96 protein-coding genes (1 of these 96 only partly in view) are annotated in these 97,936 nt (G+C 35.9%); 22 read left to right on the forward strand and 74 right to left on the reverse strand.

Annotated elements, in window-relative coordinates; genetic code table 11:
- Positions 1 to 1,071, forward strand: partial view of a serine hydrolase domain-containing protein gene (locus T323_RS27460; RefSeq protein WP_084309374.1) — the 3' portion only. 129 nt of this gene lie to the left of the window's left edge; only the last 1,071 of its 1,200 coding nucleotides appear in the window; the start codon falls outside the window, past its left edge; it ends in the stop codon at positions 1,069 to 1,071.
- Here the strand turns inward: T323_RS27460 and rsgA are convergent.
- Both rsgA and T323_RS0122430 read right to left on the reverse strand, forming a co-directional pair.
- Positions 956 to 2,014: a ribosome small subunit-dependent GTPase A gene (gene rsgA, locus T323_RS0122425; RefSeq protein ID WP_026675278.1), complete on the reverse strand. Its 1,059-nt coding sequence runs from the start codon at positions 2,012 to 2,014 to the stop codon at positions 956 to 958. The two genes, T323_RS27460 and rsgA, sit on opposite strands and share 116 nt — an antisense overlap.
- A 542-nt stretch (positions 2,015 to 2,556) precedes the next feature.
- Entirely contained in the window at positions 2,557 to 3,435 is an 879-nt protein-coding gene (locus tag T323_RS0122430) for a LysR family transcriptional regulator (protein WP_026675279.1), read from the reverse strand.
- Between the two features lie 130 nt (positions 3,436 to 3,565).
- Here T323_RS0122430 and T323_RS0122435 point away from each other — a divergent pair, with 130 nt between their 5' ends.
- Both T323_RS0122435 and T323_RS0122440 read left to right on the forward strand, forming a co-directional pair.
- Positions 3,566 to 4,336 carry a class I SAM-dependent methyltransferase gene (locus tag T323_RS0122435; RefSeq protein ID WP_026675280.1) on the forward strand — a complete coding sequence of 257 codons (771 nt, stop codon included), beginning with the start codon at positions 3,566 to 3,568 and terminating at the stop codon, positions 4,334 to 4,336.
- Between the two features lie 101 nt (positions 4,337 to 4,437).
- Complete coding sequence (locus T323_RS0122440; RefSeq protein ID WP_026675281.1) at positions 4,438 to 4,641, forward strand: hypothetical protein; 204 nt, start codon at positions 4,438 to 4,440, stop codon at positions 4,639 to 4,641.
- Positions 4,642 to 4,930: 289 nt separating this feature from the next.
- On the opposite strand, the gene T323_RS0122445 is transcribed toward T323_RS0122440, so the two are convergent.
- From T323_RS0122445 to T323_RS29035, 5 genes are all read right to left on the reverse strand, one after another.
- The gene (locus T323_RS0122445; protein WP_026675282.1) at positions 4,931 to 5,269 is read right to left on the reverse strand and encodes a hypothetical protein; all 339 of its coding nucleotides are present in this window, start codon (positions 5,267 to 5,269) and stop codon (positions 4,931 to 4,933) included.
- Between the two features lie 76 nt (positions 5,270 to 5,345).
- Positions 5,346 to 5,585 (reverse strand): hypothetical protein, encoded by a 240-nt coding sequence (locus T323_RS0122450; RefSeq protein WP_026675283.1) that lies wholly within the window; start codon positions 5,583 to 5,585, stop codon positions 5,346 to 5,348.
- Positions 5,586 to 5,647: 62 nt separating this feature from the next.
- Complete coding sequence (locus T323_RS0122455) at positions 5,648 to 6,082, reverse strand: DUF4181 domain-containing protein (RefSeq protein WP_026675284.1); 435 nt, start codon at positions 6,080 to 6,082, stop codon at positions 5,648 to 5,650.
- 237 nt (positions 6,083 to 6,319) lie between these two features.
- On the reverse strand, positions 6,320 to 6,655 hold the full coding sequence (locus T323_RS0122460) for a DUF3221 domain-containing protein (RefSeq protein ID WP_026675285.1): 336 nt from the start codon (positions 6,653 to 6,655) through the stop codon (positions 6,320 to 6,322).
- Positions 6,656 to 6,679: 24 nt separating this feature from the next.
- Entirely contained in the window at positions 6,680 to 6,844 is a 165-nt protein-coding gene (locus T323_RS29035) for a hypothetical protein (RefSeq protein ID WP_156942513.1), read from the reverse strand.
- Positions 6,845 to 7,051: 207 nt separating this feature from the next.
- On the opposite strand from T323_RS29035, the gene T323_RS27465 reads away from it, so the two are divergent.
- A complete protein-coding gene (locus tag T323_RS27465) occupies positions 7,052 to 8,689 on the forward strand; it encodes an RICIN domain-containing protein (RefSeq protein WP_084309376.1) in 1,638 nt (545 codons plus the stop codon).
- Between the two features lie 47 nt (positions 8,690 to 8,736).
- Here the strand turns inward: T323_RS27465 and T323_RS0122475 are convergent, their stop codons facing one another.
- From T323_RS0122475 to T323_RS0122505, 7 genes are all read right to left on the reverse strand, one after another.
- On the reverse strand, positions 8,737 to 9,222 hold the full coding sequence (locus T323_RS0122475) for a tetratricopeptide repeat protein (protein WP_026675286.1): 486 nt from the start codon (positions 9,220 to 9,222) through the stop codon (positions 8,737 to 8,739).
- A 33-nt stretch (positions 9,223 to 9,255) separates the two neighbouring features.
- Positions 9,256 to 9,846, reverse strand: a complete 591-nt coding sequence (locus T323_RS0122480) for a CPBP family intramembrane glutamic endopeptidase (RefSeq protein WP_169737921.1) — start codon at positions 9,844 to 9,846, stop codon at positions 9,256 to 9,258.
- A gap of 469 nt (positions 9,847 to 10,315) precedes the next feature.
- Positions 10,316 to 12,211: an ABC transporter permease gene (locus T323_RS0122485; protein WP_026675288.1), complete on the reverse strand. Its 1,896-nt coding sequence runs from the start codon at positions 12,209 to 12,211 to the stop codon at positions 10,316 to 10,318.
- On the reverse strand, positions 12,186 to 12,950 hold the full coding sequence (locus T323_RS0122490) for an ABC transporter ATP-binding protein (protein ID WP_026675289.1): 765 nt from the start codon (positions 12,948 to 12,950) through the stop codon (positions 12,186 to 12,188). The genes T323_RS0122485 and T323_RS0122490 overlap by 26 nt, the downstream gene beginning before the upstream one ends.
- 81 nt (positions 12,951 to 13,031) lie before the next feature.
- On the reverse strand, positions 13,032 to 14,033 hold the full coding sequence (locus T323_RS0122495; protein WP_026675290.1) for a sensor histidine kinase: 1,002 nt from the start codon (positions 14,031 to 14,033) through the stop codon (positions 13,032 to 13,034).
- Positions 14,030 to 14,734 carry a response regulator transcription factor gene (locus T323_RS0122500; protein WP_026675291.1) on the reverse strand — a complete coding sequence of 235 codons (705 nt, stop codon included), beginning with the start codon at positions 14,732 to 14,734 and terminating at the stop codon, positions 14,030 to 14,032. The genes T323_RS0122495 and T323_RS0122500 overlap by 4 nt, the downstream gene beginning before the upstream one ends.
- Before the next feature lie 322 nt (positions 14,735 to 15,056).
- A complete protein-coding gene (locus T323_RS0122505; protein ID WP_026675292.1) occupies positions 15,057 to 15,716 on the reverse strand; it encodes a hypothetical protein in 660 nt (219 codons plus the stop codon).
- A 111-nt stretch (positions 15,717 to 15,827) separates the two neighbouring features.
- On the opposite strand from T323_RS0122505, the gene T323_RS0122510 reads away from it, so the two are divergent.
- Positions 15,828 to 16,109, forward strand: a complete 282-nt coding sequence (locus T323_RS0122510) for a spore coat protein (RefSeq protein WP_026675293.1) — start codon at positions 15,828 to 15,830, stop codon at positions 16,107 to 16,109.
- A gap of 255 nt (positions 16,110 to 16,364) precedes the next feature.
- Here T323_RS0122510 and T323_RS0122515 read toward each other — a convergent pair whose 3' ends face one another.
- Together T323_RS0122515 and T323_RS0122520 are read right to left on the reverse strand one after the other, a co-directional pair.
- Positions 16,365 to 17,192, reverse strand: a complete 828-nt coding sequence (locus tag T323_RS0122515) for a DUF368 domain-containing protein (protein ID WP_026675294.1) — start codon at positions 17,190 to 17,192, stop codon at positions 16,365 to 16,367.
- A 327-nt stretch (positions 17,193 to 17,519) separates the two neighbouring features.
- A complete protein-coding gene (locus T323_RS0122520) occupies positions 17,520 to 18,020 on the reverse strand; it encodes a hypothetical protein (RefSeq protein WP_026675295.1) in 501 nt (166 codons plus the stop codon).
- A gap of 324 nt (positions 18,021 to 18,344) precedes the next feature.
- Here T323_RS0122520 and T323_RS0122525 point away from each other — a divergent pair, with 324 nt between their 5' ends.
- Both T323_RS0122525 and T323_RS0122530 read left to right on the forward strand, forming a co-directional pair.
- Positions 18,345 to 18,821 carry a CarD family transcriptional regulator gene (locus tag T323_RS0122525; RefSeq protein WP_035179629.1) on the forward strand — a complete coding sequence of 159 codons (477 nt, stop codon included), beginning with the start codon at positions 18,345 to 18,347 and terminating at the stop codon, positions 18,819 to 18,821.
- Between the two features lie 206 nt (positions 18,822 to 19,027).
- Positions 19,028 to 19,273, forward strand: coding sequence for a hypothetical protein (locus tag T323_RS0122530; protein ID WP_026675297.1), 246 nt, complete (start codon positions 19,028 to 19,030; stop codon positions 19,271 to 19,273).
- A 73-nt stretch (positions 19,274 to 19,346) separates the two neighbouring features.
- Here the strand turns inward: T323_RS0122530 and T323_RS29040 are convergent, their stop codons facing one another.
- From T323_RS29040 to T323_RS0122550, 5 genes are all read right to left on the reverse strand, one after another.
- Positions 19,347 to 19,490, reverse strand: coding sequence for a hypothetical protein (locus T323_RS29040; protein WP_156942515.1), 144 nt, complete (start codon positions 19,488 to 19,490; stop codon positions 19,347 to 19,349).
- Complete coding sequence (locus T323_RS27475; protein ID WP_156942516.1) at positions 19,468 to 19,836, reverse strand: hypothetical protein; 369 nt, start codon at positions 19,834 to 19,836, stop codon at positions 19,468 to 19,470. The genes T323_RS29040 and T323_RS27475 overlap by 23 nt, the downstream gene beginning before the upstream one ends.
- A 608-nt stretch (positions 19,837 to 20,444) precedes the next feature.
- Complete coding sequence (locus T323_RS0122540) at positions 20,445 to 21,620, reverse strand: sugar ABC transporter permease (protein ID WP_026675298.1); 1,176 nt, start codon at positions 21,618 to 21,620, stop codon at positions 20,445 to 20,447.
- Between the two features lie 12 nt (positions 21,621 to 21,632).
- Positions 21,633 to 23,153, reverse strand: a complete 1,521-nt coding sequence (locus T323_RS0122545) for an ATP-binding cassette domain-containing protein (protein WP_026675299.1) — start codon at positions 23,151 to 23,153, stop codon at positions 21,633 to 21,635.
- A gap of 71 nt (positions 23,154 to 23,224) precedes the next feature.
- A complete protein-coding gene (locus T323_RS0122550; RefSeq protein ID WP_026675300.1) occupies positions 23,225 to 24,382 on the reverse strand; it encodes a sugar ABC transporter substrate-binding protein in 1,158 nt (385 codons plus the stop codon).
- 239 nt (positions 24,383 to 24,621) lie between these two features.
- Between T323_RS0122550 and T323_RS27480 the strand changes: the two genes are divergently transcribed.
- Entirely contained in the window at positions 24,622 to 25,038 is a 417-nt protein-coding gene (locus T323_RS27480; RefSeq protein WP_051556681.1) for a YkvA family protein, read from the forward strand.
- Between the two features lie 592 nt (positions 25,039 to 25,630).
- On the opposite strand, the gene T323_RS0122565 is transcribed toward T323_RS27480, so the two are convergent.
- The 11 genes from T323_RS0122565 to T323_RS0122620 form a co-directional block, all read right to left on the reverse strand.
- Positions 25,631 to 26,056 carry a hypothetical protein gene (locus T323_RS0122565; protein ID WP_026675302.1) on the reverse strand — a complete coding sequence of 142 codons (426 nt, stop codon included), beginning with the start codon at positions 26,054 to 26,056 and terminating at the stop codon, positions 25,631 to 25,633.
- A 1,389-nt stretch (positions 26,057 to 27,445) separates the two neighbouring features.
- A complete protein-coding gene (locus T323_RS0122575; RefSeq protein ID WP_026675304.1) occupies positions 27,446 to 28,207 on the reverse strand; it encodes an ATP-binding cassette domain-containing protein in 762 nt (253 codons plus the stop codon).
- A 233-nt stretch (positions 28,208 to 28,440) separates the two neighbouring features.
- Complete coding sequence (locus T323_RS0122580) at positions 28,441 to 28,722, reverse strand: hypothetical protein (protein WP_026675305.1); 282 nt, start codon at positions 28,720 to 28,722, stop codon at positions 28,441 to 28,443.
- Positions 28,723 to 29,923: 1,201 nt separating this feature from the next.
- Entirely contained in the window at positions 29,924 to 30,289 is a 366-nt protein-coding gene (locus T323_RS29815; protein WP_373279355.1) for a DUF4017 family protein, read from the reverse strand.
- On the reverse strand, positions 30,286 to 30,585 hold the full coding sequence (locus T323_RS0122590) for a PadR family transcriptional regulator (protein ID WP_026675307.1): 300 nt from the start codon (positions 30,583 to 30,585) through the stop codon (positions 30,286 to 30,288). Before T323_RS0122590 ends, T323_RS29815 begins: the two co-directional genes overlap by 4 nt.
- 145 nt (positions 30,586 to 30,730) lie before the next feature.
- Entirely contained in the window at positions 30,731 to 31,033 is a 303-nt protein-coding gene (locus tag T323_RS0122595; RefSeq protein ID WP_026675308.1) for a hypothetical protein, read from the reverse strand.
- 47 nt (positions 31,034 to 31,080) lie between these two features.
- Positions 31,081 to 31,914 carry an alpha/beta fold hydrolase gene (locus T323_RS0122600; RefSeq protein WP_026675309.1) on the reverse strand — a complete coding sequence of 278 codons (834 nt, stop codon included), beginning with the start codon at positions 31,912 to 31,914 and terminating at the stop codon, positions 31,081 to 31,083.
- 142 nt (positions 31,915 to 32,056) lie between these two features.
- Positions 32,057 to 32,215: a hypothetical protein gene (locus tag T323_RS29260; protein ID WP_169737922.1), complete on the reverse strand. Its 159-nt coding sequence runs from the start codon at positions 32,213 to 32,215 to the stop codon at positions 32,057 to 32,059.
- A gap of 61 nt (positions 32,216 to 32,276) precedes the next feature.
- The gene (locus tag T323_RS0122610) at positions 32,277 to 32,969 is read right to left on the reverse strand and encodes a DUF1963 domain-containing protein (protein WP_026675310.1); all 693 of its coding nucleotides are present in this window, start codon (positions 32,967 to 32,969) and stop codon (positions 32,277 to 32,279) included.
- Positions 32,970 to 33,052: 83 nt separating this feature from the next.
- Positions 33,053 to 33,184 (reverse strand): hypothetical protein, encoded by a 132-nt coding sequence (locus tag T323_RS29625; RefSeq protein WP_281175759.1) that lies wholly within the window; start codon positions 33,182 to 33,184, stop codon positions 33,053 to 33,055.
- Between the two features lie 4 nt (positions 33,185 to 33,188).
- The gene (locus tag T323_RS0122620; protein WP_373279356.1) at positions 33,189 to 34,046 is read right to left on the reverse strand and encodes a helix-turn-helix domain-containing protein; all 858 of its coding nucleotides are present in this window, start codon (positions 34,044 to 34,046) and stop codon (positions 33,189 to 33,191) included.
- 251 nt (positions 34,047 to 34,297) lie between these two features.
- On the opposite strand from T323_RS0122620, the gene T323_RS0122625 reads away from it, so the two are divergent.
- The 3 genes from T323_RS0122625 to T323_RS0122630 all read left to right on the forward strand — a co-directional run bounded on the left by T323_RS0122625 (position 34,298) and on the right by T323_RS0122630 (position 35,655).
- The gene (locus tag T323_RS0122625; protein ID WP_026675312.1) at positions 34,298 to 34,498 is read left to right on the forward strand and encodes a hypothetical protein; all 201 of its coding nucleotides are present in this window, start codon (positions 34,298 to 34,300) and stop codon (positions 34,496 to 34,498) included.
- A 26-nt stretch (positions 34,499 to 34,524) separates the two neighbouring features.
- A complete protein-coding gene (locus T323_RS29820; protein WP_373279359.1) occupies positions 34,525 to 34,734 on the forward strand; it encodes a DUF3997 domain-containing protein in 210 nt (69 codons plus the stop codon).
- 111 nt (positions 34,735 to 34,845) lie between these two features.
- Complete coding sequence (locus T323_RS0122630) at positions 34,846 to 35,655, forward strand: MerR family transcriptional regulator (protein WP_026675313.1); 810 nt, start codon at positions 34,846 to 34,848, stop codon at positions 35,653 to 35,655.
- Positions 35,656 to 35,677: 22 nt separating this feature from the next.
- Here T323_RS0122630 and T323_RS0122635 read toward each other — a convergent pair whose 3' ends face one another.
- From T323_RS0122635 to T323_RS0122655, 5 genes are all read right to left on the reverse strand, one after another.
- Entirely contained in the window at positions 35,678 to 36,307 is a 630-nt protein-coding gene (locus T323_RS0122635; RefSeq protein WP_026675314.1) for a GNAT family N-acetyltransferase, read from the reverse strand.
- Between the two features lie 280 nt (positions 36,308 to 36,587).
- Positions 36,588 to 37,664, reverse strand: coding sequence for a sugar ABC transporter substrate-binding protein (locus T323_RS0122640; protein ID WP_026675315.1), 1,077 nt, complete (start codon positions 37,662 to 37,664; stop codon positions 36,588 to 36,590).
- A 24-nt stretch (positions 37,665 to 37,688) separates the two neighbouring features.
- Entirely contained in the window at positions 37,689 to 39,209 is a 1,521-nt protein-coding gene (locus tag T323_RS0122645) for a response regulator (protein ID WP_245613756.1), read from the reverse strand.
- On the reverse strand, positions 39,190 to 40,653 hold the full coding sequence (locus tag T323_RS0122650) for a sensor histidine kinase (RefSeq protein ID WP_026675317.1): 1,464 nt from the start codon (positions 40,651 to 40,653) through the stop codon (positions 39,190 to 39,192). Before T323_RS0122650 ends, T323_RS0122645 begins: the two co-directional genes overlap by 20 nt.
- Positions 40,650 to 41,627 carry a sugar ABC transporter substrate-binding protein gene (locus tag T323_RS0122655; RefSeq protein ID WP_026675318.1) on the reverse strand — a complete coding sequence of 326 codons (978 nt, stop codon included), beginning with the start codon at positions 41,625 to 41,627 and terminating at the stop codon, positions 40,650 to 40,652. Before T323_RS0122655 ends, T323_RS0122650 begins: the two co-directional genes overlap by 4 nt.
- Before the next feature lie 1,047 nt (positions 41,628 to 42,674).
- Between T323_RS0122655 and T323_RS0122660 the strand changes: the two genes are divergently transcribed.
- Together T323_RS0122660 and T323_RS28190 are read left to right on the forward strand one after the other, a co-directional pair.
- Positions 42,675 to 42,887, forward strand: a complete 213-nt coding sequence (locus T323_RS0122660; protein WP_026675319.1) for a helix-turn-helix transcriptional regulator — start codon at positions 42,675 to 42,677, stop codon at positions 42,885 to 42,887.
- A complete protein-coding gene (locus T323_RS28190; RefSeq protein ID WP_051556682.1) occupies positions 42,877 to 43,302 on the forward strand; it encodes a hypothetical protein in 426 nt (141 codons plus the stop codon). Before T323_RS0122660 ends, T323_RS28190 begins: the two co-directional genes overlap by 11 nt.
- A 467-nt stretch (positions 43,303 to 43,769) precedes the next feature.
- Here the strand turns inward: T323_RS28190 and T323_RS0122670 are convergent, their stop codons facing one another.
- The 5 genes from T323_RS0122670 to T323_RS0122690 all read right to left on the reverse strand — a co-directional run bounded on the left by T323_RS0122670 (position 43,770) and on the right by T323_RS0122690 (position 52,324).
- Positions 43,770 to 44,294, reverse strand: coding sequence for an NUDIX hydrolase (locus tag T323_RS0122670; protein WP_026675320.1), 525 nt, complete (start codon positions 44,292 to 44,294; stop codon positions 43,770 to 43,772).
- 90 nt (positions 44,295 to 44,384) lie between these two features.
- Positions 44,385 to 44,984 (reverse strand): hypothetical protein, encoded by a 600-nt coding sequence (locus T323_RS0122675; RefSeq protein WP_026675321.1) that lies wholly within the window; start codon positions 44,982 to 44,984, stop codon positions 44,385 to 44,387.
- Positions 44,985 to 45,001: 17 nt separating this feature from the next.
- Positions 45,002 to 46,267, reverse strand: a complete 1,266-nt coding sequence (locus T323_RS0122680) for a hypothetical protein (RefSeq protein ID WP_026675322.1) — start codon at positions 46,265 to 46,267, stop codon at positions 45,002 to 45,004.
- On the reverse strand, positions 46,264 to 48,081 hold the full coding sequence (locus T323_RS28195) for an AAA family ATPase (RefSeq protein ID WP_026675323.1): 1,818 nt from the start codon (positions 48,079 to 48,081) through the stop codon (positions 46,264 to 46,266). The genes T323_RS0122680 and T323_RS28195 overlap by 4 nt, the downstream gene beginning before the upstream one ends.
- 508 nt (positions 48,082 to 48,589) lie before the next feature.
- Positions 48,590 to 52,324 (reverse strand): PDDEXK-like endonuclease domain-containing protein, encoded by a 3,735-nt coding sequence (locus T323_RS0122690; protein WP_026675324.1) that lies wholly within the window; start codon positions 52,322 to 52,324, stop codon positions 48,590 to 48,592.
- 364 nt (positions 52,325 to 52,688) lie between these two features.
- Between T323_RS0122690 and T323_RS0122695 the strand changes: the two genes are divergently transcribed.
- A complete protein-coding gene (locus T323_RS0122695; protein WP_218971046.1) occupies positions 52,689 to 53,672 on the forward strand; it encodes an alpha/beta fold hydrolase in 984 nt (327 codons plus the stop codon).
- Between the two features lie 659 nt (positions 53,673 to 54,331).
- On the opposite strand, the gene T323_RS28200 is transcribed toward T323_RS0122695, so the two are convergent.
- Positions 54,332 to 55,399, reverse strand: coding sequence for a hypothetical protein (locus T323_RS28200; protein WP_051556683.1), 1,068 nt, complete (start codon positions 55,397 to 55,399; stop codon positions 54,332 to 54,334).
- A 450-nt stretch (positions 55,400 to 55,849) separates the two neighbouring features.
- Positions 55,850 to 57,343, reverse strand: a complete 1,494-nt coding sequence (locus T323_RS28205; RefSeq protein ID WP_051556684.1) for a restriction endonuclease — start codon at positions 57,341 to 57,343, stop codon at positions 55,850 to 55,852.
- A gap of 669 nt (positions 57,344 to 58,012) precedes the next feature.
- Between T323_RS28205 and T323_RS0122715 the strand changes: the two genes are divergently transcribed.
- Positions 58,013 to 58,474 (forward strand): hypothetical protein, encoded by a 462-nt coding sequence (locus T323_RS0122715; protein WP_026675327.1) that lies wholly within the window; start codon positions 58,013 to 58,015, stop codon positions 58,472 to 58,474.
- Between the two features lie 121 nt (positions 58,475 to 58,595).
- Here T323_RS0122715 and T323_RS0122720 read toward each other — a convergent pair whose 3' ends face one another.
- The 3 genes from T323_RS0122720 to T323_RS0122730 form a co-directional block, all read right to left on the reverse strand.
- Positions 58,596 to 59,804 carry a class I SAM-dependent methyltransferase gene (locus T323_RS0122720; protein WP_026675328.1) on the reverse strand — a complete coding sequence of 403 codons (1,209 nt, stop codon included), beginning with the start codon at positions 59,802 to 59,804 and terminating at the stop codon, positions 58,596 to 58,598.
- Positions 59,805 to 60,012: 208 nt separating this feature from the next.
- Positions 60,013 to 61,098 carry a hypothetical protein gene (locus T323_RS0122725; RefSeq protein ID WP_026675329.1) on the reverse strand — a complete coding sequence of 362 codons (1,086 nt, stop codon included), beginning with the start codon at positions 61,096 to 61,098 and terminating at the stop codon, positions 60,013 to 60,015.
- A 595-nt stretch (positions 61,099 to 61,693) separates the two neighbouring features.
- A complete protein-coding gene (locus T323_RS0122730) occupies positions 61,694 to 61,912 on the reverse strand; it encodes a YczO family protein (protein ID WP_026675330.1) in 219 nt (72 codons plus the stop codon).
- 445 nt (positions 61,913 to 62,357) lie between these two features.
- Between T323_RS0122730 and T323_RS0122735 the strand changes: the two genes are divergently transcribed.
- Together T323_RS0122735 and T323_RS0122740 are read left to right on the forward strand one after the other, a co-directional pair.
- Positions 62,358 to 63,938 carry an esterase/lipase family protein gene (locus T323_RS0122735; protein ID WP_026675331.1) on the forward strand — a complete coding sequence of 527 codons (1,581 nt, stop codon included), beginning with the start codon at positions 62,358 to 62,360 and terminating at the stop codon, positions 63,936 to 63,938.
- 184 nt (positions 63,939 to 64,122) lie between these two features.
- Complete coding sequence (locus tag T323_RS0122740; protein WP_026675332.1) at positions 64,123 to 65,031, forward strand: DMT family transporter; 909 nt, start codon at positions 64,123 to 64,125, stop codon at positions 65,029 to 65,031.
- A gap of 372 nt (positions 65,032 to 65,403) precedes the next feature.
- Here the strand turns inward: T323_RS0122740 and T323_RS27510 are convergent, their stop codons facing one another.
- Positions 65,404 to 65,691: a hypothetical protein gene (locus T323_RS27510; RefSeq protein WP_035179636.1), complete on the reverse strand. Its 288-nt coding sequence runs from the start codon at positions 65,689 to 65,691 to the stop codon at positions 65,404 to 65,406.
- Positions 65,692 to 66,348: 657 nt separating this feature from the next.
- Between T323_RS27510 and T323_RS0122755 the strand changes: the two genes are divergently transcribed.
- Positions 66,349 to 67,287 (forward strand): YndJ family transporter, encoded by a 939-nt coding sequence (locus T323_RS0122755; RefSeq protein WP_026675334.1) that lies wholly within the window; start codon positions 66,349 to 66,351, stop codon positions 67,285 to 67,287.
- Between the two features lie 141 nt (positions 67,288 to 67,428).
- Here T323_RS0122755 and T323_RS0122760 read toward each other — a convergent pair whose 3' ends face one another.
- From T323_RS0122760 to T323_RS0122800, 9 genes are all read right to left on the reverse strand, one after another.
- The gene (locus T323_RS0122760) at positions 67,429 to 69,153 is read right to left on the reverse strand and encodes a glycoside hydrolase family 35 protein (RefSeq protein ID WP_026675335.1); all 1,725 of its coding nucleotides are present in this window, start codon (positions 69,151 to 69,153) and stop codon (positions 67,429 to 67,431) included.
- Between the two features lie 60 nt (positions 69,154 to 69,213).
- Positions 69,214 to 70,341 (reverse strand): glycoside hydrolase family 88 protein, encoded by a 1,128-nt coding sequence (locus T323_RS0122765; protein ID WP_026675336.1) that lies wholly within the window; start codon positions 70,339 to 70,341, stop codon positions 69,214 to 69,216.
- Positions 70,342 to 70,345: 4 nt separating this feature from the next.
- Positions 70,346 to 72,175, reverse strand: a complete 1,830-nt coding sequence (locus T323_RS0122770) for a heparinase II/III family protein (RefSeq protein WP_026675337.1) — start codon at positions 72,173 to 72,175, stop codon at positions 70,346 to 70,348.
- Positions 72,176 to 72,208: 33 nt separating this feature from the next.
- Positions 72,209 to 74,068: a DUF2264 domain-containing protein gene (locus T323_RS0122775; protein ID WP_026675338.1), complete on the reverse strand. Its 1,860-nt coding sequence runs from the start codon at positions 74,066 to 74,068 to the stop codon at positions 72,209 to 72,211.
- 15 nt (positions 74,069 to 74,083) lie between these two features.
- On the reverse strand, positions 74,084 to 74,722 hold the full coding sequence (locus T323_RS27515; RefSeq protein ID WP_051556685.1) for a YesL family protein: 639 nt from the start codon (positions 74,720 to 74,722) through the stop codon (positions 74,084 to 74,086).
- A 101-nt stretch (positions 74,723 to 74,823) separates the two neighbouring features.
- The gene (locus T323_RS0122785) at positions 74,824 to 75,654 is read right to left on the reverse strand and encodes a carbohydrate ABC transporter permease (protein ID WP_026675339.1); all 831 of its coding nucleotides are present in this window, start codon (positions 75,652 to 75,654) and stop codon (positions 74,824 to 74,826) included.
- Positions 75,651 to 76,667 carry a carbohydrate ABC transporter permease gene (locus tag T323_RS27520; RefSeq protein WP_051556686.1) on the reverse strand — a complete coding sequence of 339 codons (1,017 nt, stop codon included), beginning with the start codon at positions 76,665 to 76,667 and terminating at the stop codon, positions 75,651 to 75,653. Before T323_RS27520 ends, T323_RS0122785 begins: the two co-directional genes overlap by 4 nt.
- Before the next feature lie 120 nt (positions 76,668 to 76,787).
- Positions 76,788 to 77,663 (reverse strand): type 2 periplasmic-binding domain-containing protein, encoded by an 876-nt coding sequence (locus T323_RS0122795; RefSeq protein ID WP_026675340.1) that lies wholly within the window; start codon positions 77,661 to 77,663, stop codon positions 76,788 to 76,790.
- Between the two features lie 11 nt (positions 77,664 to 77,674).
- Positions 77,675 to 78,223 carry an ABC transporter substrate-binding protein gene (locus T323_RS0122800; protein WP_026675341.1) on the reverse strand — a complete coding sequence of 183 codons (549 nt, stop codon included), beginning with the start codon at positions 78,221 to 78,223 and terminating at the stop codon, positions 77,675 to 77,677.
- 475 nt (positions 78,224 to 78,698) lie between these two features.
- On the opposite strand from T323_RS0122800, the gene T323_RS0122805 reads away from it, so the two are divergent.
- Positions 78,699 to 79,718, forward strand: a complete 1,020-nt coding sequence (locus T323_RS0122805) for a LacI family DNA-binding transcriptional regulator (protein WP_026675342.1) — start codon at positions 78,699 to 78,701, stop codon at positions 79,716 to 79,718.
- A 186-nt stretch (positions 79,719 to 79,904) separates the two neighbouring features.
- Here T323_RS0122805 and T323_RS28210 read toward each other — a convergent pair whose 3' ends face one another.
- The 7 genes from T323_RS28210 to T323_RS0122840 form a co-directional block, all read right to left on the reverse strand.
- The gene (locus T323_RS28210; protein WP_051556687.1) at positions 79,905 to 80,774 is read right to left on the reverse strand and encodes a permease prefix domain 1-containing protein; all 870 of its coding nucleotides are present in this window, start codon (positions 80,772 to 80,774) and stop codon (positions 79,905 to 79,907) included.
- A gap of 2 nt (positions 80,775 to 80,776) precedes the next feature.
- Complete coding sequence (locus tag T323_RS0122815; protein WP_026675343.1) at positions 80,777 to 81,112, reverse strand: PadR family transcriptional regulator; 336 nt, start codon at positions 81,110 to 81,112, stop codon at positions 80,777 to 80,779.
- A gap of 104 nt (positions 81,113 to 81,216) precedes the next feature.
- The gene (locus tag T323_RS27530) at positions 81,217 to 81,429 is read right to left on the reverse strand and encodes a hypothetical protein (protein WP_026675344.1); all 213 of its coding nucleotides are present in this window, start codon (positions 81,427 to 81,429) and stop codon (positions 81,217 to 81,219) included.
- A gap of 272 nt (positions 81,430 to 81,701) precedes the next feature.
- Positions 81,702 to 83,093, reverse strand: coding sequence for an ABC transporter substrate-binding protein (locus T323_RS0122825; protein WP_026675345.1), 1,392 nt, complete (start codon positions 83,091 to 83,093; stop codon positions 81,702 to 81,704).
- A 15-nt stretch (positions 83,094 to 83,108) separates the two neighbouring features.
- The gene (locus tag T323_RS0122830; RefSeq protein ID WP_026675346.1) at positions 83,109 to 83,921 is read right to left on the reverse strand and encodes a carbohydrate ABC transporter permease; all 813 of its coding nucleotides are present in this window, start codon (positions 83,919 to 83,921) and stop codon (positions 83,109 to 83,111) included.
- A 2-nt stretch (positions 83,922 to 83,923) separates the two neighbouring features.
- Positions 83,924 to 84,871, reverse strand: coding sequence for a carbohydrate ABC transporter permease (locus T323_RS0122835; RefSeq protein ID WP_156942517.1), 948 nt, complete (start codon positions 84,869 to 84,871; stop codon positions 83,924 to 83,926).
- A complete protein-coding gene (locus T323_RS0122840) occupies positions 84,858 to 85,994 on the reverse strand; it encodes an ABC transporter ATP-binding protein (protein ID WP_026675348.1) in 1,137 nt (378 codons plus the stop codon). Before T323_RS0122840 ends, T323_RS0122835 begins: the two co-directional genes overlap by 14 nt.
- A gap of 835 nt (positions 85,995 to 86,829) precedes the next feature.
- Here T323_RS0122840 and T323_RS0122845 point away from each other — a divergent pair.
- The gene (locus T323_RS0122845; protein ID WP_026675349.1) at positions 86,830 to 87,240 is read left to right on the forward strand and encodes a hypothetical protein; all 411 of its coding nucleotides are present in this window, start codon (positions 86,830 to 86,832) and stop codon (positions 87,238 to 87,240) included.
- A gap of 272 nt (positions 87,241 to 87,512) precedes the next feature.
- Here T323_RS0122845 and T323_RS27535 read toward each other — a convergent pair whose 3' ends face one another.
- The gene (locus T323_RS27535) at positions 87,513 to 88,142 is read right to left on the reverse strand and encodes a hypothetical protein (protein WP_035179641.1); all 630 of its coding nucleotides are present in this window, start codon (positions 88,140 to 88,142) and stop codon (positions 87,513 to 87,515) included.
- Positions 88,143 to 89,135: 993 nt separating this feature from the next.
- Here T323_RS27535 and T323_RS0122855 point away from each other — a divergent pair.
- Complete coding sequence (locus tag T323_RS0122855) at positions 89,136 to 89,786, forward strand: hypothetical protein (RefSeq protein ID WP_026675350.1); 651 nt, start codon at positions 89,136 to 89,138, stop codon at positions 89,784 to 89,786.
- Between the two features lie 185 nt (positions 89,787 to 89,971).
- Here T323_RS0122855 and T323_RS0122860 read toward each other — a convergent pair whose 3' ends face one another.
- From T323_RS0122860 to T323_RS0122890, 7 genes are all read right to left on the reverse strand, one after another.
- Positions 89,972 to 90,697, reverse strand: a complete 726-nt coding sequence (locus tag T323_RS0122860; RefSeq protein ID WP_026675351.1) for an ABC transporter permease — start codon at positions 90,695 to 90,697, stop codon at positions 89,972 to 89,974.
- A complete protein-coding gene (locus T323_RS0122865) occupies positions 90,678 to 91,550 on the reverse strand; it encodes an ABC transporter ATP-binding protein (protein ID WP_026675352.1) in 873 nt (290 codons plus the stop codon). The genes T323_RS0122860 and T323_RS0122865 overlap by 20 nt, the downstream gene beginning before the upstream one ends.
- 24 nt (positions 91,551 to 91,574) lie before the next feature.
- Positions 91,575 to 91,919: a DUF2178 domain-containing protein gene (locus T323_RS0122870; protein ID WP_084309380.1), complete on the reverse strand. Its 345-nt coding sequence runs from the start codon at positions 91,917 to 91,919 to the stop codon at positions 91,575 to 91,577.
- Positions 91,909 to 92,154, reverse strand: a complete 246-nt coding sequence (locus T323_RS0122875) for a helix-turn-helix transcriptional regulator (RefSeq protein WP_035179644.1) — start codon at positions 92,152 to 92,154, stop codon at positions 91,909 to 91,911. Before T323_RS0122875 ends, T323_RS0122870 begins: the two co-directional genes overlap by 11 nt.
- 406 nt (positions 92,155 to 92,560) lie before the next feature.
- Entirely contained in the window at positions 92,561 to 92,887 is a 327-nt protein-coding gene (locus T323_RS0122880) for a hypothetical protein (protein ID WP_026675355.1), read from the reverse strand.
- Between the two features lie 54 nt (positions 92,888 to 92,941).
- Positions 92,942 to 93,919, reverse strand: coding sequence for an HNH endonuclease (locus tag T323_RS0122885; RefSeq protein WP_026675356.1), 978 nt, complete (start codon positions 93,917 to 93,919; stop codon positions 92,942 to 92,944).
- A gap of 44 nt (positions 93,920 to 93,963) precedes the next feature.
- Complete coding sequence (locus T323_RS0122890; RefSeq protein ID WP_026675357.1) at positions 93,964 to 94,287, reverse strand: nucleoside triphosphate pyrophosphohydrolase; 324 nt, start codon at positions 94,285 to 94,287, stop codon at positions 93,964 to 93,966.
- Positions 94,288 to 94,516: 229 nt separating this feature from the next.
- Here T323_RS0122890 and T323_RS0122895 point away from each other — a divergent pair, with 229 nt between their 5' ends.
- Positions 94,517 to 94,705 (forward strand): hypothetical protein, encoded by a 189-nt coding sequence (locus T323_RS0122895; protein ID WP_026675358.1) that lies wholly within the window; start codon positions 94,517 to 94,519, stop codon positions 94,703 to 94,705.
- Between the two features lie 506 nt (positions 94,706 to 95,211).
- Here the strand turns inward: T323_RS0122895 and T323_RS0122900 are convergent.
- Positions 95,212 to 96,657 carry a DEAD/DEAH box helicase gene (locus T323_RS0122900; RefSeq protein ID WP_026675359.1) on the reverse strand — a complete coding sequence of 482 codons (1,446 nt, stop codon included), beginning with the start codon at positions 96,655 to 96,657 and terminating at the stop codon, positions 95,212 to 95,214.
- Positions 96,658 to 96,735: 78 nt separating this feature from the next.
- Positions 96,736 to 97,179 carry a HEAT repeat domain-containing protein gene (locus T323_RS0122905; RefSeq protein WP_026675360.1) on the reverse strand — a complete coding sequence of 148 codons (444 nt, stop codon included), beginning with the start codon at positions 97,177 to 97,179 and terminating at the stop codon, positions 96,736 to 96,738.
- Positions 97,180 to 97,936: the final 757 nt, after the last annotated feature.

Consider the following 97,936-nt stretch of genomic DNA (forward strand, 5'->3'; position numbering starts at 1 on the left):
GGTAATCTCACTGAAACGAAACCATACTTTATAGCAAGCGTAACAAAGCTTTATGTCACGGCTGTTATCCTAAAATTGAAGTCTAGCAATCAACTAAATCTCCAAGATAAAATCTCCGAATATTTGTCTGATGACATTCTACATGAACTCCATCTTTTTAATGGAAAAGAATACTCCAAAGGGATATCAATCAAACACTTAATGTCCAACACATCAGGAATTCCTGATTATTTCACTTCTGATGCGGTCAGAAAGTTAACGGCAGGACATGATCAGAGTTGGGGTTTTGAAAAAACAATCGCGAGCGCAAAACAAAAGAAACCGAAATTTGTGCCTGGTAAAAAAGCACATTACTCCGATACAAATTATCAACTTCTTGGCAAAATTATTGAAACAATTACAAACAAAGATATTCATACCGTCTTCAAGGAATTTATCTTTGATGAACTTCATTTAGAGAATACATACTTATTTAATGATGTGAATGATACTCTACCTGCCCCTATCTATTATAAAGATAAGGAAATCCATCTCCCAAAATATATGGCTTCTATCGGACCAGAAGGTGGCATTGTATCAACGGCAAAGGAATGTATGACCTTTTTAAAGGCGTTCATCAATGGTCATTTATTTCCAAAAGAATATATTCATGAGCTTAAAGAGTGGAAACTCCTTTTTGGACCCGGACTTTTTTTTTATGGAGTCGGAATAGCAAATCAACCTATCTTCTTTAAAGAATTAAAAAATGGGCTAATCGGACATTGGGGACAAACAGGAGCTTTTTCATTCTACCATCCTCAGACTGATTTATACTTTACAGGTACGACCAATCAGTTTTACGGGCAAAATGTTGCCGCAAAGATGATGATAAAAATTATTAAGAAAATAAAACAATCATACATGATGAAAAGGACCACACATAATCGAGATGACTATGTGTGGTCCAAACTAGATATCAGTAACCTTTTCGTTTCAACTCGCTCGTCAGCTTCTTCCGCTTTGCTTTCTCGGCTAGCTGAGCGCGCTTATCGGTTTTGCGTTCGAGATAGGCTAATTCTTTTTGTAACTTAAGATAACTTGTATAACGGTTTTGGTCTAGTTCCCCATTAGCAATCGCGGTTTGAACAGCGCAATGCGGTTCATTCGTATGAGTGCAGTCTCGAAAGCGACAGTTTTCTTCTAATTCATAAATATCACGAAAGACATGTTCGGAAGCTTCCTCTGATTCCCAAAGCTGGAGCTCCCTCATTCCAGGTGTATCGATAATCAGACCTCCATAGGCAAGCATGATTAGCTCTCGATGTGTCGTTGTGTGTTTTCCTCTGTCATCGCCTACTCTAACTTCTTGAACGAGTTGTTTTTCATGTCCAGCCAGATAGTTCGTTAATGTTGATTTTCCCGCTCCTGATGATCCTAATAAAGCTATTGTTTTACCAGTTGTGACATAGTCCTTCATGTCCTCAAGGCCTTCTTTAGTTTTCACACTCACAACATGAACAGGCACTCCGATTGCGACTGCTTCTACTTCCGCCAGTTTGCTCTCGGTATCTGTGCAAAGGTCGGCCTTCGATAAGATGATAACTGGATTCGCGCCACTCTCCCAGGCCATTAACAAATACCGCTCAATTCTCCGCACGTTAAAGTCATTGTTCAAGGAGTTTACCAAAAACACGGTATCTACATTTGTGGCAACAATTTGTTCTTCCGTCGTCGCCCCTGCTATTTTCCGTGAAAACTTACTGAACCGTGGCAACACCGTGTGGATCGTCGCCTTTCCTTCATCAACCCTTGGTGAGATGACGACCCAATCTCCTACAGCCGGATAATCCACACGCTCACTTGCTTCAAATCGAAACTTCCCCGACACCTCGGCTAATAATTCTCCATCTTCTGTAAAAACTCGATACATTCGTTTATGCTCAAGCGCGACTCTTCCTATTGAAAAGCCTTGCTCTTTATATGAATCAAATGCTTGCTCTAATTGGTCATTCCAACCTAATTCGTATTTATTCACTTTTTACATCCTCCTATTGTCTAACATAAAAATAAAAAAGACCGCAAATAACGGCCTTTTCTTTACATAAATAAATCATGGCCTCATCCACAGCCCATGATGAAATAAATGCTATCCAATAAGAAGAATCAACATTTAGAAAGCTTCATATGAGGGCTGTGTATTATTTACAATGCTTGCGTATAATCCGATCATCGTTTTCATAAAACATCCCTCGCTTTCTTATTTGTTAAGAAAAGTATAGCATAGATTCAATTATTTGGAAAGGTTGTAAATCCGGACGAGTTTACTTCGTCCCCTCAATCCGTAACGGACGCCTGTTCCGCTATTTCATGGAAAACTCGCCTTTTTCAGTTCTATCGGACATACGTTCCGCTACTTGACCAAAATAGCGAGAAGACTCCCTTTTTTCCTCATGTAACGGAACCAATGTCCGATAGCATTTGAAAACTATTCATTTTTATTAATATAGCGGAATAGATGTCCATTAGATTAATCTCATTTCTTTCTCCTTACTGTTCTACAAGAACAGACAACAAAAATCAAAACCGCTCGAGCATAGCCAATCTCAAAAAGTCTATAAAACTATGAGTTTCAGTTGTTTCTACTTTCGTTAAAACATATGTTGCGGACGTCGGTGTTGAGACATTTTCTGACTTTATTTCTGACAAGTGGCTCTTCTCGATTTCATCTTTCACCATCGATAAAGGTAAATATGAAACACCTAAGCCATTTTCTATAAATTTCTTTGTCACTTCCACCTGGTTCACGACCATTGTTCTAACCGTTGGGTAATGTCTTTTCACATCGTTTAATAATGAGTCCCAATATTCTGGGTGATTATGAGTGATGAGCGTATACGTTGGCAAAACTTCACTTTCGACATCCTGCCTCCCCTCATAGCCTACACTTGCTCCAACTAAAATAACAGGTTCTTCATGTATCATTTTCACATTTAAATTTTCTTGCAAAGGTTTAACTCTTGATAGTCCTAAGTCTGCTTTCCCACTGTTTATTTCATCACCGATTTGAAAGGATTTTACGATATTTATAACTACTTCTATGTCAGGGTTTTCATCAATAAATGTTCGTAGTAACGATGGTAAAAATGATGCTGCAATTTGAGGGGCTACTGCAATCGTTAATTTACGACTGTATCCATGTTTCCAAGATTCAAAGCTATCTATCCCTTCTTCATACTTTGATACAAATTCCTTTGCATAAGGAAGAAACTTATAGCCTGCTGGTGTTAAAGAAACAGCTTTTCCTTTTCGATCAAACAACTGAATATTAAGATGTTCTTCAAGCCGCTTTATATGTTTTGTAATCGCGGGTTGAGTTAAAAACAAATCTTCAGAAGCTTTTCTGAAATTTTCATACTTTGCACATATTATAAACGTTTTTAACCATCTAATATCCATGGACATCTCCTTTATCCTTATAACGATCCGTTATCAAAAATAACCAGTTTTGTTAATTTCAATTATATACTCTCTCCACTATAATTCAATTAACACTTTAAAAAATGTTTAAAAAGGGAGATGAAAAAAAATGAAACAAACTGTAAACAATGTTTGGGATGCAAGATTATATGATGGAAGCCACTCGTTCGTCTCAAAGTTTGGCCATGATTTAGTTGATATCCTAGCCCCTTCGACAGGAGAACTCATTCTTGATATTGGGTGTGGAACAGGAGATTTAGCAAATCAAATCTATGAATCAGGTGCCACTGTGATAGGTATTGATAAATCAGAAAATATGATAAATGAGGCAGCAAATAAGTATCCACATATTAATTTTTTCGTAAACGATATTATCGAATTGGAAGCCAGAAATGAGTTCGATGCTGTTTTTTCAAACGCAATGCTCCACTGGGTAAAACAGCCAAAGCAAGCATTACAATGTATCTTTAATAGCTTAAAACCGAATGGGAGATTTATAGCTGAACTTGGTGGAAAAGGGAATATCGACTTCATCACCACTGAAATGATAAATCAATTAAAACTCGCTGGAATTGAATATTCCGCAGAACAATTGCCTTGGTTTTTTCCAAGTATCGGCGAATACTCCACCTTATTGGAAGAAACAGGCTTTACAGTCCATTTCATTCAACACTTTGATAGACCAACACCTTTAATAGGAGAAAATGGATTAAGCAACTGGATTGACATGTTCGGCGGAGATATTTTTGCAGGTATAACAGAACATATAAAAGTACAAATTATTTCAAGTGTCGAAAAGAATTTACGGAACGTTCTTTATAGAAACGGGCAATGGATAGCAGACTATAAAAGGCTTCGAGTAGTGGCAAGTAAAAAATAAGCAAAACATTAGAATATACATCTTTATACTCATAATGAGAACTTATGGTACACTTATATCGCTAGTTGTTTAACGGGAAGTAGTATAGAGAGGAAATTCATTTGTTTGTCGGTCGTAGTTTATACATTTTAGGGTTAATTTTTGTTAGTTTCAGTACTATTGCGTTAATCATAACATTCTTAAACAGTGGAGAATTTATCTTTCCTTTATTCGGTCTACTCAATGGTTTCATTGCAATGGGAATTGGGGAGTTAGTGATTGATTTAAACCATAGAAAAAGAGAAGAATTGAAAAATCAAAGTTAGCCGCCTCCATAAGTGGGCAACGGAATTGGGGTTAGTGGTGGTGCTCAATCCGTAACGGACATCTATTCCGCTACTTCGTGGAAAACATACCCTTCTCCATTACTATCGGACATACGTTCCGCTACTTGACCAAAATAGCGAGAAAACTCCTCTGTTTTCCTCATTTAACGGAACAGATGTCCGATAGAATTTGAAAACTATTCGTTTTTATTCAAATAGCGGAACTGATGTCCGGTAGAGTTGCGCTACAAGCGATCATGTTTAAGTGAGGACACTGTTAATTCCCCTTCTAATCTCGCTTTGGTTCCTCAATTCCATTTTCAATTAAAACTCTAGCCTCATTTTTAATTAATTCAATGTAGTTCTCTTTTTTAAAAGATTTCGTTACTTTCCTAATTTCACGAAGACTTCCTTTTGCTTCAATTTTATCATTTCCAACATCAACAAAAACCGTTAAATAAACTTTCCCATCATATTTGACAACACCGGTTACTTGTTTTTTATGTAAATCTACATTTATATATTCAGGTAGTATCGGAATTGGTTCAAACGTTGTCCATCCTTGCTTTCTTTTAATACCTAACCTAAATAAAAAATAGTCTAAATACCCTTTGATTTTATCTCGCATTTTTTCACCTATCTCAATTCGCTTTAATAACTATTTTAACAAATAATTCGAAGAAACTTCAAAATAGATTTCAAACTTATAACACCATAAAAAATGTCAAAAAAGCAATCGCCAATGTGATCCCTGAAAAAATGAAGTACCAATATGGCAAAAAGGCATCTGGGTCTTTTTTATAAGCAGAAATTCCCATAACAATGAGCATCGCACAAAATGATAGTTGTGCAAAAGTAAATAAATAATATTCATTTATAAATGTCTGTGTAATTAAAAAGGCCAGCCACAAAAGGCCAAAAATGACGATAAGTTTATCTAGCATTTCCTCCGCTCCAATATAATAAAAAATTACCTTTGCTTATTTAGAATACACTACTCGTTGACTTATATTACTAATAATCCAAAAAAATCAGTTATGTATAAGGTAAATAACACGATTAGTAAAAAGATGACCTGACTAACAGTAAATTTATAAGCATTAGGATTTTCTGCATATTTTCTTTCCATCACGGCTGTTACCAACTCGGAAACGATAATAAAGATAACTAGGATAAACCATGGTTGTATAAACCAACTGATATCCGCTGGTTCCCACATATAGGTTATAAAAAATCCTACCATAAAAACCACCGATGTAATGATTCTAATCGTCCAATCGATTTTTTTATGTTTCTCGTTTACATGGTTATACGAAAAGAATTTCTTTCTCTCAACTTGTAACCATTTTCTGATTAGTATATTAAACAAAAACCACAATACGAATACAACGCTCAATAGTAATAGTAAGTTCATCCAGAAACTAGACTCAGTATAATACATTATAATTACCCCTTTGTATTTGTTGTAACGGACATCTATTCCGCTATTTCATAAAAAACACACCTTTTTCGATTGCTATCGGACATACGTTCCGCTATTAGACCAAAAGAGCGAGAAAACTCCTCTGCTCTCCTCATTTAACGGAACCAATGTCCGATAGCATTTTAAATCTACTAGTTTTCATTAAAATAGCGGAACTCATGTCCGATAGTCACACAACTCCCTCTTCCACATTTATTACTCTTTACTTTCTATTTTTTTTGCTATAGCTTGTTCAGGGTAACTAAGTAAAATCCCTCCATCTAGCCATATATCAATTTCATTTCCAGATTCAAAGTCTTTTGCATCTTCATATTTTATATAGATTAAACTAAGGTTATAGTTATGAATGTCTTCACTTGGAATTTCTTGTATGGCTTCAAATTCTTCAAACGATACGTTTCTTACTACCAATAACTCATTTTCGTATACTTCAATAACATACCCTTCTATATCAGGTTCACCTTGCAAAATGGAACAACCACCGATAAACAAAGAAAAAATTAGTAAAATTACATGCACTCTTATATTCATTCTACTCCTCCATCTCATCTCGTATTATTCCATAGCCCCTTCGAACTCAATTGGAAAAAATCTCCTCACAGCTGGTGGTATTCGTCTTTCTCCTTGACAAGCTGCTAATGATAGAACAATAACGACAAGGAGAAAACAAAACCATTTATAAATCGAAGCAATGATTTTCCCACACTCTTTTTCAATCATAGAAACAAAGATACTACTCCTTTACCAGTTTAACATATTCTTCCACATCACAAATCAATAATCTTCATATTTGACCTTTATTGATGTTTTTAAAAATAACGATATATTAAAACTTTCAACAATAAACTAATGGAATGCAGGAATTCTCGGCTATAACATGCAACAATTCGTTTGTAAGCGCTTTTAAAAATGAAAGGAGGAAAAAGAATGATTTCAAAACAGACTCGGCTCATCAAAAAAATATTGTTTTCTTCACTCGTATTCACATTCTTCTTTATTGCTCTAACACAAGGTGATAGTCATGCTGAAGAAGTAGTCAATGCTAGAGATTTTGGGATGAGGCCGAACGTGGAGGCTTCTCAAACTGAAGCACTTCATGCGGCTATGCGTTATTTTTATGACAGAGGTGTAGAAGGAACCGTTTATATTCCTGCTGGAACATATTCTATCGACGAAGCCGTTCGTTTTCACCAAGGCGTAAATATAATTGGGGATGGCATGGGACAAACGGTGTTAAAGAAAGTTGGTAGTAGAAATAATTATGTTGTGGGCAATCCGATTATGAGAAGAGGAACTAATCTTAATGTCAAAGTTTCTCATCTCACATTTGATGGCGACCGTCAAAACCGTGCGAATCGAGGCTTAAGTCAAATCGGTGGTATGAATATTGATGCCGATGTTAGTCATCTTACGATAGAGAACACTGAAGTTCGAGACGTGACTATCGGCTTACTATTACGCCGTTTAAAAAATTCTACAATTCGAGATAGTGTAATTGACCGTTCAAGTGGACATGGGATTGCCTTCGGTAGTGAAAGCCACCCTGTTGGTGATGTTCATAGTAATCTTGTTACGCACAATAAAATCACCAATTCCACAGGTGGTAGTGGCATAAATTTATCAAGAGCTACGTATACAACCGTTACGTATAATCAAGTCATTAATGAAGTACAACAAGGGGATAGTTATGGTGGCATCCGAATTCCAAATGATGGGGCATACAATACCGTTCAACATAATGTCGTTCAAAACTACCCAAGAGGTATTTTTGTATTAACTGGTGCTCAGCATAATACCATTTCAAAGAATACCATTATCAATTCGCGTATTCATGGGGTGTTAATTGAGGCAAATCATAATATTTTTAGTGAAAATGTGATACAGCAATTAGACCCAAGCTTAAATGTGGAGTCTGTTATTCGGTTAGCTCCTGGCAGCAACAACCAAATCTTAAATAATAAAATTGAGACATTTTCAAGCTTTAGTAATCCAGGAATTCGACTTACAGGGTCATCCAATCAAAATACAATTAGAGGAAATCAAATTGATACAACTGGGACCGCTGTTAGTATTGAAGGTGGCAATGGAAATACAAACACAAACAATACGAAAGTAACAAACCCTGTTCAATTCAATAATCAAGCAAGTTATGAAATTGTAAACCGAAATAGTGGAAAACTATTAGAAGTTGCCAATGCCGGCACCGCACCAGGCAATAATGCACAACAATGGGAACGTAATTTTCATCCTTGCCAACGCTGGGCGATCATTCAAAATCGGGAAGGGTATTATGAAATTGTGAATCGCAATAGTAATCAGGCACTAGAAATATTTGATTGGTCAACATCAAATGGCGGAAATATTGTGCAATGGACTCGGCTAGGTGGGCATAATCAACAATGGTCTATTCAGCGCACAAGTCATGGATACTATACGCTAGTCAACCGTTTTAGCGGAAAATCTTTAGATGCTCACAACCACTCATTACTTAACGGTGGGAATATTGTGCAATGGGACTTAAATAACGGATTGAATCAACAATGGAATATTATTAAAGTTGATTAGGGAACATGAAGCAGGGCGTCATGACCTGCTTCTTCTTGCATAAGAAGCTACTTCCAAATTTGATCTAATTTATCAGAATAAAATTCAATCGCTCTTTTGTAACTTTTAATCTCAGGATCATTTGTCGTTTCGATTAAACATTTTAATAATAATTCCATTGCTTTATGATGCTCATTCAAATTATATAAAGTCATAGCATAAAATGTTTGTATTGCTCGATTATGTGGAAATTGTTCGATTCCTTTTTGAAAAGTCTTTTTTGACTTTTCATACTCTCCTAATGTTCTGTATGTACTCCCTAATCCTAGCAAAGCTCCTTCTAAATCCTTTGGAGGTAACCCTATCTTAATGGCTTTTTCATAGTAAGGGACTGCATTCGCTTCTTCTCCTAACAAGTCAAAACTCCAAGCACATTGATAGTTAATGTAAGCATCTTCAGGAAACTCCTCCACCAATCTCATCAACCATTCATTGGATTCTTTATGGCTTCCATTTTTCCGCAACTCAAGTGCTTTATCTAATTGTTTTTTCATTTCTTTCAGCTCCTATTGCTCGTTTCGTTACACTTAATAGAAAATCGATACTAAAAAATTGTACATCGAATGAATGATAACAACCGACCACAGAGACCCGCTTTTCTTATAAATAATTCCAAATAGGATTCCCAGTACAAAAGCTGTTACTATGCCCCCTAGAACGGAAGGAAAAACAAATAGTCCATTGTAAATCCATATAGGAAAATGGATAGAAACAAAAAGGAATGCCGTCACTACATTTGCTACCCAAAAGCGGAATGAATCGAGTAGTTTTCGTAATATAAATCCTCTGAATACAATTTCCTCTATTAATCCAACTAAGAGAATCGTGTTAAGTAATTCATTAAATCCGATTTGAAAGTCCATATTGTTTTTAAAGACAAGCAGATTTACACCCCAAAAATAAAGAATAAGTAGGAAGGAACCTCCAGCTGCCCATTTCAATCCTTTTCCTATATTATCACGAAGTCCTAAATAGGATAACGGATTCTTTTGTTCTACCATTTTAACTACAATGAAAACAGGTATGACCCAAATGCTAATCTTAATTACTGCTGATACGATTGCTCTTGGGACACCATCTAGTATATCTAAATATTGTATGAACCAAAATTCCCTCATACACCATATAGCCAAAAACAACATGAAATAAATCCAAACATACTGTTTATACAAACTTGATTTGATAAAACACACCACCTCTCATTATCTCGCAATCTATCTCTTAGTTTGTGACACAACTTAAGTTGATTTAAGTGTATCACAAACTTCCATATTTTATTTGAAGTACTAATTTGGATAGGCTTTTGAACTCTATCGGACATCTGTTCCGTTATTCACCCAAAAACAGCGACTTTTCTAATTCGTTCGGACATCTATTCCGTTAGTGTATATTTTTCCACTCATAAGAAGCGGATTTTCACGTAATAGCGGAACAAATGTCCGATAGAGTACTGACCGCGCCTTATTTTCTAACTTTAACGGAATAGATGTCCTTTACGAATCGAACACCACCTTCCTCCCCTCCCCCCAACTCCTCAAAAAAAAAGCACTGAAAAAGTGAACTTCACCTTCTTCAGTGCCAAACTCCTTATAAAACTGCTCTTTTCACTTGTTTCACATAAATATACCGGACAATTAAGAAATACAAAATTTGAATGCCCGCAAAACTTCCTAATACAAGCGTAGATTCTGCGAGTAAATTATAATCGAAAAATCTCGATAATGCTGTTAATGCTACGGCACCGTGGAAGAGAGCGACGATAATCGGAGAGAAGAAGAGAATGGCAATTTGTCTGTTCATCACTTTCTTCAACTCTGATTCTTTCAATCCAATTTTCGCAACAGCACGGAATTTTCGCTTTTCTTCATCTAAGTCAGTAAACAACCTGAAATAAAGGAAACTTCCGGCGGATACAAAAAACACAATTCCAATAAACAAACCAATGAAAAGTATCGGGCCAAACGCACTATCGATTTCATAAAGGGTGTAATCAATGGAAAAGGCATTAAATCCAACTTCTTCTCTAAATCGTTTTCCAGCTTCGATTAGTTGGTCTGATTGGCCCTCTTCCGCTTGCCATATCACAAATTTATCTACATACGCCGGGGAGCCGAGCTGTTCAAACACGTCATCATTCACAACAAAATAGCCATGGAATTCTGGGATGACTTCCGTTTCAATGACTCTGTTCGGTTTGATTTCCTGGCCATTTTCTAATGGAAGTACAAAATCTATCAATACTTCACTTGCTTTAGGTCCTTCCATGATGACGGCACGGCTTTGTTCTACTATGATGGCTTCATGTTCTTTCGGATGGAGCTCCTCTTCTTCAAGGATTGCCGCCAAACGATTGTATTGTGAAGCACGTGCAATTAACACACGTCGCTCACTCTCGGCTATCTCAAAATAGCTTAATTCCAACTGTTCCATTGTCGCCTCAATATTTTCTTCCTGCAAAATCAAATTAATACCATTTATACTTTCCTTAATAATTTCTTCGTCGTCTTCTCCCCAGGGACTATACGTAACCGAATAAGGATTGCTCTCCTTTATTCCTTTTGTAAGGAATGATTGCAGTCCATATAAAGTCCCGATCGCACTAAACGCAACAGTTGAAATAATTGCGACCATAAAAAAGGTTCGTGCATTATCTTTCATGCGAAAGGATAGATCAGAAAACAGTAGCATATTTGTTTTTCGCCAAAGGATCGCTTTGTTTCTTTTCATCCGTCGAATAAAATACACACTTAATTGTGTAAATAAAAAATACGTTCCAATACTCACAACAATAATGACCGGAATCATCGCATACATTACTTGAACACCTTTCGCATAAAGAGCGGTGCCATAGCCGCCAAGTAAAAGTAACGCTGCGATGATAGAAAGGATGACAGATGCTTTCGGTTCTCCTTTTGACTTCTTATCGCCTTTTATTAAATCGGTCAGCTTATTTGTACGAAGAATGAGCGAAAGAAACATCGAGATACAAAAGAATAAAATGAGAAAACTAATAAATGACACAACGATTGCAAGCGTTGGAAAATAAAAATCGAGTGATTCGCTAATAATTAACACATTTTCAGCAAGTAATAAAATCACTTTCGCAAACAATAACCCTGTCAAAATTCCTCCAACTGTTGCAAAAAAACCAATCAATATATTTTCTAAAAACACCATCATACGGATTTGTTTCGTTGAGGCACCAAGCATCATGAGCAGTCCAAATTCTTTTTTACGTGATTGTAAAAAAGAACTCATCGAATACAAGACAAAAAAGAACGAAAACACATAAATGATTCCCCCTGCGACCCCCATTCCAAAAAGGGCATTCGCATTAATCCCTTCCCCTGCAAACGCCGGATGAAAAGCAAAAATCGCAAACGTGAAAAACACCATGACCGTAAACATACTGCTAAGAAAATAGGCAATATAGACGCGCTTGTTCCGCAACACATTTTTAAACGCGAACTGACGAAAAGTCATGACCATCCCCTCCCATCAGCGATAGCATATCAATGATTTTCTGGAAGAAGGCTTGTCGACTATCTCCACGATGAATTTCAGAATGAAGCTTCCCATCACGGATAAAGATTACGCGGTCAGAATAACTTGCTGCTTGCGGGTCATGTGTAACCATAAGCAAGCTTGTTTTCTCTTTTTTATTGATCGCCTCAAGCATGTTCATGACATCTTTTGACGCTTTTGAATCAAGATTCCCTGTTGGTTCATCCGCTAATAATAGCTTCGGCTTATGAATCATCGCTCTTGCTATCGCAACCCGCTGCGCTTGCCCTCCTGAGATTTCATATGTCCGCTTTTGCATAATCGCTTCAATCCCAAGTTCTTTGGCGATAAGTTGCGCTTTGTCCTTCATGTCTTTAACTCGAGCCCCATCTAATGTCAATGGCAATACGATATTTTCCTCAACCGTCAATGTATGCAGTAAGTTAAAATCTTGAAAAATAAAGCCGAGTTTAGTTCTGCGAAACTTCGCTAATGCATTTTTGTTGAGCTTATGTGGGTCATGACCTTCAATATTTACTTCCCCTGTTGTCGGAGCATCATTTGTGGAAATAATATTTAACAATGTTGTTTTCCCGCTTCCAGACGGGCCCATGATCGCCACAAATTCTCCTTTGTCAATGTCCAAATTAATATCAGTAAGGGCACGGAAAGCCACTTTTCCTTCGTAAACCTTACTTACTCTTGTAAGTTTTAGCATAATCATTCTCCTCCTCACGATTCTAGAAAAAGTATAGCTTGTGTGGCAATCCTTACACTATCGATTATGCTTTCATGAATCTTACATTGATGTAAGGTTTTGTGTTTTGGAAAACACAATGCGAACGCTCGTCCCTTCGCCAACCACCGATTCGAGTTCAAGCCGATGCTCTAATTTTTCTGTGACCTCTTTCACTAAATACAGTCCCATGCCGGTTGATTCGCGATATTTGCGCCCATTCTCACCAGTATAAAATTTTGTAAACACACGCTTTCTATCTGCAGCAGGAATCCCAATCCCATAGTCCTTTACTTCAAGCACCGCTTCCCCTGACCTTTCATAAAGAGAAATCATCATTTGTTTTGATTTTCCGGTCGAATATTTAACCGCATTTTGAACAAGCTGCGTTACGATAAAAAATAGCCATTTCTCATCTGTTTCAACGGTGATTCCTTCTGATTCTTCTTTTAATTGTGGATACACTTCATGTCGTATGTAAAAACGCTTATGGTCACGATTCACTTCATGAATGAGTTCAGCAAGACGAACAGGCTTAATGTGAAAATCCTCTGTAATTGTACGAAGCCTTGCCATATAAAGAACCGTGTTTAACCCTGTTTGGACACGGTCTGTTTCTTCACGAATACTCGATGATTCCGGCTCGTCTAACGACTGAGCTGTTAATTCTATCACTGATAAAGGCGTCTTCATATGATGAACCCAGCGATCCATAAATAATAGATGCTCCTCTTGCTGTTCTTCAGCTTTTTGCAATTGTTCTTGGTATAAGCGATATTGTGACAGAAGCAAACGATCAAGTGCTTCTGATATCGGAGTCCCTTCTGTTGTCTCAAGTGATTCATCTAAGGTTTCCATTGGTTGCTGTAGCTTATCATAAAATCTTCTTCTACTAATAACACGATAAATAAGAAAAGCAGTAAATAACGTCAACGATAAAAACATCGCATACAAACTTAAGCCAAGCTCCCGATACCCATCTAGCCAAAATAATGCTGGAATAAGAACTGATTGCAACACGATCATCACAATCAATGATACATGGTCGCGAAGAAATAGTTTCATCTTTGTCCCTCTTTCCATGTGATACGGAGGCGATAGCCCGCGCCTCTCACCGTTTCGACCGCATCTTCAATTCCAACTTCTTGAAACCTTTTCCGCACACGAGCGATATTCACATTCAACGTATTTTCATCCACATACGCTTGGTCATCCCATAGCTTCTCCAACAAATCCTGGCGCCCCGCTACGCGTGGATAGCGCTCCATCAAACTTTCAATTATGTCTGTTTCTTTTTTCGCTAACGCTAAGACCTCATTTCGAAAATGAAGCTCTAACCGCTCCGGATATAGACACAATCCATCCTGCACAAGCACCCGCTCACCATGCTTTGCCGCATACTCCCCATACGCGCGCCGAAGCTGGCTCCGAATTTTCGCCATCACAATATCAGGATGAAACGGCTTTGTGATAAAATCATCGCCCCCATGTTCAATTGCCCGAACTTGGTCCATCTCCCCTGTCCGCGCTGATATAAAAATAACTGGACAAATCGATTCTTTCCGTATTTGTCGACACCAATAATAGCCATCATAACGTGGTAAATTAATATCTAATAACACAAGATCCGGCTGCTCCACCCGAAATCTTTCCATAATCGTCTCAAAATCATCAGCAATTATTGCCTCAAATCCATATTTCTCAATATGAGAACGCAAATGCTCTGCAATTTTCATATCATCTTCTACAATCAATATTTTTTCCATTTTAACTACTCCTAGCAAAAGACTTTTCCATGAACGACAAGCGTATCATGCCATATTATACCACTTTTAAGGTAAAAACTTAGATACTTATACGTAAGAAAAACGCGGAGCTTCTTTTCTTTTCAAGCGAAGTGCGGAGCCCTGCCCGCCTTTGACAGTGAACCCCAAGTGCTCTTCTTGGGGTGAAACGCGCAGGTGCGGAGCCTTCGCTCTTCTAGAATAAGCTTTCAAAGCTTCGCTGCTAGACCAAAATTTTTATATTCTTATCTTTTAAAAAAAGACCGTACTCATTAAAAGTACCGTCCTCTCTTTGTGTTTAGTATTAGGTAGTGCCTGTACCTCGACTCTGAAAAAGTTGCGTGGCAAATAAAGATAAAATCAACACCAACTCTGACACATTTCCGATTGCTTTGCTTTCAAAAGGAATAGATAGAAGCCCCACTACACCCATCCCTATTAATCCAATGAATAACCATATCCATCTCTGTTTACGCCAAACAATGAGAGAAGCAACAAATATAAAGAAAGTAACAGTCATAATCATGAACGGCCCGGCTGATGAACTGACCCGTTTATAGCTCAATACACCATGTTGCCAAACGGGGTCAAGATTTAAATGAAAAAGAGGAATGGCATCGATTGTAATAATAACCGCTGTCAACACAATCACAACGATGGTTGGCACGCGTTTCTTCGCCAAACTTACCCCTGCCGCTCTTACCGTTTGCCAAGCAAACAAAATGAGCAATGGCGTGAAAAAAGCATGCATCCAATAACGCAAAGCATTGAACAACTCTAATCGTCTACCTTCACCAATATACCGCCCTAGCGCTAAAATACTGTTGTCATACAATAAAGCAGCTGTGACAATTAATAAAAATATAGAAAAAAGTCCCCAGCGCTCCTTGACCGCAACATATAGCCCATAGATTAGTAATCCGGCATAAACAAAAGATAATGAGAAATAAATAGCTGTATCCATTCGAATCACTCGCTTTTTTCAATAGGGTTTCCTTATGTGCGGACATTCATGTAATGTCACATATCCCAACTGGCATTTGCCGGATTCAGTTTTACATAAGGGGTGGATAAAATGGCACAACAAGAACAACGAATCATCATCGAAAAATCAAAACACGTCACTATCGACTTAACCGATACCCACTTTGTCAAACGATTGCAATCCCTCGTCAAATTCGCCAACCACCAAAGCCATCCAGAAGGAGAACTACAAGATGCCGAAATTGATGACTTCTTTCAAGAACGCGAGATTATAATTAAACGAAGCAAGCATGTAAAAATCACTCAAAAACAAATCCAATGGTATAAAGTGTATGAATTTGCTCGCTCTTTGGAACGAGACAAACGGAAATGAGAACATTGCGAGGTGCGGAGATAGCCCCTAGGAACAGAAGGGTCAATCGTAACGGACATACGTTCCGCTATTCATGCAAAAATAGCGATTTTTCTGATCCGTTCGGACATCTGTTCCGCTATTTGCACTAAAATGGCAACGATAACCCTCATTTTGCTAGTTTAACGGAACAGATGTCCGATAGCATCATGGAAACGTCTCTTTTTTGTTAAATAGCGGATCGTATGTCCGTTAGAATCGTGAAACCATGCACTTTTAAAATTTATTGTTTTGAGTTTGCTTTAAAGTGATAATAAAAACAAGACCAGCCAAAAATGTTAGCAATGACACTACGATAGTTGAAGTGCCAACTACACTATCTAAATTATCCAAAATTGCATAAATCGAACCACTAACTAACCCAATCATGGCGGCATACGTTTCTACCGTATAATTTGTTAATAAGTACCGAATAAGCTTACTTGTCAATAGAACTCCTAACACTACACCTGAACCAATCGCTCCTATTATCGGCAAATCAAACGACAGTAATGAAGCCGTTGCTATTTCATATATACCTAATATAGTAAGGATTAAAGCACCACTTATTCCAGGAAGAACAAGAGCTGTACTTGCAATAAACCCTGCAATAGTAAAAAACAGATAATCAGCAATAGATAGATTATTCAAATCTATTTGATTCATGCCACTTAAAAACTGACCGATAACTACAATACTTAAAAACAAGAACATTATTAAATAATGCTTTATGTTAAGTTTGTTTTTGGAATGATTGACTGTTTCTTTCCAAAGATACGGCAAGAATCCTACAATAATACCAATAAAAAACATAAGCGTTGGAGTACGATAATAGCTTAATAAATAGTTGATAATAAAAATAGAGAGCGCGAACCCCACAACCATACCTGTCCCAAATGTAAATAAAAACGGTAAAGCCTCTTTTCTATGTTTTGTTGTTAAAATACTTAATGAATATATTAGTCGTTCGTATATTCCTAAAATCATTGCAACTGTACTGCCACTAATACCAGGAACGGTTTCTGTTATTCCAACCGACATACCTCGAAATAGAATACCAAACATTCTTTTCAACACCTTATTGTTTTTAATTTATGTATACTAATGTGGCTATCAAAATTATAACCTAAATATAGGTTTTCTTTTTCAAAAATCGCGTCAATTTTCTTCGATTATCTCTCCAAACTACCCCATTTTTAAAAAGCAAAGATACATCTTAAAGGGTTCAGTTTTGGGAGGGGAAATGCGAATTTACAAGTTAAATAACGGTGTATTTATCATTCTAATTCCAAACGAATAACACAATAATTGGCATACAAAAACGCACAGATTAATATCTGTGCGTTTTACTCATATTTTCTTTCCTAATTGAACTAACAACTCTTCCTTTATTTAATAATTTTCTTTAACCCTATTTTCTATTTCTTCTATCAAATCACCAATATGATTTGATGAATAATTTAAGATTTTATTCTGGATTTTTTTAGGGAACATTTCTTTAATATCTTCTGGATAGCTTCCCTCACGAGGTATAGAGTGACTTAAAATTTCCAGTGAATCATTATTATGTCCTCTTACACTTAATACGATAGGAACTGACATTCCACTTCCTGTCTCTATGTCTTCATCTTTTTTATAGTATTCTTCAATTAAAGCCCACAAGTAGATTTCGCCTTTATTTTTATCTGATTCTAATATTTCATATGCGACAAATATTTCTCCCCCGAAGTTTGGATTCATTACTTCCTCAGAAAGATATTTTTCAACTATCTGTTCATTGATTTCAGGAATAGATTTATTTTCAAAAGTTGCTGAATCGCCAGCAGTAGAGAAGAAATACATTCCTGTTAGGATAATCATAATAGATAATATACCCAGTAAAAGTTTTTTCAAAATAAACCCTCCCTTTATTTATACGACAAACAACATTAAATTCTCCATCCTAATTAGTTAGACTTTTATACAATGTTCGTTACTTGAATAAAGAATTTTCTTATATTTATCTTAACATTAAATTCCAAATTTTCCTCATAAAAAATTCTGGAATTCACACAGAAATATTGACCTTTCCTTTATTCATAACTTGGGACTCCACCTGTTGTTTTGGCTTTTTCTAACCTCCAAATAAAAATAGTTGACACGAAAATAAAGATTATGATATTATTAAAAATTTGATAAAAATCAACAACCGTGTTACACTTAAAAAGGTTACCATATTTGGAGGTGGATTATTTGTTTCAAATTGGCGATAACATTGTTTATCCAATGCACGGAGCAGGTATAATTAAAGGCATAGAAGAAAAGGAAATCTCTGGTGAAAAACAACTGTATTATGTCATAAAAATGTTAATCGGTAATATGCAAGTCATGATTCCTACTGGTAAAGTATTGAGTTCATGTATACGCCCTGTTACTGACATAATGGCATTAAAACACATCATTCACATTTTTGAGCATGGAGAATCAGAAAGTTTACTGCCGTGGAAACAAAGGTTTAAAGTGAACACAGACAAAATAAAAACGGGTAGCCTACAAGATTGTGCGGAAGTTGTACGTGATTTAACGCGTATGAAAAACGAAAAAGCACTCAATACAAGCGAAAAAAAAATGTTAGATAATGCACATGGATTTTTGATTAGTGAACTAGAACTCATCAAAGGGATTACTGACAATCAAATAAAAAGTTTCTATTAGGTTAATTAAATGAATCGATTCCCCCCAAAAAATATCCTATGATAATGTAATTCTTTTCAAAGCCTTCATTTCACTTCAGTTGTTTCTACAATGTATCTCATTTTTATTACGGATATTTGAAGTTTCTTTTTAGGAAAATCGAATAATCAAAAGAAAAACCGTCCAGGATAAAAAACGACAGGAAATACTATTGGAGGTGGTGTCTAGTGCTATGGAGTTTAGCACCATATATCATTGCTCTCTGCTCTATTTTAATTAGCATTTATGTTTTTAAAGCGGTGCCGAGAAAACGATATTTTTGGTCTTCTCTTGCATTATCAGGGATTAACCTTTTGGGAGGTTCGCTTCTTGCGATTGGGATTAACTATATTGTAGGGTTCGTTTTATTAATTCTTCCGTTATCCATTATGTTAAGTGGATTTTATAAAGAGAGGAAATCTCATTCACGATAGTTTAAAGAGCCAAAGAATGCATGTTACTGCATCCTCTGGCTCTTTTTTGTTCATTTAACTACGACCAAAACATTTATTCATATTTTGCATACCAAGCATCCATCCACTCTCTCCAGTTTTCTAATTGATGAACTTCTTCTACAGTTTTTCCGTCTAATGAAAAAGGAAGAGCTCCATCCTTTTCTGAATCTCCATTAGGAATAGATACCCCCCCCAATTGGTGTTCCATCAACGAGAAAAACTTCGACATTTACCTCTTTGGAATCTGCATTTGATAACGGATGGTTATCCACAGCAAATTGTTCTGTCTCTACTTGTTTATTTAAATATAAGTCTGGGTCAACAGATTGGACAGTCCAATGAGTCACAGATGGCATTTCAACCAATCTCTCTTTTGTTAGTTGATATGAGTGACCAGCACCATTATAGGATGTTATGTTATATCCTTTTTCACTAAGAAACTCCTCAGCTACTTTTTGATTTTCACTTTTACTTTCGTTTGAGCATCCGACTAAAGCAAAAAGTAAGAGAACCACTACTGCGACACCTATTGTTTTTTTCATTGCATGACACAGCCTTTCAATACAAAATAGCATAGATTCGTCAGCATCTCCCCTTGTCTAACGAGATAACTTCCCTTTTTGAACTCTTGTATTACCAATTGTTCCGTAAGCGCCAGCTGCTGTGCTTCATTTAACGAGTAAATTTCGTTAAATATTTCATGAGGATTTCTTTCATGAATTTTTACTCCTTTTGCAGAGATGGGTTGGTTGTTTCGTTTGTTATCATTATAATATCATTTCCACAGACTAGAAAATGTGAAACTTTCTGTAAATTCTATATGATGGTGATGTAGCAGTTAATCATAACGGACATACGTTCCGCTATTTCATAGAAAACTAGCCTTTTTCATTTTTTATCGGACACCAGTTCCGTTATTTGCCCCAAAACCGCACCATTCGCCCTCGTTTTGCCGGTTTAACGGAACAGATGTCCGATAGCCTCCAGCAAACGTTACTTTTTCTTAAAATAGCGGTTCATATGTCCGTTAGAATCGTCATACCGATTCTAGCTTTATAAATGCAACCTAACCATAACCTTCCACCACTCTACCAATCAAAAAAAGAGAAAGCCCATAAGGCTCTCTCCTCTCCCTCCGATTTCACGACACTTACGCTCTTTGTCTTCGCGTCATAACATCAAAGATTACAGCTAACGCGAGCACTCCGCCTCGAATCATATACTGTGAGGCAATTCCGACTCCCATCAAATTCATTCCATTTGTTAATGTTGCCATAACAAGGGCACCGATGACAGCACCTGTGACTTTACCGACTCCACCAGCAGCGGATGCGCCACCGACGAAAGCAGCAGCAATGGCATCAAGTTCAAATAATGTACCTGCTGTTGTTGTCGCTGATTGCAAGCGCGATGTAAATAAAATCCCAGAAAGCGCAGCAAGCATCCCCATTGAACCAAACACCATAAACGTAATTTTACTAACGTTAATACCACTAAGGTGAGCGGCTTCAGGGTTACTTCCTACAGCATAAATATGTCTTCCGATAACTGTTTTCGTTGTAATGAAATGATAGACAAGGACAACGACCATAATAATAATAACAGTCCATGAGAATCCATTATACCCCGCTAAAAGCCATGTAATATAACCAATAATTGCTGAGACAAAAGCCAATTGAATCACAAACAGTGGTTTTGATACGACTTCAAAATTATACTTCAATTTTTTTCTTCGGTTTGAAATCGAGCTATAAATGTAAAATAAAATCGAAGCTGCCCCAATTAACAAGGATAGAAGATGTAATCCTCCTACCTCCATAATCGACGGAATGTATCCGTTCCCGATTGCGTTAAACGCTGGGTCATTGATGATGATTGTTCCTGTATCTTCCGTCACTAACAGAATGGCACCACGATAAATTAACCAACCTGCTAGTGTCGCAACAAACGCTGGAATCCCAACTTTTGCTACAAGAAATCCTGTAATGGAACCTGCACAAATACCTAAAATAAGAATAATAGGAATAACAATATATACTGGTACGCCGTAGTGCATTAATAAGATAGCTGCCACTGCACCGAGAAAACCTGCTAAAAATCCAATGGATAAGTCGATATGACGGATGACAATAACGAGCATAACCCCAACTGCTAATACTGCAATATACCCTGCTGAGTCTAATAGGTTACTAATATTTCGAGACGTTAAAAATAATCCATCCGTTAAAATAGTAAAAGTAATCATAATAACAATTAAGGCAATGTACATACCATAATCACGAATATTGTGTTTAATTAAATCTTTCGCTTCAATGAGCAATTTCATTTGACTAACCTCCTATTGCGTTGCAAGCTCCATAATCTTTTCTTGGTCCGCGTCTTTCGCTAATAATTCCCCTTTAATTTTTCCTTCTGCCATAACATACACTCTATCGCTCATTCCGAGAACCTCACCTAACTCTGAGGAAATCATTATAATGCTCATGCCATTTTTTATGAGTTCATTCATGACCGTATAAATTTCAAACTTAGCCCCAACGTCAATTCCACGCGTCGGTTCATCTAAAATTAATAGTTTCGGACCAACAAATAGCCATTTTCCTAACGATACTTTTTGTTGATTTCCTCCACTTAAATTCCCAACACGTTGTTGAATCGATGGGGTTTTGATGCCAAGTGATGTTTTGTAAGATTCCGCTACTTTTATTTCCTCATTTTCGTTAACAACGCCAAGTGAGGTAATTTGATTTAAATTTGCGGTTGAGATATTCTTTTTTATATCTTGTAATAAGAATAACCCATCCCCTTTTCTATCTTCTGTCACATAAGCAATTCCAGCTTTAATGGCTTCACTTGTATGTTTAAAGTGAGCAGGTTTTCCTTCTAACAACATATTTCCTTTTAGGTCATATTTGGCGGCGTTTCCGAAAATGCTGAGTGCTAACTCTGTTCTTCCAGCCCCCATTAAACCAGCAATTCCAACGATTTCTCCTTTTTTCACATGAATGTTAACGTCTTTGGCAACATGACGTCCTAATTGTGGGTCATAAACACTCCAGTTGACTAACTCAAGGATTTTATCGCCAAATTCCTGCTTCTCTCGCTTCGGATAGATTTCCTTAATTTCACGCCCAACCATGTTTTTAATAATGGCTTCCTCTGTAATTTCTCCTTTGGAGGCATCCAACGTACAAATCGTTTCGCCATCCCTTAGTACCGTTGCTTTATCTGCAATAGCAATTACTTCTTTTAATTTGTGGGAAATCATGATGGAAGTAATTCCTTGTTTCTTCAATTCTCGTAATAACTCTAATAAATTTTCACTATCATCTTCATTAAGCGCAGCAGTTGGCTCATCTAGAATGAGAAGCTTCACTTCTTTACTTAACGCTTTTGCGATTTCTACAAGCTGTTGTTTTCCAACACCTAAATCTTTAATTAATAACTCTGGATTCACTTTTAAATTCACTTTTTCTAGCATTTCTTTCGACTTAACGACCACTTCGTTCCAATTCAAAACACCACGACTTGCAATTTCATTACCGATAAATATATTTTCATACACTGTCAAATCTGGGAATAACGCTAGCTCCTGATAAATAATAACGATCCCAGAGTCGACGCTATCACTAATTTTGTTAAACTGTTGTACCTTGCCATTAAAAACAATATCGCCTTCATAATTTCCATAAGGATAAACCCCACTTAACACTTTCATAAGCGTTGATTTCCCGGCACCATTTTCTCCAACTAAAAAGTGAATTTCTCCTCTTTCCACTTTGAAATTCACATTAGAAAGGGCCTTTACTCCTGTAAACTCTTTTGAAATATTGTTCATTTCTAAAATATAATCACTCATTATTAGGCCTCCCTTACCAGACTACAATGAATTAATAGTGTTAGACTGATGTCTAACACTATTAATTTTAATTATTCTAATCCAGTAAACTGACTAGCTTCATAGTATCCAGAGTCAATAAGTTCACTTTTCACGTTCTCTTGATCTACTACGATAACATTGGTTTGTTTTGCACTTACATCAACATTTCCGTTGTTATAGCTACCTGTCGTTTCTGGCGTTTTACCATCTAGAACATCAATGGCCATACCAATTGCATCTTGTACTAATGTACGAACATCTTTAAACACTGTCATCGATTGTTTCCCATCGATAATGTACTGAATTGAAGCAATTTCAGCATCTTGGCCAGTAATAAAATAACTTGTGATTTCATTATCTGCAGCAAATACATCGGCAATTGAACGAGCCGTACCATCATTCGGTGCTAGGATTGCAACATCACCTTTTAAATCATCACTAGCAGCTGTTAATTGTGTTTGTGCTTTGTTAATCGCCTCACTAGGATCCCAGTTTGTTGTAACCTGCCCAAGGATACGACCATATTCCTCACGAGTTAAGTCAGCTTTTGCTTGTAATGCTTCTGCTTCACTAGAGTTAGCAATAACAAACGTTCCATCTGCAATTTTCGGTTGAAGTACTTTCCATGCTCCTTCAAAGAATAAAAATGCATTATTATCAGAAGAGGCACCAGCATATAGATATAACGGAATTCCTGTTCCATTTGCATTATCAATTAAATATTGTCCTTGCGCTTCTCCTACCGCAATACTGTCAAATGTTACATAGTAATCAACTGCATCTGTATCTGTAACAAGGCGATCGTATGAGATAACTGTAATTCCTTCTGCTTTTGCTGCGGCTACAGATGAAGCAGCTGCTGCACCATCATGTGGAGCAATGATTAATACATCTACTCCTCTATTGATTAAAGTTTCCACGTTTTCTCTTTCATTAGCTGAAGAACCTTGACTGAATAAGATTTCTGTATTGTATTCTGATTCAGCAAGTGCTGCTTTGAATCTTTCTTCATCTTGCACCCATCTCGGCTCATCTCTTGTTGGTAAAACAATCCCAACTTCTACTCCACCGCTGTTTCCTTTACTTGCACTACTTTCGCCACTGTCATTACTTCCCCCACCTGTTTCATTTGAACTACCACATGCTGTCATAAACATCATTAGTAGTCCGATGAACAATACGGAAATTAATTTAATTTTCTTGTTCATTTTTTTGTATCCCCTTTCAACATTTCAATGTAATAGCTTACATTTCAAATATACCAATGTATACGTTTACTGAAAACGCTTGCTTATGGTACTTTTTTTGCTTTCATCTGTACTTTTTTAATGTCTTCAGTCTATTAAATAAAAAAAGGAGGGAATTGTAATTTTATGCTAATATGAATGTATTGGTAGTGGACCGTTGTTCTTAAACGATGAGATAGTGATAAAGGAAGAGGGTCTGTATGGAGAAAATAAAGGCTTGGGCAAAAAAAATAAAACAACAACTCTTTGTTCTTTACTTCGCGTATAAAGATGAAAGAGTACCTTGGTATGCTAAGGTGTTTACAATTTGTGTCGTAGCGTACGCGTTCAGTCCCATTGATTTAATACCTGATTTCATACCAATCCTTGGTTATGTAGATGATGTTATTTTAGTTCCATTGGGCATACTGCTTGCATTAAAGATGATACCGAATGAAGTCATATTAGAATGTGAAGTTAAAGCAAAAGAAATGATTAATAGAAGGAAGCCCCAAAATTGGATTGTAGGTTCACTTATCATTCTGTTATGGAGCATTATTATGTTTTGGGTTATTTTAAAAGTTTTTCAGTTATTCAGTCAACTAAGAGAGAACAGGATTGAAATACTTTTTATATGATTTGCATACAGTGCAATATATGGACAATATCCGTGACAAAGAAATCACTTTTAAATATTATTTTGTTTCGCTGATAAAACAGAAAAAACTAATATTAATGCACAAAAACATAGTCTCTTCGACTCTAATGAAAATCCATTTAGATTTTCCAGTAATTCAGTTGTCTCCAAGTTTTTATGCAATTCTGTGTTTTGTTTTTATGACATAAAAAAACTCCTCAAAGTCTGATTTGAAGAGTTTTACTCAAATTCTATTACTAACTAAAACGTGGTGGTTATTTGACACTCATCCTGAAAACACAGTACTTTACTGCTCTTATCGGTTTCTATTTTTAAAAGAGATATTGAAAAGGAAATAAATGAGTATTCCGAATAAGAAAGAAATTAAACTCCCAAATCCTGTTGCATTAGATATAAAGTTGTTATCTACTATTTCTATCATATAAAGTTCGTAGTTTAAAAAAGTAGGATTTGAGCTAAAATAAGAATAGTCAAATAGTATTAAGATAATAGGTGTTAAAAATACAACAAATAAATATAGCAGCAAAAAACTAATTCCGCTTGATACATATTTAAAAAATGCACGCATAGTATCACTCCTCCGTTTCTAAATTTAGTAGTATATTCTTGCCATCTGGAAAACAAGGCAAAATGAATGCAAAATTTAAAATAGATAAAAATACTAGTAATCCTATTATTGGACCATCGAAAAGTATATAAATAGAAAAACATACGATAATGGGAAAGAACACCCCTGCACTTGCAACAATAATATTCTTTATCCTGCTTTTGAAGCGAGGATGTTGAACTTCAATTGAATTGGCGGTTATTTTTATACGAAAATCCTGCCACTCTCTATCCTCTGTTCGATTTAATAATATCACCGTTAATAAATGCCCTAACTCATGTAAAAAGATTATAATAATGGACCCAATCAGCAACTGACTTATAAAATGCTCAAAAGTGAAAGTAATCACAGAGATGATAGATATTATGAAGAATCCAATTAAACCTATCATCGAACCACTGGCCGCCTTATATATGATTGTGTTATTAGTAGTAAGATAATACCTGATAAGACAATATAAATCGTGTTAACATATGTCAGGTTATTTAGAGTATAATGAAGTATCGTATCAAAGAGTCCGATTGAGACAACTAGACCCAGCATTAAAAAAATCTTGTTGAATTGATTGAGTACAAAAACATAGCCAATAAAAATAGAAAATAGTGTAACAAAAAGCACCTTCGGTATAAAATAAAATGAAAAATTATATGGCATGTTAATAATTAACGACATTATTGATGTAAAGAGAACAAATAATATAAAATTATTAACGAAGAAAATGAAACTTCTTGAAAGGAAATAATCATATAAAGAAAAATTCAAGTTATAAATAACGATTTTATTATTATGATAATTTGCCCCCATCATTATAGGGAATATAATCAACACTTCAACTAAACCGAAATTGACGATAAGGCCATAGATACTTAAAAAGTTTGTGGAGCTTAGAGCATAGTACAAAAACACAGTAATGATGACTAAGAAAAAATATAGTACAAGCTGCTCACTGAGAAACTTTCCTCTGATTAAATATATGATTTCCAACACCGAATTTTTTAAAAAGTTATTTTTTATTTTTTTAAAATCCACCATTTTCCCCAATGACCTACTAGTTGACTCTTCTCGCTTACGGAAATGATGTATTAAATAAATAGAAGAAAGCACTCTGAAAATGACATATGTGAGGGTAAATACACCACCCAAAATCCCAATTATGACTAATACACTCAGAAAATCGAAATTAATAGGAAAAAAAATAACTAACTGATAACTAATGGAGGAAATAAGTATTAGGCTAATAAAAAACATTACATAATGAATTGGATGATTCCTACATATCACCATACTCCCCATCCAAACAGTCAACACCAACAAAAAGATGAGAGAGCAAGATAACAAGGAGACGAATGAAAAATATAATAAATTGTCTACTTTTCCAAATATAAAGTAATTGACAATCGAAATAGGTAGTATAGCTAAAAATACTAGCAAAATATGAAAGGTAAAGATAAAAAAATTGCTCCCAAGTATAAAATGATGGGCTTTTAATCTAGAATTATAAAAAAAGTTTATGAACGAAAGTCCTTTTAACTTATCTTTTGTTAAATAGATGAATAATGTTGATAAAACCGTGGAGATTCCTAATATTGCCAGATATTTTCTATTTAGAACCTCTTCATATCTTAAGGCAGTTTCAGTTGAACTCTGAATTGAAATGGAGACATAGATTAAATATATAAGTGCTAAAAACATAAATAAAGCTAAACTTTGTGGCTTATTTTCCATAATCATTTTTTTTGTTCTATAAACTAAAGCAGGTTTTTCCAAATGTATAATCATTTTATAAACTAAGTTCATGAATCAAACCCTCTATTTCTTGATAATATTCCTCATTAACAGATTGATAAATACTCTCTAAATCAAACGTTCCAAATTTCTTAATTAACTCTTGTATACTACTATTTAATAGTTCATTTCCATTTCTAATAATGATAATATGGTCCATTAAATTTTCTCCAAAACTTAAGTTATGTGTGGAAAGAAGAATTCCAGTTCCTTTTCCCTTGACTACTTGTAATACTTTTTTCAAAATAATTACCATATCGGGGTCCAATCCATTTGTCGGCTCATCAAAAACAACATACTTTGGTTTCCAACATAAATGGCTAACAATTTGAACCTTTTTTTTATTTCCGTAAGATAAGTCACCTATTGGAACTTTCAAATATTTACCAATCTCAAACAATTTAATTAATCTCTCTAAATAACTTTCATCCACCACCTTCGATTGCATGCTTTTAATCAGATTGAAATATTCATACGGGGTTAGAAATTCATATAAAGCAGCGTGATCAGAAATGTATGAGATGTTTTTTTTCATAAAATTTATACTCTCTGAGTCTTTATATGATATGTTTGTATCTTCAATGCTACAATTACCTTTGTATTCTGTTAATCCTAGTAATGACTTTATAATAGTTGTTTTTCCAGAACCATTATGACCTAGTAATAATGTTACCTTACTAGGAGCTATTTTTAACTTAATATCAGATAGCTCAAATGTATTTCCATATTTTTTTTGGTCAATGTTAAGTAAAATCATATTTGCCCCCAGTAAAAATAAATTTAAAGGAAAGAATCTATTAACAGAAGTTGATATGCCTGAACCTGCGATCCTCCTGGCGCGCCCCTATCTAACAATCACCCACACCCAAGAACGAAGAGGGGAAAACTTACTGTTCGCCCGCGGAAAAGCGATTCAATGATGGCATATCAACCCATTACCACGGATTCAGGCTACATAGTATAGCCCTCAGATTGTGAAAGGAATAAGAATCATTCACAAGCTATCTTAAAACCAAACCCCAAGAAGTAGAATTCACCAGTAAATTTCCTATCTACCAGTGCGCAAGCTGCAGTGAATGCTGCAATGACCACAACAGCAAGAATAACAATTTTCCAAATAACTGCATTTCTTTGCATGTTTTCATCCATCTTGTAGTTATTGGGCTCTGCTGCTAACGAACTGATAAATTGATTCATCTGAAAAATGATAGAAAGATAGATGTTTAACAAGATGTTAGAGTATGTGATGCGATTTAAACTGCTCCCTTCCAAAATGTTCACCTCCCTCATTTTTTAACTTTTTTGTGAAATCTTGATTCGTTTTAAATGTTAGCACCTATAATAATCGGAGTGTATAGTCTATTTGTCATTTTTTCAAAATAAAGTGCCAGATACTTTGTTCAATTATTTTTGTAGCTGGGGTTTAAGTTTTCTGTAATCCCTAATTTATTCCAACATAAAGTCACACAAGGAAATCACCTAGAGTTAGTAGACACTTCGCTGAACTGCTCATAAGAAACGTTCTAAAAGCACCAAGTAATATTTCACTGTTTTTCGTGTTTAGCATGCACAAAAGTAGAATGACTAGTAAATAAATAGGAGGAATTAGAGAGACTTCCGAGAATTGAGATGGGAATACCGATATATTATCGACTATGTGCGTTGAAGAAGAATTGATTATTTTTTAGTGAGAGATATTAGTCATTAACCCAACTTTTTTCACCTACTCTGAAAGCTTGTTCCAAGGCTATAACATTAATTATGAGAAAGGAAAAAAAGAATTGAAATAAAACAATATACACGTTCTTAATTGCACTATTGTATAGGAATCATATTGGTTAATTCCTTTTTCATAATGCCAATTTAAAAGTAATTCACCCCATCCTCATATGACTTGGTTGATTCTTTCATCCTGGTAATTCGTATCGACATTCTAATTTTTCCTAGTTAGTTGTTTCAATTCGTACTTGAAGTTTTCTATCGATTTTTTGATGTAAATTTGCTATATATAATACTATTTGACAATCTTAATAAAAGAGGAAACCTTGGAACCTCATTGTAATCTCAATCGGTCTTATCATTTCGTTATTGTTTCATTGACACTCCACCCTAACCTTCCTTCTATAAACTTTGTTAAAGACTACATGCCTAGTTTCGCCGACATCTGGATTTTGACCAAACTGATGCAGACATACGAATATTTAACAGGACGGAATTCGCGGTTTTCAAGCTCTTGCATTACCATTAATTTTAAATATTTAAAAATAAAACTAATACCTTATGGTCGTTAAAAAAGAGAGCAGTTATTTGTTTATTCGTCTACGTGATACATGAGTAACCCTATAATCCGTGAGAGCGTAGTGGTAAGTAACTTGTCATCGGTACATTTCAATTGCAACAATCCTACTTAAAAGCTCACCATAAAAAAAGCGATTGTCGTGTCACCCACAATAATCGCTTCGCCTTTCGTTTTTTATTTTGTTTTCAAGATCTTATTTCGCAGAGAAAGCAGGAAAAATACGAGTATAAATGCAGGAATCGCATAAACTTGACCAACTAACAGTTTCCAATAGATTTCGTTATATCCTTCTGATGCAGGTATTAATAACGTTAAACATAGGACAATTGCATAAATGAGAACTGAATATAGGATAGTACCCACGAAACCGACCTTCTTTCCATTTTTAAAAGTGAACTCATCTAACCAAACTAAAGCAAAATGTTTCAATAAATCTAAAACCATTCGAACTCCTCTAACGTTTGATTTAGAGTGTGTATATGAAAATTCTTCCTCATATCGTTCACGCCAGCTTTTCGGATATAATTTTAGCCACTTCATAATAATCCTAACCTCCTGTTTCCTATTGTTATAATTCTCTCCATCATATTTAATTGATCTTGAAGAAATTGTTTTCCTTGCATAGTCAGTTCGTAAGGTCTTCGTTTTTTATCCCCTTCAAGTGCTTTTATGTATCCTTTATCTTCTAATCTTTTTAAAGCCCCATATAATGTTCCAGCTCCCATTGAGTACTGATAATTGACCTCAATATCCTCCATAATGAGGTAACCATGTTTAGAGCTTTCCGCCAAACTTGTTAGTATTAGCAAAGTAGGGTCCATTTGTTGTTTCGCCATTGTCTCCTCCTTTTTATTACGCTCTGCGATATATCGTATAGTGTAATAATAATTCAAAAAAATAGGAATGTAAACATAATTTTACTGTTGCTAATACAATAAACTATAGGTTTTTTTCGTTCGCCCCGTTAGAAGATATTTAATTTCATTGCTGAACTTCTTTTCTGCTCTTATATTTATTAACGATAAATTTCGTTATGAAGTAAATGACGGCTACATTCAATACAAAACTGAGAGGGTTAATTAATAAGCCAGCATTTCCAGAGAAAAAATTCGTTGCAAACCAAGGACTGTTAGGTTCTATTTGATAAATTGTTATAGTAGTAAAAGGATGGCCATACGTATACCGTCCCATGCCATCACTTAAAAAGCTACTCGGAATTAATAAAATTGTTACACCACAAACAATTAGACTAAATGCTAACAGTTGGTTATTCAGTTGTTTCATTTCATTACCTCCTTTCTCTAGGAATACTGCTACATCTGGACAATAAACTATAAAGTTGACTGAACAAATTGTTTGAATTTCCCTACCTCCTCAACAAAAGGATAATGGTTACTTCTTTCAAATGTTGTAAATTTTGCACCTGGTATTAAGTTGGCAATTTCTACTCCATATTTATATGGGCATTGCGCATCGTATTTGCCCGAATAAATATAACTTGGAATCGTTATGTTAACTAATGATTCTCTTAAATCAAAAGTTGGAATTTCTTTTTTTATAAAATATTCAAGACGGGCACCAACTGTTTTACCACTACTCGGAATTTGTAACGCCTTTTTAAGTTTTCCTTCTGAATAAAATGACATTTTACTCCATTCATAACTTAATCGTTTACGAGTTTCAATTGGAGTTGTTACATCATTTAATTGTTGAATAATCTCCATTACACGAGGGTAATTTGAGTTTTTATTACAATATATGCAATCTTCATCTGAACTATATTCTTTACTTGCTGCGGCTCCTCCTGCAACCATTTTTGTTAGGGAAGTTGGTGCTAATATAGAATATTTTAAAGCAAGCATTCCCCCTGTTGAATGCCCTGCAAAACCCCATTTTTCATAACCTAAGGCTATTCTAATAGCCTCTAAATCCTTCACCGAATTATACATACTAAACTGTTCTGCTGTTTCTGCCTCGACAGAATTGCCACAGCCACGAAGATTGATTAAGTATACTCGGTAGAATGATGTAAATGGATTGGCAAAAGTGTGACCACGCTCGTCAAAGGCACTATATAAATGAGTTATGCACAAAGGTTCACCGTTCCCTGATACAAACAATTCAAATTTCCCTCTATCCGTATCAATAAGCATCTTCTCCCACATTCTTTTTCTCCTTTATTTCTATTCTATTGATCTATGCTCAAAATCACTTGAATAAGTAAATTTTACCACTATCTACCTTTTATAAAAAGGAAAAAAACCTAGTTTACTAAGCAACTAGGTTCACATTAATAAGACTCTTTTATTAAATTTTCTTCTTAGCTAAAAAATATGAGCTACTCCCCATTAATATCCCTCCACTAACACCAAGCAATGTTCCGATTAAGACCCAGTGAACGGATAAGTAAATACCTAACAATAACATGAATAATCCTATAAAAAGTAAAACTATCCCTCTTTTCATTTTTCTATTCCACCCCTTATTCATATTTCATCCTAACAATCGGTTAATTCAAAATCGTTAGTTAATAAAAGTCACAGTATACAATCCAATCCTGTTTTTCTTGATTGAAGAAAAAATAGAAACTCCCACTATCAACTATGTTGAATTGTGCCTTTTCATCTGAACTTATTTGAAACACAAATGAGTAATCTTCTCCAAAAGAGACTCCACTTTGAGTGAATGAAGGATATCCCCCAACTTTATGAGTGGAATATATCTTTTCAACAATATCTTCGTAATATTCCATACCTTCATCTGATTCAAGCCGTGTTATTGCATTTTCAATGTCGGGAGCAATGCTATCAGAATCTTCCCAAGAAGGTGCATCATTATTGATAATTAACGGGGTTAAAGGAAATGATTTTATCTTCAAAGATTGTTTATTGATTTTTTGTAATCCATCTAAATGCGTATAACAATTTATCTTAAAATAAGAAACTAAATTATCCTTATTTAGATTATTAAAAACGTTAAAATCCATATAAACTGTTATTAATTGGTATCTATTCAACTCCCTGGGTACATAGGGGAGTTGATTTAAAAATATAGTGAAGATTGGATCATAATTAGATGAATAGGTCTCTGCTTCTCTTTCTTTTCCCCATAAAACCTTCCCAATCCAGCTTTCTCCTAATTCCTCTGTTGGTCGGAATCCACCTGTTTGAAAAATTGTAGCTTGTTTATATAACGCATCTTTGATTTTTGTAATATTCAACAAATATCTCACCAAATATATATATTCTAGAACAAAATCAAAAGACCTTTATATATATTTTGGCATTAAAAAGCCAATTATTCCTACCCGCGAAACGGTAGTAACTCCCTTATTCCATGAACAATTGTGTTAATTCCTATAAACTTTACAGCCATGATTGCTAATATAATTATAATACTTACTAATACCCCAGCTTTTTCACCAGATTTTCGCATATGCTCATACTTCCTTACATCCTATTTCTTCTTCAAATGATAGATTCACTGGCTCTTCCAACAGTTCGCCATACACTTCTAAATTAGTAGTTGAAACACTTTCATCCACTTCTTCAAATGTGAATTGATCTGCCCAGACTGTTCCTTGTCCAGACAATATAATACCAAATGAAATAACAGCACTTTGGTCAGGAACATCTAAAATAATCGAATAATGACTCCAGTTTGTTGTTCCTTTAATAGGACGATTACTCATATTATCAAATTGAAGAACTTCTCCCATTGTGTCGTCTACTCTCATCCACATCCCCGCGTCCGTCTCTACATCTTCTGTACACATGAAACAAGAAAGTTTAATGCGCTTTCCAACAAACTGGTTAGCCTTAAAGGTTTGCATCATTGTAGCAAATTCACTTGAATCTGATACTGTTTTCGATTTTAAATACCCCGATGCTTTCCCTTGATGAACAACTTCATAGTCAACTCCCATTTCATAATTAAATGGATTTGATCCACTTAAAAACCATCCCTTTACTTTTGACTCCATCTTTGGTTCCTCCTTATTTTTAATTACATCTGACATGATTTTGCGATATTTTCCAGGGGGAAGTTTGTAAACTTCTTTAAACGCTCTTGTAAATGATTCTTGTGATTCAAATTGATAATATAACGCGATATCAAGGATGCGTTCATTTGTATAAAGCAAGGCTGAAGAAGCATTTGCCAACCTTCTTAGACGAATATATTCCGTTACTGTCATACCAATCGAGGATTGAAATATTCGATGAAAATGATACTTTGAAAAATGTGATTGTGATGCAATATTTTCCAAGGTTAATGGCTTATCTAAGTTCTCTTCCACATACAAAATCACTTTTTTAATTGTACTTTCATGGGTAATCAGCGAAGTCACCTCCTTTTAATAGTAGGATATCAATGTTCATCATTCGTTTTTTGATATTTCTTGCGAAGTAATCTTTAAAGTACTATCTAGATTGTTAATGAAGAGTACAGTTATTTCCATAGGAATTTTGGGATTAAATGTTAAAATAAGTGTAATGAATCTTTTATTTAATGAGCAAGTAACTTTCTTGTAAAAATGGGGGCAGATTAATGCTTAAGAATCAAATTTTTCATGTTTTGATTTTCGTCTTAATGTCTTTACTAATATTAACAAGTTGTTCAGGAATGGCTGATTACAATGTTGACCTGCCAGGAGAATACTCCGTTGTGAGAACTTCAGCTCACCAAGTAACGATAGCACCTAAAATTGATGATTCACATTGGGGGAGTGACACATTCCAACAAAAGTAACCGAACTAGCTTGGGATGATAACTATATTCTTGCAAAGCAACTTGGCTTAAAAGAAGACCCAAATAGTAGCAGTGGTTATGAAATACTTAATAATAACGATGTGAATTTTTGGATACTAGAATTTAAATCCGAAAAGGTATATGGACCTTTTGATGAAGATAATTTTGTAAAAAAAAGAGATGAGTTAGGCATATCTACGAGTCTAAAATTAAGGAAAATTGAGGACATTAAATAGTTCAATGATGGAGAAAATAGGGAGAAAACTAATCTATAATCAAGAATGAGATAGATAATAGAAATTCTTTGGTGATAGAATATTTTTATTATAGTCTTAGTGGAGGAACCTATGGATAATAAGAGGTATTTCTCAATTGGAGAAGTTTCCAAATTTAAAAATGTTACGATAAAAGCTTTACGATATTATCATAATATAGGTCTGTTAGTACCTGCCTATATTAATCCAGATAACGGTTATCGTTATTACACAATTGAGCAATTCATCTACCTGGATATTATAAAAGTCTGTAAACAAAGTAATGTAAGTATTAAAGAAATTAAAGACTTATTTGCAAAAGCTGATACTAATTACCTTAAATTGTACTTAGAACAAAAAAATGAAGAAATTCATAAGAAAATAAAAGAGTTAGAACAACTGACTAAACGAATAAAAACATTAAAGAACGCTATACAAACAACAGAAGATGAACTCAAGCAGACTGGATTTACTTTTCGAACATTAGATGAAAGGTACTTTTTTCGTTCACCTGCAATAGGTGGAGAACTTAATGAGATAATGGCATTCGAGAAATTAGATGAAAAATTAGGGGAGGATGTAAGTCAAACCTTTCAGTACGGATTGATATATTCCCATCAAACCAATCAATGGCAGGTTAGTGACGTATTTCGTGTAATCACTTCAAACGCTTATTCATTATTTAAAGAAAACACTAATGTATTTGTACTCCAAAAGGGAGAATATGTAACGATTAATTGTACGAGAGATACTGAATTAGAGACTTTTCAATTAATTCTAGAGTACCTGGAGAAAAACCAATTAACGTGTGATAAAATTTATCTGTTTTATTTAGTTACTGAAATATTTAATCAAGATAATCACTTTTCCCAATACCAATTTCGACTAAAGCCCACCCCATAATATGAGGTGGGCTAGCTCTAGCCTAAAGTTTATATTCATAAATAAAGTTTTTATTTTCAAACTTTCCATTAGGAAGTTCGAATACAGTTACTTCTTCATTAAAGCGAGTAAAGCCATTATAATCGTAAAAGCCATAATTACTTATTGTGTCTGTATAAACGTAAATTTTCTTCGCTTCTGTATCAGTAAAGTAGGAAATGAGTTCATCCAATAACTTCTTTCCTATCTTTTTTCCTCTAGCCTTTTCAGAAACAGCAAAGAATTCTAAACATCCCTGAAATTCATCTTCTTTCCCACTAATTAACTCGCTATAGGCCTCATTTGTCTTGGACATTAAATCAATAAATAGGTTTCGTTCTACATCATTTAGATTCAAAAGCTGTAACAATTCATTTGAATAATCTTCTTGTAACAATCGGTACGTTGGTATTTCACCAACTCTCGAACCAAAAATGACACCAATCACTTCTCCGTCTAATGTTGCTACCCTCCCAAATGTACTTTTGTTTAATATAGGACTCATGAACATCATTGTAATCGCTGCATTTAGTGTGTTCTTATCCTCTATAAAGCCCTTTGCAAATGTATCTGCCGTAATGGCTTTAATCGGTTCTAGATCCTCTTTTCTAATGTCTCTAATTTCTACGTTCATGTTGACTGCCTCCTTTAAATTGGTGTTGCTTACAATTCGAGTGTAAAGTATCCCCTATAGAGGAGAGTCAACTGTTTTTGAAATAACTTTTATCCATCCATAATTTAATACAAAACTAAAAGAGAAGTTACGTTTTGGGTAACTTCTCTTTGCTGCAAACTATTTTTATGTTTTTCTATGAAATGATGCTATAAATGTGTGCTTTTTCTAGACAGTATTTATCAACTGAATTCTATACTACCTACTTGTTTTCTTACAATTTGTCCAAAGTATAAAAACTCTACTCACCGAAAGAACGATACACTTCTTCTTTCTTATGAAACCCATCCGCAATAATCGTCTCATCTATATTTGCTCGGTCAACAGCAATCGGTGATAGCAGAAACGAAGGGACATCGACGAGTTCATTGTTTACTTTTTGCTCTTTTGACACATCTTCTCCCCTCGCTAGCATTACAGCTAACTCAGCTGCTTTTTGTGATAGTTCGTTAATCGGTTTATACACCGTCATGGTTTGGGCACCTTCAACAATTCTTTGAACGGCTGCTATATCTGCATCTTGACCAGCTACAGGAATTTTGCCTGCAAGTCCTCGCTCCTGGAGAACTTCAATGACGGCACCCGCTGTTGCATCATTCGTCGCAATAATCGCATCGATTTCGTTATTATTTGCTTGTAATGCCAGTTCGATATTAGCTTTCGCATTTTCAGGGAGCCATTCTTTTGTCCACTGGTCAAAGACGATTGTAATATCACCATTGTTTATATACGGCTGGAGAACATTGAACACTCCTTTTTTAATTAAATGAGCATTATAATCGGTTTCCGCGCCTCCGATATAAACATATTTTCCTTTAGGAACTAAATTCGTTATGGCCTCCGCTTGCAATTCACCGATTTTTTCATTGTCATAGGACACATACAAATCTACATCCGCATTTTTTACTAACCGGTCATAGGAAAGAACTTTTATCCCAGCAGCATGGGCTTTATTGACGATAGCAGCGGTCGATTCTGCATTGTGCGGAACGATAACAAGCAAGTCAATGCCACTGCTTATCATTTTTTCTGCCTGCCAAATTTGCAACACATCATTGCCATGAGCTACCGTAATTTCCACTTCTGCCCCAAGATTTTCGACTGCCTCTTTAAAGAGCTTTTTGTCCTTTACCCAACGCTCTTCCACCAATGTATCCATCGAAAATCCAATTTTAATTTTATCCTGTGATACTTCTTCCTTCGGTGTGTATACCGGTGTTTCCGTCATCACTTTTTCATTCCGGTCACAGGCGAAAAGCAATAAAGTGATGCCGAGCAAAAATAAAGCGATTTTTACTTGATTGAACGGTTGTTTCATAATTGTAGCTTCCTTTCAAGTGACCTATTTGGCATGAAGCTGTTTTCGATATTCTGTCGGTGAAAGCTGACACATCTTTTTAAACACCTTACTAAAATAATTTGGGTCATGGTAACCGACCTCAAACGTAATTTCTTTCAAGCTTTTATCCGGATCCCTCATTAATTTCTTTGCTTTCTCAATCCGACATTCCGTTAAAAAATGAATATAATTAATGCCAAGTTGTTCTTTAAACATTTTGCTAATATAAATAGGGCTTAATCCTACTTCTTTACTAATCGTTTCAAGAGATATATCTTCGTCCGCATGTTTTAGCACATATTGCTTTATTCGCTGAATTGTGTCTCCTTCTAAAGTCGAAGCATGAGCTTTATACGCCTGTTCCATTCGTTCTACTATCGTATTCATTTCTACTCGTAATTGTCTGAAATCCGTTGCTGTTAACGTATAAAGATAGGAATCTAACTCGACACCCATTTCATGTAAGATTTGAGAGATAACCCAGACAAATTCCGATAAGCGTTGTTGTGTTTGGAGAAAGCGGCTTCCCTCTTTTTCTGCTCCGCTTAAAAAGTCTGACAGCTCAGAATGAAGGGCTTCCCACTCTCCATTTCGAACGAGCTTGAATACTTGTTCTTCTCGTTCTTTCAATTTCTTTCCATCAAGGCTAGGAAGTTGTCCTTGAACTTCAAAATAATAACAATGTCTTTGAGGAAGCATTGTATCTTTCGTCGCCATTAACGATTCCTGATAAGACTGTCTAATTTGATCTAATGAACGATATACATTCCCAATCCCAATGAACCATCCTGAATTCAATGATGGCGCTAATGATAAAATTTGCTTCACTAATAAACTAGCTTGACTTTGAAACTTTTGCTCCTGCTTCCGGAACACAATAATCGGAATTTGTCGCCCAGATAAAGGACCTATCAGCATATCTCCTGTTTGCCTTACTTTTTCTCGAATCGCAGAATAATCGACCACTGCTCCTTGTGGTAACAATAAGGTCATGACAAAAGATTCTTGAGTCATCTTTAAATCTAATAAATGAACGAGCTGATCGATATGAACTTCATGGACATGATCAAATAATAACTGGGTAACAATATCTGCTTCAAATAAGGACATTAACTTATCTTCATTTGATTTCTTTTCTGACATCTCCATCTTTTCTTCCTCAACGAGCTTTAACACTTTCCCAACGGTTTCCACGATGTTCTTTATTTTACTTGGCTTAACGATGTAATCGACAACGCCTAATTTCATGGCTGAATGGGCGTAATCAAAAGTCGCATATGCCGTTACCATAATAAATTTAATATGTGGATGATTTTTGTTCATCTTTTCAATGGCTTCAAACCCATCCATTCCTGGCATTTGTATATCCATTAACACGACATCTGGTAGAAACGCTTCTGCCATTTCCAAAGCTACTCTTCCGTTAGGGGCTTGCTTCACTTCAAGTCCAGAAAATTTCGTGACTAATATTTGTTGCATCGTCTCTCGTTCAATTTGTTCATCATCAACGATTAAAACTTTCATCAGTTCGGTTACCTCCTCTCTCTTTAAACAAGAAAATGGTGACTTTTGTTCCACCTTCACTCTTGCTTTCAATGTTCATGACATCATGATACCCATTAAAGAGCCGCAATCGTTTCACGACATTACTTAAGCCAATTCCCGATGAATGGCCTTTTTGAGAATCACGACGCTCCTCCATAATTTGTGTCATTATTTCGTCTGACATCCCTGGTCCATCGTCCTCCACTTCGACAATAACCTTGTCTCCCCCATCTTTCACACGGAACCAAATTTGTCCGCCTTGTTCAAAAGGCTCAACCGCATATATAACCGCATTTTCTACGATAGGCTGGATCGTTAACCCAGGTATTTCTGCTTGCAAACAACTTTTATCAATATCTGTATGAAAGGTCAGTCGGTCTGTAAATCTCGCATTTTGAATTTCAATATAAGCTTGTAACACATTGACTTCATCAAAGAGCGTAATCGTCTTGTCGAGGTGTTTTAAATTATAGCGTAATAAATCCGCAACACTCGTAATCAAATCACTTGTTTCTTCAGCACCCTCCATATACGCCTTCTTGGACAACGTATTTAACGTATTAAATAAAAAATGAGGGTTAATTTGACTTTGCAATTGTTGCAGCTGACTTTCTTTTAACAGTAATTTATTTTGTTGCAGCTCTTTCTCAAGCTTTGCTTTTTCGCGGATTTCCGAAATGAGATTATTTATATTTACTCTCATCTGTTCAAACATTTGTCCTAAAAAAGCAATCTCATCTCTAGAGTCGACCTCGATTTTTACGTCAAATCTCCCCTTTGATAATTCACTTGCTGCTTCGGTCAATTTTTTTACAGGTTTCGTTATTCTAATAGAAAACCAATACGTGAATAGCAATAACAAAAAGATAATTAACGAAAGAACCCAAAAACCTAATTTACTTACACCTTCTGCTTGTGTGATGATTCCTCGGTAATATGGATCAAAAGTTTTTAACTCTATATCAATTAACGTTAATGTCATCTCTGAAATATAATTCGAAATAAACGTTGCTTCTTTCATGATGGCCATCGAATTTTCTGAGTTTAACTCTTCATGTAAGCGAACTGAACGATCTGTCGTTTCGATAAGACTATCAATTAAATGAATATAGTTCGTTAACGCTAGTTCATTCGAGACATTTTTAAGATCCAAGACCTGCTCTTTTAATAACTCAATCTCCATCTTACTAGTCGTAATATGGTCTAAATTTTCACTTGTAGGAGCAACTAAATAATTATTTAATTCTGTTACAATCGTTTGACTTGCACCCGTTAATTCATTCAAAATAATATATCGCTCAAGAACAAAATTATATTGCTCTTGCATTTTTTGATTATAGGACGTTAATGAAACCCAAATGACAGTCATAATTAGTAGGACAACGAGAGCAAGCACCCAAATTTTCTTTTGTAATTTATTCATGGCGCATCCATTGCCTTCACGAGTCGAATATCTGTATGATAGCCTTGTAATTCCAGTGGCACGGCCCCATCCCTCAACCATTCCATCATCAAGCTAACACTAATGACGCCCATACTTCTTGGAGATTGTTCTACGACCGCATCTAACTTTCCTTGCTCCAACAGTAAACTAGACGCGCTATCCTCATCAAAAGAATAAACATGATAATACTCTAGCTTTGTCCTTCTCTCAATCTCCTCCACAATATGCGAAGCAAACGGGGCATGAACGGCGATGAAAGCATCAACATTAGGATATTTATTTAATAAATCCTTTGCTGCGTCTACCCCAGCTTCTCTAGATTCACTAGCTTTGGCTTCAATCATTTCAATAGAAGAATACTGGCCTAGTACATCTTGTATTCCTAACAGGCGTTGCTTCTGATAATACTGTTCATTACTATCTAGCATCAAAATAACTTGACCGGTTTCCCCCATATCTTGAACGAGTTGGTTTGCGATTAATTTTCCTGCTAAAAAGTGGTCTGAACCAACAAACGTTTTCCGAAGACTTTCTTCCATTGGAACATCATTGGCCACGGTAATAATAGGAATGCCATGAGACGCGGCTTTCACCTTCGTTAACTCTTTAAACTCAGGTGTATCTAAGCCTTGGACAATAATCCCATCCACTTTTGCATAAATCGCAATGTCAATTTGTCTTAGGAAATCCTCTTGATTCCCAGCGTAACTCCCCCACACCTCTAAACTCGCTCCATCATTTTGAGCTTGCTCTTTCGCACCTTCACTCACCTTTTCCCAAAAAGGCGTATCGAGCTCTCTCGTAATCAACACAATCCGATTATCAATCGATTGCTCGGCTGTCGTTTCGGGCAACTTCGAATCCGAAAAAAACACACTAACGGCGGAGTTAATCGTAAAATAAAATAAAAACCCTGATATGATAACGATTACAAATGTAAGAATCTTCCCCATGCATGACGTACCCCTTTGCTAAAATGAACTATCATTTAAAACTTTTAGACTAGGAATCTAAAACTAATTTTTCATAATTTTATTCATTATACATGATCCAGATGAATGATGTAATAACTAGTAACTCCCATTCTAGTAAACGACATAAAGAAAAACGCGGGATCGTCTTTTCGTTTCACGCGAAGTGCGGAGCCCTGCCCGCTTTTGACAGTGAACCCCAAGTGCTCTTCTTGCGGTGAAACGCGCAGGTGCGCAGCCTTCGCTCTTCTAGAATAAACTTTCAAAGCTTCGCTGCTAGACCAAAATTTTTATGCTTTCTTATCTTTTAAAAAAAGAAGCTACCGCCGCTCCTAGTTGAGACGGAGTAGCGCTGGTTTGGAGAGTTTAGTATTCATTTGGTAGAGGCATTGGCCGCATTCAGAGGAGAACGCATAGCCTTAGCGGACATACGTTCCGCTATTTCAATAAAAACATGCCTTTTTCAATTCTTATCGGACATCTGTTCCGTTATTTGCCCTAAAATAGCACCGTTCCCCCTCATTTTGGCGATATAACGGAACTGGTGTCCGATAGCTTTCCAGGAAACGTTACTTTTTTGCAAAATAAGGGAACGTATGTCCGTTAGAAATCGCGGTACCCTCCCCCGCTCCTATCAGCAGCCTCTCGTAAAACGAAAATCCTGTATGTTAACCTGAAATGAACACTTTGCTCTCCCTTCTGTGACCGCTTGAAAGGGTTGACACAGTTTTTGCTTTCCTGTTTATACTTCCATTTTTTAGGAAGCGTGTATGATGGTCTTAACGATAATGCAACCACTGTTTGTCTTTGCATTATCGATGCTTAGAAGATGTGTATAGACATTAATAATAATACATTGTGCACTAACGGAGCAGGTTAATTGAAAATTTTATATTAGTCTAAACATTTATACAGGTAGCAAAATCCTATATTTTTTTTGAAAGTTATGGAAAGTTAACTTTACATTTAGTTCAATCAGTAATAAAATAATGGAAAGTTAACTTTCCTTAAAAAGAAGGGAGTCAATGTATGAAGAATAGATTAGAGGAGATAAGAAAGAAACGAGGAGTTAGGCAACAAGAACTCGCTGACGCATTAGAGGTTACAAGACAGACTATAGGTTCTCTTGAAAATGGCAGGTATAATCCATCCATTACTTTAGCTTTTAAGATTGCACGTTATTTTGGAATGAGTATTGAAGAAATCTTTATTTATGAGGAGGATTTAGATAATGAAAAATAATTTTTATTGGATTCTATTTTTTATAGGTGTGGCAGTAGGGATAACAAGTATCATTTTAGCTGTATTTGGTGCAGACATATTAGGAATATCATTTATACGGGAAGAATTGGTACCGATAGCGTTTGGATTTTTAGGAGTAATGTTAATCACAATGAGTGTGTTCCAATTGATATATGAAAAAACAAAAACAAAAAAACAGTATATAGAAGAAAAAGACGAGCGGAACATTCTTATTCATGAGAGGGCAAAGTCAAAAGCATTTGATTTAATATTTGTCCTTTTTCCACTAATACTCTTAACTCTGGCAATACTTGGATACATGAATCATGTCTCTTTCTTCACTCTCTACATTGTTTATTTTATCTGCTTAGGCTATTTTGCATATCAACTAATATTACAAAAAAAAATAGTTTAGATTGAAAATTATATTTATTAATTTATTTATTTTTAAGGGAAATTGTTTCTACGTTAACAGTTGAATTTTTCTTTAGAGACTTATAACAAAAGAGGGGGGGAGGATTGGAAGAAAATAAAAAAAAATCTAAAAATCAATTATATTAATAACTTTAATTGGAGTTATTGTTGGAAATGGCTTATTATGGTCAACGGCTGGGTTAGTCTATTATTAGTAAAACTGAATATAAAACTATAAAATAGGGTTAATAAATAGGCTTATTCCACTAACTGGCGCTTTACTTAAACAAAGATATAGAGCTTAAAGAGCCTAAATTATGAAAGTTTTTATACATTACTTGTTATATAGGCTCTTTTTATTTTTTTGAAAAATACTGCGTGTATGAATTATTCATCATCTGGATCACTTTAGGTTTTTAATCAAATTTCCAATTGAATGTGTCATTTTATTTGACGGTCACACCTTCCTTACACTCTCCGTTTATGTGCCCCCATTTGTTTTCGCATATCAAACAAAAGCTCAATCAAACTCGTATGATAGGGAATGAATGTTTCTTCTTCAATCATCCTCAAAATCTCTTCCCTCTTCGCCCACTTCACGTTTTGTACTTCCTCTTGTTGCAGCGTCAATTGCTTCAAATCAAGCTCAACTTCAACTAGATAATAGTCATCAAACCCGACCTCAAAGTTTGCTGTCAAAGAAGGTCTTATCCCTTGCAAATCAATAGCATAGCCGATCTCTTCCAACACTTCCCGCTCTGCGGCTTGTTGACTTGTCTCTCCAGAAAGGGCACTGCCCCCTACCGTAATATCCCACATATTCGGCCAGCCACTTTTGAAAGGTTGACGTTGCTGAATGAGCATTTCTCCTTTTTCATTAAAGAGACAGACATGAATCACTAAATGGTACTCGTCTTTTTCAAACGGTTCTCCTCTTTTCATCGTTTTCCCTGTAAGGGTCCTATTTTTATCATATATATCCCATATTTCCAATGTTATCTTCCTTTCAATTTTATCTACTAAAATACAAATAGTTTCACAAAGAAGCTCAATCCTTATCTTCTTCATGAAACTATTCGTTCATTACCTAAACCGAATTCTTTTCTTATCTACTACCACATTATCCGTATCATAATAAATAAAATAATGTTCATCTTGTCGATTATCTATCGTAGCATAATACAGGCTATTGATTCCATCAATTTTAAAAAGCGCTACTGGCTTTTCTTTAAAGTTATGTTCAATACCAATGGCCTCTATTTCTTCATTTTCAATTATCCCATAAGCTATATAAAAATAATCTTGTTCTTTCGTTACGATATATTCATTAGATATATAATGGACAGGCGACAAAACCCCCGTGCTCTCGGAATCACTTTTTGGATCATTTATGATTGTACCTCCAAAACCGTCTATCCATGTCCACCTTCCAAACATCGTTTCTTTTACATAACTAATCTCCAAGGAAGGAATGACGTCCTCATCCCCCTTAATTTGCTTTGTAAAAAAAGCAACTACTCCATTGTGAACTTCTTCTACAGCAATCAAAGAATCGATGGGACCGCGATTTTTTTCAATAGCTTTTCCAAAAGTACTTTCTGTATTATGAAAAATAACAAAGGCAAAGATAATGAGACCTACTATAGATACTAGGATTAGACTATATTTGAGTTGTTTTTTCATGATTGAATTTTCTCTCCCTAAAACCTTCTCTTCACAACTTGTACCAATTCCATATTTGTATTTCCAGGTATCGGGACATCCCCTACACACAACAGACCGTTAACCTTTACATCACTACCAAATAAATAATCCCATTTCCTGTTCTTAACCAAGTATATATAATCGAGTAATTCTTCCATTCCCGTAATCGCATAATCCACCTTTGATGTATTTTTAACTTCCCCAATCGTTAACGTCACTAATTCATTCTTTTTCTTATCGAAAACTTCAAGAAGAAAGTCAGGACGTCCACGCCATACGATGTTAGTTGGATTTCGTCCAAATATTGCTTTTGCATATTGATTTGATATAGAAAAAGCATTAAATTTTTGTTGTAAATATGGATTTTGACTATCTGCTATTTCGTTCGCTTCGATTTTAAAAGCGATTGAATTGGAACCTGTAGAGTCATGATAAATGTGGAAAACTTGTGATTCATCTTCCCAGGAAGCAACCTTATTTTGCGAACCATCTAATAAGTGAAGCCTACAATCATTTGAGTTTTGTTTAATGACTTGCACAACCCAATACAATTCAAAAAGGACATCTTGATTTCCCGGTTCGATAAATGTTTCACGAAGAAGTTCAATTATATCTTCTTCATGAAACTGACGGTTCATAAGCTTTCTATACACTAACAACAACTTAGCTGCATCACGATAAAGTTGATTTCGATGTTGTAATGTTTTTCGGATTATACGGTCAGAAACTGCAACATGCTCCACACGCTGTAAGTAAATATTCTTCTTATACGCCTGTGCAATGTTTCCTTTTAATTTTTGCCATTCTACAAACCATTTCGCTTTCTCGAAGCCTTGTACATAAGAATCCTTGTACAAAATCGAATACAATAATCCTAACAATTCTTTCAATACGAGATTTTCTGGAATATTGTAAGTTCGAGTGCTTTCATTTGTTGCGTAAATCGTTTTATCCTTATAATTTCTAGCAAGGCGATCTTTTATCGTATGTTCCCAGTCAATTTGGCCTCTTATCTCACCACTATGTGTTTCTCTTTTCATCGTTGTTGTTGTCTTAAATCTTTTTAGTAAGATAGGTAGGTCTCTCACAAAATCCATTGTTTCTTCTTTTAGGAGAAAGCGAATCGTCAACAGTTGCTCAAGGTTTTGAATGTTCACATTCACTTTAGAAAAAAAGGAATTAATTGTAACTTTTCCTGCTTTTAAATACCCGTGGAGAAATTCTGAGATTTCTTTCAGCAGTATTTCTTCCTTAGCACTCATTCAAGTCCTCCTGTGTCAAAAAAATCAGCAACAAAATCTTTTAAATAATTTTTGTCACTAATGACATCCGTCTGTTCAACTACACGGTCAATGAATTCATATATTTTTTGAGGCGGCAATCCTTCAAATTGAGGTAACACATATAAAATAAGCGCTGATGTGAAATCATCATTATCTTGTGTATATTGGGCAATATCCTTTATTATCGCTGGACCTATTTTACGATACTGATTAATTAACTTCCATATAACCGTTAACACATCAACGTTTGGATAAGTATTCATATTCCAAGCCTCTACATATTGCTGGATTAAATCAACTGTAATTTCTTTTGGAATACCAACAGGGATAAAAGCAAACCGTCGCATAAAAGCATAACTCATTTCATACAACGAAGCTTTATCGACCGTATTCATCGTTCCAATCATTCTCCAATCCTTTGGAATCACATATGTACTATCGTCTGTCTCCACGGTATTTATCTCTTTTTGTGGCTTCAATACGATAGAGCTTCCACTTTCTGACTCGAATGGGAGTGTAATGGTATCTCCTGTCAAAACAGAGAATAAAGGCCCGAACGCTTTATCAATATCAGCCCGATTAATTTCATCAATAATCAACCACTTGTTTACAGGTTGATTCGACTGTTTCTCTTTAACACAGTTTAAGAAAATGCCTGGATTAAAGTACAAATCCCCATTATTATCCGGACGATAGCCACCAATCGTTTCGTAGGTTGACCAATTGGATACTGCGGTAACCATGCTCCAATCAACCTGATACATTTCACATATTTTACTTGCTAGCTTCGATTTCCCTGTCCCTGGAGGTCCAGTTAAAATAATATGCTTGCCGTTTTTAATCGCAGTTTTAATTTGTTCAACAAGTAAGTCTAGCTCTTCAAACACTAGTCCTTCCTGAATATGCCCTACCCCTTCAAAATCAACAGTAGACATTGAATCTCCAGTTCCCTCTATTATTGCTGGAGTAACCTCTTCTTGTACTGTGTCACCTCGCCATTTTTTTGCTATTTCTCTTGTTTCATAAAAATCAATTGGCTCACTCGGATATTCCTCTTGAAGAGTTTCTCGAATAAGATAAAGCTTCTCATCCATGTCTTTACTTGATGGGTCCGAAATATAGTCAGAAAATGCTTTTACAATTCTGCCTTTATGCCCCCAGCTTGCTATCCGTTCAAAATATTGCGGCAACAGCAAATGAAGAAAAATATGTAACATCTGTACTCGTTTTCCTACTTGTCTCCGTGAATCGTCTGCTAGTCTTTTCAACTCTTTTTCATTATTCATAATTTCCTTTCGAGTAGCCAAAGACTGATTTTTCAATTTCTCTACGATTAAAAATAAAAACGAAACCTCAAAATATTTACTCGTATTATAAAAAGTTCCCGTTGCCCCAAGTCCATGTTTTAGCGCATTAAATATCGGTAAAGATTGATCCAAGTCAATCCCTTTCCAAGAAGCTATCATTTCTAGCTTTTTCATTTTAGTTGGGTAGCTAATTGAGCCTTTATACGGAAACATATAATAAATAAACATGATTTCAATCGCTAATTTATAAACACTTTCGGATTCATTTTCCAACTGTTTTTTCAGTTTACTATCAAAACTATCTCCTGATTCATTCGGATTCTCTACAAAAACAGCTTTAAACCTCTGTAAATTCTCATCTGACCAAACCGTTTCGCCATCCCAAATCAATGACTTATCATCTAGTAAACATTCATCCTTCCACTTTTTCGCTGCATCATATATTTCTTTTCTATCATTTATTTCATTTTCATAAAATATTGCCATGAAACAACCCCCGCTTTTATGTATTTCTTATCATATTATATCTTTTAATAAGCAATAGCGGTATGATGAACAACCAACACATCACATATCTCATTTTTGCGGTCAGAGCAGCCGTTATTTGTGAACATGATAGGGGTTTCCGTTTTTTAGCGGCCACAGGAGCGCTTATTTGCGCAAAAGCCACTTTATTCCTAGCGATATATGATGATTAACTGCTCCTGTGTCCGCCAACGTTCCAAAACGCTAGCCATGTTCACAGATAACGGTTTTCATGGCCGCTTACTTCCCATAAACAATAAGAAAAATGCGGAGCGTCTTTTCGTTTCAAGCGAAGTGCGGATCCCTGCTTTTTTTACAGTGAACCCCAAGTGATCTTCTTTTGGTGAAACGAGCAGGTGCGCAGCCTTCACTCTTCTAGAATAAGCTTTCAAAGCTTCGCTGCTAGACCAAAAATTTTATGCTTTTTACAGTTTAAAAAACCTTCGTTTTTCAACGAAGGCTCTAATTTCTATTTCTTTTTCACCAACTCTTTCACTCTTTGGTCAATTCTTTCTATTTCTGCATTTTGGTTTCGCCACCAGTTGCGGCTCCATATTCGTTCAATTGTCCAGCCGCGACTTTCAAGGAATTTTTGCCGGTAGACATCTCTTTCTTTTGCATTTTGAGAACTATGATACATAGCACCATCACATTCTATTCCTAGAATATATCTCGAGGAATCTTCTGGGTGCACGATTGCCATATCGATTCGATAGCCGGACATTCCGACTTGAGTTGTGACTTCATACCCTAAATTTCTTAATTGATTGTATACTTGCTCTTCAAAATTAGAATCAAATTGCAACTCTTGTTTTTTCACATGGGTCGTCACTGTCTCATTCAGTTCTTGGATGACTGACTCAATTACTTCGATGTTCGATTCGGCTACTGCTTTAGCATACTTCAAGTATGACTTGAAAATTTTCGGACCTAATTCTGCTGTGTTCGTCACATTGAGTTGTTCTGGTTCAATACTTGATACGACAACAATCCCCTCTTTTGCTCGAGTAACGGCCACATTTAACCTATTTTCTCCCCCTTTTTGATTCAGAGAGCCAAAACGATTATACACCTTTCCTTCTTCGTTCTTCGCATATCCGATCGAGAAGAGAATAATGTCTCGCTCATCCCCTTGAACATTTTCAATATTTTTAACAAACACTCGTTCATCTAGTTCTTGGGACATAACTTGTTGATAGATGACATTAAATTCTTCATCTTCTTCCGTTCGTTTCTCAATCATATCTAGTATTTTTCCTTGTTGTTTCGCATTAAAGGTAATAATTCCGACTGTTTTCTTCGGTTGATTAATTAAAATGTCTTTAAGTTGCCCTACGACTTCAAGTGCTTCTACCTCGTTAGATTGATTTATCCAATACCCGTCTACTTTCTTCCACTGTATTGCTGATGGGGTTCTGTATTTATTGACGTTCGGCGCAATTTGAATATGTCCGTTATAAAACGCATGGTTTGAAAAGTTAATTAACTCCTCATATTTTGACCGATAATGCCACTGTAAAATTTTCTCCGGAAATCTTCTTTTCGCCAGATTTAACAAGCTAACCGAATCGTCTGTTTCAAATTCCGGTTCATCGTCGTCATCATCATTGCTTGAAATACTCCCCATAAATGTTGTTGAAGGTGGCAATTGTTTCTCATCACCAGCAACAATGACTTGTCTTGCTCGATACACAGAAGGAATTCCACTCTCCACTGTACATTGGGATGCCTCATCAAAAATGACTAAATCAAATAACCCTTCTTCAAGCGGAAAAATAGCTGACACTATTTCTGGTGAAGCAAGCCAAACAGGAAGGATATCGACCAAACCATAACTAGCGAACTCATTAACAAGTTTTCTTAATGACCAAATCATTCGCTTCTTTCCTACTTGGTGCTTTAAATCTCTTATTCTCTTTGTATGGGTAGCTTGAGCTTTTTCCACACTTTCCGTTAACTTATGGATAATATATTCGGTAGCCACTTTTCTTTTTTCCTCAATCAATAACGCAAAGGCAGCTCGAATCCGCTGAAATTCATTTGTCGATACTTTTTGAACTTGAGGATATTTTTTTTCGGTTTCGTCAATCCACTGAACATAAGCAGAATTTCGAAATAAATCCACCCAAAAGTCCGGCAATGACATGTCCGTGTTGTTTTCTTTTTCTTGTAACTTGCCGATAACGCCGCGCACTTGCTCTGTTGTTCGAGAAAAATAACCATCCATCTGTTGCAATTCTTCAAAATCACTGTGGATCGACTCAAGAATTTGATTTAATTCTTTAACCGGAATATCCCCTTCTGATATTCTCGTTTTGAAATAGGAGATTTGTTCATTTGCCAAATATTTTGATAGCTTTTCCACTTCCTCAGACATGGCCTTCGTTTCTTTCCCTAAGTTGTGCATGATAATCAGAGACTGCTTCACTTTTAACCACTCTGTAGAATTTACACCTTTAAAGTTCTCCCCATCCAACAACTCATTGATTATGGTTTTCCCAGAAAACGTGGTCCACCACCATAGCCGTAATCCTTGAAGTGTCCGTTGATTCGTATCATCTAAGTCTGGATACACTTTATCCAACTTATTCTCGACCAACCATGTATAAGCGGGCGTTATCTTTTCTTGATCTAATGATTCGAGATAGTCGACAGCTTTTTCCGCTCGAGCAATGACCGCATTTAGTAACTCTATCGCTTGTAATTTATCTTTCATCACGAAGTTCGAAAAGCTTTTCCGCTTTTTCAAAGGATAATCCTCATGCCCAAAGCGAGCAAACCACTCGCCATATGTATAAACACGTTCAGAGATTTCATCTAACCCATCTTTATCTAAGTCGGATAAGACAGAAGATAACTCAATAATTTGCGTCGTATTTTCAACAGAATTAGCTAAGCCATATAAATCATATAGTCTGAGCCCAAACGGTTGCTTTTCATAAAGAGCCTTAGCAATACTGTTTAAGAGCTCCTCATGATTTTGCAGTTTTATCGATGTCGTTGTTAAAATCTCTACCGATTCTTGATGGGTGATTTCACTTTGCTCAATTACAGACGCTAATTTTGCATAAAGTACTTTCCGGTCAAATTTTTCATCATGAACAAGTGCTACATGATTACTCACCCCTAAGCTATCTAACCGCTGATAAACAACGTCTAACGCAGCACGTTTCTCACAAACGACTAAGATTTTTTTCCCTTGTTTTACCCCATCGGTAATTAAATTAACGATAACTTGCGATTTCCCTGTTCCCGGTGGTCCATGCACAACAAGTCCTTTTCTATAATACGCTTCTTTCAAAATCTCTTCTTGAGATCCATCTGCAGGTAATAAATTTAATAGTTCAATGTTCTCTTCCTTTACTTCCAGTGATTCTTCCTCATCTGTTTCTGTGTCTACGTCCGTTGAAGTCGAATCGATTAACTCACCAGCAAGTGAAAGATTATCACCATTCTCATTTTTTTCAATTAGTAATTCATAATCTCTTACTAAAGACGTATTCCCTTGAGGAAAATGCCCAATGACTGCATTTTCTACTAACGTTATGTTCGCGTTCTCGGGTATGTCATCTGCCGTATATTGCTTTAATTTCGACATTCCTTCTTGATTATATTGGACTGATATTTCATACTCTTTTAAGAAGCTTAGCCAAGTTTCAAAGTCCAAAGACGTCGCTAAACTCGCGCCCTTTTCAAAGAATTCTTCAGTAAACCGTAAATCATTGTACTTTTTAAACGCAAGAAACAATGTCCTATTTAACTGGGGTTCCCCTTCATCTAAACTCAACACCCATCTTTGGCTATTCACTTTAATCCGCTCAAGTCTCAAAGGATATAAGAAAAGTGGAGCTTGAAAAAAAGTCCCGTCTTGAAGTGTACCGGATAAGAACGGATAGCCAAGATAAAAATCGTGAATTCCTTTCTCTTCTTCAATGCTCTTTATATTCCGAGAAAGATTCGTTAGTTTCTTAGCGAGTGCGAGCGAGTCATCATTATCAATGGAAGGCTTTAGTATCGTAATATTTGATTTTGTTTGCTTCACAATTTTTTCTACAATTTCCGAAACATTGATTTCTTCTGCAAGCTTATCCAACTCAGTTAGGTCAAAACTCCACTTATTATAAAGCTTTAACAACCGAATCGACCGATTACGCTTATTTATATTGTTAAGCTTATCCCTCATATGTACTAACTGTTCTTTCATGCTTCTACCTCTTTCATATATTAATACGTTACTGATGAGTACTTAGAAATTACAGATGTTATGACCCTGTTATTTAACAAGGTCATCTATTATACAGATGACTTCCATAACCATAGAAGCTTGTAAAATTAGTTATTTTATTCCATCTTTCACCACATTAGTATTATATCAGACATTTTTTTCAACTGAAATTATTTATACAGCAATCTAGCAAATGCTTAAGGTTATCATGACTATATGTGCCAAACGTAGTTCTTAACGACAGTTTGTCTACTAAAATAATGATTTTGTAACAAGCAATTCATATTTGATAGCCGTCTACAACTATTTATGTGTATAATTGAATTTGGAATAATCTGTATATATGAAAATGTTGATGAGTAGCGCAGAACTGCTATCGCTTATTGTAGTAATAGGCAGGATAATAGGAGACGATAGACAACTCGATGATTATGAAACGAGGGGAAATAGTATGAGTATATACAAATCAACTGATAGTGAGAAGATGATGTTGGAACTATATCACTCCCAGGTTAGAGGCTTAGGGATAGACTATGAAGATTTATATGTGAACACAAGGTATGGAGAAACTCATGTTTTAAAAATGGGAAACCCTAATGCTAAGCCTGTAATTCTTTTTCACGGGGGAAATAGTACTTCTGCTTTTTCATTAAGCAAAAACTTACACTTATTTAAAGACTATTTAGTTTATGCTCCTGATACAATCGGACACCCTGGAAAAAGTGTTCAAAACGTTTTATCATCAAATACACTTGATTACGGATTTTGGGCTTCTGATGTGATCGGTTCGTTAGGATATAAAGAAATCATTTGCATTGGGGAGTCCTTTGGTGGGGGAATTTTAGCAAAACTTATGTGTACTTCACCAGATAGAATATCTAAAGCAATTCTACTTGTGCCTGCAGGGATATACAACGCTTCAAAATATAAACTGATCGTGAGTATGGGTATACCAATGCTTATGTATTTATTAACTAAAAAAGAAAAGTGGTTTAGAAAAGCATTTTTACCCATGGCCTCTTTAAATGAATCTATCGATAATGAAACGCTACAAATGATCCGAACCACCTTTCATCATGTCAAAGTAAATCCAAATATGCCTTCAAATGTAAAGGCTACTGAAATGAGAAAGTACAACTCACCTACATTACTATTTGCTGGAGAAAAAGATGTTTTGTTTCCAGGCGAAAAGGTGATTAAACGAGCTAACGATATTATTCCAAATGTTGAAGGACACCTTCTGAAAAATTGTGGTCATTTATACTTCACATCAGCGGAAAGGCGGCAATACATTAGTCAAGTAGTGAATGATTTTTTATCTAACTAATTGTTAATCTAATTCAATGGGTAGCTTCATTGTATAATAGATTTCAAAGGTTGTTCATCAGTAATTTCAAACCATATTGCAATTTTTTTAAAAGTATTGTTTCCAAGGTTAATAAAAAGAAGGAGAATCGTGATATGTATTTACTCATATTCACCATCATGTATTGTGTAATAACACACGTAATGAAAATAGACTTTGGATTTGCGCTCGGAATCTATACAATAGGTCTAGCTTTAATCAAAGGATGGCGTACGAAAGAATTAAGAGATGTCTTTAATTTCAGAAATACGAAAGAACTTATTGAAAGATATACATGGAAAGATTCTTTATTTGAGTATTTGTGTTTATTCTTAGTTTTCTTAAACTCACTTTTACTCGGTGGTATGTCGTATACAATTATTGAATATATCTGGGTTTTCTTTCTTGTTGCAGCTGTATATCGATTTATATTTTGGGGTATAACACATGCCATAAGGAATGGAAACTAACTTTATAGCACAATGGCCAATGTTCGAAAATAAGGTAGTTTTTTTAAACCCGTTCTATTTTGTCTTACCTATCTGCTAAGGTCCTTAGTAGAAAAGACGAAAACCAGCAATGATTGCTCGGTTTCCGTCTTGATGATGCTACGCTTATAGAAATAGTCGCCTTCATTCTGTTTAGTTGTTCCTATCGAGGATAATTTTAATATGATTAATATCCAAATTAAATTCCTTAATCAGAGCTTTTACATTATTGATAATCCTTTGTGCACTTAAGTTTACTTCAATGAACAAATTCGCTTCTTCCAGTAAATAAGCTACACGCAAATTTTTATCAGAAGTTGAAAAGAAGTCTCTATTTCGCCCCGTTAATTTCGTTTGCTTTAATTGTGTTAAATCTTTTTCAGCTAAGTATTTACAGAAGGTAATATAGACTTGCTTCCAGCTCTGCGCTTCAAATTCCTCATTGTAAATAACCATTCTTTTTGGTTTCTTACCAGTTACGTTTATACACCAATCCATAACTTCCTCATTTCCCAGTGATGTTCCTACATCAGGTTTAGAGGTCGGTTGAACCGTTTGTTTATCCACATCTTCCACACTAGTCAAAACTTCTTTTAATTCTTCTAATGTTTTCACTTCATCTAGATTATAATTAACTGGACGATTTATTTTTACCGCACGCTCTACATCAGCTAAAAAGTCTTTAAAATCCTTATTAATTTCAAACAGGTTGTTTACTGTATCTCCATCAATTTCTTCTTTTCTTTTCGCAGTAGAAACTAATTTAGAAGTTGTCGGCTCATCCAAATTAAGCTTTATGATTCCAATTCCAAATGAATTCGACAGTCGATTCATCTTTTGTACTAATTTTGTGTTTGTCGTATCTATTTCCACAGCCACTAAATATCCTTCATTTGCCCAACTTGAATTCGAAACAGCTTGGAAAAACACTTCACGCAAATTGGACATCGTAATTTCCTTTTTTAATTCAAATGAATATAAAATGACTTTTGGTACATTGTATTGTTCCGCTAACGAGACAACTTTTTCACTCCAGTCAGAAGTCGTTAAACTATATCCAACCATATCAGGGTGAATCCACTCATTCTCTCCCTTTGTTGAATTTATTGACCTCTCCTGATAAATTGTCTTCGCAGCTATACCTAATGAATGATTTAAGTAATAATTTAAAAATGGGTGCAATTCTCTTTCATGAAGGTTATCTAAAAAGTGTTTGTTCATTACTATCACCAATCTACTCAGTTGTTTTTTATCGTTTACCTTATTTTGTCCATAGAAACAGTATGACTAAAAACGTAGAGAATAACCTTCCTTATTTAGAAAAACTAATACTTATTTCAGACGAAACCCCATCATTCCACATGCTCTATTAACCATGTAAGTTCTGAATTAGTTAACGTCTCTTTATATATCTGATTCACTAACCACAAACCGCTTTCCCTAAATTTTTTTTTGGGGAGAATATGAACCAAGCCAATCTTGTGACGGGCAACACTCTTGGCATATGGATACAGTAGAGATTATTCTTGCTTCGAAGTAGAGACGTTCTTCTTTCGTTTCAATGGGAAGAATAGAAAAAGAAAAGTTTCGCTGGATGTAATCACTTATCTGTAATTATCTCTTAATTATAGTATATCGTATTTTAATAATTATAAAATGCAAACAAGTTTTTTACAAATTATTCAACTCAAGAATACTCTTAAGCCTATAACCATCCCATAGGAGTGTATTGGTTTTAGCTGCTAAATTTACAGCGGATTGTGTAAAACTACTATTTGTAATAACCCAGGAAACATCTGCTCCATAATATTCTTTTCCTGATACAACTTCTTGAACGGCTTTGTTGCCAACTTTTCCTGAGTATCGTTTAGCTTGAATTGCGTAGATTTTACTATTTCTTTTAGCAACAATATCTACACCTTGGTCACCCGACTTTTTGGTAACATTAGCTCTAAACCCTAAATTCCCCAATATTTCCACTAAGAATTTTTCAAATTCCTCACCGGTCATTAATTCGATATCATCAATTGACACTTTTTTATCCAGGATAAATGCCTGAGGCTTAAACAATTCGTTTTCAAGCTTAGTAATTTCATAATTTTTATATTCAATCTCAACAAGAGCATATAAATCATCAAAATCAAGATAACTTTCTATAAACCCCTTTTTTACTAAAAGTAAATTTAAAAATCCTAAATAATTAAATTGAGACATTTGTTCCTCTACTATTGATATATATAGACCGATAACTTCTTGTAAAGTCACATTATTTTCGTTTATTTGCAGAAGTTGATACAATTCGTCCTCTAATTCGTTATAATTTTTTTCTAAAGCCTTTTCTTTTAATATATTTAGATAGAAACTTTCATTCATAACTAGGAGATACCCTTTTCTCATTAGTAAAGTAAAAAAAACTGAAATATGATTTATATATAAGTCCCACGCCATTTCCTTTGTTTTAATATATTTATATGAACTATTATACAAGCTTATGGTACCTCTCCAATCGCCTTGTGAATTTATTTCTTCTATTTGCTTCAATATGTGCTCTATTACTCCTGGGACAGCTAAGCAAAAGCAATCATGTGTATCATTAAATTTTTTAGATAAATCATCTAGTAAACTGTCCCGTTTGGGTTTCGGGAAAGGTTTTGGAATAATGTCAGATTTACTACTTAGGATTGTTACTCTAGGGTATTTGTTTTGTTTTTTTTCTAAAGTTCGTTTTAATGCACCACACAATCTGGTTAAACTTTGTATTTTATTGTAATTAGAATTTTCAATTAATTCTATCTCTACAAATTTTAATTTGTCTTCTAATTCCCTTAATTTCTTTCCCTTTGTTGCTATATCTTCAACTATTTCCTTATTGTTTTTTGAAAAACGTTTATATTTCTCTTTTAAAGTTCCTAATTCTAAATCCAAATTATATTTTTCAATTTGTTTAACATTCTCTTCTTTTTTTAGATTGATCAACAATTCATTTTTCTTGGTTATTTCTAGCTCTAGTAACGAATATTTTTTTTCTGTATTAGATAATGTTTGTTTAGCATTTTGTAATTCTATATTTATTAATTTTAAATTATAATTTGTTTCTTCTATCATTTTTAAATTTTCATCTTTTTTTATGACAGCATTAATAGCTTCTTTAACAAAATTAAACATTAAATTTCCCCTTTAAACTTTTTATTCAATATCATTCATTAATTATAGGGTAATTTAATATTAATAAATAGCTTTATATCAAAGGAAAAATTATGAAATTTCGTATAAAACACAGAATTATCTAGGGGGCAAATATGACTCTCTCTTATGCAAGTAATATTAATCTATTAAGACAATCAACAAAAGAAGAAAATAGATACAAATAATAAAACTTCATGTTATTAAAGCTATTTGTTAAAACTTAAATATGAAATACTATAGAATTAACATCTTTTTACTAAGCTATCCCGTAATAAGATTTGGTTGGTCTGTTTAAAACATAATTTATTTATTTTTTAGTTTTTATACCTGTTATTTTACATTATTGTTACATTTTTAACGTTGCATTAGCCTTTATTTTCCCTGTTATCTTTCTCTTCAATAAATGATGGTAGAAACATCATTTATTGATTAAAAGTTGTCCTAGCATTCTTTTATAAAACCCTAAACTTCAATTCAAAGTCACAATGTAGAAAATACTGCTGAATATTCTTATAAATCATTTTAAATAAAAAAATCTGTTACAATTAAATAAGTACGGAAGAAATAAAGTAGCCCAAAAGGATTTTTTTTAGCACAGTAAGCAATACGTTTTATATTTCATAAAAAAAACGAACAAAAGGAGTCAACATGAACAACATCAAAGATTTATCTGCTAAAGAAATCCGAAACAAATACTACTCACTCATATACACTTCTAGAAGGATTTTTCATGAAAAACAAAAAATAGACTCTTTTTTAGAAAACTCCTTACTTATGTGCGCGTTTATCTTACTCTGGTTATGGATGGGCTTTATTCTTCTCTTCTTTATCTGGATTGCACCTAGAGAAGGATTTCAGCTGTTTTTGATTGGTGGAATACCATTAGCCATTCTTCTTTTAATAACAAGATATTATAAAAAGCAAAGTCTTAGGAAGAGACAACAAATAAATCAACTTCGTTATAAAATAGACTCTTTTAGAGCGAAACTAAAAAAAGCGAAAAAACCTATTCCAGATTATCCTTTTTCAGATGTTTTTGATGGCACCTATTTTGAACATGATGGAACCTATCCCTTCGATGAATACACCTATTATCCATTTGAAGATTAACAACAAAAAAATGCCTTTTTTAAGACTTTAAAGGCATTTTTTATGGAATTAACACCAACTTATACGTAAATTAATACAACACTATTATTTTTATAAAATTTACTGTGTTTTGATATTATCTCTACAAGAAGTCCTCTTTAATGTCTCTATCTACCACTGTTGTATACTGAAAAACTTCTCCATTATCTCTGAACTGTTTTATAATGTCTCTTAATCGATTTTCAGCTTCTACTCTTGAACTTAATGGGAATACCATCAGGTTTCTGTAACCCATATTTCCGTAACCATAAACTAAGAGGCACTCTTCATTTGTCCAAATTTCAAACCTCATTTTATACCATTCATGGTTATGGAAGTTTAGTAATGTACCATTTATTAATTTTTTCCCCTGTTTATTATTAAACACAATTTCAGCCGATACACTTTTTAATTCTTCTCCATATTTTAATTCCATACTAGTATTTTTTAAGTATAGTTTTCGAATCCCCTCAACAGTGTCAATATTCTCATTTTTTTTGCCTGCTAATAATGTCGGACTTTTTAAGTGCTGACCATTTTCATGGAATTCAATAAAGCTCGATTGTTCCCAATCCATGTGTAAGTTAGCTTTTCGTAAGAGATTTGCCCATTGACCGACTGCGGCAGGGTTTTCTAAACGTTCTGCAAAAACATATGAACCATTAGTAGCTAATAATTTCTCAATCACCTTTAAATAGTTATGATCCCCTTTATCTAGATTTGTAGATAAATACCCTTCCAACGACCAGTATTTAGGTACTGATATAGTTCCCATTATTTCATGTAGAACCCTCACAGATGTCACAATATCAAATGAACCATTTTCAAAGTGGCTATTTAAATCATTAAAATCCATTAACATGAAAATTACATTTTTTAAATTTAATTTTTTTGCCAGTTCTTCTGCGCACTTTATACCGGATTCTGATTTATCAACACCTATAACCTGACAATGCGGGAATAATACACCATAAAAACAGGTTATAATTCCGTTATCACAACCGATATCTAATAATTTTCTTGGACTTAATTCTTTAAAATTGAAGAACCAGTTACAATATTTCATATAAAAGTCCGCTAGCATTTTTGCTACAGTTAAACTGAAATCTAAATTTTGATTTTTTACAGTGTATACTTCTCCCTCTTTATTTCCCTCTCGATGTTTTATTATAGTTAGGAATTCATTTGCCAATGTGGGATTATGCTCTACAAGTTCCTTACAAAAACTATCATAATCAATGCTTGCCTTAAGGTTTAATTTAAGGAAATAATCTTTAACAGACTCTTCTATTTTTTCTGCTCCAATATCCATTTCACACACTCCTCACACCTTACTAAATCTTATGATATGACTTTAAAATAACTAATACAATAGGATATAAATGGGAAGCATCTGTTTAAAGATCCATCGTCATTTACTGTTATTATTAACTCCTTCTTTATAATACAGAAAAACGGTCCCATCTTCTCACTAATCGAAAGAAGCATCAGAACCGTCTCCACCATCGCTTATAGCACCTTTACAAAAACTTATCTTTCTTTATTCTCAACGGAATAATTAAGTTTGATAATAATAGTTTAAACCGAGCATAATTAAAATCCTCACCATTCTTCAACGACCGCACTAGCTCTTGAATGGTCACCCAATCTTTTCTTAATCCTCTTGGAATTTGCTCTTGTTTATGTCGAACAGCTTGTAATGTTTCGAGATGTCTCTCTAGTATCGATTCTAGCGTTAATTCTTCTGTTGCATACTTTATCAGTTGTGAGCGCTTTGCTGAATCAATCACTTGCTTTTGTCGTTGTAACAGTGGCAACTCGAGCTCTATATGTTTTAAGATTTCATCATCTTTGATAACATCTATCTCATCCAACTCTTCCTGTTCAGTCTGTCCTTCTTTTATAAGCAACTGTACTAATTCTGTTTTATCGGATTCGTTTAATTGTTGAAAATATGCGCTTTGCTCCTCATTTAAACTTTCAATAGCCTTTTTCCTTTTCAGTCGCTCCATTTCCATTCTTTTTTCATAACGTCGTTTACTCTCATACTCGTCCAAAAGCCGGTCCAGTTTATGGATTTGTAAATCAGTTAACGGCAGTTCCAAAGCTAATTGTTTCGCAAATAAATCCGGTACCTCAAATCCTTTTGGGATTTTTCTCGTATAAAAGTCTCTATGATAGAATTTGGTTAAAATTTCATCACGTTCTAAATCAATATGATAAATTCCCTTTTTCACATCTTTTATAATTTGGGGTGACAAACTAATATGCTTTTCTAAGCAATTTACGCCTAATTTACGAGTTTCTTTAGTTTTCGAGTTTTTTAATATATATTGATATCGGAGTCTTGCACCACAATCACATTTAAATGGCCTTTTCATATAGCCGCCATCTTTCACATCGATTAAAATCCAGTCCGCGATTTTCGATTCGATTTCTTCTAATGACATCGTCGCGTTGATCATGATGCCTTTGGATTTTGCTAGAACCTCAAGCCATTTACTCTTTTTCTTTTGCTTAATATTCTCTTCAATAAATTCTCGTTGCGATTGATTTAGTAACGACATATAGTTATTCACTTCTTCTTGTGTTAAAACTACTTCCATACTAATCACCAACCTCAATCGATATTTTTCGCTAGTCTCACTCGTGTTTGTATATCCTGGCCGTTTATGTATTTATATATTTATTTATGTTCTTTACGCAAGAAATCCTTCTATAATTATGGCAATTATAGAAGGATTTTAATCAAATACTTTATCTTTATCTTTTTTTATTGTCGCCTTTTTCATAATTTACTATTATTTAGTTTACTATCATTTATACCTAAATTTACTGGTACCATACTTGTCCGACTGTTTATTTGTAGTTTACTATTTACTGTATTTTTGGTATAAAAGTGAAACAAGTGGCATAATGCTAAATAAAGAGGGGAACTTTTAGTCATCCGTTTCATTCATCCCGAACGTTTCCATCACGATTACAAACTACGACTTCATCATTAATAAACTCCCCGACAATACTCTCTGAACTGTTTTACAGTGCATAAAGATCACTCCCACGACTCCATTGCATTAGATTCTCTACTGATACATCATAAAATTTTTTCAGCAAAACTGACAGAATTTCAACCCAGGCAGCTTAGCAACGATATAGTATTTTCCTTGGATGTTCTATAGGTAAAAAAAAGGAAGCTAGACTTTATTTGTATTTCTGCTCGCTTGAAGAATCACTTTTCGTTTTATGCTTTTCCTTCTCTTCCCGTTTCTCAATTTTTAAGTCTTCCATTGGAATCGGGTCAACCGTTTGTTGACTTTCAAACTTATCAAATAAGCTCTCTTTTTCTGTAGGATACTGCTCTGGGTGGTCTAGTTTCTTTTTGTCACTATTGTTTTTTACTTCATCTTTTTTAGAACTCATCTAATCACCTCTATTCTTTGTATACCTCCTTGAGTGGAAATAAAACATATAAGAAAACGCGGAGCGTCTTTTCTTTCAAGCGAAGTGCAGAGCCCTGCCCGCTTTTGAAAGTGAACCCCAAGTGCTCTTCTTGGGGTGAAACGCGCAGGTGCGCAGCCTTCGCTCTTCTTGAAAAAGCTTTCAAAGCTTCACTGCTATACCAAAATTTATCTTATCTTTTAAAGAAAAACGCGGAGGCGTCGCTCTTCTTAGAACAAGGCGACAAGCCTCAACTAACTATCATTTTCATTTGTGAAAACTAGTTTACAAATTCTTTAAATGCCTCTGGAAGGATTCTCCTAAACCAGTTCGAATAACATTCCATAGTACGTTACGAAGAGAAACGTACGAGTCTATAGAAAGGAGCACATTTCGATTCCAAAAACTAAATAATAGAGGTGAAAACATGTTATTTAAAAAGAAGGTTCCTATTTTAACTGTCGTTGTTACTTTGTTCATGACACTACTGTTTCAAACTGTCGGTTTTAGTAGATCCCTTTTTGAAGAAACATTCAATGGAGAGGGAATAAATAACCCGGGTACTATTCACATCGGTACCTTACCAGCAAAACCTGATCCTAACAAACCCGTTCTTGTCTTTGTCCAAGGGTTAACAAATAACTCCACAATATGGTACGAAGAAAATAATATGTATAGCTTAGCGCAGCAACAAGGATTTGAAACAACTTTTGTAGAGCTTTATGATTCAGCTGGAACACCAAAAAGCTACTGGGACAATGGAGCCTTATTAGCCGATCAGCTCGAGCAAATTTCCGAATATTTCGGTGGCAAGAAATTAGTCATTGTAGGATACAGTAAAGGTGGTGTCGACGCACAGGTCGCCTTAATTCACGAAGGGAAACACCATCTCGTCTCGGACGTTGTAACGATCGGTTCGCCTCACTGGGGAAGTGAGCTTGCCGACTTAGCTAACAGTTCTAGCCTCGGATGGCTGGCTGCTTTAATAGGTCAAGACAATGAAGGAACGCAAAGCTTGCAAACTGGAGTAATGAATCACTTTAGAGCAATGACAGATAGCAAGTGGCAAGTCCAACAAAATAGGTACTACAGTATTGCTGGGAATCGTGCTGGACCATTCTTTAGTAATTACTGGTTTGGAGGTACCATTATCCCTGGAGCAAGTGACGGTGTTGTCTCTGTTGCCAGTACACGTCTACCATACGCCGAAGAACTGGCTGTTCGGAACTGGAATCACGGAGAAGTTCGCCATGGCTCTAATGCTTTCCCTCTATTTAACAATAAAGTCCAAATCTCTAAGCCGATGGAAGCTGTAGCTCTACACGATTTCTCCGAGCGCACAAATCAAGAAGAACTCGATCTCCTAGTGAGAGGCGGAGCTCAAGACGGTTTTGCAGAAGAGACATTTTATGTAGAAAATGACGTAAAGAAGATTACGATCAACTGGATGAGCGCCACGGAGTTTGATTCGGTCGAACTCATCCGTCCAGGAAAAAAGGAAAGAAAAACATATAACGTCAAAAGCGTACAGGATACAGAATTTTTTCAAGGAGCATGGCACCATGTCTTAGAAATTGACAATCCTAAAAAAGGGGAATGGAAAATCCGTACTCATACAGAGGAAAAATCCGCCTATGCCTTGCTCGTAAGCTTTGATTCAAAATTAAACAAGCAAATCAAATTCAAGGAAGACGGCAACAAAAAAAATTGGAAATATGTTGCCGACATCGGACCAGGAAACAGTCGTGGAAACACGCCATTTACATTATTTTATGACATTCATTTCGTCCCTGAGAAAGGAAATGCCAACAAAAAAATCGGCCATCGCATGAGAGATTACAGACAATCGAAAAGGAATAATGAAAACAATCAAATTGTTATCCCTTACAGTGAAGAAGGTTCATATAACATGACTGTCGACATCGAAGGCGTCACACCAACTGGAGATAGATTCCAACGTACGGTAATTAAGTCTGTTTATATCGATGACAAAGGAAATGCTTATTAAATTATAATGTTAAGAATCTCGTAAAAAATGTGCCTGATCCCAAGCGCTGTAAAGTATTACACGCATCAGAGGTCAGGTACTTTTTTCATGTTCCGAATTGAATCAATCTTTCTTTTATTACTTTCCGTTTGATATGTAGTATACTCTGTTTTGTGTTTCAATTTGAACAAGAAGGAAGTGCGACATGACCGCTGAGAAATTTTTTACAAGCAAATGGGGAATTTTAATTGCAGCAGGAGGAGCTACCTTTTTATGGGGCAGTGCTTTCCCAGTACTTAAGCTGAGCTATGAGCTTTTAGACATCCATCCACATGAAATTGGGGAGCAAATATTATTTGCAGGTTATCGCTTTTTCCTTGCCGCTCTCCTTGTCTTGCTTTTTTTATACATAACGAAAAGAAAACTAGATTTTCAAAAAGGACAATTGCAAACCATCGCTTCTATAGGTTTTTTTCAAACCTTTTTACAATACATATTATTTTACATAGGATTAAGCCTAAGTACAGGTATTCAAGGATCAATCATTGCAGGAACAACATCTTTTTTTCAAATAATTCTTGCCCACTATATGTATAAAGATGACCTGATTAATTGGAGAAAAGTGTTTGGATTATTAATTGGCTTTATAGGGGTCATTTTCGTTAATATTACACAAGGTGCATTAACATTAAATATAGGGATTGGTGAGATTTTATTATTACTCGCGATGATCTCCGCAGCTTTTGGCAATATTCTAGCCAAAAATGGTACGACTAAAATGGATGTTGCAAACCTTACTTCATATCAAATGCTAGTAGGAGCAGTAGGATTATTACTTATCGGCATAGTTTCAGTTGGCTTCTTTCCTTTTACGTTTACGATTCAGTCTTTCATGATGCTATTGTATTTAGCATTACTATCAGCCGTCGGATTCATCTTATGGAATAATATTATGAAATACAATAAGGTGGGGAAGGTGTCGGTTTTCCTTTTTTTAATCCCAGTCTTTGGCGTATTTCTATCTAGTCTATTACTACAAGAGCCCATTCATCTCTTTGTCCTTGCTGGACTAGTTTTTGTTGCTACTGGTATTATCATTGTCAACCGAAAGTAACGAGGACAACTTAGGTTGTCCTCAGACTGTTTACACAACGACATGCTATAGTCACAGAGTTTCCCTGTAAGTTTCATGAACCCTTGAATGTTCCCATTTAAACCATACTCATGCAGTTTAGTAAGAGATAATTCAGGTGAGTTGTTTTGTTTTGTTTTGTTTTGTTAGTCTATATCTTCACTTTAGTTTTTTCCCTTACATCAAGTAGTGTTTTTAACAACCTAGAGTTCATATTTTCATAAAGAAACTAATTAAAGTAACCTTTATTTGTTAATCGAAAAGAAAAAAGAGCAGAACTACTGCTTTCTGCTCTCTACCACAATAGCGCCCAATTACAGAAGATTATTGCCCCTTTTAGAATTGATTATCATCTTAAAAAACAGTGATAATTTCAATCTTATTTTGTTTAATAAGCTTTGCTAGAGTAACTCCATCTATTTTTGTAATATTTATTATATCTTGATGGGACTCACCATAACACTCTGCTACCTTTATTCTTCCTTCCCATACAGCCCTTCCTTCTACGGAACGAGAAATAAAATACTCTTTTCCCTTATAAACAAATTCAATTTCCCTACCTTGTTCCAAATAAAATAAAAAGTGTTCATAACTAATAACTTCACCCATTGAAACATCATCAAAATTCCTTTGATTATCCATAAAAACACCCCTCTTTAATGCCCACTCCTCACACCATTGGTCCAAGTATGCCTGTGTGGAAATTTAAAATTTCCAGCATGTCGAAAATCTATATCCACATCTGCTTTCCCATTCTTGTCATAATATCTTCTTTGCTTTACGCCTTTACTATCCTTTAAATCCTTTGAAGACAAGGCTTTGCCTGTTGTAGGTAAAGAAGATTTTGTAGAGGTGGATTGAGATGAATGATTTTCTGTTTTCGCTCCATCTTTTTTAGCTTTTTCATATGCTCTCTCAGCAAAATATGCTGCTACTTTATTATAAAGCCAAGACCCTTCTTGATAATAGAAAAAATAGAGCAAAAGAATTAATAGCGGTTTTCGATAATTATCTTAATCTCAACCGTAAAAAAGCTAACCCACAAATCGTGAGGGATTCAATGTGGTAAGCAATTTTTTAACCATAGCCTTGCTCAATTCACCAATAGTTTTTATATAAATTGTTTTAAATTTTTATCCCATCAATTGTGACCATAAAAATAACCTATAACCTCATGGAAATGTTTCGATACTTTATCCCCATCCTGACCGAACGTAGGTGAATTCTTTCAGATGAAACTATTCATTTCGTCCTAACTCTGCTAGACTAATGCTAAGTTGAACGAAAGGACCTACCACTATGAAACATCCATTTTTCCCGACTATTATTGGAGCAATCATTTGTTTTGTCATCTTCACCATTGATTATTTCCAATTCAGCTTAATAGAGAAATTTTTAGTGTTTGCCATTTTTGTGATTTTGCCGCTTATTATTCTCTTAATTGAAAACAAAGACCAAACAGCCATTCAAACAAAGATTTATACTTTGATTAAGGTTTTTCATTTCCCAGCAGCCCTTCTATCTTTAGCTTCGCTTATGAGCAACAAAACATGGGAAGTGGGCAATAGCGTTATTTCAGGGACTTTGTCTCTTGCGTGGCTGCTTTTTACTTTTCTGCTTGCTTTATGTGGTGTGCTTTTAATAATAGAGAAAAAAGAAAAGATAGAAGAAATCGCAATCGGTGCGGGATTAATTTATTTTTTTATTGGAGGGATTTGGTTTACTCTTTACCAATTTCAACTAACCTTTTTACAAGTTGACCCTACAGTAAGTGCTTTAAGCTCGGTTCATTTTCATTTTTCTTCTGCTATTGTTCCTATTTTTATTGGAATGCTAGGACGGATTATGGTTATAAAAAGTTGGTATCACTGGTTAGTTATTGTGGATATAATCGGACCGATATTGATTGCGATTGGGATTGTTGTTTCTAAGCCATTGGAAATGATAGGGGTAAGTATCTTTGCCTTTAATATTTTCATTTATTGCACCTATTTGCTGTTGAAAATGAGAAAGAACATGGAGAGAAGTTATGGTAATTTATTTCTAACGCTTTCCTGCCTTGCTTTTTACAGTATCATTGTCATATCGATTTGTTATCCGATAGCAAAACTATTTTTCTCCATAACGATTATGGATATGATTCCTATTTACGGGACACTACATGCGTTTGGATTTGTATTGTTTGGATTATTAGGGTGGATTTTAGTAAGGGAATATAAACATAAACGAGCGAATTAAACATAACCAAACTAATACATGTATTTTATTCAATGTTTAAAACTCAAAATAAAAAAGGGTAAATAGCCTCGTGCTATCACCCTTTTTTATTGATTTTACTAACGCTCCTTAGCGAAATCGTATCCGCACGAAAAAGAAGTCCTACCCTAACTTCGGTTCATCCACCAACTGAACAATATTTGCCTCTGCATGCTCCAATTCCAACACTGTAATTACATTATCTTTTTCCTTTAATAATGGCCCAGGCAAATACAGCCGTTGTTGTGGCCCTGCTGTTGTCCAGTAACGCCCTAAGTTAAATCCATTAATAAAGACATTTCCTTTCGTAAATCCATCGAGGTCTACAAATGTATCACTCACTTCATTAGCATCAAAGCTTCCTTGAAAGAACTTCGGATAGCGAGTGTCTTTGCCACCATCATAACGAGTTGGTAAAACATCTAATTCGATACAATGCATTGTCCAATGGAACCAATATTGTTCGCCTAACCAAAGGTTGTTCACTATGCCTTTTTTATCAGTTAAATGTTTTCCATAGTTGGCGCGTCCCATATTTTCAACAAGAATCTCTAACGTGTTCACTTCATTTGGAAAATCAATGACGACCTGCTCAGCTTCATTATTTATATAAACGGTCGTTTGGAACTGGCCATTTACATATATGTATGCCCGATCACGGATTGGTTCTGTATCTAGTTTTAGCTGTCCTGTTCGGTTTACTTTAGTCGAATAAAGAATATAACCGTATGATTGTCCTGCTTCTTCCATGCTTAGTGGGACGAGATGTTCTTTTCTTTTACTTATGTCTTGTAATGTATCAAATAAGCTCACAGATTCAGTTAACGTTATCGCACCGTAACTTTTTCTCGGTATTTCATTTTCTATATCTTCTGGTACTTCTTTATATTTCTTCAGCACTTCTTTCACTTGTTTGTATTTTTCCGTGATTTCCCCACTTTCAGATAACAAGCTGTCATAATCATAGCTCGTTATCGTAGGATAGTATTTGTCGTAATGGTTGGCGCCGTTCATAAAGCCGAAGTTCGTTCCACCATGAAACATATAAAAGTTCACCGAGCTTTTTAGCGTTAATAAATCTTCAAAATGTTTCGCTGCATCCTTTGGGTCTCTTGTTACATGTTTCCCTTCCCAATGGTCGAACCAGCCAATCCAATATTCGGCTACCATCTTCGGAGATCCCGGCTTAAATGTTTCTAACGTCGTAAAGGATTCTTCCGCTCTGGAGCCAAAATTCAGTGTTGTTGTGACATCTGGCAATGAGCCTTGTTCAATGAAATGAGGTCCATCTGAAGTGAAAAGGAATGTGTCTAGGCCGTGCTTTTGATATTGCTCTTTAAAAAAGTTCAAATAATTGTGGTCATTTCCATAGGCTCCGTACTCATTTTCGATTTGCATCGCAATGACTGGACCACCGTGTTTGCTTAAATGCTTCTCAATTTTCGGGAGCAACACATCATAATAATCTGCCACGTGTTGCAAAAAAGCCGGCTGACTCGAGCGAAGGATGATGTCCTTTTCGGCTAGTAACCATGCTGGTAACCCTCCCATTTCCCATTCCGCACAAATATAGGGAGATGGACGAACTATAACATATAAGTCAAGGGCTTGGGCTGTCTGAATGAAACGTTCAATATCAGCCATTCCTGAGAAATGGAACTGTCCTTTTTTCGGCTCATGGAAATTCCACGGCACATACGTTTCCACTGTATTTAACCCCATTGCCTTTAGCTTTCGTAATCGGTCTTCCCAGTATTGTGGCACGACACGGAAATAGTGAATCGCGCCTGACAATACTTGAAATGGCTTTCCATCTAACAGAAATTCTCCATTGTCTGCTTTTAACATTATGTAACCTCCCGCTGCATTCTCTCGCGTATTTTCGTTTTCATTCAGACTTCGTTTTCCTTACCAAAACAATTGTGTTTCCCCTTTTAACTTTGCCATGCCTTCAACAAAGAAATAATCTCCGTAAATAAGCGGCTTTTCTAATCCTTTTTGTTCTGGATAATGACTTGTTCCAGCAAGAATTAGCCCATCTTCTTGTTCATCATCCCATGCCCCGTAATTTTCATATAAGGACTGCAAAATATTCACGCCGGCTTTTCTATAGATGTCTGACTCTGTTGATGGGACGCTTTCTGCTAATAATAACAGACCTGATGCTGCGATTGCACCTGCAGACGAGTCACGATACGGTTTTACCTCATCAGGAATGCGAAAATCCCAATGTGGGACATAATCTTCCGGTAAATTAGCGATAAAAAAGTGGGCTACTTTTTTGGCAGTTCGTAAATATTTCACTTCTTTCGTATATTGATAGCATAATGTTAACCCGTAAATCGCCCAAGCCGTTCCTCTCGACCAAGCTGAGTGCGGACTATAACCTTGCCCCCCAATAAATTCCCGCCGTTCTCCAGTGTCTGGATCAAAGTGAACGATATGATGAACTGAACCGTCTTCTTCAACAAAATGATTTACGATTGTATCCGCATGCTTCATGGCAACAGCTTTATATCGCGGATCACCTGTTTCTTCAGAGGCCCAGAATAATAACGATAAGTTCATCGCACAATCAATAATCGCATACCCTCTATTATCATCCCCTTCAAACCAAGGATTCCACGCGCGAATAAAGTTACCATTAGCATTAAAGCGTCCCATTAGTAAGTTAGCGGCTAAGAGTGCCCGACGTCTTGAATCTTCCTCTCCAAGGATCTTCCATCTTGCCACACTTGTGAGTGTCCACATAAAGCCAATATCATGATCCAAACGATAGAAATCAGAGATGACTTTATCTAATTGACGTTCGCAATCTTCTGCCATCTGACGCAGCGCTTCATCTTTCGTATGACGATACACTAACCATAATTGCCCAGGCCAAAAACCCGCTGTCCACCAATGCGGGTGAGCCAACTCATAGTTCCCATCTTTACTTATATGTGGAAAGTTAGCCCCAATCTTTTTACTCGTTCTATTCAACTTTTTTAAAATATCATTCCAAGCTTCCTCTACCCATTTTTGTTCCTGTACCATTCTCTCACCCTTTCTCTACAAATTGAAATGTAAATTCAGCGGTACACTTTTTATCTAGTAGCTTTACACTAAAATCAAGGGCAATAAACTCTTGTACTTCGCCATGATGATTGGAAAATGTCATATTCTTTTGGCTAAACTGTAGTTTTTCTTTTTGATAGTAGATTTTGAGCTTTTTCTTTCCTTTCCCTTGGAGAATCAATCCTTCTTTATTTTCTTCTATCATGACCATTGGTGTAATAAAACGTTCTATAATGGACGTTGGCATTTCAGTAAATGTGTACGAGTCTTTGAGATGAAGAGAAGGAAGGCCCTGTTTTTTCCACGTGAACATTCTCTTTAGATGTTGTAAGTTCTTTACGTCGTATGCACGGGTTAAATCGATGATCACCTGTTCCATTTCTGTCTTTTCTTCTGTCTCTACTTTAAATTCAGTTGCTACAAAATACGCTCCGTCTTTCTGAGATTGCCCATTAATCACCGGAACCGAATGACCTTCAGAGCTGTTACAAACAAACTCATATCGCTTCTTGCCGAAATACTCTTTCGTATACTCCCCACTACCAAGGTCTTGTAAAAACACTTCATCATCCCCGAAAAGAATGAAATGACCGACATCATTATGATTATGCGGTTCTGCATTATGACCACCTTTTGTAGCAAAAGCATACGTTTGTTTTTCATGTGAGACGCGAGAAATGAACCATTGTGCTTCAGGTAAATAATACGTACCCTTTTTCCACGGATTCCCCTTTTCATCAGAAACCCACACTAAATTCCGTATCGCTGGTGCCCATCTACTGCAATGATCATCGGGATAGCTAGCGCCAATTTTCTCCTCTGGGATTTGAACATCTGGATATACTCGGTGTAAATAATGACTCAGACCTAAAAAAACAGTGGAGGTCGGCATGGAATCTGAAAAATTCACAATACGATTGTCAGCTAAGAAACTTTTTTGTTCAAACATGGCAATCTGATGGACTTTTTCAGACTGAAATAAATCGAGTTTCCCCGTCGTTTTCTGCTTAAGTAAATCCGCAAAATACACGAAATAGCCGAATCCATATTGCCAATAACCGTATCCTTCTAAACAAGCCCCATCATCATAAAATCCTTTCAAGTAATACTCTAATGCTCGTAAAACTCTTTCTAGCATACTAGCTAATTCTTCATTATCTTGGATTAAATACATCGCCGCTGCTCCAATTGAGCCTGCACAAACAGATGACCAGTTATGTGTCGCTGTTTCCCAATGAAAGCTCTGTTGCTGAAACGGCCAAAATACGCGTCTGAATACTTCTTCCTTTATTCTACGACCAACAATCGGATCGATGAGATGCTCTGTTAAATAATAAATTTCACTTAAAGCAAAAGCGGTTTCTGCAGCAAACAAATCAATCGAATGAAATACTCCCTCGTGACTAAGCGAGAATTGTACCTCTTTTGCTTTTTCCCATTCTCCTAAATGTGCAGGCAAACACCATGTATATTCATCACAAATCGACCAAATCGTGTTGTGCAATGCTTTTCGATACATCTGATTTTCTGGCTCTAATAACGTCATAATCGCAAATGTATTTAAACGCCTTCGTTTTGAAAAATACACACGTTCATATTGTAAACGCGACCCATTTTCAAAAAAAGTCGCAAATAAAGAATAACGAAGCATCGGCTCTGTTTCATTTACTAGTTTCTCAGCTTCCAACTTTACTTCTTCCACAAAAGCAGAAGGATTATTATTTAGCTTTTGAAACCACTTCGTTTGTTCATCCCTACTAGAAAACAAGAAATGAGTAGACGTGAGCAATGAACGAATCTGTCTTTGATTCATCGAATAACTCCTTTGCTTTACTCTCTCGCTCTTTCACGTAAAGTCTTGTTGAAAAAGAATACGATGATCTGCGGAATAAATCGATAGCTTATTTCCATCCATTTTTAAAAATGGTCTTTCGGTAGCACTGTCTGTTTCTCGCTCCATCTTCGGTTCACCGTAAACGGCCGTTGCGAGTATGTGTTGACCGTTACCGAAAGATGCTTTCACCGTTGGAATGACAGTGCGTGAATGAAGAATGTTTGTATTCGTATTAGGATGGACTAAAAGTGGCGTTCCTTTTTCTGTTAAATCCACAATTCCGCTTTTCCCTAGCGGTGTTTTTACGAAAGCACAATGAGCGTCTTTCTTTTCATGAACCTCACCTTCTCGGAAACGTTCACTTGTTTTTCCTAATGCAAATCCACCATCGGCCACCTCTAACTCCCGCTTTGTTTCAATATGATGAACACGCACATGCCACGGCAGTCCAGCTATAATCCATGTTCGGATGACAACATCGGACCACGGTTTCCATTTTGTGTAAAGGATATCGTCGTTTAGCTGATATTCTTCCGCTTTTCTTTTCACTCGAAATAACCCGTCCCCCTCACTAACCGCAAGCATCGAGTCAAATGCCCCTTGACCAAGACCCCATTCCGCTCTCGGCACACTAAAACCGAAAAAGGTAGAGTACACAAACTTCTCATACTTTGCTGATGTATGTGTGTGATCATTTGTAAACGGGTGACCTGAATTAAAAGCAGCAACATGACCTGTTTCCTCTTGCCGGCAGACAACGAGATGTGCTGGTTTCTGAACAGACATCGGTTGTAAACGAGGAAGTTCTTGTTCTTCCGCTTGCCAAAAGGGATGATGGTCATCAAGTGCTAAAATAAGAAAGGTTTTTAATCCCCAATACGGAGAACCTGGGGAATTATAATTTTCTGCCATGACTAAATTCGGATAAGCGTAACCAATACTTAACGTACCATCTTGATGAAAAATCGGTTGTGACAACCACCAGCGAAGATTCTTTAAAATGATGCCTTTCATTTCACCATATGAAAACTCCTCCACTTCAGCAAACACCATTGCACTCCAAAATGATGATTGTGCAAAACGGTACGTAAGACTTCTTCCATACGGTAATGCAGATCCATCGTTACTGAACCAGTAAATGAAATGACGAGCAAACACAGAAGCTCGTTTTTTGTATAGGTTTGAGCGTTCTGGGTCATCTTGCTCCATTACTTTCGCATACAGCAAACAATAATAATGAATCGCAAAAGAAGTATAATAATCACAATGGCCATTGATGCCATCTGAATACCAACCATCAGAAAGATAGAATGCCTCGATTCTATTTAAATTCTCGTCTATCTTAGCTTTATCATATGGAGCTCCAACCGTTTTCAACCCAAGATTGACAAGGACAGCAAACAACAACCAGTTACAATCATGAGCTTTACAGTCATTAATTTGCGATACCCAGTTTACAAGATTTCTTTTTTCTTCTGCTGAAAGTGGAGCATAGATTTTTTCCGGAATAAGCGCTAATGCATACCCATACACGGCCATCTCGACGATTCGTTGATCATAATGATGAATCGTCCCCCAATATTCTTCATGGTTCGGATTCGTTCCATTAATAATCCCTTGATACATCGTGTCCCAAGTTGGATCGTCTCCCCCACCTGCAACATATGGAACGATTCCCCATAATAATCTCGAGAACCCTTCCATTTCCGCAATTGAGTCAGGATAGGAAGCACTCGTATTTCCAATATGAATATGGGCGGATGTTTCATGCAAGCTATTTATTACGGGTTCACAAATTTGCTCGATGGCTCGTTGCACATCTTGTTTTGACTTTAATGGATTGTTATATATTGATAGAGTAAAGTTTTTCATTAGTATCCTCCCCGTTTATGTCTCCACTGCTACTCTTTCGTTTGCGTTTTTCTTTTCTACTTTTTCAAACACAACATAGGCAAAGCGCATAATAAGTAAACTTAAGAAACTACCTGAAAAGAAGAGAAAGAGTACAGGAAAGAATAATGTAGCGTAAACGATAACAAACGTACTAAAGCCAATATAAACCGCATGGTGTGGGTACGACAAACTAATAATAAAGGCGTACTTTACATAATGTATCGCTTTAATATCGTAGTGAACATAGACAGGAATAATAAAGGAAGCAACCATACAATAAACAAGCGCTATCGCCATAGTGAAGTAAAAAAACATCGCACCGACTTGACTGTTCATGTCGATGAAAAATAAAAGATTCCAATAGATGATTACACCGACAAGCATCATCAGCATTCCAGCTATATTCGTTTTCATAAAATGCCTTTTATAGTGGCTCCAAAATGTGCGGAAAATCGCAATCTCGGTTTCCCCTTTTATCCATTGGCGGACAACCGCAAACATCGCAACCGTTGCAGGGAAGAAACCAAATATGACCAGCCCTAGTATCGTTATTGCGATCCATAACAAATTGACATACGCTAACCGCATCACCCACACCGCCATTTTATAGACGAGCGAATCCATCGTGAACATATTCTCACTCCTTCCATGACATCCCTTCATTTCTTCTACTTTTCATTTACGAAAAGTTCTTCCTACGATAAAGGTAATTTCTTTGTATTGAGATTTCATATTTAGTTTTTCACCGCACCCGCAATTCCTTCAATAAAGTAGCGCTGCATAATAATAAAGATAATCATGACAGGCAATAGTGCAATCGTTGCTCCAGCTGCCATGCCTGAGAAATCTGTTGCATACGTTCCAACAAAGCTTTGCATCCCTACCGCTAGTGTTCTAATTTCAGGTCTACTAATCGATAGAACAAGAGGAACTAAGAACGAACTCCACGTCCAAATAAATTGCATAATTGCTGTCGTTGCCACAATTGGCATACTTAGCGGTAACATCACTTTCGTAAATACGGTTAAAAACCCCGCTCCATCCATTTCAGCTGCTTCCTCGAGCTCTTTTGGTATATTAGCAAAGAAGGAGGCAAACATTAAGATGAACAGCACATGGGCTCCAGACGATTCCGCGACAATCATCCCTAGAAGGGAATCTTGTAATCCCATGAAACTAATAATTTTAAATAATGGAATAATCGTATAGCCTTTCGGGATAAACATAATCGCCACAACGATAATTAAAATCGTTTTTCGACCTGGAAAATCAATTCTACCTAATGCATACCCTGTTAATGACGACAAAAAGATAACAATCAAAACCGTAGAAATCGTAAAGATAACGGTATTCACAAAATACCCCGAGAAGTTCGCTGTTTCCCACGCTCTATAGTAGTTTCCCCATTGCGGTGTTTCTGGAAATAGCGATGTACCACTTGTTAAAAATTCTCGATTCGTTTTTAACGAAGAGAAGATCATCCATATAAATGGATAAATCCAAATGATACCGAAAAAGATTAAACCGATATGAATCATCAGGCGTGATAATTTCGTCGTTATCATTTTTTCACACCACCTTTAGGGTCTACTTTTACTTTTTGCTTCATTAAATTTTTCCCGAATGCTGCTGCCCCAAATGCCGTACTAATAATAAATGTAAATAATCCTAACAACACACCCGCTGCCGAAGCATACCCCATCCGAGTCGATGTCCCTCCAAGTTGACTAGAAAAAGCATAATTGTAAATAAATAAATCAAGCGTTTCTGTCGCAAAGTTCGGCCCACCATCTGTTAATGTTTTGACTAAGTCAAACGCATTAATGCCGCTAACTAATGACAATAAGACAATCACCATAAGCATTGGCTTTAATAATGGTAATGTCACATGTCTTAATGTCTTCCAAAACCCAGCTCCATCTAACTGAGCAGATTCATACAAATCATGTGGAATCGATTGAAGACCTGCAAGCCAATAGACCATGTTAATCCCAAGACCTTTCCATGACCCGACTACAATTAAAATCATCATCGCTAAACTAGCCTCTGTCAGCCATGTAATGGGTGTTGTAATAATATTAAATTGCATCAACACTTGGTTAACAAGACCTCTAACTCCAAATAGATTACTCATAATAATTCCAACAATCGCTGTTGTCGTAACAACAGGTAAAAAGTAAATGACTCTGTAAATCCCTCGTCCTTTAAGCTTGGCATCATTTAATATAATCGCTAATATCAATGCAACCCCAACACCTAGTACTGTTGTTCCTACAATATAATAGATAGAAACAAGTAAGGAATTCCAAAAGCGACCTGATTGAAGCAGTTGAACATAGTTTCCTAGTCCAACAAAATGATTTAACGGACCAATTCCAGACCAATCATAAAAAGAATAGACGTAACTCATCACAATCGGATAAGCCGAGAATATAAAAAATACAATAATTTGCGGAGCAAGAAAAATATAAGCCCAAATCGCTTTGTTTCTTTTTAAACGATTTCTTGAAAGCTTTTCTTTTTTCTGTGGGATATTTTTAGGGACAGGTTCAGAATCCGGTCGTATATTACTAGACATCTTACATCACCCTTTCTAGGAGGAATTGAGAACAATAGAAACAGATAAAAGAGTGCACAAGTCACTATCGTCTTTCCAATAACAAAACGATAGTGACCAATGTGCTCCTCTCTATGCAGACTATCTTAATTCGTCATACATATCATTTGTAAATGGGACAAACGGCTCCCAGTTCGGGTAAATGTAATCGTCTTGAGATACCTCGCTATTTTCTTCTAATACTTCAAAGAAAGCATCTGAATAGGCTTGATTTAATTTCTCTAACTCTGCTTCAAGATCAGTAATGTTTCCTGTTAAATAACCAACAATCGCATCACCAATGCCAGGCACTTCCAATTTCGCTACAACATCTCGTTCAAATTGAATCGTTGCTGGATTTAATTCACCAGGCTTCGGTACAGGGATTACTAACTGTTCTTGTAACTCGCTAATATCTGCTGCTTGTTCAAATGGCGGATTCCCTTCAACATTCATTTTGGCCGGGATTCCCGCTCCCGTATTGACGTATACTTCTCTATGGAAATGCTCAATCGCATATTCTAAGAATATTTTGACTTCTTCCCAGTGTTCTGTATTATTACTCACTTGGATACTACTTGCTTCTGAGCCAGCCCGATAATAGTAAGGCTTTCCATCTTTCGTAGGAAGTGGTGCTACACCCCAGTTTTCAAAATCATTTTCAATTGATAATTGGCGACCAACCCAGTCCCCACTAAATAAGAAAGCAGAGCCTCCAATGGCAAATATCGCTTCTGCTTCTCCTAAGCCAATTTCCACACTTTCAGGTGCCATAATCCCCTTATCTAACATATCTTTTAACCAATAGGCAGACTCTAGTTTCCCTTGTGTGTACAACGTCGGAACACCTTTTGTAAAGTCATGTCGCCAAGGAGTTTCCGGACTAATCGCCGTCCCCATCATCGAAACTAATTGGTCATTGGCCCAACCTGGGTTATTCCAAACTAAAGGATAAATCGCCCCACCTGACTTTTCCAAAATCTCATAACCTAATGTTTCAAACTCATCCCATGAATAGGAATATCATCTTCTGTTAACCCTAGTTCTTCAAACACATCTTTATTGTAATAAGCCATCATCGCTTTACTTCGCGGTGAAGCTAACGGAAAACCATAAACAGACCCATCAGAAGTCGTTCCATTTTCAAAGAATGTCCCTTCATGAAACAATGCTCTCACTTCATCCGTAAACACTTCATCTAAGTTTTTCACTGCATCAACGGCAATTAGTTCTTTTAACTCGACTGTATTCGTCCATAGATCAGGCAGTTGGTCTTCTGATAATGCCGTACGCAATTGCGTTTCCGCTGTTCCACTTGGTGTTTCCTGCCAATCTATCTTAATATTGGGATGTTCCTCTTCAAAGGCAGTAATGAATGCTTCTAACCCTCCACGAAGCTCCGCATATCGATTCCAAAATGTTAACGTGACAACGTCGCCATCATCATCTGTCGTATTAGCACTTTCATTTTGACAAGCACCAAGTAGTAAGCCAAACATTAATAAACCAACAAATAACAAATAACTTCTCTTTTTCATCCTTCTTCCCCTCACTTTATAAATAGTTATTAGACCTCTCTTACGTAACTACTTACAAGCCCCCCTTAAGTAATTATTTTTATATACATTCTAGAATCAAATTCTAGAGAACTACCATTTTATAAAACTACATATGTAGTAAAAGCATTTTCTTAATGTAAGCGCTTTACATGATTTATGTTAAAACAGGTTTTTGTTACAGTCAAGTAAATTTTTACTTGATTATTCAGTTAATTTTACTAAAAATAACTTAAAACCTTATTTTAATTGGTTATTTACACATAATTATTATTTATTTACACTTATATTAGTAAATAAATATGCTATACCAAGTAAATGTTTACTATAATTTTACTTAGCTTCAATTGACTCTTTTCGAAATTTAATATACCTTTAAGAAAACTGATAAATGGTTACGACTTTCTAAATAAGTTGAGAGATAAAGGTTACAACTGTTGTCAAAGGAGTGAGATAATTGGCCACAATCAAAGATATCGCTGAAAAAGTAGGCGTTTCAACCGCTACAGTGTCAAGAGTCCTGAATTACGATACAAGTCTATCTGTAGCAGAAACAACAAAAAAACAAATATTTAAAGTAGCAGAAGAGCTTTCTTATACAAAAAAACGAAAAAAAACATCTGCACATCGAAGAATTGCTTTCGTTCATATTAAAACCGAAGAAGAAGAATTAGATGACGTGTATTACATGGCCATACGTGTTGGGATTGAGGAACGAGCCGATTATCATAAAGCTCAATTACTCAAATATTTAAAAGGGGACTTAGATCAAATCGATACGAACATCGATGGGATTATCGTTGTGGGTGATACATTTGAAGAACAAATCGAAAAACTAAAAAAAATCACCCCCAATATTGTGGTGATAGATTCCTACTATGTAGATGATACGTGTGACGCGGTGTTAATCGACTTCGAAAGAGTATCAAGTCAAATTCTAGACTACCTATTAGAAACCGGACATAAACACATTGGGTTCTTAGGTGGAACTCAAAACTTTTTAAATGGCGATCCACCGATCCAAGAAAAACGAGAAACCTTTTTCCGAAGATATATGGAGGAAAAAGGCATGCTTGACGAACGCTTTATTTTTATTGAAAAATTCAACGTAAATGCTGGCTACCGACTGATGAAAGAAGCGATCCAAACATTGGGGGATGAATTACCGACAGCGTTTTACGCTGGAAACGACCCTGTCGCAATCGGTGCTTTACGAGCACTTCAAGAAGAAAATATTCAAGTACCTGACCGAGTCAGTATAATCGGTGTCAACGATGTGAGTATTTCCAAGTATATCTTCCCTTCTTTAAGTACAGTCCGAATCGAAACGGAACTGATGGGTGAAACAGCAGTAGATTTAATTATGGAACGACTGACAAATGACCGGGTAATCCCGAAGAAAGTTTATATTGGAACGAAACTCGTGACGAGGAATTCGTCGAGGAGCCTAAGTTCTATTAGTAGTAGTATGAGTTAGTTTGCATGTGCTTGTAGTGATAAAGGAATGACGAATCTATCTAACAGGTTCGGTTGAAGGGGAGAAAACTTCAATTTACTACCTAACTCACATTGGTTTTTACAGACATTTTGACATTAAAACAGCATTAAAAATAGCAACTGAATTAGTCAGTTGCTATTTGTCCTCAATTTTTAGATTTACACTTTAACTCATTACATTTTTTATCTGTTTGTTTTGTTTTTTCAAGAACAGCCATACAATACCGAGTGTGATAAATAAAGCAAAAAGTAAAATAGGTAACTGATAAAAAGTCCAAGTGTTTGGGGCATAATAATTTAATTGATGATGTTCTTCTATTATATTTTCATATGAAGTTTTATATTCATATTGAACAATCCATTGTCCCTTTGCCATTATAACAGTTCCTAAGTCATAGTCACTTGGCATAATTTGTTCTTTGTTTTCAATTATCTTATTGTTTCCAATTACAGTCGCTGCATATTTATATTCTATTGGGAAATGTGTCATAGGTGTTCCAATCAATACCTCATTTTTCTCTAACCATCCTTTTAAATCTTCTGTTGGAAATACGGCTAATAAATTCAATTGATTTGGGTATTTATTAAAAATGTCCATCAATTGTTCCTCTTCTACATCACTTATTTTATTAGTAGTATCAAGAACATCGAAAACATCATTGAAGATAGCATTTTTTTCTGTTTCTACTATGACATATTGTTCGCCCTTTTTGTAAAATTGTTCAACTTCTAACCAGGAAAAAACAAGTGTTATTATACCAAAAACAAAGAAAATCAGTGTAAACGCTAATACATAATTAGTAAATTTCTTTTGGACTTTAAAGAATTCGGATAATCCTTTTACAATTTGATTTTTACCTCCAAAATTTTCGATTGCAATACGGATAGCTTCTTCTTCTGTTTTCCCTTTCGCCTTTAACTCTTCGACAGCTTCGACTAAATGCGAACGCATTTCTTGTTTTAAATCTTCTATTTCTTGTTCGTCTCCCGCAACATCTTTATAAATTGAATTTACATATTTATCAATTTGTTTCAAATTTATTCTCCCCCTTCTATAAATGTATCAATAATTTTTTTAAAAAATTGCCATTCTTTACGCTTTTCTTCAAAACCTTCTTCACCTAATGGTGTAAGTTTGTAATATTTTCTTCTTCCACCTGGTCCCTGTTCATCCCCCCAGTAAGAAGAAATCCATTTGTTATTTTCTAATCTCTTTAATGACAAATAAAGCGTACCTTCTTTTAGTTCAAATTGGTCTTCGCTTTTTTCACGAACCAATTTCGCTAACTCATATCCGTACATATCCCTGTTATGTAATAACGATAAAATTAACGTATCAATATGACCTTTTAAAACCTCTTTATTAATTTCCAATTTTTCCACCTCCTTATTTAGTTATAAAACACATTACTTAATATAGCAAGGTATTCTTTCAAAAAAAAAACAATAAAAAAATCATCCTATTTTTTAAAGGAATTTCATTTCCTTTGATTTGCTGGAAATGGAAAGAGATCTAGGTTAATCTCTCGAAGAATACCTTGTTCGATACCTTGCTCCATAAGCGTACGTACCGTCGACCAATCCTCTCTTAAGAAAAAGTCTAGTTTTTCCCATTGCTGATAGTGATGTTTTTTCAAATCAGATAATAAGCGAATATCCATAATTTCAAATTGTTCAGGTGTACCCGACATCCCCTATCTCAACACATCCCCTATCTCATTTTCGCGGTCAGAGAAGCCGTTATTTGTGAACATGATACGGGTTTCCGTTTTTTAGCGGCCACAGGAGCGCTTATTCACGCAAAAGTAAGTCTATTGCTAGCGATATATTATGATTAACTGCTCCTGTGGCCGCCAACGTTCCAAAACGCTAGCAATGTTCACAGATAACGGTTTTCATGGCCGCTTAGTTCCCATAAACAACAAAACATCTCTCCCATAGGAAGAGATGTTTTGTATTCTTATTACTGCCCAGACGTCCGATTCGCAATTTCAATTGCGCGGTTCGTTCCTTCTGCTGCTTGCTCCAATGCTTCTTTTGGTTCCATTCCTTGTAGCATATTTTCAAGCGCTGTCACGACAAGCTGACGTGATTCTGGGAATACAGAGATTAATGCGCCTTGTGTTGCCGTTCCTGGTTTTGTCGCTTGTAATTGCTCAATCGGAACGCGTAATTGTGGGTACTCTTCGTGAACTTCCGATACAATCGCCTCGTCGTACGCAGCTGGATTGATTGCGAAATACCCAGTCGCTAGGTGCCATTCTGCTTGAACTTCAGGTGTTTGTAAAAATTTCATGAAATCAAAGGCTGCAGCCTGCTCTTCTTCCGATATTCCATTTGCCATCCAAATCGAGCCGCCTCCGATAATGACACCATTTCTTTCTACTTCGTCCGCGTATGGTACAAATCCTGAACCTACTTCAAATGAAGCATTGTCAACCGTTGCTCTCGTTCCCGCTGAAGAATCTAAGTACATCGCTACTTGTCCTGCTTGGAACGCAGCACGAACATCATCCCAGCTTGAACCGAAATATCCGAATGTACCAGCTTTGTTCATCTCATTAATCCATTCAAATGCACGAAGTCCTTCTTCTCCATTGAACAACGCTTCTGTTGCGACATCCGATCTACCATTATCGTTATTTACATAATCAGCACCTTGTGTAGAAAGTAGCTGTTCAAAGAACCAACCATGTCCTAGGATAGAAAATCCATAACGGTCATCTGTCGTTAACTTTTCTGCTGCTTCCATAATTTCTTTGAACGTTGTTGGAGGATTTTCTGGGTCTAATCCTACTTCCTCAAAAGCATCCTTATTGTACAGAAGTACTGGTGTAGAAGAATTAAACGGCATAGAATATAATGAACCATCAACAGTATAATAGCTTAAGATATTTCCTTCGAGCTTACTAGCATCATAATTATCTTTATCAATCCATTCTTGAACTGGAGTGATGTAACCAGAGTCAATCATATACTTCGTTCCTACTTCAAAGACTTGAACTAACGCTGGTGCATCAGCTGTTCCACCGACACTTCTAAATTTCGTTAGTAATTCTTCATAAGAACCTTGGTATTCAGATACAACTTCTACTCCATCTTGAGACTCGTTGTATTTGTCTACTAATGCATCTAATGCTTCACCAAGCTCTCCACCCATACCATGCCAAAACTCTACGGAGACTTTGTCATCACTCGTTGCTTCGTCCTCCACTGGTGATTCCTCTTTGGCATCGTCGTTCGTAGTTTCTGTTTCTGTCGGTTCTGGTGAAGCGTCACTTTCTTCTGAAGAACAACCAGCTATGACCCCAATAAGCATAATAACCAATAACATCCAAGCTAACTTTCTTAACATACATCATCTCTCCTTTTATTTTATTGCACCCTGTGTCAAACCTTTTTGAAGCTGTTTTTGTCCTATAAATAGAAGTAATAGCGTTGGTAAAATGACAATGACAACACCAGCCATTACTACTCCCCATTCCGTAGAAACCTCTACTGTTTGTAGCTGTTTCAAGCCAATCTGTACTGTTCGTTTCACATCATTTGTTGTCACTAATAATGGCCACAAATACATATTCCATGTAGTTAAAAAGCCATATATACCTAATGTGACCAAGCTTGTTTTTGAATAAGGAATAACAACCTTATAAAAAAATTGAAACCGAGATAATCCTTCTATTTGTGAAGCCTCATAAAGTTCATGAGGAATGGTTTTAAAATGCTGACGTAATAAAAATGTTCCAAACGCTAAAGCGAAAAACGGTACCGTCATGCTCAAATAAGAATTCATCCACCCTAAGCTTTGAATCGTTAAGAAGTTAGGTATCATCGCCGCTTCCCACGGAATCATGAGCGTCGAGATAAACAATAGAAAGATGAAATTCCGCCCTTTAAATGGAATAAAGGCAAACACAAAGGCTGCTAAAGAACAAACAATTAATTGACCAACCATGACAATACTAGAAACGATAAAACTATTTTTTAAGTATTGCAGTAAAGGTACGGTCCCAAACACCTTTACATAATTATCAAAATCAAGTGACGAAGGTAGGAAGGCACGTCCAAGTACTTCTGCACCGTTCATAAAACTTACGAGAAATGCATATAGAATCGGAAAAAAAAGGATTAATGCAGATACAATCAGTAATACGTAAAAGACAATCGAGCGTATTAATCTCACTCTCACTGATAATGCACCTTCCTTTCCCCAAACTTAAATTGCAGCAATGTTAAGACAAAAACGATAATAAAGAGAATAATCGCTTGGGCACTAGCCGTACCAAATTGATAGTTAATAAAGGCCTCTTGGTATATCGAGTACACAATTAAATTCGTAGACTCAGCCGGACCACCCCTTGTTAAAATATCGACTTGTCCAAAAGATTGAAACGAATTAATGAACGTAATCGTAATGATAAAAAATAAAGTTGGCGACAGCATCGGCACAGTAATTCTCCGTAATTGATAAAAATACCCTGCTCCATCGATATTTGCACTTTCATATAAATGTTGGTCGATGTTTTGCAACCCACCTAAAATAATCAAAAAAGAAAAGCCAATATTCATCCAGATTGTTGTAATCGCAATGGAGATAAGTGCCCATGTCGGATCTAATAGCCATCTAACTGCAGGTATTCCTAGCATTCCAAAAAAGCTATTAATCGTGCCTACTGTCGGATGGAATAAGAACAACCAAATAACTGCAGACGCCGCTACAGACATTCCCATTGTGGAAGAGAATATTGTTCTAAAAAAACCAATTCCTTTTAGCTTCTCATTGGACAATAAAGCTAAAAATAAGGCAATCAAAACACTAGTTGGAACGGTGTAAAGGACAAAGAGTCCAGTAGACATCATACTTTTTTGAAACCTATCAGATTGCAGTAGGTATATGTAGTTTTCCAAGCCAACAAACAATGCAGCCGTTCCTTTTGAATCGGTTAAGAAAAAACTTAAATAGACTGTTTTAATCATTGGATAAAATAGAAAGATAGAAAATAACAAGATCGATGGAAGCAAATACAACATAGCAATGCGAAAGTTTGCTGTTTTTTTCCAAATCGATTGACGCTCTATCAATTGCTTTTCAGCTAGTTTTTTTCGAACGCGCTCCGCTTCAACCAGATTCAACAGAACGTACCTCCTTTAACAACGTTTCATTCCATGCTGGAGATATAATCGTTTCTTCTGTATCGCCAGCAAAGAGAAACATTTCTTCAATAGAAAAGGAGATTTCTGTTTGTCCATTCATATCTAACGGCCACTGTCCTAACCATTTCGCCTTCCAAATATCCTCTCCGATATAAAAGGAAAGCAACGTCTCATTCCCAAGTACTTCGACATTCGCTAACTGGACAGAGAAAGAGACGTCTTTTGCTCCACCATTTCCACGGTTAATTTGCTCTGGTCGAATGCCGATATACACCACATCACTCTTTATTTGTCTACCTTGCTCATGACTAATCGGTATAACAAGGTCATTGTCTAGTCGTAATTGGTTATTCATTCTATCTACCGTTGCTTTTGAAATATTCATCGGCGGAGCTCCAATGAAAGTAGCCACAAATAGATTTTTCGGTTTATTATAGATTTCTAACGGAGTCCCTACTTGCTGGACCTTTCCATCCTTTAACACCATGATTCGATCACCCATTGTCATCGCCTCTACCTGGTCATGCGTCACGTAAATCATCGTAATCCCTAGCTTCCTTTGTAACTGACGAATTTCCGTCCGCATATGTCCACGCAATTTAGCATCAAGATTTGATAGTGGCTCGTCCATCAAGCACATTGGTGCATCACTGACTACTGCACGGGCTAATGCCACTCGTTGTCTTTGTCCACCAGACAACTCCCGTGGCTTACGCTTTAAGTAGTCCGTTAACCCTAATAGTTTTGCCGCTTCCTCGCACCGCTCTTTTCTTACTGATTTCTTGACCTTTTTTACTTTTAAACCAAACAATATATTTTCTTCCACCGTTAAATGAGGATAAAGGGCATAATTTTGGAAAACCATTGATAAATTTCGTTGGCTCGGTAGTAAATGATTGGCTAGTTGGTTATCTATGTATAGCTCGCCAGCACTAATGCTTTCAAGGCCCGCAATCATTCGTAGAATCGTACTTTTCCCACAACCTGATGGACCGACAAGAATAAAAAATTCTCCTTTTTCAATCGAAACGGTTGCATCCTCTACAGCAAAAGTATTTTGATCATAGCTTTTACATAGTTGATGAAGTTGTATATGACTCATGTAATCCCTCCTTCTAAGAAACATCTATGATTGAACACTTTCACCCGTGCATGAAAATGCACATAAAGCTTGATAGAATAAGAAGCCTCTACAATCTCCAGTTTTAAGATGAATAAGCCTCTTTTCTCACTTATTCAAGAATACCTCTTGATTATTAATTCTAAGTAAATACACTGTTCAGCTTTTGTAAGTTGTTTGTAAATGGAATTTTAATATTATGAATAATTCGAAAAAAATGTGTTGCACCGAAAGATGTATAACAACTAATTTCACACTTCATTTATGTTCGGCGGACACCAGGGCGCTTATTTGTGAACATTACTACTGTTTCACATTTTTGGCGGACATGAGCGCCGTTATTTGCTTCAATTCAGCATAAGTTTACATAGTATTGCTCAAATAACAGCGCTGGTGTCCGCATAGACTCTCAAACACTAAGAAAGTTCACAAATAACGGCCTCTGTGTCCGGGATAAGCTCCCAATCCTCCACCCCGCTTCACGGTGGCAAGGAAAAGCGCAATCGCTAGAGGAGCAACACCGTTTTTTCCTGGCGGTTCCGTCGTGTAAGTCCATGATAGGATAACCAAATATCAGTTGCTTTTTATTTTCCTGCTCTTCAAATCGATACCAATTCCAACTCATAAAAGAACCTTCCCTCTCCATATTTTGCAGACTGAGCGGTCACTGGTAAATATTCCATTTACTAGAATCGTATACAAACTCTTTACTATAACAACATTATGAAAGCTGCTTATTGATATTGATGGGAGTCTTTCACGATTGTATAATGAACATAGCTATATTAAATTTTTCAATGAAAGGAGGGGGAGAACGTTGAGCGATATAGTATTAAATCAAATACTAGAACAAATACAAAGTTTGGATAAGCACATGCAAAGTATGGATAAACGTTTGGATAGTGTGGACAAGCGAATGGATAATATGGGCAATAAAATGGAGAACATGGACAAGCAAATCGATGACGTGGGCAGACAAATAAATAGTTTGGACAAACAAATAGGTACTATTGATTCCACATTTAATCATTTTTCTACTACTGTAAATACACGCTTTGATACAATCGAGGCAACTCTTGAGCGAATCGAAAAAAACAACCACGATGATGTGATTGCTATGCTTAAAACGATTGCTACTAAACATGATAGAAATGAAAATGAAGTACTTGCTGTAAATCGCCGACTACATCGTGTAGAAGGTGTCATCGAAGGACTGTCAAAACAATGATTATTTTTGCAATATATTCTTCAACTATTCCCCTTCCCCAACACCATCCCATATCTTATTTTTCGCGGACAGAGCAGCCGTTATTTGTGAACATTATACGGATTTCCTATTTTAAGCGGCCACAGGAGCGCTTATTCACGCAAAAGCAACTGTATTCCATGCGATATATCATGATTAACTGCTCCTGTGTCCGCCATCGTTCCAAACTGCTAGCAAAGTTCACAGATAACGGTTTTCATGGCCGCTTAATGACCATAACTACGTTAAATTAATCAATTTCCAAGCTCGAATGACCCTTGTAATTCCTCTACTGCTAATAAATAAGATGACATTTCCCCTTGAAGGTATCCACTTCGATAATCGGTTTCATCTTCGTTTATTTTTTCTTTCAGCACTGCAGCAGTTTTTTTGTATTTCAACATCATTTCTTCAATAGAGGCAAATTTATCTGTTTGAGTTGATTCTAGCAATAGCTCCAAGTCAATAATGATCTTTTCATAGCCATGAGACATTCCCTCATACAGACCAACTTGTAAATCCTCTGGTATTTCGAGTAATTCCTTTTTCGCTTCTTCTGGAATTTCGTTATAATACTTACCTTCAACTAGATTGACAACGCCTGTTTTACTTTGCTCTTGTGTCGCTGTAGCGCTCTTTCTAAATGTTCGGATTAACTCCTCTACTTTTAACTTCACAACATCTCCTCCTTTAACATAATCAAACTCTCTTGTTAACCGGTTTACAACAAAACGATACGCTTGACTCATTCCTAATAGAAATTGCTTTTCATCTTCTCCTGTATTTCGGTTCATTTTGTTCAGCTCTTTTTCCATGCTAATAAAATCTAAAATACAATCCTCGATTTTGGCACCTCGGAACATTTTTTTTCTATATTCAGTCATTAAGAACACCTCCTCTCCTTTATAGAATACCATTAATGTAAACAATTGTAAACATATATTGTATACATTTGTTTACATTAATACACCTGATACTTATCGTCTCCACTAAATACTGCCCCCCCCCTTAACAAGAAGCGCAGTCGTAATCTTGCTCTTACAGTATTTTATTCTCATACAATCTCAGCGAAAATAGCCATGAGAAGGAAACGTACAACAGTAATGACATAGTTCTTACCACTAATTTACAATTTACTTACTAACTAGTGAATGACATGTAATTTACCAGATTGAATACTTCGTTTAGATTTAGCATTTTCTCCAAATAAATGAATACCTCAGCAATAGCACCATTTAATAGAATGATATTTCTAAACTAAAATGGGTATATCGGAAAAACCGTAACCTGGTAAATATTCCGTCCGTTTATTAGACTGATATACAAACTCTTTACTATAACAACATTTTGAAAACAGCGTATTGATATTGATGGGAGTCTTTCACAATTGTATAATGAACATAGCTATAGTAATTATTTCCAATGAAAGGAGGGGGACGTTGAGCGAATCAAAAAAAACAACCACGAAGATGTGATTGCTTTTGCTTAAAACAACTCTACCAAACACGATAGAAATGAAAATGAAGTGCTTGCTGTAAATCGCCGACTACATCGTGTAGAAGGTGTCATCGAAGGACTGTCAAAACAATGATTATTTTTGCAATATATTCTTCAACAATTCCCCCCATCCTCAACACATCCCATATCTCATTTTTCGCGGACAGAGCAGCCGTTATTTGTGAACAGTATACGGGTTTCCTATTTTAAGCGGCCACAGGAGCGCTTATTTCGCTTTTCTCACTTATATTCTAGTCTCTTTTTAGCAAATAAAGGCTCTCGTGTCCGCTAATTTTTTGAAACACTACAAAAGTTCACAAATAAGAGCTCTCGTGTCCACAAAAAATCTAACAATGCACAAAAAAAGGAGCGAATCAAAAGTGAAGCAATTCCAACAAACATATGATGACTGGCTTGAAGAGAACATTGCCAACGAAAAAAATCAGCGAAGAAAAGAGTTACTTATAAAAGGGTTAGGACACGGGACCATTGAATTTTTACGACATATTTGGCTTCCGACAGTCGGCAGTTTTGACCATTTGTATCCTGAATGGGAGGTGCGTGATTTAAATAACCGCTATCGGTATTTGGATTTAGCCTATCATCCTGGAAACGGAAAAGGTTGTATCGAGATTCAAGGTTATGGTCCACACGCTAGAGACCTCGATGTAAAAAGATTCAAAGACTTATGTTGGCGTCACTCTTTATTAGCACTTGAAGGCTGGACGATATTACCGATTGCCTACTTATCCATAACAGACGAACCAAGACAATGCCAACAGCTTATTCTTGCCTTTCTCGGAAAATTTCTAGCGATTCACACACCTTCACATCTGTCCTGGCATGAAGCAGAAACACTGCGCTTTGCCCGCCGCCTCCTCCGCCCCATTAGTCCACATGAAGTCTCCCAGCATCTCCGAATAAGCGACCGCCAAACTCGCCGAGTCCTTCATACCCTTGTTAAATCTAATTTTCTCACTATTGCCAGTGGCAAAACGCGCGCACGAACTTATCGCCTTACTCATTTATAATGGTGCGGACAGGGCAGCCGTTATTTGTGAACGTTATGCGGGTTTCAGAAAATATGCGGACACAGGAGCGCTTATCAAAGCAAAAACAACTCTACTCAAAGCAATATCTTGCCATTAAGAGCTGCTGTGTCCGCCAAAATTCCAAAACGCTAGCAATGTTCACAGATAACGTCTCTCATGTCCGCTTACATTTCAATCTTCTTGCTCTTATTAAAAACAAGTAGAAAAAGTACAAGTAATATGACACAACCAATGCTGTATTGTAGAAGGGAAAGTGGATTTGAGCCAACGAGCGCAGGATAAAAGTAACCAGGGAAATTTTCTATGAGGCCTGAAAGAAATGAGTTATTCGTACTATACAATATATTTGACAAAATATTGGGGATGAAAAGAAGCATTACTGTTAAAATCAAATAAATCGCACCACTCCGAATTCCATATAAAAATAAAAGATATCCAAACAAAAAATACGTAAGCACTAGCAGAAAGAAATTAGCCGAGAATCCAAGTAGAAAGGAAACCTCCAACTCACCAGGTACGCCGAGTTGTTTCGTAACTAAAAGTAACCCTATTCCTAATACGACATACAGCAAACTCACATACAATGCAATCACGACATTCGCCATGACATAGTTTTTTCTGTTTTGTTTTGAGTTGTTAATCAAAGAAATGGCCTTAGATGAGTAATCCCTGTTTACAAAATAAAGTGGGTGTAATACCGCGGCCAACATCCCTAACATACAATAGAAACTAGAGACATGTTTGATATAAAACGGCGTAGTTTCTGTCAAGATTAAGGCACTCATCACGATTGCTGGTGCAAATGCTGCTAGCACTCCAACAAGTAAGTGACCTTTTTTCAATAAATCGATTCCATTGTAACTAACATAGTTATGAATGTTTAGTTGCATGACCTTCACCTCTCAATTTATTCATATAGACATTTCGAAGTGTCTTTTTCTCCGCAGAAAAATCTACTAATCTTAATCCTAACTGATGTAAAAACTGAAAAATTTCAGTATTCTCCACACTCGTTTCCATTTCAATTGTGTTTTCACTCAAGTGAATGATAGTTCCGAACTGTTGCTTCTCGATGAATGTTGCTACTTCAGTCGAAGTAGCAAAAACGAATTTGAGTAGAAACTGACTCTTTTTACTTAATTGTTGTTCACCAACAATTTTCCCTTTTTCTAAAAACAAAACTCGATCACAGATTGTTTCAATATCTTCGAGCTTATGACTAGAAATCAAAACACCAACATTCCACTCATTCGCCATTTTTCTTAATTGCTGTAATACTTCTAGAGAGGTTTCAATGTCCATACTATTAGTAGGTTCATCCAACACAATGTAATTTGGTTTATTCAAAAGACTAATAACAATTCCTAATTTCTGCCGCATCCCTAAAGAATATTGTTTGACCTTTTTATTCAATACATCATACAATTGAATGCCTTTCAAAAAAACCTCGTATTCACTAAGATTGAATCTAGTTCCATAGATTCCAGAAAAATAGGAAAGATGTGCTAACCCGGTTTTATTCGTGTATAATTTAGGCTCCTCAATTAAGTACCCAACATGGTTATTACCCGCAACAGATCCATCGAATGTTTGAATTGTTTGAGCAATAATCTTCATAAGTGTGCTTTTTCCAGCGCCATTACTGCCAACTAATCCCACAATCTCTCCTTGTTTAAACTCAAAAGATATCCGATCTAACACGACAGTACGATGATATTTCTTCGTAACTGAATTAACATGCATTTTGCTATCCTCCTATTTCATTCATTAGTTTAAGAAATCTTTCTTATATTGAATCGCTAAATAAATTCCTGACGCTAAAAATGCAAGCGAATATTTAAACAAAAAGAAAATTTGCCACATATATTCTTTCGGAAAAATCAAGTCACATAAAATAACAACAGATAATATAACGAGGCAGCTTTTCAAACTAATTTGAGACGTTCTTTCATCAGCATTTCCCATTTTTTTATAAAATACATACGTTATAATCACTCCGACGGCAAGCAATAAAAGACCACTTCCAAGAAGCATATTCCAATTACCCGCTGATGCTTCCGCCCATGTTTTTAATGGATAGAACATTGAATTCGTTATGTCATCAATTTTCATTTTGATCCTTTCCTCCCTCATAAGTAAAAATTTCGGTCACATCCACGTTAAAAAAATTCGCAATCCGAAAAGCTAGCAATAACGTGGGAACATAATTTCCTTTTTCCATGACGAAGATGGTTTGTTTGGAAACCCCGACTTTCTCAGCTAATTCTTGCTGAGACATTCTAGCAAGTACGCGATATTCATACACCTTATTTGATATCGAATCACCAAAATCTTTTTTCAAGACCATCACCTCTTAACAAGAATTGTAAATTAATTCATAACAAAAGTAAAGTTTAATTATACAAAATAACAATTTAATTATAAAAAGGACTAATTCATTTATATAATCAGTATAAAAATCATTGTGAGATATCTTAAAGATAAAATGAAACCACGAAAAATTACCTGATTATTTTGCACCCAAACATTCTTTCATACAATTTTAAAAAACATCGGCTTTTTCTCATAAAAAAAGACCCTCATTACTGAGAGTCATTAATTTATTGACAGCAGTTTTTTATAAACACCCAGTACCATACATAGTGTCTGCTAAGGAAACGCGTGCATTAAAAGTCGTTCCAAAGAAAAAACACCTTCTATAAGGTGCTTTTTAAGAGTACAGAGAAGGGCTTCTTGGCAAAATAGAGCTTAAACTACAACTTCCTAACCTCATACGGTCTTCTCAACAACATTCTAAATACTTCCTGTCCTTCATGCTTTCTCGAATGAGCCCATTTATCATACTCTGCTTCTGTTATTCGCCCTTCGACTAATGCTTCCAGAAACAAATAATGTTCTTGATCTACTGCTAATTTGCTAATGTCCAACTGCTCTTTTCTTTTATTTATCTTAGAAACTTGCGTCCTGTTCCTGGCTGGTTCTTTTCTTATTACGTGTAATTTGGCTCTATTTCTTTTTTTTAATGAAATCAATAAAACAATAACTAAAAGTGAAAAGACTACTATTCCTACTTCAACCATACAGCACCCTTTCTGAAAACCTCGTCCTCACCTAGTCTTCTTCTAGATTCTTTTCTACGGACTCCAAATCACATCATACCCATTCTTAATCGAGTAATCGTACAACATGATGATTTTTTTCTCTTTATAGTTGGTCATCCAGTTCGGTTCAACTATTTTTGTATGTAACTCATTGTTTCTACTAATGATCTCTTGAAGAAAAGGCCTCTCTGGCAACTTATCGCTTTTGGAGCTATTACACTTTTGACAAGATAACACAAGATTCCATAAGTGATCGGATTGGACGAACGACCACGGAATGAAGTGATCAACATGCGTTTCTCGCTTTTCTCCTGAAAGAGTCTTGTTACAGTAGAAACATCTAGCTTCAAAATGATTCATTAACACCTTTTCAAAAGGTCGCAGCGACGTTCGACGTGCAATGCTTTCCACTTTACCGAGAAGATAATTAATACTTGGTACTTCATTCAATTCTTCAATCATAGCTGCCATATGGTAATTAGTTAGATTGACAATCAATCTTTGATAATTCAGCATAAAACTATGTACAGCAGGGTTTATTTGAAAGTACTCACGTTTATGGTCAAATGCGTAAAAACGCCCCTTTGTGTCACCATACAAAGCACCAAATACATTTTCCTTCATTGTTGTTTTTACTTTTTTTACAAGATTTATTTGGAGCGTTGCATCGATCTTATCAAAACTATACTCAGACGGAATTGCGTTAGCTGTCTGCGCTTCTTTAATAATCGTGACAACGCGCGCATTCTTTCCGCGATTTTGCTTATCTAACTGATGGTGCACAATCAAGTTCCAATAAATCTTAGTGAAGGAGTATGCCAGTTGGTCGTAGGTAAGCTCAAATTGGTCATTCACTTGATATAAATTTTCAATCAAGGATTTAATCAACGCATACTTGTATGTTGATGATTTAACGGATTTATTAGACAACACAACGGTCAGTGTTCTCCAAATCTCTTCATCCGTTAAATATTTCTCCTTCAGCTCCCCCACTTTTAACTTGTAACTCAACTACTCCACACCCCTTTCATTGCTGCCCTTTCTTTCACAAAATGTTAATCTTCAACATCCACTAGCAAGAGTCTTTCCTCAAATCCCCCACGTTCGTCTAGCTTTCTTTTTCTCACTTCCTCTATCTCCGGTGGATCCACACCACGAAGTTTAGCAAGACTATACATCACTTCTAACAAGTCAGCCATTTCTTCTACTAACTCAGCCGTTGATTCTGCTTTCAGTAGCTCGTCCATTTCTTCTTCTAATTTCACTCGTAACTCTTTCTCATATGTAGTAGAATCTAACGTCTTTGTCCTAAATTTCTTCCCGCTCTTTTCTATAATCTCCGGAATTCGATCTCGAACAAGCTTGTTATAGGTAGGCATATGCACGGTCCTTTCATATTACATTTTACTGCTCGTAAGTTTTGGGTCTTTAGTTTGCAGGTAGAAAAGGTCTACATTATTTTTTACATTATTATAATTTTTTATATGAACGAATTTCATAATTCGAGCCATTAGGCTCGCAAGGCTTTCAAGACACTAAAAAGAGATGTAACAAGTTCATATGATAGAGAAATTTTGTTTGATATTCTAGATTAAGAGGAGCAACTATATGAAAAACAAGATAGTAGCATTATTTGTTTGTATTTTTTTTATTTTACTTTTCCCTTCAAATATACTAGCAAATGAAATGAATAGCGAGCAAAGTTTAATAGAGTCCGCAAACAGTTGGATGGAGAAGTTAGGTTTTGAAGTATCCTTTTCAAAACCATATATTAAAGAGCCTCATCATTGTCTCTAATTCTTCTTCATTGGAAAGTGTCCAATGATTAGAGGAAGGCTTCCAATTCAATTACACAGATTGACACTTTTTTATATGGCGCAGCCAAGATTGATTAAAGACTCTCCCATTTCTAATTTCATATGTCGTTCTTCCTCAAGAGCCGTTTCCTTTATTTTAGTAGAAATGAACCATTATATTAGAAAATGTACGCCTCCTAGTTTGACACAAAAGCGTATGCCTCTCCTCTTGTTGCCGAGACGCTGGCTTTTTCGAATATCCGCGGCCACCACAGCCGTTATTTGTGAACTTTATAGGCGTTTGCAAAAATAAGCGGACAGAGAAGACCCTATTTACCATTTACCAGCGCTTATCCCACTGATATTTGCCAAATAACGTCTCTCCTGTCCGCTTAATTCTTGAAACAGGGGTTTTGTTCACACATAAGAGCGCTGGTGGCCGTAAAAACAAAGGGGAAGTGCCCGCCAGCTACAAATATGTAATTGAGGTGCCTGACCCCCTATATCCTACTTAATTGCTATGCTCACCTTCAGCTTCTTTCCTTTAATCGTGGTATTTTCCATTGCTTCTAACACTAACGACCCTTTTCCATTATGAATATCCACGTACGTTAATGTATCTTGGATCGTGATAATCCCAATATCCTCTGCGCTTACCCCAGGAATATTAGCGATCGTTCCAACAAAATCTACTGGCCGAAGCTTCTTCTTTTTCCCACCACTAAAATGGAGCTTCATAATATCTTTATTGATTCGTGCCGTTTTATTATTTCGAACGACTCGACGGCCACTAATTTTTTCATCAAAAGCCGCTTTTCCTCTAGAAACTTCGGTCTCACTAGGAGCCTCCATATCAGCTATGGTAAAACCAATATATCTCTCGATCCCTTTAAGGTACTTCTCATCGTTTAGTGTGGCTAACGTAATCGCTTTTCCTTTATTACCCGATCGGCCCGTTCTTCCTGTTCGGTGCACATAGCTTTCTTTTTCCATCGGTACGTCATAGTTAATGACTAACGTTACATTGTCCACATCAATTCCCCTCGCAGCAACATCCGTCGCCACAAGATAACGGAAATTCCCCCGCTTAAAACCATCCATGACGGAAAACCGGTCTTCTTGCTCTAATCCACCATGAAGTTTTTCACAAGAATAATTAGCGCGATCAAGTTCGGAAAACACCGTATCCACATGCTCTTTCGTATTGCAAAAAACAATACAACTGTCTGGATTCTCTACTATGGTTATATCTTTAAGGAGCGATAACTTTTCTTCTGGATTAACCTCAATTACATGATGTTCAATCGAAGCCGTAGTCATGCCAGAAGATGCTATCTCAATATGCTCGGGGCTTTCCATATAATGATGACAAAGAGTTTCCACATCTTTCGGCAACGTTGCCGAAAACACCATCGTCACTCTATCAACAGGAAGCTCTTTAATAATTGCTTCCACATCGTTAATAAAACCCATATTCAGCATCTCATCTGCTTCATCAATAACGAGATATTTAATTTCATCCAATGCTACTGTTTCTCTTTCGATATGGTCCAGCACCCGACCAGGTGTCCCAACAACAACATGAGTCCTTTGTTTTAATTCGTCTTTTTGTTTCGAGAAAGGCTCTTTTCCATAAACGGCTACAGCTTTAATCCGCTTAAATCGACCAATATTCGCAATATCCTCCCGAACTTGAACGGCAAGCTCCCTTGTTGGTGTGAGAATTAACGCTTGCGGCTTTCTTTCCTCCCAATTCACCATCTCACAAATCGGGATTCCAAAGGCTGCTGTCTTCCCGCTGCCCGTTTGAGATTTAACGATTAAATCTTTCTTTTTCATCGCTAGAGGAATGACTTCCCGTTGAACCTCTGTTGCCTTTTCATATTTCATTAATGAAAGTGCACGATTTATTTCCTCACTTAACTGATACTCATCAAAACCTCGTTCACTCATACCCTAACCCCATTTTTATTATTTCTACTCATTCTTTCAAAAAGCTCAATAACAGATCATATTGAACTGACTTTTACATTATCTCGTCCGTAATTCAGACCACAACTGCTCAAGCCACTTATCAAAATCCGTACCTTTTTCTCCTTCATATGTATCATACACATCAATTCTCATCTTTTTCAATTTTTCTTTAAAATCTTCATAAGAATGATCCTTAGGAAGGCTCTTTTTTATACGAACAAGGATTTTTTTCGTATCCTTAACAGCATCGCCTTCCTTCCGTTCCGGCATTGTAACCTGTTCTCCTAACGCTAGAAGTTGACGGTAAGCAGCTTCCCGAACTTTATGGACAGGATCACCTTTCATACTATGCTTTAATAATTCAATTGTCTCTCGCGCTTTCCACTTCCCTAACTCTTCTACCGTATCCATTCGTTCCCGCCAATTAGCCATTCTATTGATGGACTTCTTTAATTCATCAAAGTTTGCAGGTAAATCTGTTCTTTCTTCATGATTAGCCAATTTACTCGCCTCTCTTCTGTATGATTTTCGCTCAAACCTTTTATAGGTAGTTTGCCTTTATTTGTATTTTAAATACATGTTTCAATTGTATAAGGGGGAAGTGCCTGACTCCAAGTACGTTTGTGTTTTAACGTACTTGGAGACTTTCGTCTAGTCCGTCATTTTGGACATGTCCTCTACATCCAATAATCCAACATAGAAGAAAACCATTTTAAGGCTTCACCAAAACATAAATAAGTCACAAACGTTGATGTACCAACACCTGTAAGTATGTTACCTTTTTTAAAATTAAAATTAAGTAACCTTTTTTCTAAAATAATGTGGATTTCGACATTTAAAATGGACTTCACGGAATTAAAATATAAATGTACGTTCAACGGAAGCATTAGTTCAACAAGAGAAAATAATGTCATACATATCTAATAAATGTTTTGGAATAAGTGAAATGTTTTTGACACTCTAAAATTACCGAATGTTGCCGGTATTGCCTGTCCAGAATTAGTCGAATATAATGTCCTTATGTAGTTCGGAATATTTCGACATTTATCATTCTGGAGAAAGGAAAAAGACATCTCCCAAAACGTGTAACTGCGCCAACAGTTATACAGGAGATGTCCCACAAAAAAGTATATGATTATTGTATCAGAATATCAGCTGATTGAAAACATACTTACTGGAGTTTTTAGTTAGGGGTGCAGAGAAAATCCCCTCTCCTTGTTGTGGAAAAAACATGTTGGTTAGAGGAACGACGAATCGA

It is taken from the genome of Alkalihalobacillus bogoriensis ATCC BAA-922 (assembly GCF_000621445.1).
Classification (GTDB): Bacteria; Bacillota; Bacilli; order Bacillales; family Bacillaceae_F; genus Bacillus_AO; species Bacillus_AO bogoriense.

What these genes read in the sequence shown, in the direction of transcription:
- T323_RS27520 (WP_051556686.1), bottom strand. Translation starts at nt 76,667, where the DNA reads ATGTCTAGTAATATACGACCGGATTCTGAACCTGTCCCTAAAAATATC.
- T323_RS0122660 (WP_026675319.1), top strand. Translation starts at nt 42,675, where the DNA reads ATGAAGAATAGATTAGAGGAGATAAGAAAGAAACGAGGAGTTAGGCAA.
- T323_RS0122725 (WP_026675329.1), bottom strand. Translation starts at nt 61,098, where the DNA reads ATGGAAGTAGTTTTAACACAAGAAGAAGTGAATAACTATATGTCGTTA.
- T323_RS0122640 (WP_026675315.1), bottom strand. Translation starts at nt 37,664, where the DNA reads ATGAAACAACCGTTCAATCAAGTAAAAATCGCTTTATTTTTGCTCGGC.
- T323_RS27475 (WP_156942516.1), bottom strand. Translation starts at nt 19,836, where the DNA reads ATGAAAAAAACAATAGGTGTCGCAGTAGTGGTTCTCTTACTTTTTGCT.
- T323_RS0122590 (WP_026675307.1), bottom strand. Translation starts at nt 30,585, where the DNA reads ATGGCGAAACAACAAATGGACCCTACTTTGCTAATACTAACAAGTTTG.
- T323_RS0122505 (WP_026675292.1), bottom strand. Translation starts at nt 15,716, where the DNA reads ATGGATACAGCTATTTATTTCTCATTATCTTTTGTTTATGCCGGATTA.
- T323_RS0122650 (WP_026675317.1), bottom strand. Translation starts at nt 40,653, where the DNA reads ATGAATAAATTACAAAAGAAAATTTGGGTGCTTGCTCTCGTTGTCCTA.
- T323_RS0122600 (WP_026675309.1), bottom strand. Translation starts at nt 31,914, where the DNA reads ATGTGGGAGAAGATGCTTATTGATACGGATAGAGGGAAATTTGAATTG.
- T323_RS0122775 (WP_026675338.1), bottom strand. Translation starts at nt 74,068, where the DNA reads ATGAAAAACTTTACTCTATCAATATATAACAATCCATTAAAGTCAAAA.
- T323_RS0122895 (WP_026675358.1), top strand. Translation starts at nt 94,517, where the DNA reads ATGAAAAACAAGATAGTAGCATTATTTGTTTGTATTTTTTTTATTTTA.
- T323_RS0122500 (WP_026675291.1), bottom strand. Translation starts at nt 14,734, where the DNA reads ATGGAAAAAATATTGATTGTAGAAGATGATATGAAAATTGCAGAGCAT.
- T323_RS0122490 (WP_026675289.1), bottom strand. Translation starts at nt 12,950, where the DNA reads ATGCTAAAACTTACAAGAGTAAGTAAGGTTTACGAAGGAAAAGTGGCT.
- T323_RS0122680 (WP_026675322.1), bottom strand. Translation starts at nt 46,267, where the DNA reads ATGAGTGCTAAGGAAGAAATACTGCTGAAAGAAATCTCAGAATTTCTC.
- T323_RS0122645 (WP_245613756.1), bottom strand. Translation starts at nt 39,209, where the DNA reads ATGAAAGTTTTAATCGTTGATGATGAACAAATTGAACGAGAGACGATG.
- T323_RS0122785 (WP_026675339.1), bottom strand. Translation starts at nt 75,654, where the DNA reads ATGATAACGACGAAATTATCACGCCTGATGATTCATATCGGTTTAATC.
- T323_RS0122485 (WP_026675288.1), bottom strand. Translation starts at nt 12,211, where the DNA reads ATGACTTTTCGTCAGTTCGCGTTTAAAAATGTGTTGCGGAACAAGCGC.
- T323_RS28205 (WP_051556684.1), bottom strand. Translation starts at nt 57,343, where the DNA reads ATGTTTAATTTTGTTAAAGAAGCTATTAATGCTGTCATAAAAAAAGAT.
- T323_RS0122735 (WP_026675331.1), top strand. Translation starts at nt 62,358, where the DNA reads ATGTTATTTAAAAAGAAGGTTCCTATTTTAACTGTCGTTGTTACTTTG.
- T323_RS0122545 (WP_026675299.1), bottom strand. Translation starts at nt 23,153, where the DNA reads ATGAGTGATTATATTTTAGAAATGAACAATATTTCAAAAGAGTTTACA.
- T323_RS29625 (WP_281175759.1), bottom strand. Translation starts at nt 33,184, where the DNA reads ATGCGAAAATCTGGTGAAAAAGCTGGGGTATTAGTAAGTATTATAATT.
- T323_RS0122450 (WP_026675283.1), bottom strand. Translation starts at nt 5,585, where the DNA reads ATGCTAGATAAACTTATCGTCATTTTTGGCCTTTTGTGGCTGGCCTTT.
- T323_RS0122455 (WP_026675284.1), bottom strand. Translation starts at nt 6,082, where the DNA reads ATGTATTATACTGAGTCTAGTTTCTGGATGAACTTACTATTACTATTG.
- T323_RS0122495 (WP_026675290.1), bottom strand. Translation starts at nt 14,033, where the DNA reads ATGAAACTATTTCTTCGCGACCATGTATCATTGATTGTGATGATCGTG.
- T323_RS0122740 (WP_026675332.1), top strand. Translation starts at nt 64,123, where the DNA reads ATGACCGCTGAGAAATTTTTTACAAGCAAATGGGGAATTTTAATTGCA.
- T323_RS0122515 (WP_026675294.1), bottom strand. Translation starts at nt 17,192, where the DNA reads ATGTTTGGTATTCTATTTCGAGGTATGTCGGTTGGAATAACAGAAACC.
- T323_RS0122510 (WP_026675293.1), top strand. Translation starts at nt 15,828, where the DNA reads ATGGCACAACAAGAACAACGAATCATCATCGAAAAATCAAAACACGTC.
- T323_RS0122430 (WP_026675279.1), bottom strand. Translation starts at nt 3,435, where the DNA reads ATGGATATTAGATGGTTAAAAACGTTTATAATATGTGCAAAGTATGAA.
- T323_RS27515 (WP_051556685.1), bottom strand. Translation starts at nt 74,722, where the DNA reads ATGTTCACGATGGATTCGCTCGTCTATAAAATGGCGGTGTGGGTGATG.
- T323_RS0122635 (WP_026675314.1), bottom strand. Translation starts at nt 36,307, where the DNA reads ATGAACGTAGAAATTAGAGACATTAGAAAAGAGGATCTAGAACCGATT.
- T323_RS29815 (WP_373279355.1), bottom strand. Translation starts at nt 30,289, where the DNA reads ATGAAGTGGCTAAAATTATATCCGAAAAGCTGGCGTGAACGATATGAG.
- T323_RS0122435 (WP_026675280.1), top strand. Translation starts at nt 3,566, where the DNA reads ATGAAACAAACTGTAAACAATGTTTGGGATGCAAGATTATATGATGGA.
- T323_RS0122690 (WP_026675324.1), bottom strand. Translation starts at nt 52,324, where the DNA reads ATGAAAGAACAGTTAGTACATATGAGGGATAAGCTTAACAATATAAAT.
- T323_RS0122900 (WP_026675359.1), bottom strand. Translation starts at nt 96,657, where the DNA reads ATGAGTGAACGAGGTTTTGATGAGTATCAGTTAAGTGAGGAAATAAAT.
- T323_RS0122540 (WP_026675298.1), bottom strand. Translation starts at nt 21,620, where the DNA reads ATGAAATTGCTCATTGAAGCGAAAGATTTAATTAAACACAATATTCGT.
- T323_RS0122765 (WP_026675336.1), bottom strand. Translation starts at nt 70,341, where the DNA reads ATGGTACAGGAACAAAAATGGGTAGAGGAAGCTTGGAATGATATTTTA.
- T323_RS0122880 (WP_026675355.1), bottom strand. Translation starts at nt 92,887, where the DNA reads ATGGTTGAAGTAGGAATAGTAGTCTTTTCACTTTTAGTTATTGTTTTA.
- T323_RS0122655 (WP_026675318.1), bottom strand. Translation starts at nt 41,627, where the DNA reads ATGGGGAAGATTCTTACATTTGTAATCGTTATCATATCAGGGTTTTTA.
- T323_RS0122800 (WP_026675341.1), bottom strand. Translation starts at nt 78,223, where the DNA reads ATGAAAAAGAGAAGTTATTTGTTATTTGTTGGTTTATTAATGTTTGGC.
- T323_RS29260 (WP_169737922.1), bottom strand. Translation starts at nt 32,215, where the DNA reads ATGAAAAGAGGGATAGTTTTACTTTTTATAGGATTATTCATGTTATTG.
- T323_RS0122445 (WP_026675282.1), bottom strand. Translation starts at nt 5,269, where the DNA reads ATGCGAGATAAAATCAAAGGGTATTTAGACTATTTTTTATTTAGGTTA.
- T323_RS0122480 (WP_169737921.1), bottom strand. Translation starts at nt 9,846, where the DNA reads ATGAGGGAATTTTGGTTCATACAATATTTAGATATACTAGATGGTGTC.
- T323_RS27510 (WP_035179636.1), bottom strand. Translation starts at nt 65,691, where the DNA reads ATGGATAATCAAAGGAATTTTGATGATGTTTCAATGGGTGAAGTTATT.
- T323_RS27530 (WP_026675344.1), bottom strand. Translation starts at nt 81,429, where the DNA reads ATGTCGGGTACACCTGAACAATTTGAAATTATGGATATTCGCTTATTA.
- T323_RS0122565 (WP_026675302.1), bottom strand. Translation starts at nt 26,056, where the DNA reads ATGATAGGTTTAATTGGATTCTTCATAATATCTATCATCTCTGTGATT.
- T323_RS0122720 (WP_026675328.1), bottom strand. Translation starts at nt 59,804, where the DNA reads ATGGATATTGGAGCAGAAAAAATAGAAGAGTCTGTTAAAGATTATTTC.
- T323_RS28200 (WP_051556683.1), bottom strand. Translation starts at nt 55,399, where the DNA reads ATGAACAAACACTTTTTAGATAACCTTCATGAAAGAGAATTGCACCCA.
- T323_RS0122890 (WP_026675357.1), bottom strand. Translation starts at nt 94,287, where the DNA reads ATGCCTACCTATAACAAGCTTGTTCGAGATCGAATTCCGGAGATTATA.
- T323_RS27465 (WP_084309376.1), top strand. Translation starts at nt 7,052, where the DNA reads ATGATTTCAAAACAGACTCGGCTCATCAAAAAAATATTGTTTTCTTCA.
- T323_RS0122730 (WP_026675330.1), bottom strand. Translation starts at nt 61,912, where the DNA reads ATGAGTTCTAAAAAAGATGAAGTAAAAAACAATAGTGACAAAAAGAAA.
- T323_RS27535 (WP_035179641.1), bottom strand. Translation starts at nt 88,142, where the DNA reads ATGACTGAATATAGAAAAAAAATGTTCCGAGGTGCCAAAATCGAGGAT.
- T323_RS27480 (WP_051556681.1), top strand. Translation starts at nt 24,622, where the DNA reads ATGGAGAAAATAAAGGCTTGGGCAAAAAAAATAAAACAACAACTCTTT.
- T323_RS0122675 (WP_026675321.1), bottom strand. Translation starts at nt 44,984, where the DNA reads ATGAAAAAACAACTCAAATATAGTCTAATCCTAGTATCTATAGTAGGT.
- T323_RS0122575 (WP_026675304.1), bottom strand. Translation starts at nt 28,207, where the DNA reads ATGATTTTACTTAACATTGACCAAAAAAAATATGGAAATACATTTGAG.
- T323_RS0122695 (WP_218971046.1), top strand. Translation starts at nt 52,689, where the DNA reads ATGAAAATGTTGATGAGTAGCGCAGAACTGCTATCGCTTATTGTAGTA.
- T323_RS0122630 (WP_026675313.1), top strand. Translation starts at nt 34,846, where the DNA reads ATGGATAATAAGAGGTATTTCTCAATTGGAGAAGTTTCCAAATTTAAA.
- T323_RS29035 (WP_156942513.1), bottom strand. Translation starts at nt 6,844, where the DNA reads ATGATTGAAAAAGAGTGTGGGAAAATCATTGCTTCGATTTATAAATGG.
- T323_RS0122840 (WP_026675348.1), bottom strand. Translation starts at nt 85,994, where the DNA reads ATGAGTCATATACAACTTCATCAACTATGTAAAAGCTATGATCAAAAT.
- T323_RS0122550 (WP_026675300.1), bottom strand. Translation starts at nt 24,382, where the DNA reads ATGAACAAGAAAATTAAATTAATTTCCGTATTGTTCATCGGACTACTA.
- T323_RS0122770 (WP_026675337.1), bottom strand. Translation starts at nt 72,175, where the DNA reads ATGAATCAAAGACAGATTCGTTCATTGCTCACGTCTACTCATTTCTTG.
- T323_RS0122475 (WP_026675286.1), bottom strand. Translation starts at nt 9,222, where the DNA reads ATGAAAAAACAATTAGATAAAGCACTTGAGTTGCGGAAAAATGGAAGC.
- T323_RS0122715 (WP_026675327.1), top strand. Translation starts at nt 58,013, where the DNA reads ATGAACAACATCAAAGATTTATCTGCTAAAGAAATCCGAAACAAATAC.
- T323_RS0122760 (WP_026675335.1), bottom strand. Translation starts at nt 69,153, where the DNA reads ATGTTAAAAGCAGACAATGGAGAATTTCTGTTAGATGGAAAGCCATTT.
- T323_RS0122860 (WP_026675351.1), bottom strand. Translation starts at nt 90,697, where the DNA reads ATGCAACTAAACATTCATAACTATGTTAGTTACAATGGAATCGATTTA.
- T323_RS0122825 (WP_026675345.1), bottom strand. Translation starts at nt 83,093, where the DNA reads ATGTTAAGAAAGTTAGCTTGGATGTTATTGGTTATTATGCTTATTGGG.
- T323_RS28190 (WP_051556682.1), top strand. Translation starts at nt 42,877, where the DNA reads ATGAAAAATAATTTTTATTGGATTCTATTTTTTATAGGTGTGGCAGTA.
- T323_RS0122755 (WP_026675334.1), top strand. Translation starts at nt 66,349, where the DNA reads ATGAAACATCCATTTTTCCCGACTATTATTGGAGCAATCATTTGTTTT.
- T323_RS0122865 (WP_026675352.1), bottom strand. Translation starts at nt 91,550, where the DNA reads ATGCATGTTAATTCAGTTACGAAGAAATATCATCGTACTGTCGTGTTA.
- T323_RS0122595 (WP_026675308.1), bottom strand. Translation starts at nt 31,033, where the DNA reads ATGAAACAACTGAATAACCAACTGTTAGCATTTAGTCTAATTGTTTGT.
- T323_RS0122870 (WP_084309380.1), bottom strand. Translation starts at nt 91,919, where the DNA reads ATGAAAATTGATGACATAACGAATTCAATGTTCTATCCATTAAAAACA.
- T323_RS28195 (WP_026675323.1), bottom strand. Translation starts at nt 48,081, where the DNA reads ATGGCAATATTTTATGAAAATGAAATAAATGATAGAAAAGAAATATAT.
- T323_RS0122460 (WP_026675285.1), bottom strand. Translation starts at nt 6,655, where the DNA reads ATGAATATAAGAGTGCATGTAATTTTACTAATTTTTTCTTTGTTTATC.
- T323_RS0122625 (WP_026675312.1), top strand. Translation starts at nt 34,298, where the DNA reads ATGCTTAAGAATCAAATTTTTCATGTTTTGATTTTCGTCTTAATGTCT.
- T323_RS0122875 (WP_035179644.1), bottom strand. Translation starts at nt 92,154, where the DNA reads ATGGTCTTGAAAAAAGATTTTGGTGATTCGATATCAAATAAGGTGTAT.